Here is a 113,920-nt window from a genome sequence, read left to right on the forward strand (position 1 = left end):
TGGCAAACTTCAAGTAAGACTTTAAGTTTGCCTTACAAACTGTGTGCTTACTTGCGAGCAGTGACCACAGTCGGTGCCATGGCGAGGGCGCGCTTGGCTTCGATGAAGGTCTTGCTCCAGTAGCTGTCGCCCAGGCTGTCGATCCGCACGCCACCGCTGCGGCGGCTGCTGGAATGGATGAACTGGTTGTCGCCCAGGTAGATACCGGCATGGCTGACGCGACCGCGACGACCGTTGGTGCTGAAGAACAGCAGGTCACCGGGCTCCAGCTGATTGCGCGCTACGAGTGGGGCGTTCACGTTGATCATTTCGCGAGTGGAACGCGGCAGGTTCATGCCAGCCTCTTCGCGGAACAGATAACCGATGAAACCGCTGCAATCGAAGCCGGCTTCAGAAGTACCGCCAAAACGGTAGCGGGTACCGATCAGCGACATGCCACGTTCCAGGATGCTGTCAGCCAGTACTGGAAGCTGGTAAGGCTTGCTGCCGGCGAAGGCTGCGAGTTCTTTGTCGGAGGCCATTTCTTCCTGGAACGCAACGGAGGAAGACTGGGCGGTAACGGAATTCCGGACCTGTGGTTGTGGCGCTTGCTGGGACACTGGAGAGTGGGCAGCGCAACCGAACAACAGGGTAACGAGTGCGAGAGGCACGAGGGGTGCGAAGCGATTTAGCATGGGCACGACCGTGGCTGAAGTAGTAAAGATGGCGAGACTATGCCTTCTATCAACCTCATTTGCAAATTCAATCGATGCAAATGTGACTTCTCGGTTTTACGTTTACATCTAAGCGCTTAAGCCCATTTTGAACGTCACGCAGCCTGCAACCCAGCAGGACCGCGGGTTTCGCCGCGTCCAGAACAGGCCATGAGCCACTACTCACAACGGTTCTACCAGCCCAAAGTTTCTTTCAAAAAAGGAATAGTCAGCTTGCGCTGGGCCTGGAGCGAGGCTTGGTCGAGGCGCTCGAGTAGCTCGAACAATGCGCTCATGCTGCGGGTGCCACGGGTGAGGATGAAATGCCCGACTTCATCGGTCAGGTGCAGGCCACGTCGGGAAGCGCGTAGCTGCAAGGCACGGAGTTTGTCTTCGTCGGACAACGGGCGCATCTGGAAAATCAGCGCCAGGGTGAGACGGGATTTGAGATCCGCCAGTTTCACCGGCAGCTCCCGAGGCGACGTCGAGGCGGCGATCAACAAGCGCCGACCGCTGTCGCGCAACCGATTGAACAGGTGAAACAGCGCTTCTTCCCAGTCAGCCTTGCCGGCCACGGCCTGGAGATCGTCCAGGCAGACCAATTCGTACTGTTCAAGGTTGTCGAGGATTTCAACGCCGCGATCCAGCAATTCAGCCAGCGGCAGATACACGGCCGGCTCGCCCAACTGCTCGAACCGCAGGCAAGCCGCCTGCAACAGGTGCGTGCGCCCTACCCCGTCCTTGCCCCACAGATAGATCAGGCTTTCGGTCCAGCCGGCGTCGGCTTCGCAGAGCCGCTCGACATAGCCGAGTGCAGCGGCATTGGCGCCTGGGTAGTAGTTGATAAAGGTAGCGTCATCACGCAGACGCACACCTAGGGGCAGCTGAATCGGTTTCATGCTGACTGAACAGTTCCCAAGGAACCGTTAGTGGCCTCTGTGTAAAGTGCGCAAAGTTTATACCCGTGGCGCGGACCGCACAATGCGCCGGACCACGAGCAAAATCAAAGGTTTGCAGCAGCAAGGGCGCGGAGCGTCAGTTTCCCTGACACCCCGCCGGTCATTCGCCCTACAGATCAGGGTCTTCAGCGCCGCTATAAATGTCCGAATCCTTGTACAGATCGTGCATATGCCGCACCAGCACCATGATCACCGCCGCCACCGGCAGCGCCAGCAGGATCCCGGTGAAACCGAACAACTCGCCACCGGCCAGGATCGCAAAGATCACCGCCACGGGATGCAGGCCAATGCGGTCGCCCACCAACAGCGGCGTCAGCACCATGCCCTCCAGGGCTTGCCCGACCATGAACACCGCCACGATGCCGACCATCGGGTACAAGTCACCGCCGAACTGGAACAACCCGGCGATCAACGCCGCACCGATACCAATCACAAAGCCCATGTACGGCACGATGGCCGCCAGCCCGGCGATCAAGCCGATCAACAACCCCAACTCCAGCCCCACCAGCATCAAGCCGGCCGCGTAGATGAAACCCAGGGCCACCATTACCAGCAACTGCCCGCGCACGAACGCCCCCAAGACCTCATGGCATTCGCCGGTCAGGGTCATGATGCGTTCTTCGCGCTGACGCGGCAGCAGGCTGCGGATCTTGGCCATCATCAGGTCCCAGTCCCGCAGCAGATAGAAAGCCACCACCGGGATCAGCACCAGGTTTGCCAGCCAGCCGATCAACGCCAGGCCCGAGGCCGTCGCCTGGCTCAACACCACGCCAACGATATCGGTCGTCTGGCCCATGTGCTCGCTGATGGCGGCCTTGACCTTGTCGAACTTCCAGAAACCGTCGGCCAAGCCCAATTTCGACTGCACCCACGGCATCGCGCTGTGCTGCAACCAATCGAGCATCTGCGGCGCCAACTCGTACAGGCGCACCAGTTGCTTGGCGAGCATCGGTATCAGCACCAGTAACAGGGCGCTCACGATCAGTGTGAACAGCGCAAACACCGCCACCACGCCCCAGGTCCGCGACAGGCCGAGTTTTTCCAGGCGATCCACCACCGGATCGAACAGATAGGCCAACAGCAGCGCAACCAGGAACGGTGTGAGGATCGGATGCAGCAAATAGATAAGCGCGAACAGCAGGGCAACCCCACCCAACCAGAACCAACGCCGCGTATCGCCCATGAACCACTCCTAGCTATATAAAGAAAGACAACCTACCAGCGGAACCGCAAATTGGCGGCCGGTGCTGGCGCAGGTGCTGCAACCGGGGCCGAGCCATCGGCGGCGGGTGGCGCGACCGGCACCGGCGCGACGGCCTCACCGGCTGGAACCTCCTGCAGTCTTGCCAGGGCCAGTTGCGCCTTCAATTGTTCGGCACTGCCGTTGACCCGATAGACGATCCGGTCCCCTTCGACCCGCTGCAACTGCCCAGCGAACGGTTCGAGCAAACGCCCCAGCGCCGCGTAGCGCTCCAGGTTCATGCCCTGCACTTCCAGCAATTGCTCCGTGGCCACCCCCGGCTTGGCGACGAAGCGCGGCGCCAGGCGCTGGCTCACCGCGAGCATGACCGCATCGGCCAAGGCCGCAGGATCGGCGCCCAGGGCAGTACCCTGCTCACGCTGGTCCCCCAGCCACAGGCGCCAGGTACCATGCCACTGGCCGCCTTCTTCCTTCGCATGGACCGCCAGCAAGGCGTCTGCCGCGTAGCGCTCCGACGCATCGCGCAGAGGCGCCGGGTCGCTGCCTTCCAGGTTCGGCGCGGTGGCGACGATCTGCTCGCTCAGATCCGCCAGCGGCAGGTGCAAAGCCAGGCCCCGATGCTGCGCGGCACGCCGCAACGGCGTGGCGCTGGCTTGGCCATCGCCCACCAGGCTGGAGCTCTCGGCCGAGTCGTTCAGCCACCAGCCCAGGATCGATGGCCGGTTCGCGCTCCAGAGCGACAAGCCTGCCGAGCGCAATGCCCGGTCGGTACTCGCCGGGTCGAAATCCACCTTGAGGCTTTCCGGCGGGCCGGCGTCGTAGCCATATTGAAGAATGATCTGTTGCGGGTCCTGGCGGATGGCCGCCAACCCGGGATTCTGGGCCGCCTTGGCATCGCCGGTCAGGCGCAGCACCAGCGTATCCAGGGCGCGCAACGTCGCCTGGTTGCGCTCCTCCGGCGTCTGGCTGGTGACCGGTTCGAGCACTTGATAGAGGCCATTGACGGTTTCGGCATGGCTCGCCAGGCTGATCAGCGACAAGCAGCCCACGGACAAGAATTTGAACAAACGCATGGAAGATTCCCGGACATAACGGCTGGAACAGGCCGTGTGAAGAAGATTGAGCATGGCTGAGACCACAGCACCCGGCAAAACATTCACACGCCGGCGGAAGTTTCGCACGGTCATCACCATAACCGGTTACCGCTACACCTTATACAGAGGCGTTGCGCAGTACCAATATAAGAAATATCGGTTTTTTTCCGCGGATATGTCCCTGCCCGTCGGCGCGAGGATGGCCGCTGCCCCTCAAGCCTGATAAAATCGCGCGCCTTCGCAGACCGGCAACGGCCGGGCCCCCGGAATAATTCGTACAACGGTTATTCAATGGCCCTGGCGGTCGGTCGTTACCCAGAAATCCCCCCTAAAGGCCTGGATCATGAGCAAGCAACCCTCCCTGAGCTACAAGGACGCCGGTGTAGACATCGACGCCGGTGAAGCATTGGTCGAACGCATCAAGAGCGTCGCCAAGCGCACTGCGCGCCCGGAAGTCATGGGCGGCCTGGGCGGTTTCGGCGCCCTCTGCGAGATCCCGGCCGGCTACAAGCAACCGGTGCTGGTCTCGGGCACCGACGGCGTCGGCACCAAGCTGCGCCTGGCCCTGAACCTGAACAAGCACGACAGCATCGGCATCGACCTGGTGGCCATGTGCGTGAACGACCTGGTGGTGTGCGGTGCCGAGCCGCTGTTCTTCCTTGACTACTACGCCACCGGCAAACTGAACGTCGACACCGCTGCCCAGGTCGTGACCGGCATCGGCGCCGGCTGCGAACTGTCCGGCTGCTCCCTGGTCGGCGGCGAAACCGCTGAAATGCCCGGCATGTACGAAGGCGAAGACTACGACCTGGCCGGCTTCTGCGTCGGCGTCGTGGAGAAAGCCGAAATCATCGACGGCTCGAAAGTCGCCGCTGGCGATGCCCTGCTCGCCCTGCCTTCCTCCGGCCCGCACTCCAACGGCTACTCGCTGATCCGCAAGATCATCGAAGTCTCGGGTGCCGACATTGAAAACACCCAGCTCGACGGCAAGCCACTGGCCGACCTGCTGATGGCTCCGACCCGCATCTACGTCAAGCCGCTGCTCAAGCTGATCAAGGACACCGGTGCCGTCAAGGCCATGGCCCACATCACCGGTGGTGGCCTGTTGGACAACATCCCGCGTGTGCTGCCAAAAGGCGCCCAGGCCGTGGTCGACGTGGCGAGCTGGACCCGTCCGGCGGTGTTCGACTGGCTGCAAGAAAAAGGCAATGTCGATGAAACCGAAATGCACCGCGTGCTGAACTGCGGCGTGGGCATGGTCATCTGCGTAGCCCAGGAGCACGTCGAGACCGCCCTGAACGTCCTGCGTGAAGCCGGCGAACAGCCTTGGGTCATCGGCCAGATCGCCACCGCGGCCGAAGGCGCCGCACAGGTCGAGCTGAAAAACCTTAAGGCACACTGATGTCCGCAACCTGTGACGTGGTGGTGCTGCTGTCCGGCACCGGCAGTAACTTGCAGGCCTTGATCGACAGCACACGGACCGGCGACAGCCCGGTCCGTATCCGTGCGGTGATTTCCAACCGCGCCGATGCCTACGGCCTGCAACGCGCCAGGGACGCGGGCATCGACACCCGGGTCCTGGATCACAAGGCGTTCGAAGGCCGCGAAGCCTTCGACGCCGCGCTGATCGAACAGATCGACACCTTCAATCCGCAACTGGTCGTGCTCGCTGGCTTCATGCGCATCCTCAGCGCTGGCTTCGTGCGTCACTACCAGGGCCGCCTGTTCAATATCCATCCCTCGCTGCTGCCCAAATACAAAGGGTTACACACTCACCAGCGCGCGCTGGAGGCCGGAGACACGGAGCACGGCTGCTCCGTGCACTTTGTCACCGAGGAACTCGATGGCGGACCACTGGTCGTACAGGCAGTAATACCGGTAGAGTTGCACGACACGCCGCAAAGTCTGGCGCAGCGGGTTCACGCCCGCGAGCACCAGATCTACCCGATGGCCGTACGTTGGTTTGCCGAAGGAAGGCTGACCCTCGACGATCGCGGTGCCTCACTGGACGGCCAGTTGCTCGCCGCCAGCGGCCATTTGATTCGATACTAGGAGATTTTATGCGTCGCGCCCTGCTCTTCGCTTGCGCTCTGCTTGCCTTGCCCCTGGCACAGGCCGCAGAACTTCAACCGTTCTCCGCCAGCTACACCGCCGACTGGAAACAGTTGCCCATGAGCGGCACCGCCGAGCGCAACCTGACCAAGGAGGCCAACGGCACCTGGAAGCTGAGCTTCAAGGCTTCGATGATGATCGCCAGCCTGACCGAAGAAAGCACCCTGACCCTGGACAAGGACACCCTGCTGCCACAGTCCTACCACTTCGAACGTGGTGGCCTGGGCAAGGCCAAGAAGGCCGACCTGGACTTCGACTGGAACACCAAGATGGTCACCGGCACCGATCGCGGTGACGCGGTCAAGCTGCCGCTCAACCGTGGCATGGTCGATAAATCCACTTACCAGTTGGCCCTGCAGCATGACGTGGCGGCTGGCAAGAAAAGCATGAGCTATCAGGTCGTGGATGATGGCGAAGTCGATACCTATGACTTCCGTGTGCTGGGTTCGGAGAAGGTCGACACCAAGGCCGGACAGATCGATGCGATCAAGGTCGAGCGCGTGCGCGATCCGACACAAAGCAAGCGCATCACCGTGCTCTGGTTCGCCAAGGACTGGGACTACCTGCTGGTGCGCCTGCAACAGGTCGAGACCGACGGCAAGGAGTACAACATCATGCTCCAGGACGGCACGGTCAATGGCAAGGCTGTGAAAGGCAGCTGATCGAAGTGAACACCGAGAAGCCCCGCAAATGCGGGGCTTTTTAATGCCCGGATTTCAAGCCCACCACATACCCTCTGTGGGAGCGAGCTGGCTCGCGATAGCGGTGTGTCAGTCAGCATTTTTATCGCGGATAAACCGCCATCGCGAGCAAGCTCGCTCCCACAGGGTTTGTGCTCATGGAGGATTACCACTGCAACATGAAATCTTCTTCATGAACAACACCTGCGACCGAATGCCGCGCACCACCTGGCCTGCAGGATTATTGCGATTTCCATGAAAACTTCTTAACGAACCGGGGCATTTACTTAGCACGCTATCCAAATCTATAACAAAGTCCTGCACACGCCTTGCTGCAGATAACAGAGATTGGAGCTTGCAAGATGACTGTGAAAGTAACTGAACGCGACGACGCCCATATGTCCCACGAAGGCATTGCCGCCGGTATCCGGATCTGGGATGTGCATCAACAGGATCTGCTGGTGGGCATGTTCCACTCCGAAACGGACGCCCATAGCTACAAGGCTGAGCTGGAGCGTGAGGAACGGCTGCGCTCGCGTGAAATGGCAGAATCCTGAACGATAAAAAACCTGTGGGAGCGAGCTTGCTCGCGATGGCGGTATATCAGTGACAGAGAGATTGACTGATATGACACCATCGCGAGCAAGCTCGCTCCCACAGTTTCTGTGCTTCAACTCAATGACATTGCGTCCGGCTTACCACATCAAATCATCAGGAATCTGATACGCCGCGTACGGATCATCGGCATCCACTTCTTCGGTCTGGGTGTTGAGCTGGACGATGCGCTTGGGGTCGCGTTCCTGGATCTTCAGGGCGGCCTCGCGCGGGATCACTTCGTAGCCGCCGGCGTGGTGGACGATCGCCAGGGAGCCACTGCTCAACTTGTTGCGCATCAGCGTATTGACCGAGATGCGCTTGACCTTCTTGTCGTCGACGAAGTTGTAGTAATCCTCAGTGGTCAGCTTCGGCAGGCGCGAGACTTCGATCAATTGCTTGATCTGCGCGGCCCGGGCCTTCTGCTCGACCTTTTCCTGCTGCTGCCGGTTGAGTTCCTGGTCGCGCTTGACCTTTTCGGCCATGGCTTCCTGGGCGGCACGCTGCTGGGAATCATCCAGTTCGATCTGGCCTTTGTGGGCCAGGCGCTGCTGTTTCTGTTTCTCTTTGCCGACCTGCTTGGCCTGCTTTTGGTTGACCAGCCCTGCTTTGAGCAACTGGTCGCGAAGGGAAAGGCTCATGGTGCTTACTCACTTAGGCAACGGCCTCAGCCACAGCTGGGCAAATTCTTTTCCTGACGTTTGGCTTCGCCCCACAAGGCGTCCAACTCTTCGAGGGTGCAATCTTCCATGGGACGGTGGGTGTCGCGCAATGCCTGTTCGATAAATCGGAACCGCCGCTCGAACTTCCCGTTGGCATCGCGCAGCGCGGTTTCCGGGTCGACCTTGAGGTGGCGAGCCAGGTTCACCACGCTGAACAACAGATCGCCGATCTCGTCGCTGATAGCCACCGGATCGTTGTCGGCCATGGCTTCGAGCACTTCGTCCAGTTCCTCGCGGACTTTGTCGAGCACCGGCAAAGGACCTGGCCAGTCGAAACCGACCTGCCCCGCACGCTTTTGCAATTTCGCCGAGCGGGACAACGCCGGCAGCGCCCCCGGTACATCGTCGAGCAGCGACAACTGCTCGGGCGCCAAGGCTTTCTCGGCCCGTTCCTCAGCCTTGATTTCTTCCCAGCGCTGCTTGACCTGCTCTTCGCTCAAGCGCGGGATATCCACGGGCGCATACAGGTCACCGGTAGGAAACACATGGGGATGGCGGCGGATCAGCTTGCGGGTGATGCTGTCGACCACGCCGGCGAATTCGAAGCGATTTTCTTCCCGGGCCAACTGGCTGTAATACACCACCTGGAACAACAGGTCGCCCAACTCGCCCTGCAGGTGATCGAAATCGCCGCGCTCGATGGCATCGGCCACCTCGTAGGCTTCTTCAAGCGTATGAGGAACGATGGTGGCGTAGGTTTGCTTGATGTCCCACGGGCAGCCGTACTGCGGGTCCCGCAGGCGGTTCATGAGGTGGAGCAGGTCTTCGAGGCTGTACATCAATCCATCCCATCACACAAAAATCTTGTGGGGGCGGGCCAGTGGGAGCAAAGCTTGCTCGCGATGGCGGTCTGGCCAACAACATGAATGCTGACTGAAACACCGTTATCGCGAGCAAGCTTTGCTCCCACAAGCTCGCTCCCACATTTTTGGACTGCGCTTAACCTGGCGTCCGGTTACGCCGGGTCTCGATGATGTTCGGCAACTGGGAGATCCGCCCCAGCAACCGCCCCAGTGCATCCAGCCCCGGAATCTCGATGGTCAGGGACATCAGCGCGGTGTTGTCTTCTTTGTTCGAACGGGTATTGACCGCCAGCACGTTGATGCGCTCGTTCAACAACACCTGGGACACGTCACGCAGCAGACCGGATCGGTCGTAGGCGCGGATGACGATGTCCACCGGGTAGGTGAGCACCGGCACCGGGCCCCAACTGACCTGGATGATCCGCTCCGGCTCGCGACCGGCCAGTTGCAACACCGAGGCACAGTCCTGGCGGTGAATGCTCACACCACGGCCCTGGGTGATGTAGCCGACGATCGCATCCCCCGGCAATGGCTGGCAGCAGCCGGCCATCTGGGTCATCAGGTTGCCCACGCCCTGGATCTGGATATCGCCGCGCTTGCCCGGCTTGTAGCCGGTGGCCTTGCGCGGGATCAGCTCCAGTTGCTCGTTGCCACGCTCCGGCTCCACCAACTGCTGGGCCAGGTTGACCAACTGCGCCAGGCGCAGATCGCCGGCACCGAGGGCGGCGAACATGTCCTCGGCGGTTTTCATGTTGGCTTTTTCGGCCAGTTTGTCGAAGTCCACCTGCGGCAGCCCCAGGCGCCCGAGCTCACGCTCGAGCAGGGTCTTGCCGGCGGCGACGTTCTGGTCGCGGGCCTGCAACTTGAACCAGTGGACGATTTTCGCCCGCGCCCGGGATGTGGTGATGTAGCCCAGGTTCGGGTTCAGCCAGTCGCGGCTCGGCGTACCGTGCTTGCTGGTGATGATCTCGACCTGCTCACCGGTCTGCAGGCTGTAGTTGAGCGGCACGATCCGCCCGTTGATCTTGGCGCCACGGCAGTTGTGGCCGATCTCGGTGTGGACCCGGTAGGCGAAGTCCAGCGGTGTCGCGCCTTTGGGCAGGTCGATCGCGTGGCCGTCGGGGGTGAAGATATAGACCCGGTCCGGTTCGATGTCGACGCGCAGCTGTTCGGCCAGGCCGCCGATGTCACCCAGCTCCTCATGCCACTCGAGCACCTGGCGCAGCCAGGAGATTTTTTCTTCGTAGTGGTTGGACCCGGACTTGACGTCGGTGCCCTTGTATTTCCAGTGGGCACAGACCCCCAGCTCGGCCTCCTCGTGCATGGCGTGGGTGCGGATCTGCACTTCCAGCACCTTGCCTTCGGGGCCGATCACCGCGGTGTGCAAGGAGCGATAGCCGTTTTCCTTGGGGTTGGCGATGTAGTCGTCGAACTCTTTCGGAATGTGCCGCCACAAGGTGTGGACGATCCCCAGCGCGGTGTAGCAGTCGCGCATTTCCGGGACCAGCACACGAACGGCGCGAACGTCATAGATCTGGCTGAACTCCAGGCCCTTGCGCTGCATTTTTCGCCAGATCGAGTAGATGTGCTTGGCCCGGCCACTGATGTCGGCTTCCACGCCGGTGGCCTGCAACTCTTCGCGCAACTGGGTCATCACATCGGTGATGAAGCGCTCGCGATCCAGGCGCCGCTCATGCAACAGCTTGGCGATCTGCTTGTATTGGTCGGGCTCCAGGTAGCGGAAGGACAGGTCCTCCAGCTCCCACTTGATGTGACCGATACCGAGACGGTGGGCCAGGGGTGCATAAATGTCGAACACCTCCCGGGCGACGCGATTGCGCTTTTCGTCATCGGCGGACTTCACGGCACGGATCGCGCAGGTGCGCTCGGCCAGCTTGATCAGCGCGACGCGCACGTCGTCGACCATCGCCACCAGCATCTTGCGCAGGTTTTCCACCTGGCCCTGGGTACCCAGCACCATGGATTGGCGCGGGCTGAGGCTGGCACTGATAGCGGCCATGCGCAGCACACCGTCGATCAGCTTGGCCACCACGGTGCCGAAGCGCTGGCTGACCACCGGTAGCTGGATCTGCCCTTCGCGCACGCCGCGGTACAGCACCGCCGCCACCAGGGAGTCCTGGTCGAGCTTGAGGTCAGCGAGAATTTCGGCGATCTCCAGGCCCGTCTGGAAACTCGAGGTGCCTTCGGACCACAGGTTCTTCGCCGCGTTGTATTGCTGCTCCGCCTCGCGAGCGAACTCGCAGGCAGCCTTCAAGGCTTCGCGATCCAGTGCCATGTCGACGCTGACCGCATGATCGAGCCAAGCCTCGAGATTGATACTGCCGTCGGTGTTGATCGGCTGGTGTGCTCTCACCTGTACCATCTTTACTTACCTTCCCTACGACGCAGATTCAATGCGTCAACTTCGCTGACCTTCGCTGCCCGTGTTTCCGCCCAGGGCTGTGGCGGGTTGGCACGAACGGGTCAGTCGGACAAGCCATCCTGGCTCGCTTCAAATAACGCCATGGCCTCGACATGCGCCGTTTGAGGAAACATATCGAGAATCCCGGCACGTTTTAACCGGTAGCCCTGCTTGATCAGTTCGACCGTATCCCGGGCCAAAGTTGCCGGGTTGCACGAAACATAAACCAACCGTTTGGCCCCCAGGGACGACAGCTTGCGCACCACCTCGAAAGCACCGTCACGGGGTGGGTCCAAGAGTACCGCAGAAAAGCCTTCGCCGATCCATTCGGCACCCGCCAGAGGCTGGGATAAATCGGCCTGAAAAAAGGCAGTGTTATTCAAATTGTTGCTGACGGCATTGGCCGCCGCACGGTCCACCATGGTTTGCACGCCTTCCACGGCCACCACCTGGCGCACGCTTTTGGCCAGCGGCAAGGCAAAATTGCCCAGGCCGCAGAACAGGTCCAGCACTCGTTCCTCGGAACGCGGCGCCAGCCATTGCAGGGCCTGGGCGATCATCGCCTCGTTGACCCCGGCGTTCACCTGGATGAAATCCCCGGGCCGGTACGCCAGCTCAAGGTCCCAGGCATCCAGGCGAAAGCCCAGGGCCTGCCCGGGCTCGACCGGTTGTGGTTCACCTTCACCGTGCAACCATAACTGGGCTGCATGAAACGCGCAGAAATCCTTGAGGATGGTCAGGTCGGCCTCCGACAGCGGCGCCATGTGGCGCAGCAATACCGCGAGGGACGAACCGGCGAACAACTCCACATGCCCCAGCGCCTGGGGTTTGCTCAGGCGTCGAAGCATCTCCGGCAGGCGACTCATGATCGGCTGCAAGGGCTGTACCAGCACCGGGCAATCACCAATGGCGACGATGTCCTGGCTGCCGACGGCGCGAAAACCCACTTCGAGTTTTTTCGCCTTCTGATCCCAGCGCACCGCCACCCGGGCGCGACGTCGATAACCGAACTCCGGCCCGCTCAATGGCGCGGCCCATTCCTCCGGCTCGACCCCGGCCACCCGCGACAGCTGCTCGGCGAGCATGCGCTGTTTCAGGGCAAGCTGTTCGTCATGGGGCAAATGTTGGACGCTGCAACCGCCGCAACGACCGGCATGGATGCACGGCGTTGCGCGACGCAGCTCACTGGACAGGAACACCCGCTCGGTACGTGCTTCGACCACTTTGCCGTGGGCACCGAGCACCCGCGCCTCGACCTCTTCGCCGGCCAGGGCGCCGATGACGAACCAGGTCCGCCCGTCGACAAAGGCAATGCCCCGGCCATCGTTGGCCAGGCGCTCGATGGTCAGGCGCTGCTTCTTACCGGTGGGCACTTGCGGGGCTCGGCTTCCGCCGCTGGGCTGGAAGCGCAAGCCTCTTTCTTGCTTGGCCATCAGTTGGGCGCGTCGAAAATGCCGGTCGACAGGTAACGGTCGCCACGGTCACAGATGATCGCCACGATCACCGCATTTTCCACTTCCTTGGACAGGCGCAGCATCCCCGCCACGGCACCGCCCGAAGACACGCCGCAGAAGATGCCCTCCTCACGCGCCAGGCGACGGGTCACGTCCTCGGCTTCGCTCTGGGCCATGTCGATGATGCGGTCCACGCGGTCGGCCTGGTAGATCTTCGGCAGATACTCTTCGGGCCAGCGGCGGATGCCGGGAATGGCCGAGCCTTCCATCGGTTGCAGGCCGATGATCTGCACGTTCGGGTTCTGTTCTTTCAGATAGCGCGAGGTGCCCATGATGGTACCGGTGGTGCCCATCGAGCTGACGAAATGGGTGATGGTGCCGTCGGTCTGGCGCCAGATCTCAGGGCCGGTGGTGGTGTAGTGGGCCTCGGGATTGTCGCCGTTGGCGAACTGATCCAACACCTTGCCACGCCCCTCGGCCTGCATGCGCTCGGCCAGGTCCCGGGCACCTTCCATGCCCTGTTCCTGGGTCACCAGGATCAACTCGGCGCCATAGGCGGTCATCGCCGCCTTGCGCTCGGCACTGGAGTTGTCGGGCATGATCAGGATCATCTTGTAGCCCTTGATCGCCGCCGCCATCGCCAAGGCAATACCCGTGTTGCCGGAAGTCGCCTCGATCAGCGTATCGCCAGGCTGGATCTGCCCGCGCAACTCGCCACGGGTGATCATCGACAGCGCCGGCCGATCCTTGACCGAACCCGCCGGGTTATTCCCTTCGAGCTTGAGCAAAAGCGTATTAGTGGTCTCGCCGGGCAAGCGCTGCAAGCGGACCAGCGGGGTGTTGCCGACGCAATCGGCGATGGTGGGGTACTGCAAAGTCATGGCGTATTCGCAATCCGGACTGCGGGGGCGCCTATCATACCGGCAAATGTCGGCGCTCCATATCACTCAAAATGAAGTGCCTATAACCGAAAGATATAAATAGATTCCCACACGCCCCGCTCGGCTATTCGCCCTCCGTTCAACTGCACGGAGACATCAGTCGTTGACGACGTCAAAGGAGCCTTGTGCCCTGAGCCCTGACGAAAGAAGCGTAACATCGAAAGTACCCTTCGCTTTTTTCCCTAGTTCATAGACCTCAAAAACAATCGTTCCATCCCTTGTAATCTCGGTACCACCAAGCGCTGTAAGAATAAAACTCATTGCAACGGATGTGCCCCAGTGGGGACTGACACTATAGGTACCCGGACCTGTTACACCAGAAGTTCCAATGACAACTATTTGAGGATCTCCTTCAAAATCGTACCCCTGGATCTTAGGCAAAGGCTGCAAAGAAAAAGAAACGGCCAAGGAGGTGAAGTCAGCGTTCAGTTCTTCAATACGAACCTTTACTGAACCTGTTGCATTGCGTGGTTTGACAGCTTTCGCGTTCATAGCGGCAACTCCAGATTGAAAGTTGGAACAGCGTCCAAACAATACGATGCCCCAAAGCGCTGCCACACCTGTCAGGTATGACAGTCCTGACAAACGGTGGAGCCTACAAAAGTGTTGACATCAACAGCCGGAGGGAGCCAGCAGACGCCTGGCGCTGCAGCGCATATCGAGCAAACCTTCAGGGGGGAACCGGCCCCCAATCCGCGACTCTCGAATCTATACCTTCCGGACGTCAAATACCCCATCCACTTTCCGGTGGTCCAGGGTTTTTATATCAAAACGACCTTTGTATTTACTCTTCAGCTCGATTACCTCAAGCGTTAAATCTCCAGTCTCTGCATCCCAGATTAAACCGTCAAACGCAACGTATATCCAAATACGGTGCTCTTTGAGGTTATAGGCACCCGGTTCGGTCAACGTGCTGAACTGCACGATAGCCAAATCATCTCCATCGCCTATAAACCCCACAAGGGAGTTATCAGGAGCATCCATAATATAAACATCCTCCGTTTGGATAGTGCGTCCATTCAGGGTAATAGTCATTGAGCCTTTCGCGTTAAGCTTGGCAGCAGACTTTACACGCTTTAACTTTTCTTCTGTGCTGACGGTATTCATGTTTTTCTCCTGATGAATTTATATAACTCACGACACCGAGCTTAAACAGAAGAAAGAAAAGGACACCTGTCAAGGTTGACAGGCCCGACCGATGGTCAAAGGGCAGGCCTGAGCCAAAAAAAGGCTCTGAGGTTGCCTACTCGGTCATCGCAAGATCGACGCCAGACGCCACCGCCACTTATCGCCCTGGGCAATTGCCCAGCGCTACGAATGCATGGCAGACATGAATTTACGAAGATTGCCCGCCTGCAAATCGCTACACTGCGCAGGTGGTGCGTGCCGGATGCGCGCACAGCTCAATCAGACCGCTGGATGCAGGAGACAAGTGTGCTCAAGAAACTGGGAATCAAAGGCCGCGTGCTGTTGCTGACCCTGTTGCCGACCAGCCTGATGGCGCTGGTCCTGGGCGGCTATTTCACCTGGATGCAGCAATCGGACCTGCACGCCCAGTTGCTGCAACGTGGCGAGATGATCGCCGAGCAACTGGCCCCGCTGGTCGCCCCTGCCATGAGCCGCCAGGACACCGATCTGCTGGAGCGCATCGCCACCCAGTCCCTCGAGCAAGCGGACGTGCGCGCCGTGACTTTCCTCGCCCCCGACCGCGCGCCGTTGGCCCACGCCGGCCCGACCATGCTCAACCGGGCCCCGGAGGGCAACAGTGCACAGCTGCTGCAACGCACCGGCAACGACGCCACGCGCTACTTGCTGCCGGTATTCGGCAAGCACCGCAACCTGGCGGGCGAACTGATTCCCGAGGAAGCCGACCGTCTGCTGGGCTGGGTCGAGCTGGAGTTGTCCCACAGCGGCATGTTACTGCGCGGCTATCGCAGCCTGTTCGCCAGCCTGCTGCTGATCGCCGCGGGCCTGTGCCTGACCGCGCTGCTGGCCCTGCGCATGGGCCGCACGATCAACCGCCCGTTGAGCCAGATCAAGCAAGCCGTGGCCCAGCTCAAGGACGGTCACCTGGAAACCCGCCTGCCACCGCTGGGCAGCCAGGAGCTGGATGAACTGGCCTCGGGCATCAATCGCATGGCCAGTACCTTGCAGAACGCCCAGGAAGAATTGCAGCACAGCATCGACCAGGCCACCGAAGACGTGCGCCAGAACCTGGAAACCATCGAGATCCAGAACATCGAACTGGACCTGGCCCGCAAGGAAGCCCTGGAAGCGAGCCGGATCAAATCCGAGTTCCTGGCGAACATGAGCCATGAAATCCGCACACCGCTCAACGGCATCCTCGGTTTTACCCACCTGTTGCAAAAAAGCGAACTGACCCCGCGCCAGCTCGATTACCTGGGCACCATCGAGAAATCCGCCGACAGCCTGCTGGGGATCATCAATGAGATCCTCGACTTTTCGAAGATCGAGGCTGGCAAGCTGGTGCTCGACAGCATTCCGTTCAACCTGCGGGACCTGCTGCAAGACACCCTGACCATCCTTGCCCCGGCCGCCCACGCCAAGCAGTTGGAACTGGTGAGCCTGGTCTACCGGGACACACCGCTGTCGCTGGTGGGCGATCCGCTGCGCCTCAAGCAGATCCTCACCAACCTGGTGAGCAACGCCATCAAGTTCACCCGCGAGGGCACCATCGTCGCCCGGGCCATGCTCGAAGACGAGCACGAAGACAGCGTGCAGTTGCGCATCAGCATCCAGGACACCGGTATCGGCCTGTCCAACCAGGACGTGCGGGCACTGTTCCAGGCGTTCAGCCAGGCCGACAACTCGCTGTCCCGGCAACCGGGTGGTACCGGCCTGGGCCTGGTGATCTCCAAGCGCCTGGTGGAGCAGATGGGTGGCGAGATCGGCGTCGACAGCACACCGGGCGAAGGCTCGGAGTTCTGGATCAGCCTGCGCCTGCCCAAGACCCGTGACGATGCCGAAGACCTGCCAGGCCCGCCGTTGCTGGGCCGGCGCGTAGCGGTGCTGGAGAACCATGAACTGGCCCGCCAGGCCTTGCAGCACCAACTCGAAGACTGCGGCCTGCAAGTGACGCCGTTCAACACCCTGGAGAGCTTGACCAACGGCATCACCGTCGCCCACCAGACCGACCAGGCGATCGATCTGGCCGTGCTGGGCATCACCAGCAACGACATGCCGCCGGAGCGCCTCAACCAGCACATCTGGGACCTTGAGCACTTGGGCTGCAAAGTGCTCGTGCTGTGCCCCACCACCGAACAGACCCTGTACCACCTCTCGGTGCCCAACCCCCACAGTCAGTTGCAGGCCAAGCCGGCCTGCACCCGCAAGTTGCGCCGCGCGCTGTCCGACCTGGTCAACCCGCGCCCGCCCCGCAGCGAACCCAGTGAGCCGGTTTCCAGCCGTGCCCCGAAAGTGCTGTGCGTGGACGACAACCCGGCCAACCTGCTGCTGGTGCAGACCCTGCTCGAAGACATGGGCGCCAAGGTGCTGGCGGTGGAAAGCGGCTACGCAGCGGTCAAGGCGGTGCAGAAGGAAACCTTCGACCTGGTGCTGATGGACGTGCAGATGCCCGGCATGGACGGTCGCCAGAGCACCGAGGCGATCCGCCAGTGGGAAAGCGAGCGGCATTGCACGCCGCTGCCCATCGTCGCCCTCACCGCCCACGCCATGGCCAACGAAAAACGCGCCCTGCTGCAAAGCGGCATGGACGACTACCTGACCAAGCCCATCAGCGAACGGCAACTGGCCCAGGTGGTGCTCAAATGGACCGGCCTGGCCCTGCGCAACCAGTCGCCGGAGCGCAACAGCGATGCCCAGGGTGGCAGCGAACTGCTGGTGCTCGATCATGAAGAAGGCTTGCGCCTGGCCGCCGGCAAGGCCGATCTGGCAGCGGACATGCTGGCAATGCTGCTGGCGTCCCTGGAAGCCGACCGCGAAGCGATCCGCCAGGCCTGCGAGGCCAACGATCACAACGCCCTGATCGAACGGGTCCACCGCCTGCACGGCGCCACCCGTTACTGCGGCGTACCGCAATTGCGGGCGGCCTGCCAGCGCAGCGAAACCCTGCTCAAGCAACAGGACCCGAAAGCCGCTGCGGCCCTGGAAGACCTGGAGCGTGCGATCAACCGCCTCGCCAGCGAGGCGCGTATCAGCGCCTGATCCAGCGCAACAGTCACAGAACCGGTAGCGGTTAGACTGAGCCTATTCCAGAGCCAGGAGGCCACCATGCGCGCGATTCTTTTCAGCAGCCAGACCTACGACCGTGACAGTTTCATCAAAGCCCCGGCGCCCGCCGGCCTCGAGTTGCAGTTCCAGCCCGCCCGCCTGAACCTGGACACCGTGGCCCTGGCCGAGCGGCATGAAGTGGTCTGCGCGTTCATCAACGATGACCTGAGCGCCCCGGTGCTGGAACGGTTGGCCGCGGGCGGCACACGGCTGATCGCCCTGCGCTCGGCCGGCTACAACCACGTCGACCTGCCCGCCGCCAAGCGCCTGGGCTTGAGCATCGTCCGGGTCCCGGCCTACTCGCCCCACGCCGTGGCCGAACATGCCGTGGCGTTGATCATGGCTCTTAATCGCTGCCTGCACCGCGCCTACAACCGCACCCGGGACGGCAATTTCAGCCTCCATGGGTTGACCGGGTTCGACCTGGTGGGCAAGACCGTAGGGGTGATCGGCACCGGGCAGATCGGCGCGACGTTCGCGCGGATCATGGCCGGCTTCGGCTGCCAATTGCTCGCTTACGACCCGTACCCCAACCCGCAGATCGAAGCCCTCGGTGCCCGCTACCTGCCTCTGGATGAACTGCTGGCACAAGCGCAGATCATCAGCCTGCACTGCCCGCTGAACGAACAGAGCCGCCACCTGATCAACGCCCAATCCCTGGCGTCGATGCAACGCGGCGCCATGTTGATCAACACCGGACGCGGTGGCCTGGTGGATACACCAGCCCTGATCGAGGCGCTGAAGAGCGGTCAACTGGGCTATTTGGGGTTGGATGTCTATGAAGAAGAGGCCGAACTGTTCTTCAAGGACCGCTCCGACCAGCCCTTGCAAGACGATGTGCTGGCACGCCTGCTGACCTTCCCCAACGTGGTGATCACCGCCCATCAGGCCTTCCTCACCCATGAAGCCTTGGCGGCGATTGCCATGACCACCCTGGATAACATCGCAGCCTGGGCGGCCGGCACACCACAGAACCTGGTGGACCGCTAAACCTGAACCAACACACCCCCTGTGGGAGCGAGCTTGCTCGCGATAGCGGTCTGTCAATCAACATCAATATTGACTGATTTTCCGCCATCGCGAGCAAGCTCGCTCCCACAGGGGGTGGAGTTTCGTCGGCAAGATTCGTGGTTGACCATCCCAAGCCATGCCCCGTGCTAGCATGTCGCGCCTATTTGGAGGACCCATGGCCGAACACGATTTCCGCTACACCCTGATGAACCCGCAGCACACCTTGACCGAAGTCCGCGCCCTGGCGCCGGGCCGCTACCAGGTCACCGGCAATGGCGGCTCGATCCAGGCCAACGATGTATTGCTCGTCACGCTCAAGGGCAGCAAGGATTTGTCCATGCGCCTGACCGTGGACACCGTGCGGCACCTGCTCAAACCCATGGGCCAATGGACCGCCATGACCACCGGCCCGGTGTTCGGCGAACTGGCGATCCATACCTGGCAGGTCAACTGTGACGGTTGCGCCAAGGCACTGAGCTTCGAATTCGCCGTCGATGCCAAACTCGGCGTCAAGGCCGAGAAACCGGCCGCCACCGCACGGATCGCCGAACTGGGCTGGACCACCGTGGGTGAAAAACACCTGTGCCCGACATGCCAGGAAGCCGCCTGATGAAACGTTTGGCCCTGTCCGCGTCGATCGGCATGAGCCTGATGGGGTGTGCCGCTGAACCTGTGCAGTTGCAACACAACCGCAGCTATATCCTGGAATGGATCGGCGAACGGCCATTGATGGACTACAGCCACCTGACCATCACCCTTGGGGATGACGGCCGGGCCTATGGCAACGGCGGCTGCAACCACTGGTTCGCGCCCTACACCGTGGAAGGCCATCGCTTGAGCTTCGGCAAGATCGGCAGCACCCGCAAGCTCTGCGCCCCGGCGCTGATGGAGCAGGAGACGCGCTTCTTGCAGGCCCTGGAAAAGGTCGAACGCTGGGACATCTCGCCCATTGAGCAGATGCGCTTCTGGCCCGCCCAGGGCAAGCCGCTGCGGTGGTGGCTGGAAGAAGGCTGAGGCCTCCAGACACACCCGGTTGGACCAGGGACATGGTTAACCCTGTGGCGAGGGAGCTTGCTCCCGCTGGGCTGCGAAGCGGCCCCCGGATGCACCTGTCACTTTGATGTTTCAGGCAGAATGCAGGGGCCTGCTGCGCAGTCCAGCGGGAGCAAGCTCCCTCGTCACACACGAAGCCCTCAACCACAAGTGGGTTATTTGAACGCCTGCAACGCCTCAAGCTTGGCCATTACCCCCGCCGCCGTCTGCTCCCCCAGCAACTGCTCGCGCACCTTGCCCCGGTTATCGATGATGTAAGTCACCGGCAAGCCTTCACTGCGAGGCAGGTCGAAGATCTCGGCCGGATCCCGGGCCAGCACCGTGAAGCGAATCCCCATCTTGTCGCTGGCACTCTTGAGCTCTTCGCCCTGCACCTGGTCGAAGTTGACCCCGAACACACCGACGTTGCGCCCCTTGAGCTGTTCGGCCAAGGCATTGAATTCCGGAATTTCGGTGCGGCATGGCGCGCACCATTCCGCCCAGTAGTTGAGCACCAGCCATTGTTTGTCCAGCCGCTGCGAGTCGATGGCCTGGCCGTTCTGGTCCACTCCGTAGTCGTTTCCGCAACCGGCGAGCAACAGGATGCCCATGAATGTCAGTGCCGCCATCAATCGCCTTGTCATGTACCAATCCTTGTCTGAATGTGAACGCTGCTGCGACCCGTCGCCTCTCTAAGGTGCTAGGGACTTCGCGGCACAGTAGAATAGCCGCCACCTTACGCAAGATGCGACCCGCTCATGACCGATCTGACGCTTTATCACAACCCGCGCTGCTCGAAATCCCGCGGTGCGCTGGAACTGTTGGAGGCCCGCGGCCTGACGCCCACCGTGGTCCGCTACCTGGAAACCCCGCTCGACGCCACGCAACTGGAACGCCTGCTGGGCAAGCTCGGCATCACCGCCCGGCAATTGCTGCGCACCGGCGAGGATGAATACAAAGACCTGAACCTGGCCGACGAAAGCCTGAGCCAGGCCCAATTGATCGCAGCCATCGCCGCCCACCCGAAACTCATGGAACGGCCGATTCTGGAAGCCGGTGAAAAGGCCGTGATCGGCCGGCCGCCGGAGAAGATTCTGGAGATCCTGCCGTGACCACGCCGTACATCCTGGTGCTGTATTACAGCCGCAGCGGCTCCACCAACGAGATGGCCCGGCAAATCGCCCGGGGTGTCGAACAGGCCGGGCTGGAAGCCAGGTTGCGTACGGTGCCGGCGATTTCCGCCGAGTGCGAAGCGGTTTCCCCGGACATCCCCGAGCAAGGCCCGCTCTACGCCAGCCTCGATGACCTGAAACACTGCGCCGGCCTGGCCTTGGGCAGCCCGACGCGGTTCGGCAACATGGCTGCGCCACTCAAGTACTTTCTCGACGGCACCAGCAACCTGTGGCTGACCGGCGCACTGGTGGGCAAACCGGCCGGGGTGTTCACCTCCACCGCGAGCCTGCACGGCGGCCAGGAAACCACCCTGCTGTCGATGATGCTGCCGCTGTTGCACCACGGCATGCTGATCACCGGCCTGCCCTACAGCGAATCGGCCCTGATCGACACCCAGGGCGGCGGTACGCCCTACGGTCCGAGCCACCATGCCGGGGCCGACGGTAAAAGCGGCTTGAACGAACATGAAGTCGCCCTGTGCCGCGCCTTGGGTTCGCGCCTGGCGAAAACCGCCCTGCTGCTGGAGAACGGCCGTGGCTAAGAAGCCGAAGATCCTGCCTTCGATCCAATGGCTGGAACCGCGCGTACGCCTGGCTCGCGTCCTCAGCCTGCTGTGCTTTTTCGGCCTGGTGGGGTTGCTCAGCGCCTACTACCTGCTGATCGCCGACCTGCACGGCGCGCGGCCCTGGGTGATTCTGCTGATTGAACTGGTGCCGCTGCTGATACTCGCGCCCGGCATGCTCAGCGGCAGCGCCCGTGGACACTCATGGATGTGCTTCGTGGTGAACCTGTATTTCATCAAAGGCGCACTGGCGGCCTATGACCCGAACCGGCAATGGTTCGGCGTGCTGGAAATGGCGGCGAGCGTGGCGGTGTTCTGCTCGGCCCTGCTGTATGTGCGCTGGCGGTTCCAGTTGAACCGGCGGTTGGCGGGTGAGGGAGATATCTCCGTCGCCTGATAAACCGCTATCGCGAGCAAGCTCGCTCCCACAGGATGTCACTGAGTCATTGTGGGAGCGAGCTTGCTCGCGATGGCGGCAACGCGGTCTCAATGGTTAACGGTATACGCCAGCATCATCGATAACTGGCTCATGGGCCTTCCCCCGCTCTCTTCATGCCACTGGTTGAATGCCCCCTGCACCGTCGCCAGGTCCCGCAGGCTGGTGGGCACTTTGTCGATGATGTCCTGGGCGTTGAGCGCGGCCACTACGTCATAACTGGGCACGAAGGTATCCTTGCCCATCATCCGCAAGAAGCGCGGTGCCGACAGGCCGCCCAGTTGATGGCCGTGCTTTTTCAGGTAGGTCCACAGGCCGACGATGTCAGTCACCGGCCAGTCGGCCACCAGAGCACCAAAGCTGCCCTTTTCGTGGGCCACGTCCAATATCAGTTGCGCGTTGCGCGGCACGCTCTTGAGCTTGCCCAGGTGGCGGATGATTCGTGCATCCTGCATCAGTCGCTCCAGGTGCTCGGCGCTCATCAGCACGACTTTCTCCGGATCGAACTTGAAGAACACCTCTTCGAACGCTGGCCACTTGGCATCCACCAGGCTGTGCTTGAGCCCGGCGCGGAACACCCGCAGCGCCATGGTCGAGAGGTAGCGGTCGTCGCCGATCTTGCGCAGTTGCGCCGGGGTCTTGGGAACCGGCAGGTGGGCTTCCAGTTCAGCCGCCGAACCGAAGCGGTTCAGACAATACTCGTGCAGCCACTTGTAATCGCGCATGCCCTCTCCTGGGGTCGGAAATGAAAACGGCGCCAGTGGCCCTTATAGCCACTGGCGCCGTGAATAGAGCGGTTGGCACCGTCAGAGGTTCACCACGTTGACGAACCGCGGCGTGGCGTTTTCATCGATGCGCAGGTTGGTGAAATCGAACAGGTTGCGGTCCGCCAGTTGCGACGGAATGACGTTCTGCAGGCCACGGAAAATGCTCTCGGTACGGCCCGGGGTCTTGCGTTCCCATTCCTGGAGCATCTCCTTGACCACCTGGCGTTGCAGGTTTTCCTGAGAGCCGCACAGGTTGCAGGGGATGATCGGGAACTGCTTGAAATCCGAATAGGCCTGGATGTCCTTCTCGCTGCAATAGGCCAGCGGGCGGATCACCACGTTGCGCCCGTCATCGGCTCGCAGCTTGGGCGGCATGGCCTTGAGCGAACCGTTGTAGAACATGTTCAGGAAGAACGTCTCGACGATGTCGTCGCGATGGTGACCCAGGGCCATCTTGGTCGCACCGATCTCGTCGGCGAAGGTGTAGAGCGTTCCGCGCCGCAGGCGCGAGCACAGCGAACAGGTGGTCTTGCCTTCGGGAATCAATTCCTTGACCACCGAATAGGTGTCTTTTTCGACGATGTGATATTCCACACCCAGCGACTCGAGATAGGCCGGCAGCACATGCTCGGGAAACCCGGGCTGCTTCTGGTCCATGTTCACCGCGACAATGTCGAACTTGATCGGCGCAACCTTCTGCAAATGCATCAGCACATCGAGCAAGGTGTAGCTGTCCTTGCCGCCGGACAGGCAGACCATGACCTTGTCGCCGTCCTCGATCATGTTGAAATCGGCGACCGCCTCACCGGCCTGGCGGCGCAGGCGCTTTTGCAGTTTGTTCTGGTTGACCGTAAGAGTGCCCATGACGCGAAATCCGTGAGGTGTGACGAAAGGCCGGCATTTTACGCAAAAAAACCGGCTGTGGCACCGCACTTGTGGCGAGGGAGCTTGCTCCCGCTGGGTTGCGAAGCGACCCTCTGGGGTCGTTCTGTCGGCGTCAGCTTCGCAGCCGAGCGGGAGCAAGCTCCCTCGCCACAGGGCATTTGTTCGCCAACAGGGTTATGCCCACAGATCAAGCCGCGATTAACCCGTTCCGTTACAGCGCGATTTGCTCTAAGCCCCCCATCCCCCTCGGGGTAACTCCTTTCTATACTGCGACATAAGGTCGCACACATATCCAGACCTTTACTTACTTGGCCGTTTGGCCCGTAGGCGCTCCGTTGGGGGGCGATGGCAATAACAAAGGAGTGACTGACTATGATCCATCATGTCGTGGGGCTCTTTACCCACCCTGATCAAGAATGGAAAGAAATCCGTGGCGATCAGGAGGAAAGCATCAGCCACATGTACCTCACCCACACGCTGATCCTGGCGGCCATCCCCGCCGTATCGGCATTCATCGGCACCACACAGGTGGGATGGGTCATCGGCAATCGTCCACCGGTCATGCTCACACAGGAAAGCGCGCTGTGGATGACCATCATGTCGTACCTGGCCATGTTGGGCGGCGTGGCGGTAATGGGTGCCTTCATCCACTGGATGGCCCGCACCTACGACGCCAATCCGAGCCTGGCCCGTTGCGTCGCGTTCGCCACCTACACCGCGACACCTTTGTTCATCGGCGGCCTGGCGGCGCTCTACCCGCACATGTGGCTGGGGATGATCGTCGGCACGGCGGCAATCTGCTACACCGTCTACCTGCTGTACGTCGGCCTGCCGACGTTCATGAACATTCCCCAGGACGAAGGTTTTCTGTTTTCCAGTTCGGTGCTCGCGGTCGGCCTGGTGGTGCTGGTGGCCATCATGGCGTTCACGGTGATCGTCTGGGGGCTGGGCGTCGGCCCGGTCTATACCAATTGACGTAGTGCCCTCCAATAAAAAAGCAGGATCTGCCGACACAGGCCGCCGCAAGGCGGCCTTCCTGTGTTTGAAACGACCACTGGGCGCCTGGGCGATTCGCAACGGCCGACGCTTGCGGCATACTCGGGCTTCTGGAGACCCGTAAAGCATGCTCGAGCAACTCAATACCCGCGTCGAAGAGTGTTACCAACAAGCCGAATCCTTTTTCAAACGTCCTTTCAAACGCCCGGTGGTCAGCTTCAAATTGCGTGGCCAGAAGGCCGGTGTCGCGCACCTGCATGAAAACCTGCTGCGCTTCAATCCACAGTTGTACCGGGAAAACGCCGAAGACTTCCTCAAGCAGACCGTCGCCCACGAAGTCGCGCACCTGATCGCCCACCAACTGTTTGGCGAACGCATCCAGCCCCATGGCGAAGAATGGCAACTGATCATGCGCGGCGTGTACGAACTGCCGCCCAACCGTTGCCACACCTACGAAATCAAACGCCGCAGTGTGACCCGCTACATCTACAAGTGCCCTTGCGATGGCAGCGACTTCCCGTTCTCGGCCCAGCGCCACAGCCTGGTGCGCCAGGGGCGGCGGTATTTGTGCCGTAGCTGTCGCAATACCTTGGTGTTCAGTGGGGAAACGCGGGTGGAATAATGCTCTTGTGGTGTCTGGGCTGACCTCATCGCGAGCAAGCTCGCTCCCACAGGATCCGTGAACGCCAAAGATCCAGTGTGGGAGCGAGCTTGCTCGCGATGGCGGCCTTGCGACCCTACAAAACCACCCCGCTCCTGCGCAATTCGGCAATCCGCAGCGCACTGAACCCCAGCGCCCCCAACACCTGATCCGTATGCGCTCCCAGCTCCACGCCAATATGGCGAGGCTCGGGCAGACCGTCTGAAAACCGCAACGGACAGGCCATCTGCGCCTGGCTCGAACCATCTCCTCGGGGCACCTGCTTCACCAGCTCCCGAGCCTGTAACTGCGGATGCCGGACAGCCTCCTCCAGGCTCAGCACCGGCTCGACACAGGCATCGATCCCGGCAAACACGTCGCACAGTTCGGCAAAATCATGCTTCTCGAACTCGGTTTGCAATGCCTGCTTCAGGGCCTGTTGCTGCTCAGGCTTGGGCGACAGCCCCTGGGCCGCCAGTTCCGGCCGTCCCAAAGCCTCGCACAGCGCCTGCATGAAGGCCGGTTCCAGGCTGCCCACCGACATCCAGCGACCGTCTCGGGTGCGGTAATAGTCGTAGAAGCCGCCGCCGTTGAGCATCTGATTCTCCCAACCCGGTTCCACACCGCAGGCCAGGTAACCGGCGCCGGCCATGGCGTTGAGGCTGAACACGCAGTCAGTCATGCTCACGTCAAGGTGCTGGCCCTGACCGGTCTGCTGACGGGCGATGACCGCCGCCAACAGTCCGATCACCCCGTGCAATGAACCACCGGCGATATCCGCCGCCTGAATGCCCAGCGGCAACGGCCCGCTGTCGGCACGGCCGGTGTGGCTGGCCAGCCCCGCCAGGGCCAGGTAATTGATGTCGTGGCCGGCGCGATCCTTATAAGGGCCGGTCTGGCCGTAGCCGGTGATCGACACGTAGATCAGCCGCGGATTGATGGCTTTCAAGGCTTCGTATCCCAGGCCCAGCCGCTCCATCACACCGGGGCGGAACTGTTCCAACAGGATGTCGTAGTCCCCCAGCAACTGCGTGACCACCTCCAACGCATCCGGCTGCTTGAGGTCCAGGGCCAGGCTGCGCTTGTTGCGGTTGAGGTAGGCGTGGCTGGCCGATACGCCTTGGTCATGGGGCGGCAGTACCCGCAGCAAGTCCTGACGGGTCGGCGACTCGATGCGCAACACCTCGGCCCCCATGTCCGCCAGCAACAGCGAGGCGAACGGGCCAGGCAACAGGGTCGAGAAATCCAGAACCTTGAGCGATGCCAGTGGGCCTTGCATGGGTGGTCTCCGAAGGGGGGATGGTAGAGACTAGGCAGGGACTGGCGGTGGGGCAATTACCGCAGGTGCCAGTCTGGATGACCATTGCGCTCAGCGTGAGAGCTGTTGTGGTGAGGGCGCTTGCACCCTCACCACAGAAGCCTCCTCGACTGGAGAGCTCTGCCAATAAAAAAACCCGCCGAAGCGGGTTTTTCATTGCAGCCTGAAGATTACTTCACAGTGCCTGGAGCAGAGGTCTCAGCCGCAGCAATCTGCGCCGCCGCGATCTGCTCGTCATCTTCACGAACGTCGGAGATACCGCGACCACCGGAAGCCAGCTCGGTCTGCAGCTGGTCTTCGTCCAGCTCCTTGACCCACTTGGCAACCACGATGGTGGCGACAGCGTTGCCCACCAGGTTGGTCAGGGCGCGGGCTTCGGACATGAAGCGGTCGATACCCAGGATCAGCGCCAGGCCAGCCACCGGCAGGTGACCTACGGCCGACAGGGTGGCCGCCAGTACGATGAAGCCGCTACCGGTCACGCCAGCAGCACCTTTGGACGACAGCAACAGCACCAGCAGCAGGGTGATCTGGTGAGTCAGGTCCATCGGGGTATCGGTGGCCTGGGCAATGAACACCGCCGCCATGGTCAGGTAGATCGAAGTACCGTCGAGGTTGAACGAGTAGCCAGTCGGGATCACCAGGCCTACGACAGATTTCTTGGCACCCAGGCGCTCCATCTTGATCAGCATGCGTGGCAGGGCCGATTCCGAGGAGGAAGTACCCAGCACAATCAGCAGTTCTTCACGGATGTAGCGGATCAGCTTGATGACGCTGAAGCCGTGGGCGCGGCAGATGGCGCCCAGCACCACCAGCACGAACACCACGCAAGTGATGTAGAAGCAGATCATCAACTGGCCCAGTTGCACCAGCGAACCGACACCGTAGGCACCGATGGTGAAGGCCATGGCACCGAATGCACCCAGTGGAGCCAGCTTCATGATCATGTTGATGATGATGAACATCACGTGGGCGAAGCGATCGATGAAGTCCAGCACCGGCTTGCCGTAGGCACCCAGGCGATGCAGGGCGAAGCCGAAGAGCACCGAGAACATCAGCACTTGCAGGATGTCGCCGTTGGCGAACGCGCCGACGATGGTGTTCGGGATCACGTTGAGGATGAAGGCAATGATGCTCTGGTCTTTACCGGCCGAGATGAAACCGGCGATCTTGCTGGTGTCCAGGGTCGATACGTCAATGTGCATGCCGGCGCCCGGTTGCACGACGTTGACCACGACCAGACCGATCAGCAGGGCAATGGTGGAAACGATTTCGAAGTACAGCAGCGCGTAGCCGCCGGTCTTGCCCACCGATTTCATGTTCTGCATGCCGCCGATACCACTGACGACGGTACAGAAGATGATGGGGGCGATGACCATTTTGATCAGTTTGATGAACCCGTCGCCGAATGGCTTGAGGGCAACACCGGTCTGCGGGTAGAAGTGGCCGAGCAAAATACCGATGGCAATGGCTACGATCACCTGGAAATACAGGGATTTGTACAGTGGCTGACGAGTCGTCATGGCAAACCTTCCTCAAGAGTCCCGCATGACGACTTCCACCTGTCGTCCACGGCACCTCAATTGCGAACCCTCCTGCACTGGAGGGATTTGTTTTTTTCGGCTGCACGCGGCAGACCTATCCAACGCATCGCAAAGCGCGTGCCATTTTTGCGAAATGCCCTACACCCGGTATAGCAGACGGGCTTGCGGTTTCCACACGCGACTAAACGCAGCGTGTAAGTGGCGGATTTCCGCCTACAGACCATCCCGCGCTCCGGGATTTGGCGGATATCCGCCTTGTCCAGCCTCAAGCCCCTGCTACCATTCGCCCGCTTAACGGACGGATTTCTGCCATGCGCCAACGCACGATCGCCAGCCACTTCGCCCGCGCTGCCCTGGGCGGCGCACGTCGGCAAGGCTTCGACTATTTTCCCTTGCTGCAACAATTGAACATCAGCCCTGAACTGCTGGATGAACCGCGTGCGCGCATCGCGCCGGAACAGTTCGCCCGCCTGTTGCAAGCGTTGTGGCTGGCAATGGAGGACGAATACCTGGGATTCGGCCGGGCGCCGAGTAAACCCGGAACGTTTGCCATGATGTGTCACGCGTTGATCCACTGTCGGACCCTGGGCAAGGCCCTTCAGCGCGGCTTGCTGTTCTACAGTCTGTTCCCCGACGCCCCGCGCCTGACGCTGGAAACCGAAGGCGAACGGGTGCGGCTGGTGCTGGACGACTCGACGTTGTGGGACCCCGATCACTTCCTGACTGAAAGCCTGCTGGTGGTCTGGCATCGCCTCGCCAGTTGGCTGATCGGCCAGCGGATAGGCCTGGAGCAGGTGACTTTCGGCTATGCCAGGCCCGCCCACGGGGCCGAATACGACTTATTGTTCCCCTACCCGCTGGTATTCGACGCGCCCGGCAGCAGCCTGCTGTTCCACAGCCGCTACTTGGACATGCCGCTGTTGCAGGACGAACGCACCCTCAAGCAGTTCCTCGAACACTCCCCCGCCGACCTGCTGTCACGCCCGGACGATGGCCACAGCCTGAGCAGCCAGCTGCGCCGCCTGCTCAGCCGCGACACGGCACGCTGGCCCGACCTGGACACCGTCGCCGCCCACTTGCACATCAGCCCGCAGACCTTGCGCCGGCATCTGCGGGAGGAAGGCACCAGCTTCCAGGAGCTCAAGGATCAGTTGCGGCGGGATATCGCCATCTACCACTTGGGGCGTGCGGATTTGTCGTTGCAGCAGATTGCCGAGCAGTTGGGTTTCTCCGAACCGTCGGCGTTTCACCGGGCGTTCAAGAAGTGGACGGGGCTGACGCCGGGGCCTACAGGGAGTTGGAGAACTGATTTCCTGATTGGTTTTTTGTGGTGTGCTGACGGGCCTCATCGCGAGCAAGCTCGCTCCCACATTGGATTTTCGGTGCTCACAAATCCCTGTGGGAGCGAGCTTGCTCGCGATGAGGCCCGCAAACACACCGAAAACATCCCAGTCAAACCACCGGAAAATGAATCCGGAACGCCGCCCCGCCCAGTTCCGAATCCCCCAGGTTCAACCGGGCGCCGTAGCTTTCGATGATGTCCTTGACCACCGCCAGGCCAATGCCCTGCCCCGGATGCTGACGGTCCAGCCGTTCGCCCCGCTGGAGGATCCGCGCACGTTGATCCGGCGGCACGCCCGGCCCATCGTCCTCGACGCTCAACTCCGTGCCGCCGAGGGTCTGGTGCACGCTGACACGCACCTCGCCCAGGCACAGTCGATAGGCGTTCTCCAGCAGGTTGCCGAGCATCTCCAGCAAGGCACCCTGTTCGATCGGCACCTGGCAGTGCTCCGGCAAATCGAAACTCACATTGACCCGCTTGTCGCGATAGACCTTGTCCAAGGTGTCGCACAGGCTTTGCAGCACCGGGCGCAGGCGCACCTGATGGCGCACCAACCCGCTTTTGCGCAGGCTGGCGCGCTGCAATTGGTAGCCGATCTGCTGGCTCATACGCTCGATCTGGGTTTGCAGCACCCAGGCCTGGCCACGGTCCTCGGGGCGCCGGGCCATGTCTTCGCTGACGCCCTGCAACACCGCCAGCGGGGTCTTCAGGCTGTGGGCCAGGTCATCGAGGGAATCGCGATAACGGCTGCGCTGCTCCCGTTCACTGTAGAGCAAGCGATTGAGGGAACCGGTCAGGCGCAACAGTTCCCGGGGATGCTCGGTACTGAGGCTTTCCCGGGCGCCGCTTTCGATTTCATCCAGTTCCTGGCTCAGGCGCCGCAACGCCCGCAAGCCCCAGGTCAGGCCGATCCATAACAGCGCCAGCAACACCGCCAGGGCCGCGCCAAAGCCCAGGTAGAGATTGTCCCGCAGCCCCTGCAAGGTCACTTCGTAGTCGCGCACCGGTTGCAGGGTAACGATGCTGAACGCCGCGTTCTGGCCGCCAAGCAGCTTGATCTCGACGTCATAGACAAAAAACTCCTGGCCGTCGTTCTCGCGAATGCGGGCGAACTGGTTGCCCTGGCCGTCATAGCGCGGCGTGTAATTGATGTTTTCTTCCTGGGTGGCCTTCGACCGCCAGACCAACCGCCCCTCACGATCATAGATGTAGCCCAGCAGGCGGGCATCGGCGAGGTTGAAGCGCTCATCGGGCAACTGCGTCGGCATCTTCAAGCGGTTGTTTTCCACCCGGGCGGCGGAAATCAGCGTGGTCACGTCCGAGGCCAGGCGTTGCTCGATGGATTCCTGCAACGCCAGGCTGAACGCGCCTTGCATGGCCGGCAACAAGGCCAGCATGAACAGCACCGCCAGGGTCATCGCGGCCAGCATCAGCCGCAGCCGAAGCGAACGAATCACTGGCAGCGCTCGTTGAACAGGTAACCCAGGCCGCGCACGGTGTCGATGGGCTTGAAGCCGGCCGGGGCCTCCAGTTTGCGGCGCAGGCGCCCTACCAGCACTTCGATGACATTGGGATCGCGCTCGTCGTCATCGGGGTAGAGCTGCTCCATCAAGCGGTCCTTGGCCACCACTTGCTGGTGATGGCGCATGAGGTATTCGAGGATGCGGTATTCGTAGGCCGTCAACGCCAGTGGCTCCTCGCCAAGGGACGCCTGCTTGCGGTTGAGGTCCAGCAGCAACGGCCCGGCGACGATGGTCGATTGGGTGAAGCCGCTGGAGCGACGCAACAAGGCGTTCAACCGGGCCTCCAGCTCTTCGAACTGAAACGGCTTGACCACGTAGTCGTCGGCACCGGCGGCCAGGCCTTCGACCTTGTCCTGCCAGTTGCCGCGGGCGGTCAGGATCAGGATCGGAAACGTCTTGTCCTGTGAGCGCAGCCGGCGGATCAGCTCCAGCCCGCTGATACCCGGCAGGCCGAGGTCGATCACCGCCAGGTCGTGGTTGAATTCCCGGACCTGGTACAAGGCCTCTTCGGCATTGGCCACAGCCTGCACCACATGGCCGCTGTCGGTGAGACGGGTCTGCAGGTGATGACGCAACAGCGCTTCGTCTTCGACGACCAGTAATTTCATGGAGCCTCTCCCCAGGCAAATCAAACAATCGCGCGCGGCGCACCTCAACGAAAGGCGCCGGATCGTCTTCGACCGATCCGGCTGGATACACCCACCCTGGCCAGCTTAGAACGTGTAGTTGGCGGACAGGTAGGTCTGGGCACTGCTGGTCAGGTCCAGCGAACCGACCTTGTCACCACCGTGCGGGCTCATCTCGGTACTGGCGTTGCTGCGCAGGTAACGGTAACCCAGTTCAACCGAGGTGTTCTGCGAAATTTGTTGCAGCACGCCGCCCTGCAGGCCTACCGCGTAGCCGATGTCGCTGTCGCGGCTGAAGCCGGGCGAATCCTGGGTCAGCTTGGTCAGGCCCACCGTGCCGCCACCGAACAGTTTGGTGCTGCTGGTGACCGGAAGGAACACATCGTAGCTGCCCAGCAGGTTTTCCTGGCGCAGCTTGATGCCGTTGTGGGTGCCCGAGACGTTGTCGTAGGTGGCGTAGTAGCGTCCCTGGTCGTTCTGCTTGCCCAGGCGCAGGCCATACGTGGTGTCCTTGCCGATGATGCCGTCGGCGTTCGGATGGTTCAGGTTGGCATCCAGGGCGTCGGATTTCTTGACCTTGTCGCTGGTCTGGCCGAGGGTCAGGCTGGCGAAGTTGTCATCGGCGTGGGCCAAGGCGCTGGCGCCCAGCACGGTGAAAGCCAGCAACAGTTTTTTCATCTGAGTCATGGTCGAGCTCCTTTGAAGCATGGGTGGTGTGTGAAGTCGCTGTCACGTTAACCAGCGCTCCCTGAACACCCCTTGAACGTTCTCTGAACCTGCGCTGAATGAATCGGCTAATCTGTGCGGACCACTTTCATAAGGAGATCCGTCATGCGCAGGCTGCTTGCTGTTGTACTTCTGGCCATGAGCGGCGTGAGCCACGCCGCCATCCAGACCCAGGAGATCCCCTACACCAGTGCCGATGGCACCCAGCTGATCGGTTACTACGCTTATGACGACGCCGTCAAAGGTCCGCGCCCGGGTGTGGTGGTGGTGCACGAATGGTGGGGGCTGAACGATTACGCCAAGCGCCGCGCCCGTGACCTCGCGGGCCTGGGCTACAGCGCCCTGGCCATCGACATGTACGGCGACGGCAAGAACACCGAGCACCCCAAGGACGCCCTGGCCTTCATGCAGGCGGCACTCAAGGACGGCAAAGCCGCCAGCGCCCGCTTCCAGGCCGGTCTCGACCTGCTGAAGAAACAGCCCCAGACCGATCCGGACAAACTCGCCGCCATCGGCTACTGCTTCGGCGGCAAGGTGGTGCTGGATGCGGCGCGCCAGGGTGTACCGCTGGCCGGCGTGGTGAGCTTCCACGGTGCGCTGGTGACCAACACCCCGGCCACGCCGGGCAGCGTCAAGGCCAAGGTACTGGTGGAGCACGGCGCGCTGGACAGCATGGTCACCCAGGACAACGTCACCGCGTTCAAGAGCGAAATGGATAAGGCCGGCGCCGACTATAAATTCGTCAGCCTCGAAGGCGCCAAGCACGGCTTCAGCAACCCTGACGCCGACCGCTTGAGCCACGGCGAACATGGCGGGCCGGACATTGGCTACAACAAGGAAGCCGACGAGAAGTCGTGGGCGGACATGCAGAAGTTCTTCAAGAAAATCTTTGACTGACGCATAACCTTTGTGGCGAGGGAGCTTGCTCCCGCTGGGCTGCGCAGCGGCCCCGGCTTTTTGCGATTGCTGCGCAATCGAGCGGGAGCAAGCTCCCTCGCCACCAAAGACCTCTCCCGTCCATCCATCAAGCGCGTCCCACTACCCAGCCTCCCGCCAACCCGGCAAAATGCCGGGCATGAAGACACTCCCCACCCTGCCCGCCTGTTGCTCGCCTCTGGATGAACACTGGCTATTGCCCGACGCCCTGCCCGGTACGGTGCTGCTGAGCACCTGCTTCGACCCGTTGCTGTTGGCTGGCACCGACTTTCCCGACAGCGCCATCGAACCACCGGCGAGCATCCAGCGCTCGGTGGCCAAGCGTCAGGCAGAATTCCTGGCCGGGCGAATCTGCGCCCGGGCGGCGTTGCAGCGGCTCGATGGCCTGGCCTGCGTGCCGGCCATCGGCGAAGACCGCGCCCCGGTGTGGCCAGCTCATATCAGCGGCTCGATCACCCACAGCACGGGCCGGGCAGCGGCCATCGTCGCGAAAAAAGACCACTGGCAAGGCTTGGGCATGGACGTGGAAAACCTGCTCGACCCCGAGCGCGCCGAGCGCCTGGCCGGTGAAATCCTCACCTCGCCAGAGTTGCAGCGCATGACCCGGCTCACGCGCGATGACCAGGCCTTGCTGGTGACCCTGACCTTTTCCGTGAAGGAAAGCTTGTTCAAGGCGCTGTATCCCATCGTCAGGCAGCGTTTTTATTTCGAGCATGCCGAGGTGCTGGACTGGACACACGACGGACAGGTGCGGCTGCGCTTGCTGACGGACCTGTCGACCGAATGGCGCCATGGCAGTGAACTGCAGGCGCAGTTTGGGGTGAGGGATGGGCAGTTGTTGAGCCTGGTGGGGATCAGGGCCTGAGGTTTTTGGTGTCTGGGAGGGCCTCATCGCGAGCAAGCTCGCTCCCACAGGTTGGACGCATGCCCTGTGGGAGCGAGCTTGCTCGCGATGAGGTCGGCACAAGCACCATCTCTCAAGACCTGTCCTGATGCCTGGGCCAACTCAAGCTGAAGCACGCCCCACCCAGGCTTTTGCTCTTGCCGATCAACGCCCGACCGTCATGCCAATGGATGATCCGCCGCACGATCGACAGCCCCAGCCCATGACCGCCTGAAGCGCGGGCGCGGCTGTCGTCCAGGCGCAGGAAGGGTTTGAAAATCCGCTCCCACGCCGCTTCCGGCACGCCAGGCCCGTCATCTTCCACGTCCACCCGACAGCGCAACTGGCCCACCTGGTAGCTGACGGTGACTTTGGAATGGGCGTGGCGCATGGCATTGCCCACCAGATTCTGCAAGGCCCGATGCAGAAAGCGTGGCTCGGCCTCGACCCAGGCGCCGTCGCAATCGGCGGCCGACAGGCATAGACCGCGCTCGACCGTGATCCCGGCCCGCAACGGCCCCAGCTCATCGATCACCTGATTAACCAGCGCATCCAGATCCACCCGCTGAAAATTCAACGCCGGCGAACCCTGCTCCAGCCTCGCGTAGGTGAGCATTTCGTCCACCAGCCGATCCAGGTCTTCGATGTCGTGGTCCATGCCCGCCAGGTATTTATCCCGGGCCTGGGGTGTGGTGGCGCTGCCGAGCATTTCCAGGCCAAACCGCAGGCGCGCCACCGGGGTGCGCAATTCGTGGGACACCGCCCGCACCAGCTCGCGCTGGATCGCCAACAGTTGCTGCAAGTGCTCGGCCATGCCATTGAACGCCGCCGCCAATCGCCCGACCGAGTCGGCGCCTCGGGCCGGCACCCGGGTTTCCAGGCTGCCCTGGGCGATCTGGGTGGCGGCCGACTCCAGGCCACGCAAGCGCCGCTCCAGCTGACGCACCAACAGATAGACGATCAACCCGATCAGGCTCAACCCCAGCGCCGCGATCAGCACCAGCCATTGCGGCGGGTAAGGGTTCATCTGGTACAGCGGGCCGATCTCCAGGACCCACGGTGTGCCAACCATGCCGGCGAAGACCCGGATCGAATCGCCACCCTTGCCCAGCGCCATCACCGTATCGCCCTCGGACACGCGACGGCGCTGGTCTTCGTCCATGTCGGCCTGCTCGGCGGTCATCAGTCGCAGGTCGAAACCAAACCCTTTTTCCTGCTCCAGTTGCGCCAGCCGCTTGGGTTGCTCGGCCACGGGGTAACGCACCAGTTCGTCGGCCAACAGGTAAATGGTCGCGCGGGCCAGTTGCTCGCTGATCTGCTGGACTTCCCCGACCAACATCAATTGCTCGGTGTCATTGACCAGCCGATAGACTTTTGCCGCATGGGCCCGGTCTGCTCGACCAACGCCTGGCCGCGCAACACGCGAGTGCGCTGGCCGAGGTCCAGGTCGGTCTGGGAGAACGTCTGCAACGCCAGGGGAATGCCCAGCAGACGCTCCCACACGGCTAATGCCCGCCGGCGCTCGGTGTCGTCCATCGGCCGCAGGTTGTCGGCCATCAACGAGAACGTGCCGTGGGCCAGGCGTTCGCGGTATTGCTCGCTGCGGGTCTGGTTGAGCAAGTGCAGGGCCAGCACGCCGAGGACCGCCACCAGCACCAGCGCCGCGCACATGCCGCCATAAATACGCAGGAAGATCGAATTCACGGCGCCAAGTCTGCGCAAGCTTCGGGAACGAACAGGTAGCCTTTGCTGCGGATGGTCTTGATCAGCCGGGGATGGTCCGGGTCGTCGCCGATCTTGGGCCGGATGCGCGAAATACGCACATCGATGGAGCGGTCCTGGCCGTCATAGCCGATGCCGCGCAGGGCGGTGAAGATTTCTTCCCGGGACAGGATGCGCCCGGCATTGGATACCAGCAGCCACAGCAGGTCGAATTCGGCGCTGGTCAGCTCGATACCGTTGCCCTGCAACCAGGCTTCGCGCAGGGCGTCGTCGACCACCAGCGGGCCGAATTGCAGGCGCCGCTGCTTCTGCGCCACGCTCGGCTCCGGCTCGCTGCGTCGCAGCAGGGCCTGGATCCGCGCCAATAGCAAACGCGGGCGAACCGGCTTGCAGACGTAATCATCAGCGCCCAGGTCCAGGCCCTGGATCTGATCGGTGTCGTCGGTGCGGGCGGTGAGCATCAGGATCGGCCCGTCATAGTGCTCGCGCACCTTGCGGCAGATGCTCAGGCCGTCTTCGCCGGGCAGCATCAGGTCGAGGACCACCAGGTCCGGCTGCTCGGCAATGATCCGCGCCGCCGCCACCGCACCGTCGCCTTCGATGGCGACACGCAACCCGTTGCTTTCGAGGTATTCCCGGGTCAGCTCGGCCAGACGCTGGTCATCCTCGACGATCAATACCTGCCAGGCTTCTTGTTCCACTGGGGGACCTTTTGGCTGATTAGCTAAATAAGGAGAGGCGTGTCGCCAATCTCACTGACAAGGCACGAACCCTGTGGGAGCGAGCTTGCTCGCGAAGGCGGTGTGTCTGTCAGCCTCCATGCTGCTGCTCCGACCCTATCGCGAGCAAGCTCGCTCCCACAGGTTGGGTCCTGCGCCTCCCCCGTCTTTTTGTCATGTTAAAGGAGGATAAACACACCCACGCACAGGCCGATTGTATAAACGCCGCCTGCACAGAAAACAAGCGGACAAATGCGTTCGGTCGAAGCAGGTTTTATGTGGTAACGTCCGCGCCCGCAAAAATCTTCAGGCTGTTTTCGGATCGTCGAAACCGGTGAAAAAAGGTCCACTCCAGCTAGGTCGCGGCCTACAGAGCAGTTCCACGTTTCGCACACAAATTACGCACAGGCTTATCCACAGGTAGTACGTTGCATACCCCCCAAAAACGCATTATCTTGTAGCCCGCCGCGAAAAAAACCCTACATGTAGGGTTTCAGGCCAAAAACCAAACACAAGTCGGGCAGAGAATTCAAGCGCTTTTCTTGCTTCTGTCCAACTGAAACATCGCATTTCCCCAAGCCCAGACCGCCCCTGCGGATGGCAGCTGTTTCAAGGTCGAAAACGACCGAAACGGTACGGGTGTTGCAGTCAATTGCTGCCACCCCGACAACCCGGTTTCGAGCCTCGCTCGCAACCTGAGAACTTCGGATGGAAGCGGCATTAAACGCCTGCTTCCTACTGTCCCGAAGTTGTTATGCCCGGCGCCAGTCGGTTGTAGTGCTTCAGGACGGAACGGTGGGCACCGTGATGGTGCCCAAACAAACATAGAGAACGTGGAGACACCCATGCACACCGACACAACTCGCGAGAACCCGCAGGGCACCGCGCCGCTGGCCGCCGATTCGAGCCCGGATCTGTCCGCCACCGCGCCGGGCCAACTGCGTGTGATCAAGCGTAACGGCACTGTCGTTCCTTACACCGATGACAAGATCACCGTCGCCATCACCAAAGCGTTTCTCGCAGTTGAAGGCGGCACCGCTGCCGCTTCGTCGCGAATCCACGACACCGTGGCCCGCCTGACCGAACAGGTCACCGCGACCTTCAAGCGTCGCATGCCGTCGGGCGGCACCATCCACATCGAAGAAATCCAGGACCAGGTCGAACTGGCCCTGATGCGTGCCGGCGAGCAGAAAGTGGCCCGCGACTACGTGATCTACCGTGACTCCCGCGCCAAGGAACGTGCTACCCGCTCCCCGGCCGACGCTCCGGTCCAGGCCCACCCTTCGATCCGCATCGCACGCGCCGACGGCAGCCTGGCGCCGCTGGACATGGGCCGCCTGAACACCATCGTCACCGAGGCCTGCGAAGGCCTGGAAGAAGTCGATGGCGACCTGATCCAGCGCGAAACCCTGAAGAACCTCTATGACGGCGTCGCCCTCAAGGACGTCAACACCGCGCTGGTGATGACCGCCCGGACCCTGGTGGAACGCGAGCCGAACTACTCCTTCGTGACCGCCCGCCTGCTGATGGACACCCTGCGTGCCGAAGGCCTGAGCTTCCTGGAAGTCGCCGAGAGCGCGACCCACCACGAAATGGTCGACCTGTACGCCAAGGCGTTGCCCGCTTATGTCGCCAAGGGTATCGAGTTCGAATTGCTGAACCCGGTCCTGGCCGAATTCGACCTGGAAAAACTCGGCAAGGCGATCAACCACGAGCGTGACCAGCAGTTCACCTACCTGGGCCTGCAAACCCTGTACGACCGTTACTTCATCCACAAGGACGGTATCCGTTTCGAACTGCCGCAGATCTTCTTCATGCGCGTGGCCATGGGCCTGGCAATCGAAGAGAAGCAGCGCGAAGACCGTGCGATCGAGTTCTACAACCTGTTGTCGTCCTTCGACTACATGGCGTCGACCCCGACCCTGTTCAACGCCGGCACCCTGCGTCCACAGCTGTCGAGCTGCTACCTGACCACCGTTCCGGACGACCTGTCGGGTATCTACGGCGCCATCCACGACAACGCCATGCTGTCGAAATTCGCCGGTGGCCTGGGCAACGACTGGACCCCGGTTCGCGCATTGGGCTCGTACATCAAGGGCACCAACGGCAAATCCCAAGGCGTCGTGCCGTTCCTCAAAGTGGTCAACGACACCGCCGTTGCGGTCAACCAGGGCGGCAAGCGCAAGGGCGCGGTCTGTGCCTACCTGGAAACCTGGCACATGGACATCGAAGAGTTCATCGAGCTGCGCAAGAACACCGGTGATGACCGTCGTCGTACCCACGACATGAACACCGCCAACTGGATCCCCGACCTGTTCATGAAGCGTGTCTTCGATGACGGCAAGTGGACCCTGTTCTCGCCATCCGAAGTGCCGGACCTGCACGACCTGACCGGCAAGGCCTTCGAAGAGCGCTACGAGTACTACGAAGCCCTGACCGAGTACAACAAGATCAAGCTGTTCAAAGTCGTCCAGGCCAAAGACCTGTGGCGCAAAATGTTGTCGATGCTGTTCGAAACCGGCCACCCATGGCTGACCTTCAAGGACCCGTGCAACCTGCGCAGCCCGCAGCAGCACGTGGGCGTGGTCCACAGCTCGAACCTGTGCACCGAGATCACCTTGAACACCAACAAGGACGAGATCGCGGTCTGCAACCTGGGCTCGATCAACCTGCCGAACCACATCGTCGACGGCAAGCTGGACACCGCCAAGCTGCAACGCACCGTGAACACCGCCGTGCGCATGCTCGACAACGTGATCGACATCAACTACTACTCGGTGCCGCAAGCGAAGAACTCCAACTTCAAGCACCGTCCGGTCGGCCTGGGCATCATGGGCTTCCAGGACGCGCTGTACCTGCAGCACATCCCGTACGGTTCCGATGCCGCGGTCGAGTTCGCCGACAAGTCCATGGAAGCGGTCAGCTACTACGCGATCCAGGCTTCCTGCGACCTGGCCGACGAGCGTGGCGCCTACGAGACGTTCCAGGGTTCGCTGTGGTCCCAGGGCATCCTGCCGCTGGACTCGCAACAGATCCTGATCGCCCAGCGCGGCCAGAAGTACATCGACGTCGACCTGAACGAATCCCTGGACTGGGCACCGGTTCGCGCCCGTGTGCAGAAAGGCATCCGTAACTCCAACATCATGGCCATCGCACCGACCGCCACCATCGCCAACATCACCGGCGTGTCGCAGTCGATCGAACCGACCTACCAGAACCTGTATGTGAAATCGAACCTGTCGGGCGAATTCACCGTGATCAACCCGTACCTGGTTCGCGACCTCAAGGCTCGCGGCCTGTGGGACTCGGTCATGATCAACGACCTGAAGTACTACGACGGTTCGGTGCAGCAGATCGAGCGCATCCCGCAAGAGCTCAAAGCGCTCTACGCTACCGCGTTCGAAGTGGACACCAAGTGGATCGTCGACGCCGCCAGCCGTCGCCAGAAGTGGATCGACCAGGCTCAGTCGCTGAACCTGTACATCGCCGGCGCTTCGGGCAAGAAGCTGGACGTGACCTACCGCATGGCTTGGTACCGTGGCCTGAAAACCACTTACTACCTCCGTGCCCTGGCCGCCACCAGCACCGAGAAGTCGACCATCAACACCGGCAAGCTGAACGCGGTTTCCAGCGGCGGCAACCACGGTGACGATTCGGTCCTGGCAGCGCCAGCAGGACCTGCGCCAGTGCCAAAGGCCTGTGCGATCGACGAGCCGGATTGCGAAGCTTGCCAATAAGCTGAGCGGGTGGGCGCGTAAAGGCGCCCGCTGAAAGAAGCCCCCGATAGACCGCTGGTTTATCGGGGGTTTTCTTTTGTGTGGAGGAAAGTGGCGCCTGGCCTGGCCCCATCGCGAGCAAGCTCACTCCCACCTTTGAGCCGCATGTACAGGCCACTGTGGGAGCGAGCTTGCTCGCGATGAGGCCGGACCAGGCACAACAAAACCTGCGCCCACAAAAAAGCCCCTCTTGCGAGGGGCTCCTTGTGCAGCCTTCAAGCAACCCTCGATATCAAGCCATCTGAATGATGGTCTGCATGATGGTGCTCTGGGTGGAGATGGTCTTGGCGTTCGCCTGGTAGTTGCTCTGGGCCTTGATCAGCTCGACCAGTTCGTTGGTCAGGTTGACGTTGGACTCTTCCAGGGAGTTGGAGACGATCGAACCCAGGGTGCCAGTGGTGGGAGCGTCGTAGCCCGGGATACCCGAGGCGAAGGTTTCTTTCCAACTGGTGCCGCCCACTGGCTGCAGGCCTTGCTCGTTGGTGAAGCTGGCGAGCGCGATCTGGCCGATCGGCTTGGTCTGGTTGTTGCTGAAGTTGGCCAGCATCACACCGCTGCCATCGATGGTCAGGTTGGTGATCTGGCCGGTGGCGTAACCGTTCTGGGTCGGGATCGACCGTGCGGTGTCGGCGTTGAATTGGGAGGTATTGCCCATGGAAATCGTGATGGTTGGTGCACTCGCGGCGCCGTTGGCGGCCCATACGCCGTTGGTCACGGTGCCGGGAACCCAACCGGTCAGTACCAGATCACTATTGACCGTCGCTGGCGGAGTGGTGACCGTGGTCAACTTGCCGTTCGAATCGAAGTTCATGGTCGAAGGGATCGGCGCAGTCGCACCGGTCGTGGTCGGCAAGCTGCCGTTCAGGTTACGGCCATCGATCAAGGTGTAGACATTCCAGGTGTTGCCGGCAGTCTTGACCATGTACTGGTCCATGGAATGCTGGTTGCCCTGGGTGTCGTAGATCGGGGTAGTGAACTGCTTGGTGTACGTGGCCGTGTCGGTCGGATTGAACGCCGCGGTGATCGCTGTCGCTGTCGAGTTCAGGTTGATCGTCGACGAAACCAGGCTGGTGGCTTGTGGCGGCAGGTTAGAGGTGTCAATGCGCAGGTCAGTCAGGATACCGTTGAGGATCTTGCCGTTGGCGTCCACGCCGTAGCCTTGCAGGCGTGACGTACCATCACTGTTGGTGACGTAGCCTTCCTTGTCGGTCTTGAACGTACCGGCACGGGTATAGCTCAGGGAGCCGTCGTTGCTCAGGACAAAGAAGCCCTGGCCCTGGATGCCCATGTCCAGCACGTTGCCGGTGTTGTTGACGTCACCCTGGCCGAACTGCTGGGAAACGTTGGCCAGGCGCACGCCGTTGCCGACGGTCTTGCTGCCCGAACCCAGCTTGGTGGCCGAGTAGACGTCTTCGAATTCCGCACGAGACGATTTGAAACCGGTGGTCGCCACGTTGGCGATGTTGTTGCCGGTCACGTCCAGCTGTTTGTTGGCTGCATAGAGACCGCTAAGGCCGATGTTAAAAGACATGTTGACTCCTTTTGCCGGTTAGTCGGCTCTACATACCAATAGTTTGTACTTTGGACAGGGCAATGCTGCCCAGCCCGGCCAGGTTGAGCATCAGCTCGCCGCCCGTCTGGCTGATGGTCACGCTGCTGACCGTGGCCGGCAGGTTGGTGATCAGCGACGTGGCCTTGCCGTCGATGGTGGTCGACGCAGCAAAGGTGTAAGTGCCCGATTCGACGACCGTGCCCGCATCGTTCTTGCCATCCCAGATGAAGGCCGAGTTGCCGGCGTTCTGGCTGCCCAGGTCGATGGTGCGAACGGTCTTGCCGTCCTTGTCCACGATCTTGACGGCGACGGAGGACACCGATGCCGGCACCACCACCGTACCGTTGAGGCTCTTGGAGGTATCGACCACAGCCTTGTCACCTGGGGCAATGACCGAGCGGCCCACCAGCGACGAGGCCTGCAGGGCCTGGGACGAGTTGTAGTTGCCGGCGATGCCGCTCACCGTCTCGTTGAGGGTGGTGATGCCTTCCAGGCTGCTGAACTGCGCCAACTGGGCAACGAACTCACCGTTGTCCTGTGGCTCCAGCGGGTTCTGGTTTTTCAGCTGGGTAACGAGCAGTTGCAGGAACGCATCCTTGCCCAGCTCCTTCTTGCCGGTGGCAGCGCTGGTCGCCGCGCCCAGGCCATCGGTCGTGGTGTTGGTCTTGACCGAGGAGTTGGCCAGAATCTCGTTGAGGCTCAAACCGCTTGTAGTGTTAGTAACGCTCATGTGACTCGCCCCTTATCACTGACCGAGGGTCAGGACCTTCTGCATCATGGCTTTGGCGGTGTTCATCATTTCGGCGTTGGTCTGGAACGAACGACTGGCGGAAATCATGTCGGCCATTTCTTCGACGACGTTGACGTTCGGGTAGTAGACATAACCCTTGGCGTCCGCGGCCGGATGGTTTGGCTCATAACGTGCTTCGAGGTTGCTCTGGTCCTCGACCACGCCAAGCACCTGTACGCCTTGCCCAGCCGCTTCCTGGTCCTGGAACAGCGAGTCGCTGCCACCGGACTGGCCGCCCTGGAACATGGTGGCGAATACCGGGTGGCGGGCGCGATAGGTCTGGTCGATGCTCGACGAAACGGTCTCGGCGTTGGCGATGTTACTGGCGACGGTGTTCAGGCGAGTGGTCTGGGCACTCATGGCACTGCCGGCAATGTTGAATACGCTAGCAATCGACATGGCTTACTCTCCGCGCAGGGCCGATATCAGCCCTTTGAACTTACTGTTGAGCAGGGTGAAGCTGGCCTGGAAGTTCACGGAGTTTTCCGCGTAGTTGGACTGTTCCAGTTGAGCGTCCACGGTGTTCTGGTCGATCGACGGTTGCATCGGCGTGCGGTACATCAGCGACTCGTCGCCATTGCCCAGGCCTTCGGCTTCGATATGACGGTTGTTGGTCATGTTCAAGGCGAAGTGGCCGTTCTTGGCCTTGTCGTTCTGCTCGGCGAGCACCTTGGAAAAGTCCAGGTCCCGCGCCTTGTAGTTCGGGGTGTCGGCGTTGGCGATGTTGTTGGCCAGGACTTCGGCACGCTGGGCGCGGAAGCTCAGGGCCTGTTCGTGGATACCGAGCGCTTTATCGAAGCTGATGCTCATGTCGGAAACCTTTGGGTGACCAGAATGTACGTACGACGGCTAAAGCAAGCGCCGTGCCATTTCCAAAAACCCCATAAACCGGGGCTTTGCGGGCACCGGCAAAGCGGCAATGCCAGAAAAGCGGCAACGGGTTTCCGCTTACCTGCCGCTTTTCTGCCGCTTTCACCCGGCGACGCGAGTCAAAATGTGGGAGCGAGCTTGCTCGCGATAGCGGTCTGTCAGTGACATGGATTTTGGATGGGCCGCCGCTATCGCGAGCAAGCTCGCTCCCACAGGAGATGGTCCCGGCTGGTAGGCAAAAAAAAGGAGCCCCTTGGGACTCCCGCTTTTTTGACAACCCAAGCCAATCACTTCGCCTGGTAGATGATCCCCGGGCTGCACTGGACCATCTGGTAATGATCCGGCAACCCGTTCAACGCCTCGGAGGCGCCAAGGAACAGGTAGCCGCCCGGCTTGAGGGTGCTATGGATACGCAGCAGGATGTCTTTCTTCACTTCGGCGGAGAAGTAGATCAGCACGTTGCGGCAAAACACGATGTCGAACTTGCCCAGGCTGGCGTAGCTGTCCAGCAGGTTGAACGAGCGAAACTCCACCCGGCTCTTGATCGGTGCCTTGACCACCCACTTGCCCGGCCCTTTCGGGTCGAAGTAGCGTTGCAGCCGGTCTGGCGACAAACCACGGCCGATGGCCAGGCTGTCGTACTCGCCAGTCTTGCAGTTATTGAGCATGGTCCCGGACAGGTCGGTGGCGACGATCTGCACGCCGCCTTTCAACTGGCCCAGGTTGGAGCGTTCGAACTCATCGATGGACATCGACAGCGAATAGGGTTCCTGCCCCGACGAACAGGCCGCCGACCAGATCCGCAAGCGCTGGCCCGGGCTGGCCTTGATGGCGGCCGGCAGCACTTTGTTCTTCAGTACTTCGAACGGATAGGTGTCACGAAACCACAGGGTTTCGTTGGTGGTCATGGCGTCCACCACCATCTCGCGCAAGCCGCTGCGCGGTTGGGTCTGGATACGCTGCACAAGCTCGCCCAATGACTTGAGGCCCTGTTGCTCCATCAATTTATTGAGACGGCTCGACACCAGGTATTGCTTGTTTTCACCAAGCAAGATGCCACAGGCTTTTTCCAGGAAGACCCGGAACTGTTCGAAATCCAAATTACCCGTAGACAAGATACCGCCTCTTTCATCGTGTTGACTTGCCGGGCGCACAACGCGCCCGACCTTTACTTTATTCTGCTGCCTTGATCCGATCGACCACCCGGGACGCCAGGTCATCGGGACGGAATTTCGCCAGGAAATCGTCGGCACCGACCTTCTTGACCATCGCCTGGTTGAAAACCCCGGACAACGAAGTATGCAAGATGATGTGCAGCTTTTGCATGCGCGGATCGCTGCGGATTTCCGAGGTCAGGGTGTACCCGTCCATCTCCGGCATCTCGATGTCGGAGATCATCATCAGGAATTCCTCTTCGGGCTTCTTGCCCTCGTCGACCAGCGCACGCAGGTAATCCAGCGCCTGCCGCCCATCGTTCAACGCCACCACCTCCACACCGACCGTTTGCAGGCAACGGGTTACCTGCTTACGTGCCACCGACGAATCATCGACGGTCAGCACCCGCAGCGAAATCGCCTTGTGCTGGGTCTCGGCGTCCACCACACCCGCAGAAATCGCTTCCGGCGTGGGCGCCACTTCGGCGAGGATCTTCTCCACGTCGATGATTTCCACCAACTGGTTGTCGACCCGGGTCACAGCCGTCAGGTAGTGATCGCGGCCGGTGCCCTTGGGCGGCGGATGGATCTCCTCCCAGTTCATGTTGACGATGCGCTCCACCGAGCGCACCAGGAACCCCTGGGTCTTGGTGTTGTACTCGGTAATGATCACGAACGGATTGCTCTGGTCCAGCAACCGACCGGAACCGGTCGCCATCGCCAGGTCGAGAATCGGGATGGTCGCACCCCGGATATTGGCCACACCGCACACGACGGGGCTGGACTTGGGCATCAGGGTCAGCTTGGGGCATTGCAGCACCTCGCGGACCTTGAATACGTTGATCCCGTACATCTGTTGGCCGTCGAGACGGAACAACAACAGCTCCAGGCGATTCTGACCGACCAGCTGAGTGCGCTGGTTCACCGAATCCATTACTCCCGCCATGCCCTGACTCCTACCTAACGCTAATGTGTCCGACGCGCATTCATCACTAAACGGCACGGGGCTTGCTATTGAACCGGCATGAACGCACAAACGACATTTTCTCGACGCCTGACCACTCACTGCCGCCACTGGCTCGGTGCACTGCTGGCTGCCTGCCTGTTCATTTCGGGCGGTCCTGCCCTTGCGGCGGCTCCGGTTACCTTGCCTGATCTCCTTATCGGCGTCACTCAGGGCTTTCTTGAATTCACCGTAGAAGACTACCTGGCAACCAGTCAAACCGAAGGTCGTTACGAAATCGAAGTCAACCAGCTCGACCCGCGCCTGCGCATGCCCATGTGCGACAAGGAATTGACTGCTTCGCTGGAGAGCCCGGCCCGGCCCCTGGGCCGTGTCACGGTGAAGGTTCGCTGCGACAGCGCCGCGCCCTGGACGGTGTTCGTGCCCGCTCAAGTGCGCCTGTTCCGGGAAATTGTCACCACCACGCGTCCGCTCAAGCGGGCCGGGATCGTCGAGCCCCAGGACGTGATGTTGCGCGAACGGGACATCAGCCAGATCACCCAGGGCTTCCTGACCTCTGTCGATCAGGCCATCGGGCAGAAACTTGTCCGACCAATGGTCGCCGATCAGGTCGTGACGCTGGTGCACCTGGAACAGGCCGAGGTGGTCCGCAAGGGCGACCAGGTGGTCATCACCGCCCGCAGCGGCTCACTGGCCGTGCGGATGCCCGGCGAGGCCCTGTCCAACGGCGGCATGCGTGAACAGATACGGGTAAAAAACCTCAATTCCCAGCGCGTCATCAAGGCGCAAGTGATGGCTCCAGGCCAAGTGGAAGTGGCGATGTAATGACCCGATAGAGGAGGTAGAAAGCTGGCGCTTGATCCCGGTGTTCCCTAGACTGTGCCTTACGCCAAGGCAAGCGCAGACGTGCGCACGTTCATTGAATAAATGAGCCTAAAGTTTTTTTGGGGATGGCCGAAAACATGGCAAGCGTCCAAATACCCAGAGGTTTTTTACCATGGTCATCGATTTCAATCGTTTAAACAGCTCTTCACCGCTGACAGGCACTACGCGTACCAGCGCCGCCAAGGAAACCGTCGAATCCGACAAATCCGCACCGGTGTCCACGCCAGCCGAACAGGTCAGCAACGGGGAGTCGGTACACCTCAGCAATGAGGCTCAGCAGTTGCAGAAGCTCACTGACAAGCTGCGCGATCAACCTGTCGTCGACAACGCCCGCGTGGCCGAGTTGAAAGCAGCCATCGCCGATGGCAGCTACAAAGTCGACAGCAACCGCGTAGCCAGCAAACTGCTCAACTTCGAAGCCCAGCGCTAGGCCGCCGCCTGCGCCAGGCTTTTGGACGCTAAGACCCAAGGCCAGCCATGCACGACACTCATTTGTTGCAACTGATCATCGACGACTTCGTTCCAGCGCAACAATTGCTGGAGTTATTGCAGGCCGAATCCGTGGCCCTGCACGGTCGTGACATGCCTTTGCTGGAAACCATCCTGGCGCAGAAACAGGCACTGATCATCTTGCTCGACCAGCATGGCCGCAAGCGCAGCGAGATCCTCGCCAGCCTCAACCTGCCCGCCAGTCATGACGGCCTTGAGCAGTTGGCTGCCCAGTCGACCATCGGCGATCAGCTGCGGTCCCAGAGCAAAGTGCTCAACGACCTGCTCGCCCAATGCCAGGCAACCAACGCCCGCAACGGCCAGTCGATCCTGATGCAGCAAGCCGCCACCGCCAACCAGTTGCGCATTCTCAACGGTGGCGAGATCCCGACGCTGTACGACGCAAGCGGTTCGACGGCCAGAATGGTCAAGCACCGCCCGCTCAGCCAGGCATGAAACGAACAATGCCTTCGCTCTATCAACGCGCGATACATGCTGGCAAAATGCCGGCCATTCGTAGTCGTATTTTGCCTGGAGATTGACCCACCGTGTTCAATGCCTCAAACGCGGATGACGCTCCGCAGCCCCCCAAGGTCCTCACCACGCCCCTGGAAATTTCTGGCAACCTGCGGATGCTGCAAGATAGCCACGACCCGCTGATCATTACCTTCCATGAACGTACCCAGCGCTTCCAGAGCTATCTGGTCAATGTCGATCGCGAGACCAATTCCATCGCCCTGGATGAAATGATTCCCCGGGACGGCGAGCGTTTCCTGCTGGCCGGCGAGCCGTTTCGCGTCGAAGGTTTCCATGACGGCGTACGCATCGCCTGGGATGGCAAGGGTCCATTGACCATCGATGAATCCAGCGACGGTCGCTGCTATCGCGGCGCCCTGCCCGACGAAGTGGTCTACCACCAGCGTCGCAACGCCTTCCGCGCCGCCCTGAAACTGGCCCAACTGGTGAGCGTTGAACTGGGCGGCGACAAGCTCAAGTCCCCCGTGGACGGCAAGCTGCTGGACATTTCCGCCACCGGTTGCAAGCTGCGTTTCGACGGTGACATCACCGAACGCCTGCAATTGGGCCAGGTGTACGAGCGCTTCATCGCGGCCCTGCCGTTTGGCAACATGACCGCGCCGGTCGAGTTGCGCTACCTGCATTTCGAAGAAAGGATCAACACCACGTTCGCCGGTGTACGTTTCCACAACATCAGCGGCCTGGTGCAACGGCAGGTCGAGCGGTTCGTCTACCAGCTCCAGCGTGAAGCCCGACGCTTCGATAAAGACGACCTCTGATCGTCGAGCCATGAAAAAACGGGCAGTCCCTTGCGGCGACTGCCCGTTTTTTTTATGCCCGTTTCAAGGCCTGGCCTGGGTAAAGCTGGGGGGCTCAGGCGCCTCGGCGTCAGCTTCAGCCACGGTCTCAGGGGCGGGCTCGGGCTCCACCTCCGGGCTGGCCGGTGCCTGCATCTGCTCCTGCACCACTTGTTCATCCACCCGCGGATCGAGGCACGCCACCAGAGGCGAACTCGACATGCTGTCCGGCATCGCCACGTGATGCAGCGGTGCGTCATCGACCTGATGCAGGTTGGTCACCGCTTTCGGCCGGATCCGCCACACCAGCACCAGGGCGAAGAAGGCGAAAAAGCCGTAGAGCATCTGGCTACCGAACATCTTCATCAGCACACCCGCCACCAGCGGCCCGATACTGGCGCCAACGCCATAGGTCACCAATAGCATCGCGGTCAGGGACACCCTTCGATCCGCTTCGACGTGGTCGTTGGAAAACGCCACCGCCAGCGGATACAGGCAGAACTGCACCAGCGAACAGAAGAACCCGGCGACGAACAGCACCTCCAGCGGCACCGCCGGAAGGATCGCCAACGGCAGCGCACAAATCGTCAGGACCAGCGCAAAGCAGCGGATCAGCAACGCCCGGTCGTAACGGTCAGACAGCCAGCCCAGCGGCCACTGCACCAACAATCCGGCAAAGATGCAGCTCCCCATGAACAGACCGACCTGCTCGGTCGACAGGCCCTGCTGGGAGGCGTACAGCGGTGCCAAACCGTAGAACGAGCCGACGATCAGCCCCGAACCCAACACCGTGCTCAACGACTGCGGCACACGCTTGATGAAGAAACGCGGCTCCATGGGCGCCGGATGCAGCGCCGCCGGGTGAATTCGCCGGGTCAGCGTTACCGGCACCAGGCACAGGGCGAAGCACAGCGCCACCAGCATCAGCAGCTCCAAGCCCAGGGCCGGGTGCATGACCAGGATCAACTGCCCCAGCACCAGCCCCAGGTACGAGGCGATCATGTAGCCGCTGAACACCACCCCACGCTGCTTGGCATCGGCCTGCTCATTGAGCCAGCTCTCGATGACCATGTACTGGCACATCATGCCCAGGCCAACAATCATCCGCAGCACGATCCACGCCGGCAGCCAGTCCACCAGGCCATGGCCCAGCACCGCTGCCCCGACGATCCCGGCGCAGGCCGAATAGGCGCGGATGTGCCCGACGCGGGCGATCAGCCGGTGGCCGATCTTGCCGCCCAGCACCAGGCCGAAGTAGTTGGCGGCCATCAGCGCACCGACCCAGAGGCTGTCCACATGGTCGGCGGCCAGGCGCAAGGCCAGGTAAGTACTCAAGAGGCCCGAGCCGATCAACATCATCAGCGAGGCGAAATAAAGCGCTCGAAAAGGTTTCCAGATTTGGCGCATCGGCGTTCCGAGCGGCTCCTTGAGGTGAGTAAGGGCTATCCGTCGAAGATAGCCCGAATGCAGCGGTTCTTTATGCCTGGGCCGCCAGGACACGTCGCTCCCAGGGCGTGATTTCATCGAAGAAGCTGGTCAGCTCCAGGGTCTTGGAAGCGATGTAGCCTTCGATGAACTCCGTGCCGAACAGTTCCTTCGCCAGATGACTACGCTTCAGACGCTCCAGGGCGGCATGCAAGGTACATGGCAGCGACAGATTATCCGGCACTTCGAATTCGCCCTGGATCGCCGCGCTCGGCTCCAGGCGCTGTTCGATCCCGTACAGCCCGGCGGCCAGGCTGGCGGCAATCGCCAGGTAGGGGTTGGCATCGGCCCCGGGCAAGCGGTTCTCGACCCGTCGGGCCACTGGCGAACTGGCGGGAATCCGCAGCCCGGCCGAACGGTTGTCATGGGACCAACAGGCATTGTTCGGTGAGGCGAACGGATGGCACAGCCGCTGGTAGGAGTTCACGTTCGGCGCGAACAACGCGGTGAAGTCCGCCAGGCAAGCCTGTTGCCCACCGATGAAATGCCGGAACGCGGCCGTCGGCTCGCCCGCTTCGTCGCTGAAGACGTTGCGGCCGCTGTCCGCCTCAACGACGCTCTGGTGGATATGCATCGAACTGCCCGGCGTGTGGGCCAGGGGCTTGGCCATGCAGACCACGGTCAGGCCGTGCTTGAGGGCCACTTCCTTGAGCAGGTGCTTGAACAGGAAAGTCTGGTCGGCCAGCAGCAGCGGGTCGCCGTGCAGCAGATTGATCTCGAACTGGCTCACGCCCATTTCATGCATGAAGGTGTCGCGCGGCAAGCCCAGCGCCGCCATGCAGGCATAGACCTCGCTGAAGAACGGGCGCAGGCCGTTATTGGAGCTGACGCTGAACGCCGAGTGGCCGTCTTCGCGACGTCCATCCAGGCCCATTGGCGGCTGGAACGGCTGGGTCGGGTCCGGGTTGGGGGCGAACACGAAGAACTCCAACTCGGTCGCCACCACCGGCGCCAGGCCAAGGGCGGCATAACGCGCGACAACAGCCTTGAGCTGGCCGCGCGTCGAGAGCCGGGAGCTTTCACCGGTCAGTTCGTCGGCGTCGCAGATGGCCAGGGCCCGGGGCTGTTGGCTCCAGGGCAGGCGGTGGATCTGTTTCGGGTCGGCCACCAGCGCCAGGTCGCCATCATCACTGCCATAGAAACGCGACGGCGGATAACCGCCCATGATGCATTGCAGCAGCACGCCTCGCGCCAACTGCAACCGCCGCCCTTCGAGGAAACCTTCGGCGGTCATCACCTTGCCCCGCGGCACGCCATTCAAATCCGGCGTGACACATTCAATCTCATCAATGCCCGTCAGTCGCTGCGCGAGTGAACGCTGGCCATCGGTCGTCATGACGCAATCCTTGTTATGTGCGAGCCGCGAACGGCAACCCGTACAAAATAGGCTCCGGCTGTTCGGAATATCAAGCGCCCGGAGGCAATTAAAATCTTATGCAATACGGCTGTGGGAGCGAGCTTGCTCGCGATAGCGTCGGCCCAGCCAATATTGAGTTGACTGATACACCGCTATCGCGAGCAAGCTCGCTCCCACAGAGGATTTGTGTTGCCAGGGATACTCAGGAGGGCCTGTTCAGGGCAAATAAAGCCGGAACACCCGCCGCCCAACACACCGCCATTGGCAATCTCGGTCCGCCCGCTCACGCCGCCGCGCTGGTGCAGCCCGGCGATTCGCGCGGCAAAGTACAGGCCCAGCCCGGTGCTGCCACTGCTGTGGTTGATGCCCTGCACATACTCGGCCTGACGCTCGATCATCTCTGGCGGATAACCTTCGCCGTCGTCATTGATGGTCAGCACCAGTTGCCCGGCTTCGTCACTCACACTGATCAGCAGCGCCTGGCGCGCATGGCGAATGGCGTTGTTGATGCAGTTGTCGAGCACCGAGGCCACCAGCTCGCGGTCGAAAAAGCCCAAGGGGCTGAGGGGATCGACATCGTAGGTGGCCATGATTCCGCGGCTGCGGAACACATCCTGATGCCCGGCCAGTTGCGCCTCGATGAAATCGTCCAGCTCATGGTAGGCCGGGTGCAACGGCAACTGGTTGACGCCGAGCTTGTACAGCCCCAGCAACTGCACCATGAGGCCATTGAGGTGGGCGAACTCGAACTCGATGACACCCTGCTCCGACGTCTGCCGCTCGGATTCGGGCAGGCGTTCGAGCCATTGCCCATGTGCCTGCATGAGCAAGGTCAGGGAGTTTTTCATGTCATGCACGGTCGACGCGATCACCGTGGAAAAATCGAGGGCCTGTTCGCTGTCATTCATCGCCAAATGCCTTGCTTCGCAGTTTTTGATAACGCGCAAAACGCGCATCGGAGTCGGGCATCATGCCCACCAGTTTCAGGCAGGCGCGGCACTCCTGCAGCAGCTCCGACTCCACGCTGGTGTCGGTGCCATGCAGCAGCGATTGCGCCATGTTCAGGGCAATACTGATGTTCTTCGGTTGCATCTTCAGCGCACGGCGGAACAGCTCCCGCGCCTCCGGCAATGCGCCGGTCTTGTAGACCCGCACGCCTTCGCGGTTCAACTCGGCGGCGGCATTGCCCTGATTGAGGATGTTCGGGTCGTCGGTGAGCTTGGCAATGCCTTGCATCACCGCCGGGTCATCACCGTAGATTTCCGCGCAGTTCTTGAGCATCGACTCCCCGGCGCTGGTCTGGCCAAGCATTTGCAACTGCTTGGCCACCAGCAACGCGGCCTCGGCGCTCATGAACTGCTCCATGCCATCGAGGCGCTGCAAGGCCTGTTCGGTGAGCTTCTCGGCGGTTTCGGCATCGTTGAGCAACAGGCTGGTGGCCTTCATCAGCCGCGCCCGGACCTGCAACCCCGGGTCGTTGAGGTTCTCCTTCGCCACGGCGCTGAGGGTGGTGTTGATCTCCAGCCGGGTGCGAGTATCGAGGCCTTTTTCGCTGCCCTTGCTGATCAGCGCGTGGGCCAGGCCGAGGTTGCTTTCCGGGTCCTTGAAGCGCGACTGCGCGCCCTGCCCGACCGCCTGGCGATAAGCCCGGGACGCCGTGTCGTAGTCTTCGTTGGTCATCGCCAACTTGCCCAACAACGACTGCCGGCGCACGGCCAGCGGCGACAGGCGCACCGCCTCTTCCAGCACATGCTGCGCCTGCTTGGTGTCACCTTCGGCCATCAACACTTCGGCCATGCCGTCGTACAACGCCGGCATCATTGGAAAGACTTTCAGGGCCTTTTCATAAACGGCCTTGGCCTGCCCCACCTGGCCGCGCTTGAACATCAACTTGCCCAGCCCCGCGTAGGCCCACGGCAACGGGCGATCCGCCAGGATGGAGTTGTACAGCCGCTCAAGGGCCTCGTTCTGATTCAGGTCGCGCAACGCATCGGCCCGATAACGCAGGCACAACGGCCCGTAGCGCGGGTCCTGCTTGCACAAGGCGATGCAGGCATTGAGCACTTCCATCGGCTTGCCGCGATCGAGGGCTTGCAGGATCGGCTTGAGCAGGGTCTTGCGCTGCTCGAGCCGCTCCAGCCGCTGGGCCAGACCAGAGCGGTTGAACGGCTTGGTCAGGTAGGCATCCGGCTCATGCTCCAGGGCACTGAGCACCATCGCCTGGCTGGTCTCGGCGGTCACCATGAGGAACACACTTTCATGGCTGATCAGCTTCTCGACCATCAGGTCTTCCAGCACCTGCTGGCCATTCTTGCGCCCATCGCCCAGGTGATAGTCCTGCAAGATGAAGTCATAACGCTTCTGCGAGCACATGCGCAGCGCCACTTCACCGGTGTCGGCGGTGTCCACGTCCTTGACGCCCAGCTCACGCAGCATGGACCGGATCGAACTGCGGAAATCCGAGAAATCATCGACGATCAGAAAACTTTTTTGGTGGTACGCCAGCATCGAGGATGTCCAGGCAAGTAAGAAAATAACCCAATGGCATAACAACGAAACGCCGTGTCACAACCCCGAGGCGCGCAGATGATAGCCACCAAAGCCTCATGATCAAGGGGTTTTCCGAACCGCTTGGCGTGGCTGTGTCGTAGCGCACATTGCGAGCCGTTTCCGCGCGCCGAAACGCTGGAGAAACCAGGGCTCATCAGGGTATCGGCAGGAAATGGCGTTCCGTTAAGAGATTGTGTGGGCAGGCTCCGAGACCTATCGGCTACCTGCCGGGAATAGAACAGTTGGACCGGGGACATGGTTAACCTGTACCTGGTCGTGAACTTGAACAGCAAGGTTGGGCGGTTCAGCCTTTAATAAAAGGCCAGCTCTTGGGCTAGGGACTGTAGGAGCTGTCGAGCGAAGCGAGGCTGCGATCCTTTGATCTTCGCCTGAAATTCAACTTTCAGGTTCAGATCACAGCCTCGCTTCGCTCGCACGCTCCTACCCAAAAACGGATTTGATCGGTCAACATTGATCAAATCCGCTTTTCTCAGCACCTATCTGGGGTCTACGACATCCAGCGCCCGGTTTGCCAACATCTGCCCCAGTTCAATCAGCTGTTGCAGTCCCAAGGCAAAATGCCGTCGAGAACCTTCCAGTTCGAACGCCAAGTCATTGGCCATGACATTGGCAGAAGCCAGGGTTTCGCTGAGGTTGGCCAGCAGGCTCTCAGCATCAATGCCCTCCACGACAGTGAATAGCTGGTCGGGAGATGACTTCTTGTCCGGCTGGGCAGGTTTGGGGTTCAGATAGGAATCGATGACACGTTCGGCGTTGGCGTCGGCCGCGATGTCCAGATGCAGCGGGGGAACGGGTGGCAGCCATGCGCAGGTTAGCAGACCGATACGTTAGGAAACCGGCGCACCCGAAGATGCCCTGCGCACAGCAGCCATAAAACTTCGAGCAATAAAATGCCCGCACTGAATGGCAGTTACCATGCGCCTAACGTGATTCCGAGCTGCTAAACCCGACCGCTGGATTGGCAGCGGCGAACAAAGACTAGGCACCGGAATCGGCAGGCGCAAGGGCTTGGGATGTTCTAGGAAATGTCCTGTAAGTCAATGGGAAACATCCCAATACAAGATATTTCGTTCTCTATCGAAACCGTCGGGGGCGTATCTTAGCCAGTGCTGGACAAGGTCGTGTTTCGCTCGTAAAAAAGAAAGAAAGGAAGGAAATATGAAAGCAAGGAATATATTTTATTTAAGAACAGAGCAATTAAATAAATCCGCCCCTTTACCTTAATCACGCTAGCTCTAGTTAGTTACAAAGAACCCACTCTCGGTGAGAGCACATCTTCCTCCAGCCCGCCAGAATCTAAAATAGGATTCCAAATCAATATCGAACTTAAACAACGGCCGCCCAATATACCAAGCAAGATAATAATCCGCAGCCAATCCATAAAGCGCCTCAAACAGCGCATAAATTTGCTCAGCATCGGAAACCCGGCTTCCTCTGATCGCATCCCCAACCTCATCAAAAATCCAATAATGAGGAATATCTTGCTGAAGCCAGTGATCCATATCGTGGCCATTAACAAAAAGCACTCGAGCCTCTTCACAAATACTGAGGATTTCGGAGTCACCGAGAACCCCACATACTCTTTCTTGCTCCTTGAGCCACTCCCGACCTAGCTGAATTAACTCATCACTTCCAACTTTAAGTCTTGGCAAGAGATACAGAGAGGAGTCCATATCTCCAGAGGCAAGAACGCGCTCAGTTCTATCAACCAACTCTTCCGAGGACGGAAAATAACTAAATATACGTCGAATCTCCTCGGAGCCACTGTGCGTTTTCAACAATCCCAAAAAGTAAGACTTATCAAAAACCGCCCTATCTTCACAGAAGGCACACCAGTCCGACAACAAAGAATTCATGTTTAGTTCTCGCCAGTTTTTGGTGAAGGCGGCAATAAATCCTCGCAGCCGTTACTCTTCGTCCCAGAATTCCCCTGGTGGTGCATATTCACCGTCCCTCAAGATAGCGCACCAACCAAAACTCCTATAAAACATCTCAAGATCAATTATTTCATAAACCCCACCCCCAATATCCTTCAGAGTAATCAGACCAGAAGCATGATGCGTATACTGACCACCCGCGCCTGCAACAGCTCTTAACTCCAATTCTTTCCGATCCCATCCCAACACCACTCCAGACGATTCAGGAATAGTTTCCGCAAAAAAAACCTCAAACTCGCTGGCGATCTTGCATACACAGGGAATCCGCTTCTGCCCAAGCAACTCATCCGTAACCAAATTCTTGGGAAATTCAATTTTCAACTTCATTACGAAGCACTCCGAGGCGCAACAACCTCACCTGTAGAATTTTTCTCAAAGAAGAAAACAGGAAAAGACCACGTTTTCTCTTTAAAAAACTGTACAGAAACGTGGGCTGTCCCCGGCTCCCCTTGCAAAAAGGAGACAGCTTTAACAATTAACATTAAGATTCTGACAAAACCGAAAATACGGATTTAAAAATATAAATCCTATCATCAACAGCTGATGATGCCTCATATATCACTTCGGTCGCTGTCATAAGCGAATTCTCTCCACCGGCCAAGGACAGCGCTGATACAACACGCGCCTGGCTAAATAACCGAAGAACTTTTACATCTGAGTTTTGCCCATCATTCAGGCTATCTTGCAAGTCAAAATACTGTTCATCTAACTGCGCAACCAAAATATCTAACCCAGAAACCTGCTCAGCCGTGAGCTTATTACCAAGACATAGTTGCCTAAGGGATTCGACAACAATAGGCACGTCTACTGGACAGGCCTGAAAAGCAAGATCACAGGCTACTTTTACCGCACTTCGTCGCTGCTCTTCACTGGAAATTTTTAGCTTTTCGACGAGGTTTTTCTGAACCATCTCTAAACGCATAATCATTGCTTAACCTTTGGCGGTAGAAAAGCCGAAAAGGGACACCCATTAGCCGGGCGAGGGAGCTTGCACCCTCGCCACAAAGGATGTTGTCAGGCTTCATCCCTCAACCAATCAGCAAATAACTTCACCCTCACCATTCACCCCCTCCAATAGCATGCCTCTGAGACCCGCACGCTCCAGCCGAAGCTTCACGTCCTCGCTAACGATCAATGCCCCCAAGTGTTTCTTGATACGAAAAATATGTTTTCCCTGGACCTTGGCAGGATCAATGACGAGATTCAGAAAAACGCTGTATTCGCCAGCTCGATCAGGTCGTACTGGATCATTGACCTCATATTTTTTGTAAGCGGAGCGTGATTCGTCTACGCAATCCAATTGGGTCTCGACAATCATCACATAGTAACAATCATGAGCTTGCTCGCCTGCAACCACCACAGGCTCGAGCACGACATTCATATACGGTTCATCAACGTCGGGAACGCCCAACAATGCATCCCTGGCTTTTTCACTCAAGACCGGCACAGAGGCATAGCCAGCCAAGGAAAAATCCAGACTCACACCTTCCTCACGAACCTCAAGGGCGTAAGTACATGGCTCCATGTACTCAGAAGGGGGGTCGATGAAGAGCCAGTTGTTGCAGTGCTTTATATCTCCCAAATACCAGCGTTCAGGAAACCGCACATCTTCCCGCAACAAGTAATACTTCATTTCAGCTCACCGCGTGTCGTTGCTTAACTGAAAAAAGGGTCGCGCCTGCGTCTAAAGCCCGAAGAAACGCTCGTAGGCCGTCTCCACCTGGACAGCAAGCTGATCAGAAATGATGACCAGGTGTTCTAGCGCAGCCGTCTCTGCGGACAATAAAGGGCTCGACACTGCCGGAACAGTTAAACCTAGCTGCTGTCGGACCTGGAAAATCGCGTGGACCTCCACAGGCAACAAATCGAAAGGCGCATATTTGAATTCAGGGTCCCAGGTCCCGCCGGCGTCTTCAGCGTGGGTTAAGTGATATTGACATAGCTCTTGCAGTGCATGAGCAAGCCCTTGCTCATCTGTCCATTCGTCTATCACGTTTTGATAAATCCCCAGATCCATCGACTTGATCTCTGGAAGCGTCTCTCCTTGCGAATAGACTGAATAAAGCCAGAGCATGAAAGGTTCGAATCGACGCTGTTCAAGATAGCTGGAATCCACGGCGCCATTGATAGTCAGCATTCCGGCCAGCACATCGGCCACGGACGCGGCCAGATCTCGACGATCAGCCACTATCAATCCGGCCAGCAAGCATCCAGCAATGCTCAATTGGTTAGTCAAATTGGGGATGGTTTTGATGCCTTGAAGAAAACTCGTTTTTGAGAAAGTCTTGGCGTTGAGCATCAGCGCCCAATAACGGTATATCATCGAGCGCGAGACGTCTTCCCAACCAGAAGCCTCTCCATCACTGACCGCGACTTCGCCCCGAATGCCGTAATATGTCGCCAGCATCCCCAACGAGTCAGCCACATTGTTCAATCCGCTTAATGAGTCGCTGGCAAGATCCTCATCAATATAGCCAAACTCTTGAGCCATCAGGCCTTCCGACTGGGAAAGCCAACGACGGTGCCGATCAAGCCGGACGTTGATTTCATCCATTTCGATACACTCCTTTTACACCAGTACGACGTCCTTCCGCTCACCGTGCTCACTCAGGACCGCATCTGTCGAAGGATCGTTAAGTGAACCTCTAAATTGCACTTAACCAACTGATCCAGCGAAGCCGTCCCTCCAAAAAACAATGCAGGCTCAAAGCCATAGACCTCACTCTCGCCAAGTGCACCCAACTTCTCCTGCGCCCGCTCAAATAGAAACTCACCTTGATGATCCTCCAGATCATAACGTTCCTTATCAGACATAGCGAAAAATGTCTGAAGGGCGAGATCCGGATCTTTATTAGGCGTTTTCAGCTTATTCATCAACGCGACGATAGACCCCGTCGGACATGAAACTACAATTTTCTGATTGTATTTCTCCCCCCAAGCATAAAGAGTCCCAAACGCGCTCCTTGCAATAACGTGGTAATTATCTATTTGTGGAAATTCAGTACCCGCGAGCCACATATCGAGCAGATGTTTATAATCATCCGGGTTCACTGTCCAGAAAAGGCCATTGGCATATCCACACCAACCCTCCTCCTGCCAATAGTCAAGCAGCGCGTCAGGGAGCACTTTACGGTACTTCTCAATTTGGGAGTCAGACACCTGTCGATGAGATGTGGCCTCCCCCATCACGCTGATGAAATACTGGAAATCTTCATCCCTCACCTTGCCGACGCTCCTTTGAGTAGTTCTGAAAAGAAAGGGGACAGACAGAGCAATCAAATAAATCCGTCCCCTTTTCAAAAACGCTAACGACGCCCCAACAACTTAGACCAAAAACCAACCTTATTCTCAACAACCACCGCAGTAGACGCTTCAACGTCCTGCCTGAGCGGGTGCGTACTCGGGCCGTCGGGCCTCAATAAATCTCCTGGATAATGTTCAAGCCCCAGGCACTGTGAATCATCCAACCCAAAAGCCTTTACCGCCGCCACGGCTTCCACGCACCAGCGACCGAAATACGCGCCGCCTTCAAAGTTCACATCACCGTAGGTGTACCAGTAGGGATGCTTGTAACTGACCGCCTGTGGATCGGAACCGGACTTCGCCCCGGTGCGTATTTCCTGATACCAGTGACTGACAAAAGCCTCCAGCTTTGAAGCTTGCGTATCCACCGACGCATCCACTGCCGCCAGCAATCGGCCATAGGGTTTGGGGTAAAGGAGAACGGCTCCCACTTTATGCTCGGGACTGCGACTCGCGATGATCCGGTCGAGCAGCACGTCCTCGCCTTCGTTGCCGATAAGGACTAGCAGCCTTCGCCATTGATCATCTGGAATGTCCAATGCCAACCCCAGGCCGACCAGCCAGAAGCAGACGATGTAATGATCGTAGTTGACGCGCCAGCTGTGACGAGTGAATTGCTGCTCCGGGGTCCAGACCGGCGCGCCCAGGCGTTCTGCCTCTTCCCAGGCATCCAGTAGCCCAGGGAAATAACGCGGCAGTTCAGCGACAGGGCATCCGGCAGAGTAGCGACTTAGCATCTGGTGCCAGTGGTCCTGGGCGATGGTGTAGACGTACTGTGGCGCGTAGTCGGGATCGCCCGCAGGGGAACGCGCGGTCTCCAACGTTTTGGCAATACGTTCGTCACCATACGCAACCCACTCCGACCAATAGCGGGAATCTCCCAGTGGCGCTCGAATCATTTAATCCCTCCCAACAGTTTGACCAGAGAAGGGACAGATCTATTTAAAACCAGGAGTAATCAAATAAATCTGTTCCCTTTTCCTAGTCCCCTTCCCTAAACCAGCCCCAAGATCGGCTTGATCCGCTCGTTCATTTCTACAAAGGCCTCATAGGAGATACTCGGGTCATCGTTGAGCACCAAATAGACCCCATCCATCAGCCGTTCGGCCATAAGACATTTACCTTGCAATCGTGCAATTACTTCATCGGGGCCATAGCCTAGGGCACGCTGGCAAAGCGCTGCATCCCAGAACTGCGCGGGGTATAACGTATAAATATTGTTGCGTCCATCAACATCTACTGCCTCGTCTTCACGCAACCGATTACAAATCGAGTTATCGTCATTCAATCCTCCCTGATAATATAGACCATAAAGATCATAGAATACTTGAGCCTTATATCCTTTAAATGCCTCAACCACCTTTGGCAAATACTCATTCACAACAAGACCATAATCAATAGCCTTATTTGATACCTTAAACCCAAAACGCAAATGCTCGTCATAGGAGGCCCTATCCTTATATATGTATCGCTCACCACGATACGCATAGTCCCCCACAAATCTAAGCCCTCTGATGGGAAGTTTAACTGTATAGGTAGCAATCAACCCGTCACCGCAACTCGGGGCGGCCGGAAGCTCAAGACCTGCGAACCCTAAAGGGGCACCAACCCGAGACATCCTATCCATGATTTCAGCATGCCGCTGTTTTATAGATAAAGTTCTGTCAGGACATGCATAAAAGCATAGTTCTATATCTGCTGCACTCATGGGATTCTGATTATTTACTTTCTTTAGCTATCATGAGTGCTCGCTCAATCATATCGGAAGTAATGTAAGGCACAAATCCGAGCCTGTCGCCCTTCTCAAAACTCTTTTTATATTCTTCTAAGCGCCCAATATCACCTGCTATTGCTAGAGCAGCCAAATGTCGGATAGGCATTGCACCTTTAGCTTCAGTTGGCAGTTTCCTATAAACCGTCAACCCCTCGTCAATATTCTGAGAGCGAGCCCAAGATATAGCCTTCTCAGACAGCCTAATAACATCATCACTAGAAAAACTAGACAGTTTCTCCGGAGCTTCATTTCTAACTATAATCGGAGCATTATCACCGCCATCACCCAATATGATAGAAACAGCCTCCGAAAACTCTTTGGACGAAATGGAGGACATAAGCGAAACCCGAAAATGGTCCGAGCGCTTACCCACAGATGGGATAATCTGAAGTTGGGCTCCTCCGACATCAGTGACACAAAAATAATCACCAACTTCATCCTTGCTACAAACCCAGCCCTGTTCACTCAAGACTGAAACAATATCTTTTTCTTCCATTACTTTGCCCCATAGAAAAGGGGACAGATTTATTTAAGAACAGCGCAATTAAATAAATCTGCCCCCTTTTCCGCTCTATTCGGCAGTCAATTCAACCCAACAAACTACGGTTAACGTTACCGGTCAGAAAAAATTCCTCAAATGCATCTTTTACGACGGAAAAGTCCAAACAGACCAGCTCACCACTCCAAGTATTACCTAGAACCTCATATTCACCACCTTTAAGCTCTGGATTAAAATAAGAACGCACAACATAATCCTCCCCATCATCTTCCCCCAAAGACAAAACATACCTACTATTATCCGAAAAAACTTGCAACAGTTGCGGCCCCACGTCTGGGCCGTCGACGACGTTTAAAGTTAGGGAACCGCCCCCCTTCCTAACCTCTTCTAAATAAAAATCAACATCTTGCCAAGCAGGTAATTTTTTATTCCCCCCACTCGCCTGTTCACCGACACCAACCACCCACGACAAAGTATAGCTCTTCATTAATTTAGCTCCTTAATAGAACGCATACCGGGCCGCCAATATAAAGTTTTACCGGTAGCAATCTCATTTATCTCAAGAGACTTTAAGCCGGCCTTCTCCGCGGCCGCCGCAATATCTCCTCGGCAATAACCACACACGGCTTGCCCCTCAACTTTTAGAGTCATAGCGGCCCCTTGGGTTTTTCCGGCATCGTAGGCTTGCTGTATGACCCCAATTTCCGCATGTGCAGTTGCCATATTTGCGTTTGGCAAAGGTTTACCAGATGATTCTATTTTTGTATTTACACGATCAGCTATCAATGTCGGCTGATCAGACTTTGCTTGAGAGCCAGGTCTGGCTGTCTGGTTAACATCGGTGAACACCTGGCCATTAATCTCACCCTCCGCCTTTACCTTCGGAGTAATTGCTTTTGCCCCAACACTGTAATCCCCCGGATTCTCGACAACCTTCCCATTAAAAGTGGTCGTCCCAGAGCCATACCCCCCCTCAAGTTTCCCGCTATACGCCCCCTCCACGCTGCTCCACTGCACCGGCTTACCAGCCGACGCTTCGGCTTTGGCAATTTTGGCCATATCGGCCATCTTTTCAAGCCCTTCCGCCCCCACCTTGATTCCGGTTTTTGCCAGTGCCACGCCGCCTTTGGCTGCCGTACCCACGCCCGTGGCAATACTGCCAACCTGCCAAACGAGCTCGCCAATATCCTGGCCCAGTTGCACGGCGCGGTCGTCGCCGCCGTTTTCAAGAGCGTCTTTCACGCGGTCGAGTTTGGCGTTGAGTTCGTTGACCACGCCATCGCCGAACTGCTTGCGGGCCTCGGGGTCGTTGATCAGGGCTTTGAGGCCGTTGATTCCGTCAACCGGATGGAGGAGGAATTGCGCCAGACCCTCGACGTCGCTCCAGCCCGCTTGCACCAGGCCTTTGCCCACGCCGAAGCGGGTCAGTACGTCTTGCTTCTGGTTGATGTACCCCCATTTGGCGATCACTTGCGCCTTCGCCAGCAGCCCATCGGCCTCGCTGTATTCCTTCTCGGCCTGGACCAATTGCTGGGTCGCCAGCCAGTTGTTGTCCACCGCGGCGCCGGCCGCGCTGGTGGCGGTGGCCGGGTCCAGCGAGGAGCTGGTGGCCGCCAGCCCAGTGACGATGCTGACAATCAGGTTGCGCTTGGCTTCGCGCTGGGCTTCGCTTTCATCGGGGCTGGCTTCGGAGAACAGGCCGGTGAGCAGGCTCGATGCCGCCGCGCCCGCGGCGCCGCTGCCACAGCTCTGGCTGCTGGCGGCGGCACCCGCGCAGGCGACGATGCCGTGCAGGGCGGCGTGCAGCGGCGAGCCTTCGGTGAGCTTGCCGTCCGCCACCAGGTCGCCGATGTAGCCGGCGCCCTGCTGTTGCACGTAATTGACCACCAACCCTTGGACGAACGCACTGTTGCCGCCACTGATATTGCCGCTGGCCGCGCCCACCAGGGCGGTGGTGATCTGCCGGTAGGTACCGCCCGCGCCCCACTTGTCGGCGATGCCGCTGGCTTCGGCATTGAGGCGCTGAGCATTGCCGAGCAGCGCCAGGCGTTCGGTGTCGGTGAGTTGGGCGTTGGGGTCCAGGGCCGCTGCCTGAGCCGCCTCGGCCTGTTTGCGCTTGAGGTCGACTTCCTTGGCCTTGTTGGCGAGCAAGGTGCTGGCCTCGTTGGCGAACGCTCCGACGATCTCGAAACCGGCACGGATTTCGTCTTCGTCGAAGATCGGCTTGAGCGTGTTGGTGGTGTCGCGGTCGCTGGAGACATCGCGGTTGAGGCTGGCGACGGTTTGCTCGCCATTCTTGCCGGTGCGCTTCTGTTGCTCGGCATCGTTGCTGATGACGATGGTGCCGCCGCTGATGCCGCTGCGGGTGACGCTGCTGGCGTCGTCGCTGGCACTGATGGCAATCGGCATGGTGGCACTGAGGTCGTTATCGTTCTTCGGCAAATCGGTGCCAGGGGTTTGCGTGCCGCCGCTGGTGGCGTTGCCCTGCTGGTCCTTGCCGACTTCGCGATAGCCGCCCCCGACGCTGACGGTGCTGGCGTCGTACTCGGCCTTGTTCTTGATGTCGCGGCTGGTGAGGCTGGCGGTGACCAGGCGATTCTTGCCGTCCTGCACCGCCTTGTCGCTGCTGGCAATGATGCCGCCAACCAGGTCGGTGTTGCCACCCACGCGAATGTCGAAGCCGTCGTCCCCGGCCTTGATGCCCGATTGCTCGGTCACGCTGGCGTAGTTGGAATCGATATCCGTGGCACCGAAGCTGCCACTGGCGCCGCTGACCGAACTCATGCCGTAGCAGAACGGCGGAATGCACAGACTGATGCCAAAGCCCAGGCTCTTCTCATCGACCACGTAGGTGTTGGTGTCTTGCAGGCTTTCGATGTTCAGGTCGCCGCCGATGTCGGCCAGGACCTGTTTGCCACTGGCCACCGCGCCTTTGAGGTTGGTGTCGCCGCCGGAGGCCAGCAGCAACTGGTTGCCGGCCTGGACATGGGTATTGGTGTGGGTGAGTCCATCGCCATCCGCCTGGCCGCGACTGCCGGATGCCCCCAGGTCCAGGGTGAAACCGTTGCGGGTGCCGCCCAGGGAAAAGCCGATGCCGATGCTCGCGCTGGTGCCTTTGCTGTCGGTTTCCTGCTTGTCAGTATTGCGCGCGGCGAGCAGGTTGATGTCACCGTCCGCCAGCAGGCTGGCGTTGCGTCCGGCCTTGATATCGCTGCCTTGCACGGTGATGTTGCTGGCGGCCCCAGCGCCCGTGGCGCGCAGGCGGATGTCATTGCCGGCGGTCATGGTCGAGCCGGCCGCGCTGTCGCTGGTGTAGGTGGTGGTACTTTCGTTCTTCTTGGTGCCCAGCGACAGGCTGATGTTGATCCCACCCGCCGAACCCGGGTCCATCGCCACGGCAGTCGCCGCGTTGTTGGCGGCCAGCACGGCGGTGGCGGCGGCCAGGGCCTTCATGCGCCCGTCGTCGGTTTTCTCCGAGGCCTGTTTCATTTGCTGGGACGTCTGGATCGCGCTGATCACCGGGTTGGTCACGGTGAGGGTGAACCCGGTCTGCTTGAACAGGGTTTCACGCTCGCGTTCGCGGGTGTTGCGCGCCTCGACGACGTCGATGGTCTGCGCCGTGACGTCGATGTTGCCTTGTGGCGCCGACACCTGGCTGCCCACCTGGCGATAGCCCTTGCCCGCTTCGATCAACACATCGCCGGCGGTCGAGCCGACGGTGCTGGCCGCAGCCGTGTGTTCGGTGGTGAGGTCCTTGACGCTCTGTTGCTGGGTCCCCAGGGTGACGGCGATGCCACCGCCGCTGAACAGGCCGCTTTTCTTCACGGACTTGTCGTGGCGCTCGCTGCTGCTGGCGGTGTCGGCTTCGATGTTGACGTTGTTGTCCGCCACCAGAACCGTCTGGGTCGTGGACACCACGTTACTGCCCTTGAGGTTGATGTCGCGACCGGCCTGCACATAGGTCTGCTCGCCGCTCAGGGTGGAGCCTTCGACCGAGGTCTGGCTGATCGTGTCACGGGTGGTGGTGGTCTTGCTGGAGAACATCCCGTTGCTGCCTTTGACCTTGTGCGCTTCATCGGCGAACTGGTAGTTCTGGCCGGCGGTCAGGTTGACGTCGCGCTTGGCCTCGGCAAATACCGCGCCTTGCTCGCTGGTGACACGGGCGGCGCGGGCGTTGAGGTCCTGGCCTGCGCTCAAGCGCACGTCGCCCTGCCCTTGGACCAGGGAGCCGACTTCGGTCCGGCTGGCGTCCTTGCGCCAGTTGCTGCTGTTCCAGGTCAGCCCTTGCTCGTGCGCTTCGCCGACGGTGGCCAGGTTGATGTTCTTGCCCGCCTCCAGCAACGTGCTGCCGCCCTTGCCGGCATTGACCACCTGGGCCCCGGTGAGGTTGAGGTCGTTGCCGGCGCTCACGCCCATCGTGTCCTGGGCGCCGCTGACGAACAGCCCGGCGACCCGCGACAGGTTGGTGCGGGTGCCTTGGGCACTGCTGCTGTCCCGGCTGCTGGAGATGACGTTGATGTCCTGCCCGGCCTTGACCGACAGGCTGTCCACGGCACCGATCAGACCGCCGAGGTTGTTGAGGTTTTCCCGCGCGGTGAGCGACGCCTTGTCGGCCTGGATGCGCCCACCGAGGTTCTCGATGTTTTGCGCGGTGATCGCCATGACGCTGCGCCCGGCGAGGCTGCCACTGTTGACCAGGTCGCCGGCGATGTTCAGGTTCAACTGCTGCCCGGCAATCAGGGCGCCGGAGCCGTTGAGGTCGCCCTCCTGGACCCGTACGTACACTTGCGGCACCAGCACGTTGCGGGTGTCGCCGTTGGCCAGGGTCACCTGCTTCTGCACCAGCCAGACAATGTCGCTGGTCAACTGGGCCATCTGCGCGGAGGTCAGGGCCACGCCGGGCACCAGTTGCCATTGGCTGGCGACGGTCACGGCGTTGTCGATCAGGGCACGGTATTGCGCTTCGTCATTGGCGTAGCCGTCGAGGAAACGCCGGCCGGTGAGTTGCGCCACTTGCTCGCGAATCAGCTTCTGCTCATAGAAGCCGTCGCCCAGGCGTTGTTGCGTCAGTGCCGGGTCGACTTGCAGGCGCTGCAACATGTAGTCCGACGACAGCCAGGTGCGATAGCTGGCAAAACGCGGATCGGTTTCGATCAGGTAGCTACTGGTGCTCTGGGGGTTGGTGCTGAACAGGCTGTTGTTCGGCAATGCCAGGGATGGCCCGCCGCTGCGGATCTGCTCGGCCACGCCCTTGCTGTTCAGGGTGGTCTGGGCCGCGACCTGAACGATGGGCGCCACTTGATAGGTCCTGTCGACCGGGGCGCTGACCGTGCCTGTGGCGGCGATCTGCTCGCTGACGCCCTGTGCGGCGCGGGCACTGATCTGGGTGCCGGTACCGTTGCCAGCGGCGTTCTGGGCGAACACGGTCGGTTGCAGGGTGATGTCCTGAATCAAGGGGGCAGGCGTGTAGGCCGTGACGGCTGTTCCTTGGCGGTCCCGGCCCTTGCGCTGGATGCGATAGAAATTCGTAGCGGTGCCACTGTCGGTGGTGGTGCGCTGGCCGGTCAGTTCGGTGTTGGTCAGGCTGGCAATGTTGGCCTGCAACAACCCACCGGCGATGATGCGGCTCTTGTCGTTGAGCACATCGCCTGCGTTGATCTGCATCGTCCCGCCAGAGAGGATCTGCGCCGGTGCCGAGGTGGCGATCTGGGTTTCCTGGACCACGCGGGTGTAGTCGTAGCGGTTCCAGTTGTCTTTGCGCCCCTCAGGCGTGTTGAGGTAATAGACCTCATCGTGACTCAGGGCAATCTGGTCACCCTGGTAGCGGTTCGGCGAACCGCTGAGCTGGAACTCCTGCAAGGCCGTGCGGCTGATTTCCACCTGTTGAGTGCTGAAGTGTTCATTGGTGTTGCGCACGCTTTGCACATCGAGCGACAGGTTGCCGAGGGCCTCGATGGTCGCGCTGGCGTTGGTCAGCAGTTGGGCCCGGTCCTGGGCCTTGTCAGTGGCGCTCAGCGCACCGCCGATGGCGAGGTCCCCGGCACTGAAGATCAGCGCCTGTTCGCGGTTGTCCAAGGTGCCGGTGCCAATGTCCAGCGATTCGCGGGCGGCGATGGTCGCGGCGACACCGTTTTCATCGCGGTTGCTCAGTGCCGAGGTGGCGATCGCCAATCGATCACCGTACAGGCGCCCGGTGCCCAGGTTATTCAGCGACAGCGCTTGCACACGCACTTGCTGGCCGTCGATCAGGCCACGGTTGGTCAGGCTGTCGTTGATGTTCAGGCGAACCTGACCGGCGCTGATCTCGCCGTTGGCGGCGTTGTCCAGCGTCTGCGAGTGCACCAGCAGGAGATTGCCCGCCAGCAGTTTTCCGCTGTTGTTGAAAGCCCCATCGGTGCTCAGGTCAACCTTGTTATTGGCCTGGATCTGTCCACTCAGATCCAGGCCACTTTGCAGGCTGAACGTCAGGTCGCCCAGGCTCAGGGCCCGACCGGTGCCCGCGTAATAGGCGGCGTTGAGGGACAACAGGCTGCCGGCGAGCAAGGTTCCGTCGAGGTTGTGCACCGACTGGCGACGTTGCGCCGGATCGCGGTCGGTGATGGTCAGGCCGGCCCCCGAGGAAATCAGGCCGCCCTGGTTATCCAACGCTTGGCTGACACCGATGGACAACCCTTGGTCGGCGCGCACGGCACCGGCCTGGTTGCCGAAGGTGTTGAGCGCCAAGCTCATGGCGCGGCCTTCGAGCCCCTGATTAGCACCTTGGGTGGCGCTGTTGTCGAGCACGTCGGCAGTCACGCCCAGGGTGCCCGCGCTGCGCACCAGTCCGCCCTGGTTGTTGAGCGTCTCACCCAGCACCAACTGGACATCGCCGAGGCCCTGCAACTGACCGCCGCGGTTATCCACCCGGGCGCCTTCGACCTGAACGCTCTTCTGGCCAATGATCTGGCCGCCACTGCCGTTGGTAAGATCGGTGGCCTTGAGCACCAGCGCGCCCTTGGCACCGAGGAAACCGGCGCTGTTGTTGAAATGGGCGCTGTGGATTTCCACCGCGTCCTGGCCGCTGATGCCTTGGGTGGTGCCGGACTGAAGGTTGTTCAGCGCCTGGCTGCCGGTGTCGATGAACAGCTTGCCCTTGGCCTGGATCAGGCCCGCTGCGTTGCGCAACTCACCGCTGCGCAGGTCGAGGGTCGCGCCGGCATTCAACGTGCCCTGGCTGTTGTCCATCAGCAGGCCGTGGCTGTTCAGGTCCAAGGCCTGGCCACTGATCACCCCGCCCTGGTTATTCAAACCTTGGGCCGACAGCGTGATATCGCCCAGTGCTTCAAGGCGCCCGCCGCTGTTGTTCAGCGCATCTGCCGAGACACTGACCAGCAACCCGGACTTCACCGAGCCCAGCACGCCGTTGGTGTTATTCAACTGCCCGGCGATGATCTGCATGCGCTGGGTCGCGGCCAGCGTGCCACCGATGTTGTTCAAGCGATCGAAGGTTGCGTCCAGCTCACCGCCGGCACTCACCGTGCCTTGGGTATTATCCAGCGCCTCGCCGCTGACCTTTGTCGTACCGCTGGCGGCCAGCGTCCCGCCGCCGTTATTGATCTCTTTGTCGGCCGTGACGGTCAACGCACCGTTATCGGTGGCGAGGACTTTGCCGCCCTGGTTGTTCAACGTGCCGACCTTCAAGACCACCGCTGCGGGACTGCTGACTTGCCCGGTCTGATTGTCGAAGCGTTCACGGGCGGTGACCTGCAACGGTTGCGCGCCAGTCTGGAGAATGCGTCCACGCTGGTTGGACAGGGTCGTGGTGTCGAGCGTGATCTGTTGGCCTTGGGTCAGGCCGTCATCGACCACCACCTCACTGGCCTTGACGCTCAACTTGCCATTGCTCGCCAGGGTGCCTTTGCTGCCGGCCAACTGGTTGGCCTGGATGTCCAGGGTACCTTTGCCAGCGTGCTCGACCTTGCCTTCGCTGTTGTCGAGGCGATTGGCGCCAAGCTTCAGGTTGCCGGCGTTGGAGGCAATCCGCCCACTGCTGTTGTCGAGCGTAGCGGCGGCGGTGATCGAAGTATCGGCGGTGCCGGTCTGCACCAGTTCACCGCCGGCATTGGACACATCCCGCGCGCTCAATTGCAGGTTGCCAGCGCTGACTTTAGCCCCATCGGTGCGCAGGGTCTTGGCCGCCTTGGCGGTCAGCACCTGGGTCGCATCGACTTGGCTAGCACTGAGGTTGGCATCGCCGGAACTGGCCGTCAGAGTGACGTTGCGGCCCAGGGTCTGGCTGCCGCTCAGGTCCAGGTCAGCGGCCCCGACGCCGAGATCACCACCGGCAAGGTTCTGGCCTTGCGCCTTGATCGTGGTGGCCCGCAGCGCAAGGTTGCCACTTTTGCCCAGCTTGCCGTCCGCACCAACGCCCGCCGCCAGGCTCGAGGCCTTGGTGCTGCGAATGGTCTTGGCGGTGAGTGTGGTGTGGTTCTGGCTGGCAACGGTGCCGCTGTTGTCGATATCACCGACGCTGTCGAGCCTCAGGTCGCCCTTGGCGTAGAGCGTGCCGCTGTTTTCAACGCCGGCGGCAGTGATTTGCGTTGCCGTTGTGCTGCTGATCGCACCTTGGTTTTGCAATTTGCCGTCGGCGCTGATCACCACCTCGCCAGCCATGGCGCCGATCTGCCCGGCGTTGCGCACCCCCACGCCGGACTCCGTGCCCACCAGCATGATCTTCCCGGCATACATGCCGCCGAGCTTGGCAACGTCGATGGCAACGGTGGGTTTTTCTCCTTCGGCGCCTGGCAGCGGCGTGGCCTGGGTGTTGTCGGCATTGACCTGATTACGTCCGGCGGTGACCTTCAAGTCGTTGGCCCACACCCCGGCGTTGACCTGCACCGAGCGGGCAATCAGGTCCGTGTAATCGGCCTCACGGGCATCCAGGCCTTTGCCTTCGATGTTGATCGCGCCGCCCTGCACGGTGTAGCCCGTGATGCGACCGTTCTCCAACTGCGCCCGGCCGGTGCTGAGGGTGGCCCGGTCGGCGTTGATGAAGCCGCAACCGTTGCAAGTGATACCGGATGGGTTGGCGATGACCACTTCGGCACGCTGGCCGGCGACTTCGACGTAACCGCGCAATTGGCTGGGGTTGCTGGAGTTGACTTCGTTGAGAATGACCCGCGCGCTGCCATTGCCCAACATCGGGTTGCCTTCGATCCAACCGCCCAGTTTCGTCTGGCTGTTGCCCGTGCCGTTGTTGAGGATCACCCCCCGGCTATCGACGTCGAACTGGTTGTAGGTGTTGCGCGAGACACCGCCGGCGCTGGGCGCGCGGATATTCACCTGCGGCGTACCGTTGGCGCTTTGTATCACCGTCGGCCGTTGGCCCGCCGGAGCGCCTGGGTCGGCGACGATGGTGCCGGCCCAGGTCGGTGCCACGCTCAAGGACACCAGGCCAATCGCTGTCATCACGGCAAAGCGCAACGCCCCCAGTGTCGCCGTGCAAGCCGCTGCGCCCGTCGTCGGCCCGGAGCGGGTCCCCGGCGCCTTGACCTGGCTGGTGACGTTCTCGGCCACGACCATCAACAGCCCGCGGGCCTTGTTGAAAACGATTCGGTACAGATGCTTGTTCATAGCAATTCCATTTGCGGAGCCTGCCCGCACGACCAGTGGTTGGAGTTACGCTTCGACTGCCAGCGGGTGAGCGGCAAACCAGGCCTGGGCCTGTTCGGGGATGACCCCGATCCCTTGGAATGTCTTGACCCGCAGGCCACGCTCGTCGCCTCGGTGATAGAGGGCCCGGGCGCAGCGATCGATGAAAAGGTGACGTTGCAACAGGCGGCTCAATACCGCCGTGTGGCCAAAGGGGGCGACCCAGTCGTTGAGCCAGAGACGTTCGCCGCTGTTCCAGTCCTCTTGGCTCAGCGCCAGCGGCGACTGGCGCAGGTAACGTTGCTCTGCCGCCTCGTCGAGGTTGAGCCAGGACAGGTAGAACACCGGCTTGCCGTGTTCGGAGCCGAGCACGAACTGGCGATGCTTGAGCGCCGGTAACAACAATGTCGGCAAGGTGTGCAACGGCGCATCGCGATGGGCCTTGGAATGCATCCACAACCAGGTGGCGGAGCCGAACACCGCGGCTTCGCTCCAGGGTTCGTCGATCAGGCCAGGAGCGATAATGTCTAGCGTCTCGAACTGCATGGGATCACCTCAGAATGACCAGATGACGGTGAACGCGCTGGTCACGTTGGCCGTCTCGAAACCATCGGGTTTCTTCAACGGCGTACCTACCGACCAGTCATAGGACAGGCCCTTGTAACCGCCGCGTATACCCACCACGGCCCCCGCCAGGCGCTGGCCGATCAGGAACTCACTGGACTGGCCGCTGACTTCGCCATAGTCGATGCCGGTGTAGAGCTCCTGGCCGGTCTGGCCCAGGGACAGGCCGATTTCGTTGCGCAGGGTCCAGCCACGGTCAGCGGAAAGAATGTTTTCACCATCGAAGCCGCGCACGCTGTAGCGCCCGCCGATGGAGAAGCGATCCTGGGGCACCAACGGCGTACGGTTCCATTGCGCGCGCCAGCCACCGATGTAGCGCAGGCGCTGATCGCCGACCTGGAACGGCACCTGCAATTGGGCATCGGCGGTGATGATCTGCGAGCGCGACGTACCGGCGTCGAAATCTTCCTCAGGTGCCCTGAGCGCGTCGTGGGCACCGGTGCCGCGACGATAGGCGACGCCCAGGTCAAGAATCGAAGCGCCAATGAACTCCCTATGGTCCAACCCCAACTGCCAGCCAGCCATGCGGCGCTTCTGGTTGCCGACCTCGGTGTCGTCGATGAAGTTCTCCGACGAGCGCGTCCACAGGCTGCCCCAGGCGGTGGTCTTGCGAACGGCGTCGCGGTACAGCAGGCGCGACAGGCGCACCTCGTTGTTACGACTCTCGCCTCGGTACTGATAGGACTGGTTAGCGCCGGCAACGGACTGTTCGTAGTTGTATTCACTGCTGGTGAACCCCAACTGCCAGTAACCGAACGGCAGCGAATAATGCAGCGTGCTGCCATCGGAACCGCGGTGCCCGGACTCGCCGCCGCCCAAGTCATGGTTGACGCTGGCGTAGAACAAATCGTTGAGTGACAGCAGGTTGTCCAAGGACAGCGATACGTTGCCCTGGTATTTGCCCGTGCTCTTGCTGCCGGAATTGTCCACCGACAGGCTCACCCGGGCGGGGAACCGCTGGCTCCAGGCGATCACCACGTCGCTCTCACCGGGCCTGGCGTCGGCGGCACGGGCTGGCGCGATCTTGATGTCGGCCTCAGCGGTCGGCACGCGCTTGAAGTTCTCCAGCGCCTGCTCGATGTCGCGCAAGTTGAGCAGGTCGCCAGGACTGGCCGGCATTGCGTTCCAGGCATTGGCGCGGGCGCTGGTGCCCTCCTCGAAACGAATCTCGCGAATGCGCCCTGGCACCAGGGTCAACACCAGCACCCCACTGTTCAAGTCCTGGGCTTCGGCGAGTACGCGAGTGGTGACGTAGCCGGCCTCGATGATCGCATTCTGCATGCGCTTCATCGTCAGGTTGATCCCGCCGCCACCGAGGCAACGACCGATGGCGGGATCATCCTTGGGATTGGCGGCGCGCAACGCCCACTGGAATTTTTCCGACGCCTCGCCGATCAGGCGGATGTCATTGATGGCAAAGCAGGGACTTTCCTTGGCGGGCAAGCGCTCGGCACCTTCACCCACGGGTGCTGCCTGCAGACGCACGTCGGGCCGGGACTCCAACTGATCGCGCAAAACCCGTTCGCGCTCTTGCTGGCGCAGCAGTTCTTCTTCAGGTCCGGCCGCCTGCGCAGCGCTCCACGCGCCCGTCATCCACGCCGCTATCAGCAGCAGGGCGAGACGCTTGGCGTTCTGTGCGGATGAACGGGTTCCACCAGCACAACGGCGAGGGCTGTTCGGTTTACGCGTTCGGCAGGGTGCGGCTGGCTGCATGTCACATCCTTGTGGCCTGAATCGAAGACACGGTGAGTCAGGCCCGCCGGAAGCGGCATTGACACTGACACAGATAAATAACGAGGTACGTAATCCATCGGAAACGAAGGAAAAGTCCTACAACGTACCGAGACGGTCTGATAGCAGAGTGGGGAGAAAGTTTCGTGTTATCGAAATATGCTCGATACAAATGGGTAAAAATGGGCAGCTGGTCACAGCTTGGGGGAATGAGGAGCTGTGCGAGGCAGGAACGACGCGCTCAAGCCGGGGTCGTTCATCTGGAGAGGGGGCAATGCAACCAGGAAAAGTCAGCGGCATGTGCGCTAACCCACTGTTTATAATGGTGTCCCAGGGCAGGTTCGAACTGCCAACCTTCCCCTTAGGAGGGGGATGCTCTATCCAATTGAGCTACTGAGACACGAGCGACCACAAGAAACGCGGTGCGCGGGACGGCGTGCATGGTAACGACCTGCCCTGCGTTTGTCATGTCGTCGCTGTTTTTTAAGTGTAGGCAAATGGTACCGCGCGGAAGGCTGACAAGGCCAAGCGGTTGGCCCCGGCCGCCATTCATCTGCCCCTGGCGTGTTTATCCTAGTAAATCGGCCATTTGCCACTATCCTATACAAGACAGGGACGACAAGCGTTTTGGTCCATTTCCGTTATCCGCCAGACGGTATGGCACAACGACACGATCCGATGGTCACAAATGCGAACCTGTTGTTTTTTTCCAACCAGTCCGCATTTTTTGATGAAAGGTGCTGGCATAACGCCTTTACCCGGATCAGAATTTGTCACAGAATTGGCGCCAATGATCTGGCAATTTTGAGGCATGATGCGGGCCTCTTAACAATTCAGGTTGAACATTTGGCAGTGGAGCTTGTCCTATCGACATCCTGCGGCCAATCCCGAGAACCGCTCCCCTGAACTAACCGGTTAAATAAATATGCGCCCAATGACAAAGGCAATTTATTCCAGCCGTACGGCTGACAAGTTCGTCGTACGTCTGCCAGACGGAATGCGGGAACGCATTGCCGAGGTGGCTCGTAATCATCATCGCAGCATGAACTCTGAAATCATTGCGCGCCTGGAGCAAAGTCTGATTCAGGAAGGCGCCTTGGGTGAAGAGTTGAGCATGCGCCTGGACAGCCCGGAGCTGTCTTTGCATGAACGCGAGCTGCTTCAACGCTTCCGACAACTCTCCCACCGTCAGCAGAACGCCCTTGTTTCGCTGATTGCACATGACGTAGAGATGGCCGCAGAAGCGACCTGATCACAGCCAAAACACTCAAGCCAGCCTCGTGCTGGCTTTTTTGTGCCTGGCGTTTGCCCAGGCCCGATAGAAGCAATTGGTCAATCACCCGCAACCCCATGTGGGAGCGAGCTTGCTCGCGATAGCGCTGGCGCCGTTGCATAGCGGCTGGACCTGCCAGCTGCTCTTGCTTTGAACGCTTGATCTCGACGCCCACCAATCGAAAGAAGCGCAAAAAAACGGCGCTTCCCATTTCTGAAAGAAGCGCCGTTTTTTCCAAGTGAACAGTTTCACGCCAAACAGGCGGGTTTCTCGATGAGCGATTCAGAGCAGGAAAATCGTCGCCAACCCCAGGAAAATGAAGAACCCGCCGCTGTCGGTCACAGCAGTAATCATGACACTGGCACCCATGGCAGGATCGCGCCCCATGCGGGCCAGGGTCATGGGGATCAAGACCCCCATCAATGCCGCCAGCAACAGGTTGAGCGTCATTGCGGCCGTCATGACCACTCCCAGCGACCAGCTGCCATAAAGCAGATAAGCCACCACACCAATCACCCCACCCCAAATCACGCCATTGATCAAGGAGACCGCCAGTTCCTTGCGCATCAATCGCGATGTATTGCCGGTGCTGACCTGGTCCAGCGCCATGGCACGGACGATCATGGTGATGGTCTGGTTACCGGAGTTGCCACCGATACCGGCGACGATGGGCATCAGCGCCGCGAGCGCCACCAGCTTCTCGATGGAGCCTTCGAACAGGCCGATGACCCGGGAAGCGACAAACGCCGTGATCAGGTTGATCGCCAGCCAGGCCCAGCGGTTACGCAGGGACTTCCAGACCGAGGCGAAGATGTCTTCTTCTTCGCGCAGACCGGCCATGTTGAGGACTTCGCTTTCGCTTTCTTCACGAATCAAGTCGACCATTTCATCGATGGTCAGACGGCCGATCAACTTGCCGTTCTTGTCGACCACCGGTGCGGAAATCAAGTCATAACGTTCGAATGCCTGGGCCGCATCGTAGGCGTCTTCGTCCGGGTGGAAGCTCACCGGATCGCTGGCCATGACCTCGGCCACCTGCTTTTCCGGGTCGTTGACGAGCAAACGCTTGATGGGCAGCACGCCCTTGAGCACACCGTCGTAGTCGACCACGAAAAGCTTGTCGGTATGGCCGGGCAGCTCCTTGAGACGACGCAGGTAACGCAAGACCACTTCAAGGCTGACATCCTCGCGGATCGTCACCATCTCGAAGTCCATCAACGCACCGACCTGCTCCTCGTCATAGGACAACGCCGAGCGCACACGCTCACGCTGCTGGCCGTCGAGGGCTTCCATCAGTTCGTGGACAACGTCCCGTGGCAGTTCGGGCGCAAGGTCGGCGAGTTCGTCGGCGTCCATTTCCTTGGCCGCCGCCAGCAACTCATGATCATCCATGTCGGCGATCAGGGTTTCACGAACCGAGTCCGACACCTCGAGCAGGATGTCACCATCTCGATCAGCCTTGACCAACTGCCAGACCGTCAGACGCTCTTCCAGGGGCAAGGCTTCAAGAATGTAGGCGACGTCGGCGGAGTGCAGGTCATCGAGCTTGCGTTGCAACTCGACGAGATTCTGCCGGTGGACCAGGTTCTCGACCCGGTCATGATTCGGGCCTTCCTGGCGATGCGTCAGGTCTTCGACGACCCGCTGGCGCTGCAGCAGCTCAACGACTTGAGCGAGACGATCCTGAAGGCTTTCCTGCGTTTTTTTTACTTCTACTTGGGTCATAGGCGAACTCCACTCCCAGCAGTGGAGCACGCCGGAAGGATCAATCAGTTAATTCATGATTGGCAAAACTAAATATTGAGTAACTACTGGGTAAGTCCATGGAGATATTCCAAAGCCCCGGCGGGGCTGACGGGCGCAATCATACACCGCTTGACGCTTTAAAACGCTAAAAAATCATGGCAAGAACAAGCGCTTGCGAGACAAACCTGAACGCAAGCTGAACCTTCCGCTTTACGACGACTTATCCGGAAAAGAAAACACACGCCTCGACAGCAATGCGGCGACTACCCTGTTCTCCTGCACCGTCAAGGAGGACGACCGGATGCCTATCAGCCACTACTTGCTCCTGCTCGCCAGCCTGCCCTGCCTGCCTTTGTGGGCCGCCGGGCAAACCGTGCATCGCTGCGAAAGCAGCGCGGGGCACGTGACATTCACCACCTTGAGTTGTGGCCCGGGTGAAGCCCTGTCACTCCAGCAGATCCATCCCTACAGCCCAGGTTCGATCGAGCCGACGACCGAGGCGATGCTGCCCGAAGCGGAGCATCGGCAAACATCCGGCAACACAACCACACGCAAGGAGCCGACCGTGGTTGGCCAGTTCCAGGACCGTTGCGGGAACCTCATCGATGCCAGGCAACGCCGCGACGCCATCCTGGAACGAAGAATCGTCATCGGCATGAGCCAACAGGACGTCGAGAGCGCCCTGGGCAAGCCAGACTCAATCAAGATTCGAAATTCGAGCACACGGTATACCTACAAGGCGAAGAAAGGTCGCAGCGCAGAGGTCGTGTTCGATGAAAGGGGGTGCGTGAAAGGCAAATCGTAGACAGCAAAAAGCCCGCGTTAAACGCGGGCTTTTTGGTGTTTGGTGCACTCGACAGGATTCGAACCTGTGACCGCTCGGTTCGTAGCCGAGTACTCTATCCAGCTGAGCTACGAGTGCAAGTTGTGGTTTTATACCAGATCACAACTGGTTGAAGCCAAGTTATTTGCATTGCTGCAAACAACTCTTAAATGGTGCACTCGACAGGATTCGAACCTGTGACCGCTCGGTTCGTAGCCGAGTACTCTATCCAGCTGAGCTACGAGTGCATTTGTTGCCGCGCATTATAGGTCGTCAATTCCTTTTGTAAAGCGCTTTTTTCAGTAATTTCAATCACTTACTGATCAAGCCAGGTTCTGACGCACTAAACGAATAATGGCGGAGAACGGGGGATTCGAACCCCCGACACCCTTTTGAGGTGTACTCCCTTAGCAGGGGAGCGCCTTCGGCCACTCGGCCAGCTCTCCGCAACACGGGGCGTATATTAACCACCTTCATCCCCGTTTGCAAACATAAAAATCGATAAAAATTAATGGCTTGGTTCGTCGTCCTTCTCTTTCTTGATACGCAGGTAGATTTCCTCCCGGTGTACAGCAACCTCTTTCGGGGCGTTGACGCCGATACGCACTTGGTTTCCTTTGACGCCGAGCACGGTCACGGTGATTTCGCCATCGCCAATAATCAGGCTTTCTGCACACCGACGGGTCAGAATCAGCATACCTTTCTCCTCACGCAATTCACTTAAGGGACAACAGTCTGCAAAAAAAAGGCATTGGACCTACAACCGAAACGGTCGAAGCCTACAGGCCTAGTATTGACCAGCGCGGGCAAAAGAACAGTTTTGGGACGCGCCATTCAGAAAAACAAAGGGCGCGGTCCAGCCGCGCCCTCTGGATAACGCCTTACTCGCCCTGCTGGGCAGCAGCGTCGAGCTCGAAAGCCGTGTGCAGGGCGCGCACGGCCAGTTCCAGGTACTTCTCTTCGATCACCACGGAAACCTTGATTTCCGAAGTAGAGATCATCTGGATGTTGATGCTTTCCTTGGCCAGGGATTCGAACATGCGGCTGGCCACGCCTGCGTGGGAACGCATGCCGACACCCACGATCGAGACCTTGGCGATCTTGGTATCGCCCACCACTTCCCGGGCACCGATCTCGCCAGCGGTCTTTTTCAGGATCGCTTCGGCAGACTGGTAGTCGTTGCGGTGCACGGTGAAGGTGAAGTCAGTGGTGTTATCGTGCGAGACGTTCTGCACGATCATGTCGACTTCGATGTTCGCGGCACTGATCGGGCCGAGAATCTTGAACGCCACGCCGGGGGTGTCTGGCACGCCACGGATGGTCAGCTTGGCCTCATCGCGGTTGAAAGCGATGCCGGAAATGATCGGCTGTTCCATGGATTCCTCTTCATCAATAGTAATGAGGGTGCCCGGACCCTCTTTGAAGCTGTGCAGAACGCGCAGCGGAACGTTGTACTTGCCGGCGAATTCGACCGCCCGGATCTGCAACACCTTCGAGCCGAGACTGGCCATTTCCAGCATTTCTTCGAACGTGATCTTGTCCAGGCGCTGGGCCACAGGCACCACCCGTGGGTCGGTGGTGTAGACACCGTCCACATCGGTGTAGATCTGGCATTCGTCAGCCTTGAGAGCCGCCGCCAGTGCTACGCCCGTGGTGTCGGAACCGCCACGGCCGAGGGTGGTGATATTGCCCTGCTCGTCCACGCCCTGGAAACCGGCGACAACCACGACACGGCCAGCCTTCAGGTCGCCGCGAATCTTCTGGTCGTCGATCTGCAGGATACGCGCTTTGTTGTGCGCGCTGTCCGTCAGGATACGCACCTGGTTGCCGGTGTAGGACACCGCCGGCACGCCACGCTTGATCAGCGCCATGGCCAGCAAGGCGATGGTCACCTGCTCACCAGTGGAAACGATCACGTCCAGCTCACGGGGAACCGGTTGCTGGTCGCCGCTGATTTGCTTGGCCAGATCGATCAGACGGTTGGTCTCGCCGCTCATTGCCGACAGCACAACCACCAGGTCATCGCCCGCTTCACGGAATTTCTTAACCTTGTCGGCGACTTGTTCGATTCTCTCGACAGTGCCGACCGAGGTGCCTCCAAATTTCTGTACGATCAAAGCCATTTCAAAGCCGCCTCTGCCCATGAAGGGCGCCCAATAAATCACTCAAACAGCGGCCAGGCTCGTCACTAGACCACGAGCCCGGCGACGCTGCCTTAAATACCCTGCTCTACGAATGCAACGGTCTGGGCCAGTGCCGCGTCCAGAGCGCCGACGTCGGTACCACCGCCTTGCGCCATGTCCGGACGACCACCGCCCTTGCCGCCCACTGCCGCAGCGGCCTGCTTCATCAAATCACCGGCCTTGAGTTGGCCAGTCAGGTCTTTGGTCACGCCTGCGACGAGAACGACCTTTTCCTCATGGACACTGCCGAGCAGGATCACTGCGCGGCCGAGTTTGTTTTTCAGTTGATCGACCAGCGCCAGCAGCGCCTTGCCATCCTGGCCGTCCAGACGCACGGCCAGCACCTTCACGCCCTTGACGTCCACCGCCTGGGCCGACAGATCGTCGCCCGCGGCGCTGGCGGCCTTGGCCTGCAACTGCTCGAGTTGCTTTTCCAGCAGGCGGTTGCGCTCCAGCACAGCCGACAGCTTGTCGATCAGGTTGTCGCGACTGCCCTTGATCAGGGTAGCCGCTTCCTTGAGTTGTTCTTCGGCCGCGTTGAGGTACGCCAGGGCCGCGGCGCCGGTGACCGCTTCGATCCGGCGCACACCGGATGCCACGCCACCTTCGCTGATGATTTTCATCAGGCCGATGTCACCGGTCCGGTTGGCGTGGATGCCACCGCACAGTTCAACGGAGAAGTCGCCCATGCTCAGCACGCGCACGCTGTCGCCGTACTTCTCGCCGAACAACGCCATCGCGCCCTTGCGCTTGGCGGTCTCGATGTCGGTCTCTTCGGTTTCCACCGGGGAGTTCTTGCGAATCTCGGCGTTGACGATTTCTTCCAGCGCCTTGAGTTGCTCAGGCTTGATGGCTTCGAAATGGCTGAAGTCAAAGCGCAGGCGCTGACTGTCCACCAACGAGCCCTTCTGCTGGACGTGCTCGCCCAGCACCTGGCGCAACGCCGCGTGCAGCAAGTGCGTGGCGGAGTGGTTCAGCGACGTGGCATGGCGCACTTCGGCGTCGACATGGGCGGCCACCGGGGCGGCGATCATCAGGCTACCCGACGCCAGCACGCCGTGGTGCAGGAACGCGCCGCCGGTCTTGGTGGTGTCACGCACGTCGAAACGCGAGCTGCCCGCCTGCAGGTAACCGCTGTCGCCGATCTGGCCGCCGGACTCGGCGTAGAACGGGGTCTTGTCCAGCACGATCACACCTTCCTGGCCTTCGCTCAGGATGTCGACCGATTGCCCGTCCTTATAGATGGCAACGATCTTGGCCGAGCCGGTGGTGCCGGCATAACCGGTGAACTCGGTGGCCACGTCTACCTTGACCAGGCTGTTGTAGTCCATGCCAAAGGAACTGGCGGAACGCGCACGCACCCGCTGGGCTTCCATCTCGCGCTCGAACCCTTCCTCGTCGAGGGTCAGGTTGCGTTCGCGGGCGATGTCGCCGGTCAGGTCCATCGGGAAGCCATAGGTGTCGTACAGCTTGAACACCACGTCGCCCGGAACCACATTGCCCTTGAGTTCGGCCAGGTCCTGCTCGAGGATCTTCAGGCCTTGCTCCAGGGTCTTGGCGAATTGCTCTTCTTCAGCCTTGAGTACGCGTTCGATATGCGCCTGCTGGGACTTGAGTTCCGGGAAGGCGTCGCCCATCTCGGCCGCCAATGCCGCGACGATCTGATAGAAGAAGCTGCCCTTGGCGCCCAGCTTGTTACCGTGGCGGCAGGCGCGACGGATGATCCGGCGCAGTACATAACCACGACCTTCGTTGGAAGGCAGCACGCCGTCGGCAATCAGGAAGCCGCAGGAACGGATGTGGTCGGCGACCACTTTCAGCGAGGCCTGGTTGTCGTTGGTGCAACCGATGGCTTTGGCCGACGCGCTCAGCAGGCTCTGGAACAGGTCGATTTCGTAGTTGGAATGAACGTGCTGCAGCACCGCACTGATCCGCTCCAGGCCCATGCCGGTGTCCACCGACGGCGCTGGCAGCGGATGCAACACGCCATCGGCGGTGCGGTTGAACTGCATGAATACGTTGTTCCAGATCTCGATGTAGCGGTCGCCGTCTTCTTCCGGCGAGCCGGGTGGGCCGCCCCAGATGTCGGCGCCGTGATCGTAGAAGATCTCGGTGCAAGGACCGCATGGGCCGGTGTCGCCCATGGTCCAGAAGTTATCGGAGGCGTAAGGCGCGCCTTTGTTGTCGCCAATGCGCACCATGCGCTCTGCCGGGACGCCGACCTCTTTGGTCCAGATGTCATAGGCTTCGTCGTCGGTGGCGTAGACCGTTACCCAAAGCTTTTCCTTGGGCAGGTTCAGCCACTTGTCGGACGTCAGGAAGGTCCAGGCGAAGGTGATGGCGTCACGCTTGAAATAGTCACCGAAGCTGAAGTTACCCAGCATTTCGAAAAACGTGTGGTGACGTGCGGTATAGCCGACGTTTTCCAGGTCGTTGTGCTTGCCGCCGGCACGCACGCACTTCTGGCTGCTTACCGCACGGGTGTAGGCACGTTTTTCCTGGCCCAGGAAGCAGTCCTTGAACTGGTTCATCCCCGCGTTGGTGAACAGCAGGGTCGGGTCGTTGCCCGGAATCAAAGAGCTGGAGGCTACTCGGGTGTGGCCTTGCTCTTCGAAGAAGCGAAGGAAGGCTTCACGGATTTCTGCGCTTTTCATTAGGTTCTTCCACGGAGGCTGCGGCCAAAGGCCTGTGCAAAACGTCAACAGACGAAGCAACGGCAAAGGGCCGCATTATATCGGCCCTGCGCGTGGGGTACAGCGTGTTTATACGATAGAAACTGTCAATTGCCCCGGTTAGCGGGTCATTGGCGAGAAAATTCGACGAAAGTGGCGACCACCCGGTCGATTTGCGCCGCGCTCACGTCCATGTGCGTCACCATTCGCAGGCGTGGCGCCGCGCTGAGCTTGACGCCCCGTTCATCGGCAAACGCCTTGATCGCCTCGGCCCGCTCGCCCATTTCTACGTAGACCATGTTGGTCTGCACCGGCTCGACCTCGTAACCCGCCCCACGCAAGCCCTCGGCAAGCCGCTGGGCATTGGCGTGGTCATCGGCCAGGCGCTGGACCTGATGCTCCAGGGCATACAGCCCGGCCGCCGCGAGGATCCCGGCCTGGCGCATGCCGCCACCGACCATCTTGCGCAGCCGGCGGGCCTTGCCGATCAGTTCAACGCTGCCGCACAGGACCGAGCCCACCGGAGCGCCCAGGCCCTTGGACAGGCACACCGACACCGAATCGAAATGTTGCGTGATTTGCCGGGCATCGACATTCAGCTTGACCGCGGCGTTGTACAGCCGCGCTCCATCCAGGTGCAGGGCCAGGCCATGCTCCTGGGTGAAACGCCGGGCCCGGGCCAGGTATTCCAAGGGCAGCACCTTGCCCTGCATGGTGTTTTCCAGGGCCAACAGGCGGGTGCGGGCAAAGTGAAAGTCATCGGGCTTGATCGCCGCGGCGACGTGCGCCAGGTCCAGGGAACCGTCCGCCTGCACCTCGAGAGGCTGGGGCTGGATCGAACCGAGCACCGCCGCACCGCCGCCCTCGTATTTGTAGGTGTGGGCCTGCTGACCGACGATGTACTCATCGCCGCGCTCGCAGTGGGCCATCAACCCCAACAGATTGCTCATCGTGCCCGTGGGCACGAACATCGCCGCAGCAAAGCCCAGGCGCGCAGCCAGTTCGGCTTCGAGGCGATTGACGGTCGGGTCTTCGCCATACACATCATCGCCGATCGGCGCACTGGCCATGGCATCCAGCATGCCGGCGGTAGGTTGGGTGACCGTGTCGCTGCGAAGATCGATAACACTCATGAATCTGGCCTCGGGTGCTGGTGGGGGAATTCCCTTTCGAAGGGCAATTACTGCGGGCATGGTGAAGAATAATCAAGCCTGATCGACGGAAAGCCTGAAGATTATCCAGAACGCCTGTGGGAGCGAGCTTGCTCGCGATAGCGGTGGTTCAGCTTGCCTTGATGCTGGCTGCAATGGCGCCATCGCGAGCAAGCTCGCTCCCACAGTAGGTTATGTGTTAAAAATCCTCCGCTGCCAAAAACCATGGCGGCAAAAACGTTCTCAGGGCGGGGTGTAATTCCCCACCGGCGGTAATTGCACGCAACGTGCATAGCCCGCGAGCGCTTGGTGGTACACCGCTTTTTGGGGTGTAGCGGCAAGGTCAGCAGACCCGGTGTGATCCCGGGGCCGACGGTCATAGTCCGGATGAAGAGAGAACGGGATTGGCACCCAAGGGCCGACTGCGACTGTCCGTGCGCGGCGTACCCTCGAATCCCCTTCGATTCATGACGCCCTGTTTTTCACACAAACAGGAACCAGAACATGCAACCCACTGCAATCGACAGCAAAAGCAAAAGTCATCCGGGCGAGCGCGTCGCGTTCATCCAGGCCTGCTGGCACAAGGAAATCGTCGACCAGAGCCGTAAAGGCTTCGTCGCCGAAATGATCACCCAGGGTTACCAGGAAAGCGACATCGACTTCTTCGAAGTCGGCGGCGCCTTCGAAATCCCGCTGCACGCCAAGCTGCTGGCCAAGTCAGGCCGCTACGCCGGCATCGTCGCCGCCGGACTGGTGGTGGACGGGGGCATCTACCGTCACGAGTTCGTCGCCCAATCGGTCATCAGCGGCCTGATGCAGGTGCAGTTGGAAACCGAAGTGCCAGTGTTCTCGGTGGTGCTCACGCCGCATCATTTCCATGCAGGGGAAGAGCATCAGAAGTTTTTCTTCGAGCATTTCGTGCACAAGGGCCAGGAAGCGGCGAAGACTTGCGCCGATACCTTGCACAAGACCCGGGCGTTGCGTCGCAGTGAGCAGCGGGCGGTAGCGAGCTAAAAGCCACTAAAAAACCTGTGGGAGCGAGCTTGCTCGCGATGACGGAGTGTCAGTCACCTTCAACATTTGACTGGAACACCGCTATCGCGAGCAAGCTCGCTCCCACAATGGTTCGGCGTGGGTTTTAGAGCAGGTTTTCGTCCGTAGCAGGCACGATCAGGATCCCGGCCCGCAAGCCATTCTTGACCTTGGGGTTCGGGAAAATGATCCGGGCGCCCTCCTCTTCGATCACCCAGCGGGTCTGGGCGATGTCCTCGGCCAGCACATAACCTTTTTCAAGCTCGGAGAAGTTCTCAATGTCCGCCGGCAGGTTCAGGCGGAAACTGTCGCTGTGCTTGATGATTTCCCGCGCCACGCTGAATAGCTGGAGGCCGTCGAGCCCTTCATCCAGCGCCGGCTCGTTACCTTCGATGATCTGTTGCAGGCGAGTTTCCAGCAGGCCGACGTTGACCCCGTCGTTCTGCCCGAATGGCCGGGCCTTGCCCAGTTCCAGGGTGAAGGACTCGGCGCCGAGCTGATCGTAGGTGTAGGCACTGAAGACGATGGACGGCTTGTTCTGCAGCAACACCGCCTCCATGCCCGCGGCACGCAGGCGTGCCAGCTCACGGCGTGAATGCGCGCGGCCTTCCTTCCATGGGTACAGGGCAAACTGCTCGATCTTCGAGCCGCGGATAGCGGTGTGCAGGTCGTAATGCAAGCGACTGCGTTCCGGCCGACTGAAGAAACTGGCGGCCAGCCGCTCCAGCTCGCAGGCCCGCAGCGCTTCAGGACCGCCACTGAGCTCATGGCGACCGTTGAACAGCCGGTTGACGTCCTGCTCGACGAAACGCTCACCGCGCCGGATGGCCTCGGGGTTGCCGAACAGGAACAGAATGCGTGCCCGCGGCTTCAGGTCGCCACGGGCAATGTCGTGCAGCAGACGGTCGAGCAATTCGATCGGCGCGGTTTCATTGCCGTGGATACCGGCCGACAGCAGCAGATCCAGGCCGTTATCCCGGGCTTCGGGCGGCTTGACCTCCAGCGCGCCCTCGCTCAGCCAGCGCATCCGTACGCCTTCGACAGTCAGTTGAGTCTTCTCCGCCGGTTCACGGCCGGCGAGGGTCAGTTCAAGCAGTTTGCCGAGGGCGAGCATAGCGCGGTTTCCTTAGTGGTCGTGGCCGCAATCCGGGCCATGGACATGGTCATCGTCGCCGACGTCCGCCGGTTCCATTTCCAGTTGCAGGCTGACCAGGTTGGTCGCCAATGGACGCAACAACAGGTTGGCGTATTCCTCGTCCCCTTCCTCGACATCGACGCCGATCAGCAACTGACCGCGGCCGTCCTGCTGGATCCACAACTCCTTGCCTTGCCACATCACCGCGACACGGGTGCAGGAGGTTTCCAGTTGGGTGCCGTCGGTGTCTTCAAGGATCAGCTGCAGGGTATCGCTCATGTCTTTAGGTTCTCGTCTGGGGATAAGGCAACGCGCCCTGCTTTGACTGTAGTCAGGTCGCGCGCGCTTTCAATTGATCTGGAAAGGATAAACCGCGCCAAGTTTAAGGATTTGTGTCAGTTCATCCAATGCCGCACGGCATTCGAGCAGCAACTGCGGGTCTGCCAGGTCATTTTCGGTCATGCGGTCGCGGTAGTGCCGCTCGACCCATTGGGTCAGCGAATCGTACAGCGGCGCGGTCATGATAACCCCTGGATTGACGGCCGCCAGCTCGGTTTCATTGAGGGCCACGCGCAACCTCAGGCAAGCCGGGCCGCCACCGTTCTGCATGCTTTGCTTGAGGTCGAAGACCTTCACTTCGCGAATCACCCCGCCAGCGCCCGTCAGGCCTTGCAGGTATTGCCAGACGCGTTCGTTGCCGCGGCATTCTTCCGGCACGATCAAGAGCATGGAGCCGTCGGGGCGCGACAGCAGCTGGCTATTGAACAGGTAGGAACGTACCGCGTCATCGACAGTCACCGCCGAACGCGGCACGCACACCGACTGAAATTTCCCACCGACCTTGGCGAGTTTGCTGCTCAACTCGGCCAACATCCTGTCGGTCTCGAGAAACGCATCCTCGTGATAGAACAGCACTTCACCGTTGCCCACCGCGATCACGTCGTTATGGAACACACCCTGGTCGATCACCGACGGATTCTGTTGGGCGTACACCACGCCCTCCTCCCGCAGCCCATGCAGGCGGGCAACGGCCTGGGAGGCTTCCAGGGTCTGGCGCGCCGGGTATTTCTGCGGTGCGGGATAACGGGTGTCGAAGGCGCTGCGACCGAAGACGAAGAACTCCACGCCGGCTTCGCCGTAGGCGCGGCAGAAACGGGTGTGGTTGGCCGCACCTTCATCGCCGAACTGCGCCACCGCCGGCAACGCGGCGTGGTGGGCGAAGTGCTGCTGGTCGGCAAACATCGCCCCCAACACGCGACTGGTGGTCGGATGCTCGATGCTACGGTGGTACTTGCAGTTCAGGTTGGCGGCGGTGAAATGCACGCGACCATCGGCGGTGTCGGCACTTGGGCTGACCGTGGCGGCGTTGGCCACCCACATGCTGGACGCCGAGCAGCTGGCGACCAACAGCGGCATCGCTTCCTTCGCGGCCTGCTGGATCACCTGGGCATCGCTGCCGGCAAAGCCCAACCGGCGCATGGCCGCCACGTCCGGGCGCTCCTGCGGCGCCAGCACGCCTTGCTGGAACCCCATGTCCATCAGCGCTTTCATTTTCGCCAGACCCTGCAACGCCGCTTCCTTGGGGTTGGAGGATTGCTGGCTGTTGCTCTGGGACGCGACGTTGCCGTACGAGAGCCCGCCGTAGTTATGGGTCGGCCCCACTAGACCGTCAAAGTTGACTTCATAGGATTTCATCAGCGAGGCTCCACGAGAATCTGTTTTTTATAGGCATCAATTACAACTGCGTCGCGGCTATCGCGGGCAAGCCTTGCTCCCACAGGTTTTGCATAGGCCCTGTGGGGACAAGGCTTGCTCCCACAGGTTTTGCATAACGCCTGTGGGGACAAGGCTTGTTCCCACAGGTTTTGCATAACCCCTGTGGGGACAAGGCTTGCTCTCACAGGTTTTGCATAACCCCTGTGGGAGCAAGGCTTGCCCGCGATGGCGGTCTCAAGACATGCGCACACCGGGGGTCAGGGCAGCCGGCATGACAAGGCTCGGGGTCTCCAGGGAAGCCACCGGGTACGCGCAATAATCGGCCGCGTAATAAGCACTGGCGCGATGGTTGCCCGAGGCACCGACACCGCCGAACGGGGCGCTGCTGGCGGCGCCGGTCAGCTGTTTGTTCCAGTTGACGATACCGGCGCGGCTCTGCAGCCAGAATTGCTGGTAACGCGCCTGGGAATCGGACAGCAACCCGGCGGCCAGGCCATATTGCGTATTGTTGGCCTCGGTGATGGCCGCGGCGAAGTCCGTGTAGCGGATCACTTGCAGCAACGGCCCGAACAGCTCTTCATCAGGACGCTCGGCCACGGCAGTCACATCCAGGATACCCGGCGTCAGCAATGCCGCCTGGGGCTGCGGCTGGGTCATGGCCAACAGCGGCACGGCGCCTTTGCCCAGCAAATGGTTTTGCGCGTCCATCAGCGCCTTCGCCGCCCCCAGGGAAATCACCGAGCCCATGAACGGCGCCGGTTGCTGGTCGAAGGCACCGACTTCAAGGGTCGAGCTGACCACCACCAGGCGCGCCAGCAAGGCATCGCCCCACGGGCCTTGCGGCACCAGCAGACGGCGCGCACAGGTGCAGCGCTGCCCGGCGGAAATGAAAGCGGACTGGATAATGGTGTAGACCGCCGCATCGACGTCCGCCACCTCATCCACCACCAGCGGGTTGTTACCGCCCATTTCCAGCGCGAGGATCTTGTCCGGACGCCCGGAAAATTGTTGATGCAGCAGATTGCCGGTGCGGCTGGAGCCGGTGAAGAACAACCCGTCGATACCTGGGTTCGCTGCCAGGGCGATACCGGTTTCCCGCGCGCCTTGCAGCAGGTTCAGCACACCCGCCGGCAGACCGGCCTCGACCCAGCACTTGACCGTCAGCTCGGCGACTTTCGGTGTCAGCTCGCTCGGCTTGAACAACACGCTGTTGCCGGCCAGCAGCGCTGGCACGATATGACCGTTGGGCAAGTGACCGGGGAAGTTGTAGGGACCGAAGACCGCCACCACGCCATGGGGCTTGTGGCGCAGCACGGCGGTGGCGTCGCCCAGGGGGCCGCTCTTCTCGCCGGTCCGCTCGCGGTAGCTCTGCACCGAAATGGCGACTTTATTGACCATGCTGGTCACTTCGGTCGCCGCTTCCCACAACGGCTTGCCGGTTTCTTCACCGATGCACTGGGCCAGTTCGTCAGCGTGGCTTTTCAGGGCCGCGGCAAAAGCCTCCAACACCTGGATGCGTTCATCCAGCGAGCGCCGCGCCCAGTCCGGGAACGCCTGGCGCGCGGCCTGCACCGCCGATTCCACTTGCGCCGCCGTGGCACCGTTGCCCGACCACAACACTTGCTGGGTCACTGGGTTCAACGACTCAAAGAGGTCGCCCTGGCCTTCCAGCCAGCTACCTGCGATGTACAACGAATTCATCATTTCGACTCCCGGGCAGCGGACAACGCAACGGCACGCACCTGATCGCCGGCATTGAGTTGAAGACGCTTGGCGGTCAGCGGATCGACCACCAGAGTGCCTGCGGCGAAGCGCGCCGGTGCAGCGGTGATGCGGCAGTCTTCGCGCTTGCGGTTATGGATGAGGAACGGCGTGGCGTCATCGCCCGGCGTGCCGATGGCCAGCACCAGCGCCTGGCTGTCGCGAATCGCGCGGATCTTGCCGGTCTCGCACTCCACCGCCGGGCCGGCGTCGAAGATGTCGACGTAACCCTGATAGCTGAAACCTTCGCTCTTGAGCATCGACAAGGCCGGTTCAGTGTCCGGATGAACCTGGCCAATCACGGCCCGGGCACCTTCGGACAGGAAACAGGTGTACAGCGGGAATTTGGGCATCAGTTCAGCGATGAACGCCTTGTTGCCCACGCCGGTGAGGTAGTCGGCCTGGCTGAACTCCATTTTGAAGAAATGCCGGCCCAGGCTTTCCCAGAACGGCGAACGTCCGTTGTCGTCGGACATGCCGCGCATCTCGGCAATGATCTTGTTGCCGAACAACTGCGGGAACTCGGCAATGAACAACAGCCGCGCCTTGGCCAGCATCCGGCCATTGAGGCCACTGCGGTAGTCGGCGTGGAGGAACAACGAGCACAGCTCGGAATTGCCGGTCAGGTCGTTGGCCAGGAACAGGGTCGGGATTTCCCGATAGATGTTCAATTCCTGGGAAGCACTGACCGTCAGGCCGACCCGAAAGTTGTACCAGGGCTCACGCAGCCCCACGGCACCGGCGATGGCGGAAATGCCCACCACCCGGCCATCGTCGTCTTCGAGCACGAACAGGTAGTCCGCATCACCGCGCCCGGCTTCGCCGCGAAAGGTCTTCTCGGCCCAACCGACCCGATGGGCCAGGCGCTCCTCATTGGCCGGCAAGGTGGTCAGGCCGGTGCCCGTGCTGCGGGCCAGGGCGATCAGAGCGGGTAAATCGCTGCTGCGTACGGGACGAACGATCATGCTATCTCCTCAAACGGGCCGCTTGCGCCACCCGCGAAACTCATTAAACCGCCACCAGGCGCACGCTGGCGCCTTCGCCAACGCCCAAGGCTTCGGCCGCGTCCATATCCAGGGTCACCGGTTTGCCCGGCGCGTAGTCGAGTTCGAGCAGCACGGCGCGGTAATCCTGCAACTGGGCATTGGCCACCAGGTATTGCCGGCCGGCGCCCTTGACCGGTTCGCCGATCTTGACCGGCACCACGCGGCTCTGGGCGATCGAGCGGATGCCCGAGACGCGGGCATGCAGGGTCGGGCCACCGTCGAAGATGTCGATGTAGTGATCGGTCTCGAAACCCTCGCGCATCAGGATGTCGAAGGTGATCTGCGCCCGCGGATGCACCTGGCCCATGGCTTCCTGGGCGGCATCCGGCAACAGCGGCACATAGATCGGGTAATGGGGCATCAGCTCGGCGAGGAAGGTACGGCTCTTCAGCCCGCACAGGCGCTCGGCGGCAGCGTAGTTGAGGTCGAAGAAGTTGCGACCGATGGCGTCCCAGAACGGCGAGTCGCCATTCTCATCGCTGTAGCCGACGATCTCGGTCACCACCGAATCGGCGAACCGCTCCGGATGGCTGGCGACGAACAACAGCCGTCCCCGTGAATTGAGTTCCGACCATGGCGAGCCCACCAGTTCCGGCACCACGTAGAAACTGGTCAGCAGGCTGTTGCCGGTCAGGTCGTGGCATTGGGAGAGCACGTGGATCTTGTTGTGGATCTTCAGCTCACGGGAGGCGTGCACGAAGGTCTCGTTGCGAAAGCTGTAGAACGGTTCGGAATAACCGGCCGACGCGACGATGGCCGAACAGCCCGCCAGCTTGCCGGTCGCGGTGTCTTCGAGGACGAAGAAATAGCTTTCTTCGCCGTTGAAGCTGACTTCGGCGGCAAACGAGGCTTCGCTTGCGGCGATCTTGTCGCTCAGGCGTTCCACGTCATCCGGCAAGGAAGTGACACCGATCGGACTGTCCGCAGCCAGACGCTGTACCTCGCCCAGATCCGCCATTTGCGCGGGGCGCATCACCAGCATGGTGTCACTCCTTAACTTGAAATAAAGGGTTCGACCCTCAGGTCGACACACAGAAAAAAAATACTGACTCCCTGTGGGAGCAAAGCTTGCTCGCGATGCAGGCAATGAGCTCTACCTGTCAAACCGAGGCAATCCCATCGCGAGCAAGCTCAGCTCCCACAAGAAACTGGCTCCCATGGAGCCGGTTCAGTTTTTCGGGATCAGGCTTGCGTCAGCTTCGCCGCGGCCCGCTCGAAGCGGTCCAGGCCGGCGTCGATGTCGGCGTCTTCCACCACCAGGCTCGGGGCGAAGCGAATCACGTCCGGGCCGGCTTGCAGGATCATCAGGCCTTCCTGTTCGGCGGCGTTGAAGATGTCCTTGGCCTTGCCTTTCCAGGCATCGTTCAGCACGCAGCCGATCAGCAGGCCCAGGCCACGCACTTGGGTGAACAGGCCGTACTTCTCGCCGATCTGCTCCAGGCGCGCCTTGAACTTGGCGTGCTTGGTTTTGACACCACCGAGCACCTCAGGCGTATTGACCACATCGATCACCGCTTCGGCCACCGCGCAGGCCAGCGGGTTGCCGCCATAGGTGGTGCCGTGGGTGCCGACCACCAGGTGCTTGGCCAGGGCTTCGGTGGTGAGCATCGCCGCAATCGGGAAACCACCGCCCAGGCTCTTGGCGCTGGTGAGGATGTCCGGGACCACGCCGTAATGCATGTAGGCAAACAGATGACCGCTGCGGCCCATGCCGGTCTGCACTTCGTCGAACACCAGCAGCGCGTCGTGGGCATCGCACAGGTCGCGGGCGCCTTGCAGGTAGGCCTGCTCGGCCGGCAGCACGCCGCCCTCGCCCTGGATCGGCTCCAGCACCACGGCGCAGGTCTTGTCCGAGACAGCGGCTTTCAACGCGGCCAGGTCGTTATAAGGAACGTGGGTGATGCCAGTGATTTTAGGCCCGAAACCGTCGGAGTACTTCGACTGCCCGCCGACGTTGACGGTGAACAGGGTGCGACCGTGGAAGCTATTGAGCGCGGCGATGATTTCGTATTTTTCGCTGCCGAAACGATCGAACGCAACACGACGGGCCAGCTTGAAGGCGGCCTCGTTGGCTTCGGCGCCGGAGTTGCAGAAAAACGCGCGCTCGGCAAAGGTCGCGTTGACCAGCTTGTGGGCCAGGCGCAGGGCCGGCTCATTGGTAAAGACGTTGGAGACGTGCCACAGCTTGTTGGCCTGTTCGGTCAGTGCGCCGACCAGCGCCGGGTGGGCGTGGCCCAGTACGTTGACTGCAATGCCGCCAGCAAAGTCGATCAACTCACGACCGGATTGGTCCCATACGCGGGAACCGGCACCACGCACAGGTATGAAGGCAGCAGGTGCATAGTTGGGAACCATAACCTGGTCGAAATCGGCGCGTTGTACCGCGGCTTGCTCAACGGACATCGGAGTCTCCTGATGAGGAACACCCGCCTGGAACTGGCGGGCTTGGTAAGGATTGTAAGGACAGTTTTCAGCCCGGCCTTGCCGCCAAGCGACAACTTCTTATAGCGCCAACCCACGTTTTGCGCGGGTTTACGGCAATGCGACAAATAGCGTCGCAAAGGCGCAGTTTAAACGTTGCCAGTGGATTTGAGGCGCCCGCCTCGAGATTTGATTCAGAAGCTTTCCCTTGCCAGGCACTTGCGGCAAAGGGACTTACCTGTGGGAGCAAAGCTTGCTCGCGATGAACGATGACTCGGTTAGCCTGCACAAATGTGGCGCCTGCATCGCGGGCAAGCCTTGCTCCCACAGATTCCCTTGCTGCCGGGAAGTTGTGCCAGCCTAGCCCCGCTCGGACGGCACCGACGACAATTCGAACGGGCTGCTGCTGCGTCGCTGGTTGCGGTCTTCCCGCGGCGTGGCGCCGAAGAAGTTGCGGTAGGCGCTGGAGAAGTGTGGCCCCGAGGAGAAACCGCAGGACAGGCCGATCTGGATGATGGATTTGCTGGTCTGCATCAACATCTGCCGGGCCTTGTTCAGGCGCAGTTCCAGGTAATACTGGCTGGGCACGCGGTTGAGGTATTGCTTGAAGATCCGCTCCAGTTGCCGGCGGGATACACACACATGCTGGGCGATTTCGTCGGTGGTCAGCGGCTCTTCGATATTGGCTTCCATCAGCAGCACCGCCTGGGTGAGCTTTGGATGGCTGGAGCCGAGGCGGTTCTGCAACGGGATGCGCTGGCGCTCGCCGCCTTCACGAATGCGCTCGACCACCAACTCTTCCGACACCGCACCGGCCAGCTCCGCACCGTGATCCCGGGCCAGGACCGCCAGCAACAGATCCAGCACCGACATGCCGCCGCAAGCGCTCAGGCGATCGCGATCCCAGTCAAACAGATGGCTGGTGGCGATGACCTTGGGGAAACGTTCGGAGAAGTCGTCCTGCCAGCGCCAATGCACGGCGGCACGGTAACCGTCGAGCAAACCCAGCTGGGCCAAGGGATAGACACCCGCCGACAAACCACCGATCACGCAACCGGCACGCACCAGTTGCTTGAGGGCGCTGCTCAGGGGCGAGGCCAGTGCGGTCGGCGGCTCATCGGCCAGCAGGAACAGCTTCTGGAACCCCTCGAGCTTGCCGGCCCAAGGTTCGCCCGGCAATTGCCAGGCGCCGGCGGCCGGTGGCTCGGCCTGCAGGAACGACAGCTCGTAGACCACATCCGGATGCACCCGCTGAGCGACACGCAAGGCCTCCTCGGCCAGCGCCAGCGTCAAGGCTTTAGTGCTGGGCCAAATCAGGAAACCTATTCGATGGGCAGTCATGGCGGGCGATCCGAAGCGAAAACAGTGTTAAAGCCAAAAGCGGCTGCAACCAAATTAGACCATCTGGCGCGCGGTGCGCAGCATGACCCAAATCAGGTGCGTAACGGGAGCGATTACTTGAGGCTGCCCGAAAGAAATTGTTGCAGGCGCTCCGATTGCGGATTGACCAGCACTTCACGTGGGTTGCCGCTTTCTTCGACGATGCCCTTGTGCAGGAACACCAGCTGGTTCGACACCTCGCGGGCAAAGCCCATTTCGTGAGTCACCACCACCATGGTCCGACCTTCCACGGCCAGGGCCTGCATCACCTTGAGCACGTCGCCCACCAGCTCCGGGTCCAGCGCCGAGGTCGGCTCGTCGAACAGCATCACCTCAGGCTCCATCGCCAGCGCACGGGCAATCGCCACGCGCTGCTGCTCGCCGCCGGACATGTGGCCCGGGTAGGCATCCTTGCGATGGGCCACGCCGACCTTGTTCAGGTAGTGCTCGGCCTTCTCCCGCGCTTCAGCCTTGGCCACGCCCAGTACATGCACGGGCGCCTCCATGATGTTTTCCAGCGCGGTCATGTGGGACCACAGGTTGAAATGCTGGAACACCATCGACAGCCGCGAACGCATGCGCTGCAGTTGCTTGGGGTCCGCGGCCTTCATGGCGCCATCCTTGCCGGCGACCAGTTTCAGCTCTTCATTGTTGAGCAGAATCTTGCCGGCATGGGGTTGCTCGAGCAGGTTGATGCAACGCAGGAAAGTACTCTTGCCGGAGCCACTGGAGCCGATGATGCTGATCACATCGCCAGCGGCGGCCTTCAGGGACACGCCCTTGAGCACTTCGTGACTGCCATAGCGTTTATGCAGGTCTTGGACTTCAAGCTTGTACATGCGGTCGGTTCTCACAAAACGTCAGTCGTTGAGCAGTCGATCGGATCGATGCATTATCAGTGCTTGCGCGGGGCCAGGTAACCCAGCCAGCGGCGCTCGGCCAGTTTGAACAGGCGCACCAGAATGAAGGTCAGGCACAGGTAGAAAGCGCCGGCCGTGATGTAGGCCTCGAACGGCAAGTAATACTGCGCATTCACCGTGCGCGCCGCGCCGGTGATGTCGATCAGGGTCACGATGGATGCCAGGCTGGTGGTCTGCAACATCATGATCACTTCGTTGCTGTATTGCGGCAGCGCCCGACGCAAGGCCGACGGCAGCAGGATCCGGCGATACAGCTTGTAGCGCGACATGCCCATGGCCTTGGCCGCTTCGATCTCACCATTGGGCGTGGCCCGCAGGCTGCCGGCGATGATTTCGGCGGTGTAGGCGCTGGTGTTGATGGCAAACGCCAGGCACGCACAGAACGTCGCGCTGGACAGCCATGGCCAGAGGAAGCTTTCGCGCACGATCGCGAACTGCGCCAGCCCGTAATAGATCAGGAACAACTGCACCAGCATCGGCGTGCCGCGGATCACGTAGGTGTAGAGCCAGGCCGTCATGTTGACGATCGGCTGCTTGGACACCCGCATCAGCCCCAGGGGCAACGCCGCCAGCAGGCCGAAGAACAGCGACAGGGCCAACAATTTGAGGGTGGTCAGCAAGCCACTGAAATACAGCGGCAAGGCTTCATAGATGACGTTGTAGTCGAAGATCATAGATCAGCCGCCCTTACGCCTACCGAGTAGCGCTTCTCAAGGTGACGCAACGCCAGCAACGAGACACTGGTGATCACCAGGTACATCGCCGCCACTGCGAGGAAGAAGGTGAAAGGCTCGCGAGTGGCATCCGCCGCCTGCTTGGCCTTGAACATCATGTCTTGCAAGCCCACCACGGAAATCAGCGCGGTAGCCTTGGTCAATACCAGCCAGTTGTTGGTGAAGCCCGGAATCGCCAGGCGAATCATCTGCGGCACCAGCACCCGGAAGAACACCTGGAAGCCGCTCATGCCATATGCCATGCCCGCCTCGGCCTGGCCCTTGGGAATCGCCATGAATGCACCGCGAAAGGTCTCCGACAGGTACGCACCGAAGATGAAGCCCAGGGTGCCGATACCGGCCGCCAACGGATTCAGGTCGATGTAGTCGTCATAGCCGAGCATCGGTGCCACGCGATTGAGCAAGTCCTGGCCGCCGTAGAAAATCAACAGGATCAGCACCAGGTCGGGAATGCCGCGAATGACCGTGGAATACAGGTCGCCCAGCCACGCCAGCCAGCGCACCGGAGAAAGGCGCAACGCAACGCCGATCAAACCCAGGACGATGGCCAGGGCCATGGACGACAAGGCGAGCTCAAGCGTCAACCATGCGCCATCGAGGATGACAGCCCCGTAGCCTTTCAACATGATTCAGGTCCTCGAAAGTGGGATGAAAAAATGGCGCAAACCGCAGAGATCCTGTTGCTTGCGCCATTTCGCACGAGTGGCGGGACGTCGTTACTTGCCGTAGATATCGAAAGCGAAGTATTTGTCCTGGATTTGCTTGTACTTGCCGTTCTCGCGGAGGGCGGTGATCGCGCCATTGATCTTGTCTTTCAGCGCATCGCCCTTGCGAACCGCGATACCGATGCCGTCGCCGAAGTATTTCTCGTCGGTGAAGGCTGGACCTACGAATGCGAAGCCCTTGCCGGCATCGGTCTTGAGGAAGCCGTCATCCAACAGGGTAGCGTCTGCCACGGTGCCGTCGAGGCGGCCGGCGGCGACGTCCAGGTAGATTTCGTTCTGCGAACCGTACGGCTTGATCTCGGCACCCAGCGGAGCCAGGACTTCACGGGCGAAACGCTCGTGGATCGAACCACGCTGCACGCCGATGTTCTTGCCCTTGAGCTCGGCCAGGTTGTCGCTGACCTGGGTACCGGCCTTCATCACCAGACGGGCCGGGGTGTTGTAGTACTTGTTGGTGAAATCAACGGACTTCTTGCGATCTTCAGTGATGGACATGGACGACAGGATCGCGTCGATCTTGCGCACCTTCAGCGCCGGTATCAGGCCGTCGAATTCTTGCTCGACCCATACGCACTTGACCTTCATTTCTTCGCACAGCGCGTTGCCGATGTCGTAGTCGAAGCCAACGATACTGCCATCCGGGGCTTTCGAGGCGAACGGAGGGTAAGCCGCTTCGATACCAATCTTCAGGGGTTTCTCATCAGCGAAGGTCGGCAGGGACAGCACGGACAGTGCCAGGGCGCCAAGCAGCACAAGTTTCTTCATCTTGGGACTCCATCGGTAAAGGGCAAAAACGGCAGAGTGAGCAACAGCCCAATATGCGAATGGGTGGAACGAACGTGGGTGCTGCGTCCTGGGAAGCTCACGGTTTATCCAACGCGAGCCACGACGAGCGAGTGATCGGCATTCTAACGACAGGCCCGAAGCCGATATTTCTTCAATGCGACAACAAATTACAGAAGCACCGAGAAAGCGGTTCGAGCACATTGACAGCCCCGCAAATTCATGCAAGAGCAAAAGAAGGGAAACCGATCTATGCTGCAAATAGCGGGCCCATTATTCGCAAACCCTTCTAATCCGGCAAGCACAGCGTGTCGGCTTATTTTCCGGAACGCCCGGAGCCGCCCTGTAACGGGGCTTCGCGTTTCACATCGCCCCGTTGTGGCGCCTTTGGTTACACATTTCGAAACACCGGTAACGTTCAGACACCTCCCACTTCAAACGCCGATATTTATTCATTCGCCGAACCCGTGGCGAGGTAGCTTGCTCCCGCTGGGGGTAGGAGCTGCCGAAGGCTGCGATCTTTTGATCGTTCACTTCAGACTCCATTGCTTGAGGCAAGATCGCAGCCTCGCTACGCTCGACAGCTCCTACAAGGTGCAGCCGAGCGGGAGCAAGCTCCCTCGCCACAAGGGTGTCCAGTCCAGAGGTAGGTATGAACCTTATTCAGGACGTGGCAGGCCCCATAAAAAAAGCCCCGCTCGGCAAAACCGGGCGGGGCTTTTCGGTGTTACTGGTTAACGTCAGGCAACGTTCATGGTCTTGTGCGTCTCGATCAAGTGCGCCACCACACCCGGATCGGCCAGGGTGGAGATATCACCCAACCCGTCGTATTCCGCCGTGGCAATCTTGCGCAGGATGCGGCGCATGATCTTGCCGGAACGGGTCTTCGGCAGCCCTGGTGCCCACTGGATCACATCCGGCGAGGCAATCGGACCGATCTCCTTGCGCACCCAGTTCTTCAGTTCCAGGCGCAGGGCCTCGCTGGTTTCTTCGCCGGCATTGAGGGTGACGTAGACATAGATGCCCTGCCCCTTGATGTCGTGCGGCACACCCACCACCGCCGCTTCGGCGACTTTCGGGTGGGCGACCATGGCGCTCTCGATCTCGGCCGTGCCCATGCGGTGGCCGGACACGTTGAGCACGTCATCCACTCGACCGGTGATCCAGTAGTAACCGTCCTCGTCGCGACGGGCGCCGTCACCGGTGAAGTACATGCCGCTGAAGGTCTTGAAGTAGGTGTCGACGAAACGATCATGATCGCCGTACAGCGTACGCGCCTGGCCTGGCCAAGAATCGAGGATCACCAGGTTGCCTTCGGCCGCGCCTTCGATCAGGTTGCCGAGGTTGTCCACCAGCGCCGGCACCACACCGAAGAACGGGCGAGTAGCCGAACCCGGCTTCAACGCCGTGGCGCCTGGCAATGGGCTGATCAGCACGCCACCGGTCTCGGTCTGCCACCAGGTGTCGACGATCGGGCAACGTTCCTTGCCGACGTTCTTGTAGTACCAGTCCCAGGCTTCCGGGTTGATCGGCTCACCCACCGAACCCAACAGGCGCAGGCTGCTGCCATCGGCGCCTTCGACGGCGGCGGTGCCCGAGGCCATCATCGCGCGGATGGCGGTTGGCGCGGTGTAGAGGATGCTGACCTTGTGCTTGTCGATGACCTTGGCTACCCGGGTGATGTCCGGGTAGTTCGGCACGCCTTCGAACAGCAGCGTGGTCGCACCATTGGCCAGCGGGCCGTAGACGATATAGCTGTGGCCGGTGACCCAGCCCACGTCGGCGGTGCACCAGTAGACCTCGCCTGGCTTGTAGTCGAACACGCGCTCATGGGTCAGCGCTGCATACAACAGGTAGCCGGCCGTGGTGTGCTGCACGCCCTTGGGCTTGCCGGTGGAACCGGAGGTGTAGAGGATGAACAGCGCTTCTTCGGCGCCCATCTCCTTCGGTGCGCAAACGGTGCCGGCCACCTTCATCAGGTCTTCGTACCAGATGTCGCGGTGCTGGTTCCACTTGATGTTGCCAGCCGTGCGCTTGCACACGATGACTTTCTGGATGCTGCTGGTTTCCGGGTTGGTCAGCGCGTCATCGACGTTAGCCTTGAGCGGGATCTTCTTGCCAGCGCGAACGCCTTCGTCAGCGGTGATCACCACTTTGGATTTGCAGTCGATGATCCGGCCGGCCAGCGCTTCAGGGGAGAAGCCGCCGAACACCACCGAGTGAATCGCACCGATCCGGGTACAGGCCAGCATCGCGACCACAGCCTCAGGGATCATCGGCATGTAGATGGTCACCACGTCGCCGCGATGCACGTCCTGGCCACGCAGGGCGTTGGCGAACTTGCAGACTTCTTCGTGCAGTTCGCGATAGGTGATGTTGCGGCTCTCGGACGGGTCATCGCCCTCCCAGATAATCGCAATTTGATCGCCGCGCTCGGCCAGGTGACGGTCGAGGCAGTTGTAGGACACGTTCAAGGTGCCGTCGGCAAACCACTTGATATCGACATGGTGATCGTCGAAGGAGGTCTGCTTCACCGTGGTGAACGGTTTGATCCAGTCGAGGCGCTTGGCCTGCTCGCGCCAGAAGCCATCCGGGTTGACGACCGACTGCTGATACATCGCCTTGTAGGTCGCCTCGTCAGTCAACGTACTGGCCGCAACCTCGGGGCGAACGGGATACAGAGAAGCCGCACTCATCTTTCTTACCTCGGAGACATAGTTGTTTTTGTATGGTCCCGTTGTAGCCCGGGGCGGGCCTATAGAACCATTCGACGATGGTAGTAACAAGTCCCTACAAAATGTCGGTACTAACGTGCAACCCCGCTCCCGCCAGGCTTTCCCTGTGTAGCAGCCGAGCCTGTGGGAGCCGAGCTTGCTCGCGATGGCGGCAGCACCTCCAACATAGATGCCACAGACAACCCCACCACCTGCAGCGATTATTACCAGATCAACCAACAGTGTTTATCAAAACCAAGGCTTTTTGCGCCCAGCCCCACTCCCTAAAATTCATCCCGCCAACCGGCAAACACGATTAACGCAACACAGCCCCCACGAAGGCCGTTAATCCAACTTCCAATACACGTTCCACACGCAACCCCAAAAAGGTTGCGTGACCCCACTCGACCTCAAGAAAGGTGAATTAGATGAAAGCTTTATGGGTTCTGGTCCTCGGCAGCCTTTGCGCCACCGCGATGGCAGACGAGGTCCCGACCGATGTCGCACAGCAAAAACCCGCCATTGAGGAGTACACCTACTCCACCCACCTGGACATCGCCAAAGTCATCTCCATGAGCGACATCCCCAATGTCTGCGAAGTGGTCCCGGCGAAGATGGAATACGACGACTCCAAGGGCCAGCGCCATATCCTGCGCTACAGCGTCATGGGCAACGGCTGCTCCAACGGCTGATCGACTTTGAACGAACCAGGAGCAACCACCATGAAAAGCAAACTGTTCTTCGCCTTGGCCCTGTCCGTACTGGCCGCCAATAGCTTCGCCGCCGACGGTTTCGATCGCACCGGTTCAGCCGCCGCCATCGACCGCTACAACCCCACGGATGCTGCCACGGTCGCCACCGACGGTCACGACCACACCGACCCGACCACTGTCGCAACCGATGGCAACGACCGCACCGGTTCGGCCCGTACCGATTGATCATTACTGGCATTTTCCATGGCCCGGTCTCGATCGGGCCTGGTTGTGTCTGGAACCGCTGAAAACCCTCCGAAAACACAACATGTAGTGCAAAACCGTAAAAAACGCTCGTTTTTTGATCAAAACCAACCGCCGTTCGACCCAGGCAAAAAAAATCTTCGGCGGCCAAAGCCTTGTAAATACTCGCTCCCACGCGGATATACCCTTCGCGACGCCGTCTGTGAGCCATTTCGCCGCAGCACGTAGGCAAAAAAGTCCTTATAATGCCGCCTCAAACGGGCCTGCAATATTCCCTTACAGGGGATCAAGGCTGCCTGAAGCCCACGCCAGCGCCAAATGCCTCCCGGCGTTCTGCGCCGCTTCGGAACGACCCGTACATTTTTCTGTTTATTGCCTGCGTCAGCTGCTGCAACAAACGATTTTTCAAGATCCACCGCGGCCAGTAGGCCTTCATCGGGCATCTGGCCCTCACGCAGGAGACGACACGTCATGCTGAGCTGGGACGAATTCGACAAAGAAGACGGCGAAGTCGCTGTAAAAGGCGCCAACGCCGGCCACGCTTCTGAAGCCAACATGGACCGCCTCGACAGCGCCGGCGGTGCCGCCGCCCTCGAAGCCCGGGCCGTGACGGCCAGCGACTCGGCCGCGATCATTCGCGCCAAGGCCGCCCTCGACAAACTCGACGTCGCCGAAGGCCTCGCCGAACTCGAAGGTGCCTCCGCCCGTGTCGCCGTCGATGAAAAGCGCATGATCAACTGCCGCGCCGACCTCAACCAGCTCGTCCCCTTCAAATACGACTGGGCCTGGCAGAAGTACCTAGATGGCTGCGCAAACCACTGGATGCCGCAAGAAGTCAACATGACCGCCGACATCGCCCTCTGGAAAAACCCGGAAGGCCTGACCGACGACGAGCGCCGCATCGTGATGCGCAACCTGGGCTTCTTCTCCACCGCCGACTCCCTGGTCGCCAACAACCTGGTCCTGGCCGTGTACCGCCTGATCACCAACCCGGAATGCCGCCAGTACATCCTGCGCCAGGCGTTCGAAGAGGCGATCCACACCCACGCCTACCAGTACTGCATCGAATCGCTGGCCATGGATGAAGGCGAGATCTTCAACATGTACCACGAGATCCCATCGGTCGCGAAAAAAGCCGCCTGGGGCCTGAAGTACACCCGTTCGATCTCCGATCCGAAGTTCGAAACCGGCACCCCGGACACCGACAAAGAGCTGCTGCGCAACCTGATCGCCTACTACTGCGTCCTGGAAGGCATCTTCTTCTACTGCGGCTTCACCCAGATCCTCTCCATGGGCCGCCGCAACAAAATGACCGGCGTCGCCGAGCAGTTCCAATACATCCTGCGCGACGAATCCATGCACCTGAACTTCGGCATCGACGTGATCAACCAGATCAAGATCGAAAACCCGCACCTGTGGGATGCCGAGATGAAGGAAGAAGCGACCCAGATGATCCTGCAGGGTACGCAGCTGGAGATCGAATACGCCCGCGACACCATGCCTCGCGGCGTGCTGGGCATGAACGCGGCGATGATGGAGGACTACCTCAAGTTCATCGCCAACCGTCGCCTGTCGCAGATTGGTCTGAAGGAAGAGTATCCAGGCACGACTAACCCGTTCCCTTGGATGAGCGAGATCATGGACTTGAAGAAGGAGAAGAACTTCTTTGAGACGCGAGTGATTGAGTATCAGACGGGTGGGGCGCTTAGCTGGGATTGATTGTTCAACGATCTCACTAAAGCAAAATAAAATCAGCCCCGCTCCATGCGGGGCTTTTTAGGGGATGGACATGGAAAATACTAATGCAAAGATTCAACTGTCTCTAAACGATGGGACATTTGAAATCTCCGGCTCTGAAAGTTTTGTATCCCAACAAATCGAAAACTTCAAAGAAATAATTCTGGCAACACTACACATGAAACCGCGCACTGAGTTACACAGCGCGCCGCCCCCACCGGTTCACACTCTTGAATTAAGTGCAAACGAAGCTCAGCTAACTTTCGAGAAAAAAACCTTTCAACGTGTATTACACATTGAAGATCAGAGCGTACGCATCATTAAAAAAATGCCCGGCTCGAATAATGCTCAAAAAACCATTACCACCGCACTTGTATACCTTTGGGGTAAAAAATCCGTTGGTGTAAACGAGGTTCCAATTCAAGAAATTAGAGCTTTGTGCCAAGAGCAAGGCTGCCTAGACTCTTCAAATTTCTCCAGCCAAATTCAAGGTGCAAAAGAGCTTATACTGGTCGACGGAAAGAAAAACTCATCTTCCAAGACTTGCAAGCTGACGTTACCGGGAGTTGAGAGGGCAGAAGAAATACTAGAAAAGATCAGCAACTAGTATAGGAATACATAACTTGAAGGTTGACGTATTCTCAAATCTCGCCAAACTAACCGAAGTAACTGAACTGGAGAAAATCTGTTATTTGGCGTTCTACTTCATAGAGAACAAAGAGCAACCTGAGTTTACAATTGCCGACATGAGCGCCATTCTTATCGGACTTGGATTTGCAAAACCAAATGCAAGCCGATTAAAAGAAAAATTACTGCGCTCAAGTGACTTCATTAAAGGTTCAAGAGCGAATCTATTCAGGCTATCGCAAAAAAAATATAGCCTCTTGAAATCTAAATTCCCAGACCTTTCCGATTCAGAAGAGATTAACTCTGACGACTCTCTATTACCCGAAATTCTTTTACATGAATCAAAACGTCAATACCTGATAAAAATCGCACAACAAATAAATTCCGCATACGAAAACAATCTGTTCGACGCCTGCTCGTTGATGATGAGACGATTACTTGAAATACTTATCATCCACTGCTTTGAAGCTGAAAACATCCCAGAGCAAATAAAGGATGAGGAAGGTAACTTTCAAAATTTGAAGACTCTAATAAACAAAATAAAATCAAAGTCTGAAATAAAACTATCGCCGGAAGCAAAAAAAGAAATCGACACCTTCAGAGAACTGGGCAACCTTTCCGCTCATAGAATAAGATACAACTGCCGTCGCGACGACATAAGAAACTTAAAACTCGAATATCGCGCAATAATAGAAGAACTTCTATACCTCGCAAAACTCACCAAGGTAAACACCGCGAGCAGGTCCCACTAAAACAGTAATATTGTTCAACAAATAAAGTACGGAACGCCTACTCTAAAGTTTTTCGAGTACTGCTTGACCAGCGACCGCAGAGCTTTTAGGCTTCTATGCGGTGCCTAAGAAACACCTCACACAGCGGACCAACCGCACCCGACAGTAGCGGCTTTTTTGTGCCTACGGCTTCCCCGTGCGCATCAAAAATCTCTGTTATGCCGGGAGTGGACGAATAAAAGACCCGAAAGGGGAATAAGTCCGGCCCTCTGTGTGGGGTTTCTTAGCTCCCGGCACCCAGCCCTAAGAAAGCTGACACCACACAGAGGTAATGGATATGCCTAAGAATTCTCCCTTCATCCTGAAGGATGATCAGCTACAGCGTTACACCGGACCGCGCGCCTTCCTGCAAGGAGGTCGGTCATGTCTGACCCGCTGATTCCTACTCAATTTATTCGCCACAACATTCATCTGCATGCCCTCTTGGTCGAAAACCAGGCTTGGTTCAGCGCATCCGACTTGGGGCGTTTGATGAGCAAGCATCTCGATGAACGCATGACCCGCAAGCTTGACCCTGACCAGCGTCGGATGATGCTCGTGCATGTCCACGGGTTGACCGAAGAACGTCTGATGCTGAGCGAGTCGGGTGTTTATGCGTTGCTGGTTTATCACTACTGCCCCGAGTACCGCTTGCTGCGTGAGTGGATCACGCATCAGGTAGTGCCTACGCTGCGTGATGAGCGCTACTCACATAAGGTGGAGCGGCCTACGTTGAGCGTGTTGGATTGGCCGAAGATGTCGCTCTGCATGCTGCACTGGCAGGATGAACCATGGATTCGCTTGCGGGATATGCCGGCGGTGTTGGTGGATGATCCGTTTAGCCAGCATGAACCCTGGTGGCGGAAAGCGTCGAGAGTTTTGCGAGGGTTTTGAGATTCAATCAGAAGCCGTCGTCCGTGTTCGGGCGGCGGTTTTTTGTTGGTCATATGGAATTGGGGCTGCTGCGCAGCCCAGCGGGAGCAAGCTCCCTCGCCACGGGTGTCAGGCCATCGGTTTGCGTAGGGCTTAATTACTGCGTTGTTTTGTAGGATCCCGGGCAGGTCGGCTTTGGCGATGTGGAATAGTGGTTTCGGAAGCCGCCCAGCTTTTGGTGGACGAAAAAGAACACATGGGGATATGTAATGACGGAAAAAATAAAAGTGAGGCCTTCGAGTCGATTCATAGCTCGGCCGAAGCACTGCTGAAAATCAACGCTATCGACGAGGCGACCATGGGGGAATTCGACCAGGCTTGCATTGCTGAAGTGCCTGTTGACCCGCCTATTGGCGACGAGGCTTAGTGCCGCGAATGGGCGCATTAGAGGCAGGCTTTTCCTGCCCAAGCCGCGGCGTGTAAATGGTTTGTGGCGCTCTGGTCAGCCCGAGACGCAGTCCGAACTTCCTCATGATGGCGTCAATGGTGCTGAGGGTCGGATTACCCTTGTCCTTCTCGATCTGGTACAGGGCTTTGGTCGACATCTTGCACATCAGTGCAAAGGTTTCCTGGTCCAAACCGGTGACCTCGAGTCGTAGCCGGCGAACGGCGGTTCCCAGGGTTTCGTTTCCCGTCGCGTGCTGGGTCGAGATATCTTCAAGCAGTGCCTGGCGACCTTCGGGGGTGTATTCTTTCATTGATTTTCTCGTTCGACCGGGCGCTCAGCTTTCAGCAATATAATTCCGGTTAGCCAAGGGTTTCACCGCGTAACCGGCATTATGATGCCGGTTGTCTTGGGGCTGCTTCGCAGCCCAGCGAGGCGGTGCGACGTTTCGCTAAATCCCCTCGCCACAGGGGCGGTGGCGGGTTTGGAGTAATCAGTGTTCTTGAGCCTGGGCAATCAACATTTGCTTATAGGGAGCACGAGGGTTCCAGGGAACCGCCCTCGAATCCATCGTTAATATTCGTCGAGGGTCTGGTTGAATTCCGCAGACATCCGGATCCTACCCTTCAACCGCCCAGGCTTGCGCACCCGTGGTGTATCGAGATGAGGCCGCAGCTCCAGATATGGCTGGCCGGCTCTGGTGATCAGCACCTTGTCGCCACGCCATACACGTTCAGCCAGTTGGGAAAGTTGGGAAAGTTGGGACTTGGCCTGGCGTATATCTACTTGCACCCGTTCACTCATAATCACCTCCCTAGGGTTCGCTAAGCTAGCCCACCCCGGAGATTTCCGATAACCACCGGACGCCTCACGCCCGAGCAGCTTGGCCCTCCCGAAACCTCGGCTCACCTAAAGGCAACGGCGACCGCCCTCCCCCTCACCACGCTTCCCCCATTTATGGGAAACCGCCTTGCGCTCTTCGCTATAACCTTAGAAGCAACTGCGAATTAGACTTGCCGAAGTTAAGTCCGCGTTGTGATTAAGGAAGACGACATGCAAGAAATTTTCAGCATCAATTGGTTGCTTTGGCTATCGACCATGGTTCCGCTGACCCTGAGTGCGGGCCCCGGCAACTTGATGGTGGCGACGTCGGGTGCGCAAAGCGGTGTGCGTCGTTCGGTGCGGTTTATCGTTGGGCTCGACATTACTTACTTCCTGATCGCCGTGCTGGTCGGCTTAGGCCTTTATCACACGCTGATGAACAATCCGACGCTGGTATGGGCGCTGCAAGTGGTGGGCAGTTTCTACATCTTGTGGCTGGGTGTACGCATGTTGCGTCGTCCACTGAAAGCGCCCACCGACAAGGCCATGCACCTGCAATTTCGGGACGGCATTGTTATACAACTGGGCAACGTGCAAGGGATCGTGATGTTGCTGGTGATGTTTTCCACATTCATGCCTTCCGGCGAGACCAGCAGCACTGTCGTGTTGATCCTCAGTGCGGCGCTGATTTCGCTGAACTTCTTCTCCCATGTCATCTGGGTGTCGATGGGTTCGACCGTGCAGAAACTGATCCAGTCCCGCCCCAAACTGCTGATGTTTCAGAACGCTGCGTTCGGCCTGATGCTGATAGCGGTTGCGGTATGGATTTTCCTGCGCATCGGCCCGCTTTAAGGAGGCTCCCATGACCCAGACCCACGGAATTGTCTTCGCCGCCCCCGGGGCACCCAACGTCATGGAATTGCGCAAATACCCGCTGCGTACCACCGGCCCTGAAGAAATCACTGTGGCCATCGACGCCGCCGGCGTGAACTTCATCGACCTGCACCGGCGTTCCGGCGCGCTGGACGATGGTTCAGCCTTCCCCCGGGGCTTGGGCATGGAAGGTGCTGGGCGTGTCGTCGAATGTGGATCGCAGGTGAAAAACCTGGCCATTGGCGATCGAGTGGCCTTCGTCGACAGCTCGACCGGCAGCTATGCCGGTCACGCGGTCGTTCGCGCTTCGCGGGCGATACGCTTGCCCGATGGCGTGCCGAGCGAAGTCGCGGCAGGCCTCATGTTCAAAGGGCTGACGGCCGAATACCTGACGCATCGCTGCGTGCCGCTGGCGCCTGGTGACTTTGTGGTATGGCACGCGGCGGCGGGCGGCGTGGGCAGCATTGCCACAAGCTGGCTGGTCGCTCGCGGTGTACACGTGATAGGTCTCGCTTCGACCGAAGCCAAACGCCGTCAGGTTCTGGATGTGGGGTGCATAGCGGCCCTCAATGCCGAAGCGCCAGACACACTGGGGTCGATCCGTGAATTGACCGATGGCAAAGGCGCCCATGTCGTATTCGACTCGATCGGTAAAGATACCGTAGAGCTGTCATTGGCGAGTTTGCGTCCGCGCGGCCACCTCGTGCTGTTTGGCAATGCTTCGGGCGACGTGACGGATTTCAACCTGTCCCGGCTCGGGCAAATGGGCTCGCTGCATGTGACGCGGCCGTCGTTGAAGCACTACATCGGCGGCGACGCTGAATTGACCCACGCAGCCGAACGGGTGCTGCAAGCAGTGGCCAGCGGCGCGATTCGTTTGCCGGCAATAGCGCACTTCCCCCTCGCGCTGGCGGCCCAGGCCCACTGCGTCATGCAATACCGCCAAACCCAGGGTTCATTGATTCTGGTGCCATGACCTCGCGGTAAGACGGTGGTCAGTGCATGCCGACCGCTTTGCCGTGAAACAGCTCCGTCAGATACTCCACCACTCGATCAACGCGGCTCACACCCTGGGTCGCCTGATTGCGCAGCAACCAGATTTCCGAGCGGCGAGCAGGGTGATTGGCCAACACCTGGCACAGACCGGACTGATGTCCGACATAGACGGGTAGCGCGGCAATCCCTAGATCGGCTTCGACGGCCTTGAGCTGCGCATTCAGGTTTGAAACGCGCATCCACAGCTTCTGGTCTCCGGCCATTTCGCTCAACCATTGGGCGAGCGGCATATACGACATTTCTTCGGTCCAGCCGATCAGGCTGTGGTGCTTGAGATCGGCGGGTTCGGTCGGCAGACCGTTGGCATCGGCATAAGCCCGGGAGCAGAAAAGCCCCTGCATCAGTGTTCCGACCCGGCGCATGGTGAAGTTACCGTTCTCCGGTCTGCGCAAGCGGATAATGATGTCGCTGTGGCTCTGCGTGAGTTTCGACGACACCGCCGAGTTAATGAAGTCGAAACTGATCTCCGGGTGCTGAGCATGAAATACCGCGAGTTGCGGAATGATCAAGTGCGTACCCATTAGTTCCGGACAATCGATGCGCACCTGTCCCGCCATCCGATCACCCGGTTGCGACATTTGCCGCTCGATCAGTTTGAAACGCTCCTCCGTTTCCAGTGCCAGTGGCAGCAACGCTCTTCCCGCTTCAGTCAGGAAGTAACCGTTGGTCTTCTTCGAAAACAATACCGTACCGAGCGATTCCTCGAGCGCCGCGATCTTGCGCGACACCGTCGAGGCCGAAACCTTGAGCGAGATTCCGGCCTCGGTCACGTTGTTCGATTTAGCCACGAAGATAAAAACCTTCAGATCATCCCAATCCATGTCGATGACATACCCAAAAATGGAAAATCGATCCCCACCTATTTCTATTCGAAATATCCAGAGGCCACGTTACAGTTTTTGCATGGAGCAAAACCCTAGAGGAAACATGGATGATACGTAACTCAATGCGCGCCCTTCCAGGGTTCATGCAGCCGTTTCTGAGTTGGCTGACAGCCAAGCCTCTGCCCGAAGACCTCGATAAAGTCCGACCTCTGAAGCCGTTCCACCATATCGTTGTGTCGGCGGGATTAATAGCCGGCGGCGCGCTGTTGGCCGGCATCGGTTATTCGCAGGCCAGCATTGCGCTGTGGCTGCTGGGCTTTGTCCTGGCCACCGGTGGCATCAAGCAGATGCAAGTGATGATCTGCCACAACTGCGCCCATGACATGGTCTTCGAATCGCGCGAGACCAATATGACCGTCGGCCGGATCATTTCCGGCGTCCTGATGCTCAAACCCTTCGATACCTACAAGAGCGAACACGCGCTGCATCACAGTTCGAAAACGCTGCTGACCGACGATGATGACACCCTCTCCTACCTGCAAAGTGTGGTGGGTTTGAAACCGTCCGACAGCATCGCCAGCATGTGGACCAAACTGGTCTCGACCGCGCTGTCGCCACTGGCCGTGCTGCGTTCGTGCTGGGGCCGATTGAAAGGCACCGCCACGGCTGAAAACCGCCGCGTCGCAGTACTGACCTTGGTCTTCTGGGCGGGCCTTGCACTGCTGTCGGCAGCCTTGGGCCATTTCGATCTGTTCATCGTGGCGTGGGTGATTCCGATCTTCGCCGGCTACCACATCAGCACCACATTTCGCCTGGCGGCCGAGCACACCTGGCCCAGCGTGGACGTACTGGAACGGCGCGGCATCGACTTCATTTGCGAAAGCACCACCGGCGTATTCATCGGCGAAGAACTGCGCATACCCCAAGGTGCGGGAACTGTTCGACGCTTCGCCCATATCAGCGTTTGGCTGATCAAGATGCTGGCGTTCCACTTGTTTGTCCGGGTGTTTGTGATGGTCGGCGATACACCGTGTCACGACTTTCATCACCGGCGCCCACGATCCAAAGAGTGGCCGAACTACATCACTGCCCGCGAACGCGACAGGATCGAAGGTTCCAAACCCTTTCCCACGAACTACGCCGAGACCTGGGGCTACATCAACTCGGTGACCACCAACTTTCGCAACTTTCAGCGGGCGCTCCCGTACTACGCAACCAGGACAGCAACTTAAAAAGGACTTTGACGATGACTTTCAGCAAAACCGCTCTGCTCACCACCGTGCCTTCGGATTCCCATAGCTGGAATCTGGTGTTCATGGAGTTCCTGCTCACGGACATGGGCTACAACGTCGAGAATCTGGGACCGAACACGCCCATGGATGAAGTGATCGCGCGGCTCAACCGCCACGCCAGCGCCATGGTTGTCGTCAGCACGGTCAATGGCCATGGCTACATCGAAGGCGCTGAACTCGCGCGGCGTATTCGTAGCGAAACCAAACACACCGACGGGGTGTATATCGGCGGCAAGATCTGCACCGAAAACGATCCTCGGACCATTGCCCGCCATAGCGACACACTGCGCGCCGCCGGTTTCGATGAGGTGTTCGACGACAGCGTGGCCAACAGCTTCGATGCCTTTCAGGAATTGGTGTCTGCCCAGTTGTATCCAGAGCATTACCTGGAGAAACGGATCGCTCGCTGACCCGTTGCACCCTTACCGATTCGCAGAAAAAGGCAGATCAGGATGATCGATTTCAACACCCATGTTCTTGAACGCTTCAACGCCCATGGCCCGGTGCTCCAGCCGCGAATGGGCTTCAGTGACCCCGCCCGGATGCAAGCCGGCCTGGAAGCCACGGCAGCGAGCCGGGCGAACACTGTGTGCACCATCACCCTTGATGCGTTCACCCGGGTAAACAATCTTGAAGCAGCGCAACGGGCCATCGACAGCGAATCGATGCTCAACGGTTATCCGATCGTCAACCATCCGCCAGCGCAAACCCGTGCCATGATCGACCAGATCGATGCGCGCTACCGCCTGCCAGTGCAGGTTCGTCATGGTTCACCCGACCCGTTGCACATTTTCGAGCGCATGGTCGAAGTCGGTCTGCCCACCACCGAGGGCGGGCCGATTTCCTATTGCCTGCCGTACAGTCGCACGCCGTTGCGCGAGGCGTTCGGGCACTGGGAGAAAGCCTGTCAGGTGCTGTCCAGCGGCGTCGACAACAGTCACATCGAAAGCTTCGCCGGTTGCATGATGGGACAGATGTGCGACCCGGTGATTCTGGTCGCGCTGAATATTCTTGAAGGGTTGTTCTTGCGCTCCCATGGCATCAAGACGCTGTCATTCTCCTACGCTCAAGGCACCTCGCCGGTGCAGGATCGTGCGGCAGTGACAGCCCTCCAACAACTCGCGGCCGAATATTTTGCGCCGGGCAGCTATCACTTTGTCGGTTATGTGTTCATGGGGTTCTTCCCGCGCTCGCTTGGCGGTTTTTGCCGAATCACTGGCGATGCGCTGGCGATGATCCGCGCCACGGGTGTGCAGCGCGTGATCATCAAGACACCGGTGGAATCAAGGCGCATTCCCCGGGTAGAGGAAAATATCGCGGCGCTGGAGTACTGCGACTACTGCCTGAACACCGACGGCGTTTTACCGCAGATTCCGTTCGATTCCCAGGAACACGAACGCGTCCTGCGCAGCGCGAAACGCCTGATCGAAGGCACGCTGGCCCACGACAGCAACTTGTCCGAAGCCCTGCTCGGTGCCTTTGACAGTGGTTTTCTGTCGATCCCCTACTGCCTGCACCCCGACAACAAACGCGGCGCCGGCACCGTGCTGACGCCGGAAAGCTATTACCACGGGTTCCAGGGCGAGCGGGTGGAAAACGCCTTCTCGTTTCTGGCGGCGCTGAGACAGAACATCCGCACCTATGACTGCGTGCTTTGACCCTGGAACGACCCGCTCACTGCCTTAATTGGGGGCTGCTGCGCAGCCCAGCGGGAGCAAGCTCCCTCGCCACAGGGTTGGTGTCGATCTGGGAATATCAATAAAGTCTCGGGCGCTGTCCATGGCTGGGGCATTGCTGCAGATTTTACATTGAGCTGAAAACAATCAGTGCAACCCACCCCGCCTCCCGCTATTAATATCCTTTCCCCCTCAAGGACCCGAGCCCTTCATGAAATTCGACCTCGCCTATTGCCGCAGCCTCGACGACAAGCTGTCGATCTATGACGTGCGCGATCTGAATTTCGACGAGACGGTGGCGTTCGATTCCGCGAAAGAACAGTTCCAGTGCCCCAACGATGCCTGTCGGACGGCGTTTGATGAGGAGAATCGGCTGACGACGCTCAATGCCAAGAGCGTCAATTACATTCGCACGCCACATTTCAAGAACCAACCAACGACCCAGCATATCGAGGGCTGTCCTTATGTCAGCCCGAAAACACCGGGGTTGGGTGCGCAGAGTGGCGAGGCGGAAACGGATGACGACCGCGAAGAGCATTTTCCGTCGGAGCTGTTGCTGACTCGGCGTCAGTACGTGCGTAAACCGTCCGATCTGCCGAAGGATGTCGAAGCGACTCGCCCTCCCCCCTCTCTGCATCGTCCCACGGTGATGACACTCATTCCGCCCAGGACTCGACACCGGACAAGACCAGTGTCTTCGCCCACCCGGTGGAATGTTTCGTCTCGAATTTCGATAACAAGGATCTGCTCAAGCGCATGCCGCTGAAGATTGGCGAGCACACGGCGCCCTATGGATCGTTCTTCAAGAAGATCGACTACTTGCAGGACAACAAGGGCTTGATCTACTGGGGCAAGATCAAGGAGATCAAGGATTACACGCTGAGCTTTCGCATCGATTTCGAAGCAAAGGTCTGGTTCAAGCAAGCGGACGAGGCAAAGAAGAAGCCTTACTCAGTCAACGTTTACCTGAGCAAGAAGCTGATCGACAACTACCGCAAGCGCAAAGCGTTCCTGGAAGAAATCAAGCACGCCATCGACAGTGACGAGTCGTTGTATTGCTTCTTTTATGGCGTGACGCCGGAGTTCAAGCAGGTGCCGAGCAAGAAAAACCCCGACCAGACGTTCGGGGTGTTCAGCGCCAATATCGAGAACCTGGACCATTTTATTATTCGGGAGGCGCCGGGGTTGGCGGATCAATAGCCCCCTACCCCAGCAACATCCCCCCATGACCAGCATCAACAACCCCACATACACCCGCGCATGCAGCCGATCCGGTATCCGCCCGATCCACGGCGTTGCCAGGCGGATGCCCAATAGCCCCCGAGCGTGAGTACAGCGAAGGCCAGCAAGTCGACATAACCGACGAACCACGGCCCAAGGTCCGTTCCGGTGAAAGCGGCCAAGGCCATGTAGGTCACGGTGCCGGCCAAAGCGACAGGCAGGCTCAGCGGATTGGCCATGGACGTGGCCTGGGACATGTTCAAGCCACATCGGCGCAGCAGCGGCACGGTCATGACACTTCCGCCGACACCCAGGAACGTGGCAATGATTCCGACAGCCGTACCACCCAACGTCGTCTCCGTCGCCGACAGAGGTCGTGGGTCGGCATCCCTGGCGCGCGTCAGAAAACCTCGCCGCAACAGGCAATCCAGAATGGTCAGGCCCAAGTAGGCAATGAAGGCGTAGCGGATAATCTCGCCGCTCATCCAGGTGGCAGCCGTTGCGCCGAGGATCGCGCCCAGAGCGATGAAGGCGCCGAACGGCCACAAGTAATGACGAAGCAGCTGACCGGCGCGGTGATGTTTTCCAGTGGCAACCAAGGCGTTGACGATCATGACGCAGGTGGAAGTGGCCACGGCGATGTGCATCGCCGACTCACCGATAACGTCACCTGCGTGGCGAGCCATCAGCAGGCGGTAGATCAACGGCACCACGACAAAACCACCGCCGAACCCAAACAGCACGGCGGTCACGCCACTCAAGCAGCCGAAACAGGCGAGCAATACGTAGAACATCTAGGGAAGTCCGTGGAATGGGGAGGCGTCCACGATAGGTAAACGAAGGTTGGCCCGCTGTAGCAAACCGGCCAATAATGTTCGCGCTTACGCCAATCGCGAGTCACCCTTCGATGCGCAACACTTCGATCGATTTATTGGATGCCACACCCAGGGCCGTCGTCGCCATTGGCACCGATTACCCCCACGGGCATTTGCTGCCGTTGCACCGTCATCGCCGGGCCCAACTGCTCTACGGTGCCACCGGGGTGATGCAGGTCGGCACGGCG

Annotated in this window: 101 protein-coding genes, 4 tRNA genes, 5 pseudogenes and 1 riboswitch (1 of these 111 only partly in view); of the genes and pseudogenes, 38 read left to right on the plus strand and 72 right to left on the minus strand. The window is 59.9% G+C overall.

Annotated elements, in window-relative coordinates:
- Nucleotides 1-47 precede the first annotated feature (47 nt).
- From ACZ5M5_RS23005 to ACZ5M5_RS23020, 4 genes are all read right to left on the minus strand, one after another.
- A complete protein-coding gene (locus ACZ5M5_RS23005) occupies nucleotides 48-674 on the minus strand; it encodes a C40 family peptidase (RefSeq protein ID WP_060741069.1) in 627 nt (208 codons plus the stop codon).
- Nucleotides 675-886: 212 nt separating this feature from the next.
- Complete coding sequence (gene hda / locus ACZ5M5_RS23010; protein WP_003178999.1) at nucleotides 887-1,591, minus strand: DnaA regulatory inactivator Hda; 705 nt, start codon at nucleotides 1,589-1,591, stop codon at nucleotides 887-889.
- 169 nt (nucleotides 1,592-1,760) lie between these two features.
- A complete protein-coding gene (locus ACZ5M5_RS23015; RefSeq protein WP_060741068.1) occupies nucleotides 1,761-2,834 on the minus strand; it encodes an AI-2E family transporter in 1,074 nt (357 codons plus the stop codon).
- A gap of 32 nt (nucleotides 2,835-2,866) precedes the next feature.
- Nucleotides 2,867-3,925 (minus strand): DUF2066 domain-containing protein, encoded by a 1,059-nt coding sequence (locus ACZ5M5_RS23020; RefSeq protein WP_464738034.1) that lies wholly within the window; start codon nucleotides 3,923-3,925, stop codon nucleotides 2,867-2,869.
- Between the two features lie 364 nt (nucleotides 3,926-4,289).
- Here ACZ5M5_RS23020 and purM point away from each other — a divergent pair, with 364 nt between their 5' ends.
- The 4 genes from purM (at nucleotide 4,290) to ACZ5M5_RS23040 (ending at nucleotide 7,295) form a co-directional block, all read left to right on the plus strand.
- Complete coding sequence (gene purM, locus ACZ5M5_RS23025; protein WP_003204658.1) at nucleotides 4,290-5,348, plus strand: phosphoribosylformylglycinamidine cyclo-ligase; 1,059 nt, start codon at nucleotides 4,290-4,292, stop codon at nucleotides 5,346-5,348.
- Nucleotides 5,348-5,998 (plus strand): phosphoribosylglycinamide formyltransferase, encoded by a 651-nt coding sequence (purN, locus tag ACZ5M5_RS23030; RefSeq protein WP_060741065.1) that lies wholly within the window; start codon nucleotides 5,348-5,350, stop codon nucleotides 5,996-5,998. The genes purM and purN overlap by 1 nt, the downstream gene beginning before the upstream one ends.
- A gap of 8 nt (nucleotides 5,999-6,006) precedes the next feature.
- Entirely contained in the window at nucleotides 6,007-6,720 is a 714-nt protein-coding gene (locus tag ACZ5M5_RS23035; protein WP_060741064.1) for a DUF3108 domain-containing protein, read from the plus strand.
- A gap of 380 nt (nucleotides 6,721-7,100) precedes the next feature.
- Nucleotides 7,101-7,295: a hypothetical protein gene (locus ACZ5M5_RS23040; protein WP_025215049.1), complete on the plus strand. Its 195-nt coding sequence runs from the start codon at nucleotides 7,101-7,103 to the stop codon at nucleotides 7,293-7,295.
- Nucleotides 7,296-7,433: 138 nt separating this feature from the next.
- Here the strand turns inward: ACZ5M5_RS23040 and ACZ5M5_RS23045 are convergent, their stop codons facing one another.
- From ACZ5M5_RS23045 to ACZ5M5_RS23075, 7 genes are all read right to left on the minus strand, one after another.
- Nucleotides 7,434-7,973: a DUF2058 domain-containing protein gene (locus tag ACZ5M5_RS23045; RefSeq protein ID WP_053124301.1), complete on the minus strand. Its 540-nt coding sequence runs from the start codon at nucleotides 7,971-7,973 to the stop codon at nucleotides 7,434-7,436.
- A gap of 26 nt (nucleotides 7,974-7,999) precedes the next feature.
- Nucleotides 8,000-8,833 carry a nucleoside triphosphate pyrophosphohydrolase gene (gene mazG / locus ACZ5M5_RS23050; protein WP_103310926.1) on the minus strand — a complete coding sequence of 278 codons (834 nt, stop codon included), beginning with the start codon at nucleotides 8,831-8,833 and terminating at the stop codon, nucleotides 8,000-8,002.
- 160 nt (nucleotides 8,834-8,993) lie between these two features.
- On the minus strand, nucleotides 8,994-11,240 hold the full coding sequence (relA, locus tag ACZ5M5_RS23055) for a GTP diphosphokinase (protein WP_464738035.1): 2,247 nt from the start codon (nucleotides 11,238-11,240) through the stop codon (nucleotides 8,994-8,996).
- Between the two features lie 101 nt (nucleotides 11,241-11,341).
- Nucleotides 11,342-12,712: a 23S rRNA (uracil(1939)-C(5))-methyltransferase RlmD gene (gene rlmD, locus ACZ5M5_RS23060; protein ID WP_060741062.1), complete on the minus strand. Its 1,371-nt coding sequence runs from the start codon at nucleotides 12,710-12,712 to the stop codon at nucleotides 11,342-11,344.
- A complete protein-coding gene (gene cysM, locus ACZ5M5_RS23065) occupies nucleotides 12,712-13,614 on the minus strand; it encodes a cysteine synthase CysM (protein WP_060741061.1) in 903 nt (300 codons plus the stop codon). The genes rlmD and cysM overlap by 1 nt, the downstream gene beginning before the upstream one ends.
- A 156-nt stretch (nucleotides 13,615-13,770) precedes the next feature.
- Nucleotides 13,771-14,166, minus strand: coding sequence for a hypothetical protein (locus ACZ5M5_RS23070; RefSeq protein ID WP_103310759.1), 396 nt, complete (start codon nucleotides 14,164-14,166; stop codon nucleotides 13,771-13,773).
- 216 nt (nucleotides 14,167-14,382) lie between these two features.
- Nucleotides 14,383-14,781: a hypothetical protein gene (locus ACZ5M5_RS23075; RefSeq protein WP_464738036.1), complete on the minus strand. Its 399-nt coding sequence runs from the start codon at nucleotides 14,779-14,781 to the stop codon at nucleotides 14,383-14,385.
- Between the two features lie 327 nt (nucleotides 14,782-15,108).
- Between ACZ5M5_RS23075 and ACZ5M5_RS23080 the strand changes: the two genes are divergently transcribed.
- From ACZ5M5_RS23080 to ACZ5M5_RS23095, 4 genes are all read left to right on the plus strand, one after another.
- On the plus strand, nucleotides 15,109-17,859 hold the full coding sequence (locus ACZ5M5_RS23080) for a response regulator (RefSeq protein ID WP_060741060.1): 2,751 nt from the start codon (nucleotides 15,109-15,111) through the stop codon (nucleotides 17,857-17,859).
- Between the two features lie 66 nt (nucleotides 17,860-17,925).
- Nucleotides 17,926-18,915, plus strand: coding sequence for a 2-hydroxyacid dehydrogenase (locus tag ACZ5M5_RS23085; protein WP_464738037.1), 990 nt, complete (start codon nucleotides 17,926-17,928; stop codon nucleotides 18,913-18,915).
- A gap of 196 nt (nucleotides 18,916-19,111) precedes the next feature.
- Nucleotides 19,112-19,546 (plus strand): hypothetical protein, encoded by a 435-nt coding sequence (locus ACZ5M5_RS23090; protein WP_060741058.1) that lies wholly within the window; start codon nucleotides 19,112-19,114, stop codon nucleotides 19,544-19,546.
- Nucleotides 19,546-19,950 carry an META domain-containing protein gene (locus ACZ5M5_RS23095; RefSeq protein WP_464738038.1) on the plus strand — a complete coding sequence of 135 codons (405 nt, stop codon included), beginning with the start codon at nucleotides 19,546-19,548 and terminating at the stop codon, nucleotides 19,948-19,950. The genes ACZ5M5_RS23090 and ACZ5M5_RS23095 overlap by 1 nt, the downstream gene beginning before the upstream one ends.
- Before the next feature lie 194 nt (nucleotides 19,951-20,144).
- On the opposite strand, the gene ACZ5M5_RS23100 is transcribed toward ACZ5M5_RS23095, so the two are convergent.
- Nucleotides 20,145-20,612, minus strand: a complete 468-nt coding sequence (locus ACZ5M5_RS23100; protein ID WP_060741056.1) for a TlpA disulfide reductase family protein — start codon at nucleotides 20,610-20,612, stop codon at nucleotides 20,145-20,147.
- A 114-nt stretch (nucleotides 20,613-20,726) separates the two neighbouring features.
- On the opposite strand from ACZ5M5_RS23100, the gene arsC reads away from it, so the two are divergent.
- Genes arsC through ACZ5M5_RS23115 form a run of 3 tightly spaced genes read left to right on the plus strand, consistent with a single transcriptional unit; the run spans nucleotide 20,727 to nucleotide 22,100 of the window.
- Nucleotides 20,727-21,080, plus strand: a complete 354-nt coding sequence (arsC, locus tag ACZ5M5_RS23105) for an arsenate reductase (glutaredoxin) (protein ID WP_464738039.1) — start codon at nucleotides 20,727-20,729, stop codon at nucleotides 21,078-21,080.
- Nucleotides 21,077-21,682 (plus strand): NAD(P)H:quinone oxidoreductase, encoded by a 606-nt coding sequence (gene wrbA / locus ACZ5M5_RS23110; protein WP_060741054.1) that lies wholly within the window; start codon nucleotides 21,077-21,079, stop codon nucleotides 21,680-21,682. Before arsC ends, wrbA begins: the two co-directional genes overlap by 4 nt.
- On the plus strand, nucleotides 21,675-22,100 hold the full coding sequence (locus tag ACZ5M5_RS23115; protein ID WP_464738040.1) for a DUF2069 domain-containing protein: 426 nt from the start codon (nucleotides 21,675-21,677) through the stop codon (nucleotides 22,098-22,100). The genes wrbA and ACZ5M5_RS23115 overlap by 8 nt, the downstream gene beginning before the upstream one ends.
- An 89-nt stretch (nucleotides 22,101-22,189) precedes the next feature.
- Here the strand turns inward: ACZ5M5_RS23115 and ACZ5M5_RS23120 are convergent, their stop codons facing one another.
- Nucleotides 22,190-22,864: a DNA-3-methyladenine glycosylase I gene (locus ACZ5M5_RS23120; protein WP_060741052.1), complete on the minus strand. Its 675-nt coding sequence runs from the start codon at nucleotides 22,862-22,864 to the stop codon at nucleotides 22,190-22,192.
- An 81-nt stretch (nucleotides 22,865-22,945) separates the two neighbouring features.
- Entirely contained in the window at nucleotides 22,946-23,770 is an 825-nt protein-coding gene (ttcA, locus tag ACZ5M5_RS23125) for a tRNA 2-thiocytidine(32) synthetase TtcA (RefSeq protein WP_003204698.1), read from the minus strand.
- Between the two features lie 393 nt (nucleotides 23,771-24,163).
- Between ttcA and ACZ5M5_RS23130 the strand changes: the two genes are divergently transcribed.
- A complete protein-coding gene (locus ACZ5M5_RS23130; RefSeq protein WP_039591896.1) occupies nucleotides 24,164-24,766 on the plus strand; it encodes a Yip1 family protein in 603 nt (200 codons plus the stop codon).
- Nucleotides 24,767-24,914: 148 nt separating this feature from the next.
- The gene (locus ACZ5M5_RS23135; protein WP_003204703.1) at nucleotides 24,915-25,409 is read left to right on the plus strand and encodes a SprT family zinc-dependent metalloprotease; all 495 of its coding nucleotides are present in this window, start codon (nucleotides 24,915-24,917) and stop codon (nucleotides 25,407-25,409) included.
- A 115-nt stretch (nucleotides 25,410-25,524) separates the two neighbouring features.
- Here the strand turns inward: ACZ5M5_RS23135 and ACZ5M5_RS23140 are convergent, their stop codons facing one another.
- Nucleotides 25,525-26,706 (minus strand): CaiB/BaiF CoA transferase family protein, encoded by a 1,182-nt coding sequence (locus ACZ5M5_RS23140; protein WP_464738041.1) that lies wholly within the window; start codon nucleotides 26,704-26,706, stop codon nucleotides 25,525-25,527.
- A 209-nt stretch (nucleotides 26,707-26,915) separates the two neighbouring features.
- Nucleotides 26,916-28,268, minus strand: coding sequence for a dicarboxylate/amino acid:cation symporter (locus ACZ5M5_RS23145; RefSeq protein WP_060741049.1), 1,353 nt, complete (start codon nucleotides 28,266-28,268; stop codon nucleotides 26,916-26,918).
- A gap of 332 nt (nucleotides 28,269-28,600) precedes the next feature.
- Between ACZ5M5_RS23145 and ACZ5M5_RS23150 the strand changes: the two are divergent.
- A pseudogene (locus ACZ5M5_RS23150) lies at nucleotides 28,601-29,598 on the plus strand (AraC family transcriptional regulator).
- Between the two features lie 143 nt (nucleotides 29,599-29,741).
- Here the strand turns inward: ACZ5M5_RS23150 and ACZ5M5_RS23155 are convergent.
- From ACZ5M5_RS23155 to ACZ5M5_RS23165, 3 genes are all read right to left on the minus strand, one after another.
- Nucleotides 29,742-31,088 carry an ATP-binding protein gene (locus tag ACZ5M5_RS23155; RefSeq protein WP_060741047.1) on the minus strand — a complete coding sequence of 449 codons (1,347 nt, stop codon included), beginning with the start codon at nucleotides 31,086-31,088 and terminating at the stop codon, nucleotides 29,742-29,744.
- A complete protein-coding gene (locus tag ACZ5M5_RS23160) occupies nucleotides 31,085-31,762 on the minus strand; it encodes a response regulator (protein ID WP_013694070.1) in 678 nt (225 codons plus the stop codon). Before ACZ5M5_RS23160 ends, ACZ5M5_RS23155 begins: the two co-directional genes overlap by 4 nt.
- Before the next feature lie 105 nt (nucleotides 31,763-31,867).
- Entirely contained in the window at nucleotides 31,868-32,467 is a 600-nt protein-coding gene (locus ACZ5M5_RS23165) for a hypothetical protein (RefSeq protein WP_103311089.1), read from the minus strand.
- Between the two features lie 144 nt (nucleotides 32,468-32,611).
- Here ACZ5M5_RS23165 and ACZ5M5_RS23170 point away from each other — a divergent pair, with 144 nt between their 5' ends.
- Nucleotides 32,612-33,403, plus strand: a complete 792-nt coding sequence (locus ACZ5M5_RS23170) for a dienelactone hydrolase family protein (protein ID WP_060741045.1) — start codon at nucleotides 32,612-32,614, stop codon at nucleotides 33,401-33,403.
- Between the two features lie 178 nt (nucleotides 33,404-33,581).
- Nucleotides 33,582-34,307, plus strand: a complete 726-nt coding sequence (locus ACZ5M5_RS23175) for a 4'-phosphopantetheinyl transferase family protein (RefSeq protein WP_103311090.1) — start codon at nucleotides 33,582-33,584, stop codon at nucleotides 34,305-34,307.
- Nucleotides 34,308-34,419: 112 nt separating this feature from the next.
- On the opposite strand, the pseudogene ACZ5M5_RS23180 reads toward ACZ5M5_RS23175, so the two are convergent.
- Both ACZ5M5_RS23180 and ACZ5M5_RS23185 read right to left on the minus strand, forming a co-directional pair.
- Nucleotides 34,420-36,029, minus strand: a pseudogene (locus ACZ5M5_RS23180) (ATP-binding protein).
- Nucleotides 36,026-36,748, minus strand: a complete 723-nt coding sequence (locus ACZ5M5_RS23185; protein ID WP_060741042.1) for a response regulator — start codon at nucleotides 36,746-36,748, stop codon at nucleotides 36,026-36,028. The pseudogene ACZ5M5_RS23180 and the gene ACZ5M5_RS23185 overlap by 4 nt, the downstream one beginning before the upstream one ends.
- A gap of 863 nt (nucleotides 36,749-37,611) precedes the next feature.
- Between ACZ5M5_RS23185 and ACZ5M5_RS23190 the strand changes: the two genes are divergently transcribed.
- Nucleotides 37,612-40,503, plus strand: a complete 2,892-nt coding sequence (locus ACZ5M5_RS23190; protein WP_060741041.1) for a ribonucleoside-diphosphate reductase subunit alpha — start codon at nucleotides 37,612-37,614, stop codon at nucleotides 40,501-40,503.
- 271 nt (nucleotides 40,504-40,774) lie between these two features.
- Here the strand turns inward: ACZ5M5_RS23190 and flgE are convergent, their stop codons facing one another.
- The 6 genes from flgE to ACZ5M5_RS23220 all read right to left on the minus strand — a co-directional run bounded on the left by flgE (nucleotide 40,775) and on the right by ACZ5M5_RS23220 (nucleotide 45,854).
- Nucleotides 40,775-42,073, minus strand: coding sequence for a flagellar hook protein FlgE (gene flgE / locus ACZ5M5_RS23195; protein WP_060741040.1), 1,299 nt, complete (start codon nucleotides 42,071-42,073; stop codon nucleotides 40,775-40,777).
- A 28-nt stretch (nucleotides 42,074-42,101) separates the two neighbouring features.
- Nucleotides 42,102-42,824, minus strand: coding sequence for a flagellar hook assembly protein FlgD (flgD, locus tag ACZ5M5_RS23200; protein WP_060741039.1), 723 nt, complete (start codon nucleotides 42,822-42,824; stop codon nucleotides 42,102-42,104).
- Nucleotides 42,825-42,839: 15 nt separating this feature from the next.
- Nucleotides 42,840-43,283: a flagellar basal body rod protein FlgC gene (flgC, locus tag ACZ5M5_RS23205; RefSeq protein ID WP_060741038.1), complete on the minus strand. Its 444-nt coding sequence runs from the start codon at nucleotides 43,281-43,283 to the stop codon at nucleotides 42,840-42,842.
- A gap of 3 nt (nucleotides 43,284-43,286) precedes the next feature.
- A complete protein-coding gene (gene flgB, locus ACZ5M5_RS23210) occupies nucleotides 43,287-43,694 on the minus strand; it encodes a flagellar basal body rod protein FlgB (RefSeq protein ID WP_060741037.1) in 408 nt (135 codons plus the stop codon).
- A 347-nt stretch (nucleotides 43,695-44,041) separates the two neighbouring features.
- A complete protein-coding gene (cheR, locus tag ACZ5M5_RS23215; RefSeq protein ID WP_003204735.1) occupies nucleotides 44,042-44,869 on the minus strand; it encodes a protein-glutamate O-methyltransferase CheR in 828 nt (275 codons plus the stop codon).
- A gap of 58 nt (nucleotides 44,870-44,927) precedes the next feature.
- The gene (locus tag ACZ5M5_RS23220) at nucleotides 44,928-45,854 is read right to left on the minus strand and encodes a chemotaxis protein CheV (RefSeq protein ID WP_060741036.1); all 927 of its coding nucleotides are present in this window, start codon (nucleotides 45,852-45,854) and stop codon (nucleotides 44,928-44,930) included.
- A 78-nt stretch (nucleotides 45,855-45,932) separates the two neighbouring features.
- Between ACZ5M5_RS23220 and flgA the strand changes: the two genes are divergently transcribed.
- The 4 genes from flgA to ACZ5M5_RS23240 all read left to right on the plus strand — a co-directional run bounded on the left by flgA (nucleotide 45,933) and on the right by ACZ5M5_RS23240 (nucleotide 48,541).
- Nucleotides 45,933-46,697: a flagellar basal body P-ring formation chaperone FlgA gene (gene flgA, locus ACZ5M5_RS23225; protein WP_464738042.1), complete on the plus strand. Its 765-nt coding sequence runs from the start codon at nucleotides 45,933-45,935 to the stop codon at nucleotides 46,695-46,697.
- A gap of 172 nt (nucleotides 46,698-46,869) precedes the next feature.
- Entirely contained in the window at nucleotides 46,870-47,187 is a 318-nt protein-coding gene (gene flgM / locus ACZ5M5_RS23230) for a flagellar biosynthesis anti-sigma factor FlgM (protein WP_060741034.1), read from the plus strand.
- A gap of 47 nt (nucleotides 47,188-47,234) precedes the next feature.
- Nucleotides 47,235-47,702: a flagella synthesis protein FlgN gene (locus tag ACZ5M5_RS23235; RefSeq protein WP_060741033.1), complete on the plus strand. Its 468-nt coding sequence runs from the start codon at nucleotides 47,235-47,237 to the stop codon at nucleotides 47,700-47,702.
- A gap of 92 nt (nucleotides 47,703-47,794) precedes the next feature.
- Nucleotides 47,795-48,541: a flagellar brake protein gene (locus ACZ5M5_RS23240; RefSeq protein WP_109753932.1), complete on the plus strand. Its 747-nt coding sequence runs from the start codon at nucleotides 47,795-47,797 to the stop codon at nucleotides 48,539-48,541.
- Nucleotides 48,542-48,604: 63 nt separating this feature from the next.
- On the opposite strand, the gene ACZ5M5_RS23245 is transcribed toward ACZ5M5_RS23240, so the two are convergent.
- The 19 genes and pseudogenes from ACZ5M5_RS23245 to ACZ5M5_RS23335 all read right to left on the minus strand — a co-directional run bounded on the left by ACZ5M5_RS23245 (nucleotide 48,605) and on the right by ACZ5M5_RS23335 (nucleotide 73,870).
- Nucleotides 48,605-49,966 (minus strand): MFS transporter, encoded by a 1,362-nt coding sequence (locus tag ACZ5M5_RS23245; RefSeq protein WP_464738043.1) that lies wholly within the window; start codon nucleotides 49,964-49,966, stop codon nucleotides 48,605-48,607.
- 70 nt (nucleotides 49,967-50,036) lie between these two features.
- Complete coding sequence (locus tag ACZ5M5_RS23250) at nucleotides 50,037-51,278, minus strand: glutamine synthetase family protein (RefSeq protein ID WP_170842326.1); 1,242 nt, start codon at nucleotides 51,276-51,278, stop codon at nucleotides 50,037-50,039.
- 339 nt (nucleotides 51,279-51,617) lie between these two features.
- A pseudogene (locus ACZ5M5_RS23255) lies at nucleotides 51,618-52,309 on the minus strand (sensor histidine kinase).
- Nucleotides 52,302-53,909 carry a response regulator gene (locus ACZ5M5_RS23260; RefSeq protein ID WP_464738044.1) on the minus strand — a complete coding sequence of 536 codons (1,608 nt, stop codon included), beginning with the start codon at nucleotides 53,907-53,909 and terminating at the stop codon, nucleotides 52,302-52,304. The pseudogene ACZ5M5_RS23255 and the gene ACZ5M5_RS23260 overlap by 8 nt, the downstream one beginning before the upstream one ends.
- 539 nt (nucleotides 53,910-54,448) lie before the next feature.
- On the minus strand, nucleotides 54,449-54,772 hold the full coding sequence (locus ACZ5M5_RS23265) for a DUF6124 family protein (protein WP_060741027.1): 324 nt from the start codon (nucleotides 54,770-54,772) through the stop codon (nucleotides 54,449-54,451).
- Between the two features lie 435 nt (nucleotides 54,773-55,207).
- Nucleotides 55,208-55,828, minus strand: coding sequence for a hypothetical protein (locus ACZ5M5_RS23270; protein WP_464738045.1), 621 nt, complete (start codon nucleotides 55,826-55,828; stop codon nucleotides 55,208-55,210).
- Between the two features lie 51 nt (nucleotides 55,829-55,879).
- Complete coding sequence (locus tag ACZ5M5_RS23275) at nucleotides 55,880-56,236, minus strand: hypothetical protein (protein ID WP_158456133.1); 357 nt, start codon at nucleotides 56,234-56,236, stop codon at nucleotides 55,880-55,882.
- Nucleotides 56,237-56,390: 154 nt separating this feature from the next.
- A complete protein-coding gene (locus ACZ5M5_RS23280; RefSeq protein ID WP_464738046.1) occupies nucleotides 56,391-56,837 on the minus strand; it encodes a hypothetical protein in 447 nt (148 codons plus the stop codon).
- Between the two features lie 108 nt (nucleotides 56,838-56,945).
- Complete coding sequence (locus ACZ5M5_RS23285; RefSeq protein ID WP_464738047.1) at nucleotides 56,946-57,542, minus strand: imm11 family protein; 597 nt, start codon at nucleotides 57,540-57,542, stop codon at nucleotides 56,946-56,948.
- 51 nt (nucleotides 57,543-57,593) lie between these two features.
- Entirely contained in the window at nucleotides 57,594-58,463 is an 870-nt protein-coding gene (locus ACZ5M5_RS23290; RefSeq protein WP_464738048.1) for a hypothetical protein, read from the minus strand.
- 53 nt (nucleotides 58,464-58,516) lie between these two features.
- On the minus strand, nucleotides 58,517-59,131 hold the full coding sequence (locus ACZ5M5_RS23295) for a GAD-like domain-containing protein (RefSeq protein WP_464738049.1): 615 nt from the start codon (nucleotides 59,129-59,131) through the stop codon (nucleotides 58,517-58,519).
- 83 nt (nucleotides 59,132-59,214) lie between these two features.
- Complete coding sequence (locus ACZ5M5_RS23300; protein WP_464738050.1) at nucleotides 59,215-60,111, minus strand: PoNi-like cognate immunity protein; 897 nt, start codon at nucleotides 60,109-60,111, stop codon at nucleotides 59,215-59,217.
- 95 nt (nucleotides 60,112-60,206) lie between these two features.
- Complete coding sequence (locus ACZ5M5_RS23305; protein WP_464738051.1) at nucleotides 60,207-60,920, minus strand: hypothetical protein; 714 nt, start codon at nucleotides 60,918-60,920, stop codon at nucleotides 60,207-60,209.
- A gap of 10 nt (nucleotides 60,921-60,930) precedes the next feature.
- Nucleotides 60,931-61,482 carry a DUF6990 domain-containing protein gene (locus ACZ5M5_RS23310; protein WP_464738052.1) on the minus strand — a complete coding sequence of 184 codons (552 nt, stop codon included), beginning with the start codon at nucleotides 61,480-61,482 and terminating at the stop codon, nucleotides 60,931-60,933.
- Nucleotides 61,483-61,573: 91 nt separating this feature from the next.
- On the minus strand, nucleotides 61,574-61,972 hold the full coding sequence (locus ACZ5M5_RS23315; protein WP_464738053.1) for a DUF6911 family protein: 399 nt from the start codon (nucleotides 61,970-61,972) through the stop codon (nucleotides 61,574-61,576).
- On the minus strand, nucleotides 61,972-71,097 hold the full coding sequence (locus tag ACZ5M5_RS23320; protein ID WP_464738054.1) for a two-partner secretion domain-containing protein: 9,126 nt from the start codon (nucleotides 71,095-71,097) through the stop codon (nucleotides 61,972-61,974). The genes ACZ5M5_RS23315 and ACZ5M5_RS23320 overlap by 1 nt, the downstream gene beginning before the upstream one ends.
- Before the next feature lie 45 nt (nucleotides 71,098-71,142).
- Nucleotides 71,143-71,661 (minus strand): toxin-activating lysine-acyltransferase, encoded by a 519-nt coding sequence (locus ACZ5M5_RS23325; protein WP_060741021.1) that lies wholly within the window; start codon nucleotides 71,659-71,661, stop codon nucleotides 71,143-71,145.
- A gap of 9 nt (nucleotides 71,662-71,670) precedes the next feature.
- Entirely contained in the window at nucleotides 71,671-73,332 is a 1,662-nt protein-coding gene (locus tag ACZ5M5_RS23330; RefSeq protein WP_103308568.1) for a ShlB/FhaC/HecB family hemolysin secretion/activation protein, read from the minus strand.
- 461 nt (nucleotides 73,333-73,793) lie between these two features.
- Nucleotides 73,794-73,870, minus strand: a tRNA-Arg gene (locus ACZ5M5_RS23335).
- Nucleotides 73,871-74,395: 525 nt separating this feature from the next.
- Between ACZ5M5_RS23335 and ACZ5M5_RS23340 the strand changes: the two genes are divergently transcribed.
- Nucleotides 74,396-74,722, plus strand: coding sequence for an Arc family DNA-binding protein (locus ACZ5M5_RS23340; protein WP_060741019.1), 327 nt, complete (start codon nucleotides 74,396-74,398; stop codon nucleotides 74,720-74,722).
- A gap of 303 nt (nucleotides 74,723-75,025) precedes the next feature.
- Here the strand turns inward: ACZ5M5_RS23340 and mgtE are convergent, their stop codons facing one another.
- Complete coding sequence (gene mgtE / locus ACZ5M5_RS23345) at nucleotides 75,026-76,468, minus strand: magnesium transporter (protein WP_060741018.1); 1,443 nt, start codon at nucleotides 76,466-76,468, stop codon at nucleotides 75,026-75,028.
- Between the two features lie 322 nt (nucleotides 76,469-76,790).
- Between mgtE and ACZ5M5_RS23350 the strand changes: the two genes are divergently transcribed.
- The gene (locus tag ACZ5M5_RS23350; protein WP_103308575.1) at nucleotides 76,791-77,294 is read left to right on the plus strand and encodes a cell envelope protein SmpA; all 504 of its coding nucleotides are present in this window, start codon (nucleotides 76,791-76,793) and stop codon (nucleotides 77,292-77,294) included.
- 40 nt (nucleotides 77,295-77,334) lie between these two features.
- On the opposite strand, the gene ACZ5M5_RS23355 is transcribed toward ACZ5M5_RS23350, so the two are convergent.
- From ACZ5M5_RS23355 to ltaE, 7 genes are all read right to left on the minus strand, one after another.
- A tRNA-Arg gene (locus ACZ5M5_RS23355) sits at nucleotides 77,335-77,411 on the minus strand.
- Between the two features lie 72 nt (nucleotides 77,412-77,483).
- Nucleotides 77,484-77,560 (minus strand) — tRNA-Arg (locus ACZ5M5_RS23360).
- Nucleotides 77,561-77,667: 107 nt separating this feature from the next.
- Nucleotides 77,668-77,758: transfer RNA gene (locus tag ACZ5M5_RS23365), tRNA-Ser, on the minus strand.
- A gap of 62 nt (nucleotides 77,759-77,820) precedes the next feature.
- Nucleotides 77,821-78,009: a carbon storage regulator CsrA gene (gene csrA / locus ACZ5M5_RS23370; RefSeq protein ID WP_003178872.1), complete on the minus strand. Its 189-nt coding sequence runs from the start codon at nucleotides 78,007-78,009 to the stop codon at nucleotides 77,821-77,823.
- Nucleotides 78,010-78,193: 184 nt separating this feature from the next.
- On the minus strand, nucleotides 78,194-79,435 hold the full coding sequence (locus tag ACZ5M5_RS23375; RefSeq protein WP_060741016.1) for an aspartate kinase: 1,242 nt from the start codon (nucleotides 79,433-79,435) through the stop codon (nucleotides 78,194-78,196).
- Between the two features lie 92 nt (nucleotides 79,436-79,527).
- Complete coding sequence (alaS, locus tag ACZ5M5_RS23380) at nucleotides 79,528-82,149, minus strand: alanine--tRNA ligase (RefSeq protein WP_060741015.1); 2,622 nt, start codon at nucleotides 82,147-82,149, stop codon at nucleotides 79,528-79,530.
- Nucleotides 82,150-82,295: 146 nt separating this feature from the next.
- A complete protein-coding gene (gene ltaE / locus ACZ5M5_RS23385; RefSeq protein ID WP_103308569.1) occupies nucleotides 82,296-83,300 on the minus strand; it encodes a low-specificity L-threonine aldolase in 1,005 nt (334 codons plus the stop codon).
- Nucleotides 83,301-83,553: 253 nt separating this feature from the next.
- Nucleotides 83,554-83,722, plus strand: a riboswitch (FMN riboswitch).
- 100 nt (nucleotides 83,723-83,822) lie between these two features.
- On the opposite strand from ltaE, the gene ACZ5M5_RS23390 reads away from it, so the two are divergent.
- Nucleotides 83,823-84,332, plus strand: coding sequence for a 6,7-dimethyl-8-ribityllumazine synthase (locus tag ACZ5M5_RS23390; protein ID WP_060741013.1), 510 nt, complete (start codon nucleotides 83,823-83,825; stop codon nucleotides 84,330-84,332).
- Nucleotides 84,333-84,456: 124 nt separating this feature from the next.
- Here ACZ5M5_RS23390 and astE read toward each other — a convergent pair whose 3' ends face one another.
- The 13 genes from astE to acs all read right to left on the minus strand — a co-directional run bounded on the left by astE (nucleotide 84,457) and on the right by acs (nucleotide 99,667).
- On the minus strand, nucleotides 84,457-85,464 hold the full coding sequence (gene astE, locus ACZ5M5_RS23395; RefSeq protein ID WP_060741012.1) for a succinylglutamate desuccinylase: 1,008 nt from the start codon (nucleotides 85,462-85,464) through the stop codon (nucleotides 84,457-84,459).
- A gap of 12 nt (nucleotides 85,465-85,476) precedes the next feature.
- Entirely contained in the window at nucleotides 85,477-85,764 is a 288-nt protein-coding gene (locus ACZ5M5_RS23400; RefSeq protein ID WP_003178862.1) for a hypothetical protein, read from the minus strand.
- Nucleotides 85,765-85,833: 69 nt separating this feature from the next.
- Nucleotides 85,834-87,180: an N-succinylarginine dihydrolase gene (astB, locus tag ACZ5M5_RS23405; protein ID WP_464738055.1), complete on the minus strand. Its 1,347-nt coding sequence runs from the start codon at nucleotides 87,178-87,180 to the stop codon at nucleotides 85,834-85,836.
- 255 nt (nucleotides 87,181-87,435) lie between these two features.
- Entirely contained in the window at nucleotides 87,436-88,905 is a 1,470-nt protein-coding gene (gene astD, locus ACZ5M5_RS23410; RefSeq protein ID WP_464738056.1) for a succinylglutamate-semialdehyde dehydrogenase, read from the minus strand.
- Nucleotides 88,902-89,927 carry an arginine N-succinyltransferase gene (astA, locus tag ACZ5M5_RS23415; RefSeq protein ID WP_060741009.1) on the minus strand — a complete coding sequence of 342 codons (1,026 nt, stop codon included), beginning with the start codon at nucleotides 89,925-89,927 and terminating at the stop codon, nucleotides 88,902-88,904. The genes astD and astA overlap by 4 nt, the downstream gene beginning before the upstream one ends.
- Nucleotides 89,928-89,970: 43 nt before the next feature.
- Complete coding sequence (gene aruF / locus ACZ5M5_RS23420) at nucleotides 89,971-90,990, minus strand: arginine/ornithine succinyltransferase subunit alpha (RefSeq protein WP_464738057.1); 1,020 nt, start codon at nucleotides 90,988-90,990, stop codon at nucleotides 89,971-89,973.
- 200 nt (nucleotides 90,991-91,190) lie between these two features.
- Entirely contained in the window at nucleotides 91,191-92,411 is a 1,221-nt protein-coding gene (locus ACZ5M5_RS23425; RefSeq protein WP_060741008.1) for an aspartate aminotransferase family protein, read from the minus strand.
- 378 nt (nucleotides 92,412-92,789) lie between these two features.
- The gene (locus ACZ5M5_RS23430; protein WP_060741007.1) at nucleotides 92,790-93,770 is read right to left on the minus strand and encodes a GlxA family transcriptional regulator; all 981 of its coding nucleotides are present in this window, start codon (nucleotides 93,768-93,770) and stop codon (nucleotides 92,790-92,792) included.
- 113 nt (nucleotides 93,771-93,883) lie between these two features.
- On the minus strand, nucleotides 93,884-94,648 hold the full coding sequence (locus ACZ5M5_RS23435) for an ABC transporter ATP-binding protein (RefSeq protein ID WP_060741006.1): 765 nt from the start codon (nucleotides 94,646-94,648) through the stop codon (nucleotides 93,884-93,886).
- 56 nt (nucleotides 94,649-94,704) lie between these two features.
- Nucleotides 94,705-95,403: an ABC transporter permease gene (locus tag ACZ5M5_RS23440; protein WP_060741005.1), complete on the minus strand. Its 699-nt coding sequence runs from the start codon at nucleotides 95,401-95,403 to the stop codon at nucleotides 94,705-94,707.
- Complete coding sequence (locus ACZ5M5_RS23445; RefSeq protein WP_060741004.1) at nucleotides 95,400-96,089, minus strand: ABC transporter permease; 690 nt, start codon at nucleotides 96,087-96,089, stop codon at nucleotides 95,400-95,402. Before ACZ5M5_RS23445 ends, ACZ5M5_RS23440 begins: the two co-directional genes overlap by 4 nt.
- A 90-nt stretch (nucleotides 96,090-96,179) precedes the next feature.
- On the minus strand, nucleotides 96,180-96,953 hold the full coding sequence (locus ACZ5M5_RS23450; protein ID WP_060741003.1) for an ABC transporter substrate-binding protein: 774 nt from the start codon (nucleotides 96,951-96,953) through the stop codon (nucleotides 96,180-96,182).
- A gap of 758 nt (nucleotides 96,954-97,711) precedes the next feature.
- Entirely contained in the window at nucleotides 97,712-99,667 is a 1,956-nt protein-coding gene (gene acs / locus ACZ5M5_RS23455) for an acetate--CoA ligase (protein WP_060741002.1), read from the minus strand.
- A 446-nt stretch (nucleotides 99,668-100,113) separates the two neighbouring features.
- Here acs and ACZ5M5_RS23460 point away from each other — a divergent pair, with 446 nt between their 5' ends.
- On the plus strand, nucleotides 100,114-100,377 hold the full coding sequence (locus tag ACZ5M5_RS23460) for a DUF2790 domain-containing protein (RefSeq protein ID WP_025215112.1): 264 nt from the start codon (nucleotides 100,114-100,116) through the stop codon (nucleotides 100,375-100,377).
- Nucleotides 100,378-100,407: 30 nt separating this feature from the next.
- Nucleotides 100,408-100,623, plus strand: coding sequence for a hypothetical protein (locus tag ACZ5M5_RS23465; protein WP_060741000.1), 216 nt, complete (start codon nucleotides 100,408-100,410; stop codon nucleotides 100,621-100,623).
- A gap of 119 nt (nucleotides 100,624-100,742) precedes the next feature.
- On the opposite strand, the gene ACZ5M5_RS23470 is transcribed toward ACZ5M5_RS23465, so the two are convergent.
- Entirely contained in the window at nucleotides 100,743-101,084 is a 342-nt protein-coding gene (locus tag ACZ5M5_RS23470) for a hypothetical protein (RefSeq protein WP_146042615.1), read from the minus strand.
- 28 nt (nucleotides 101,085-101,112) lie between these two features.
- Here ACZ5M5_RS23470 and ACZ5M5_RS23475 point away from each other — a divergent pair, with 28 nt between their 5' ends.
- From ACZ5M5_RS23475 to ACZ5M5_RS23495, 5 genes are all read left to right on the plus strand, one after another.
- The gene (locus ACZ5M5_RS23475) at nucleotides 101,113-102,360 is read left to right on the plus strand and encodes a ribonucleotide-diphosphate reductase subunit beta (protein WP_003204812.1); all 1,248 of its coding nucleotides are present in this window, start codon (nucleotides 101,113-101,115) and stop codon (nucleotides 102,358-102,360) included.
- Nucleotides 102,361-102,430: 70 nt separating this feature from the next.
- Nucleotides 102,431-102,985: a hypothetical protein gene (locus tag ACZ5M5_RS23480; protein WP_152032431.1), complete on the plus strand. Its 555-nt coding sequence runs from the start codon at nucleotides 102,431-102,433 to the stop codon at nucleotides 102,983-102,985.
- 16 nt (nucleotides 102,986-103,001) lie between these two features.
- On the plus strand, nucleotides 103,002-103,757 hold the full coding sequence (locus tag ACZ5M5_RS23485; RefSeq protein ID WP_060740999.1) for a DUF4145 domain-containing protein: 756 nt from the start codon (nucleotides 103,002-103,004) through the stop codon (nucleotides 103,755-103,757).
- A 402-nt stretch (nucleotides 103,758-104,159) separates the two neighbouring features.
- Complete coding sequence (locus tag ACZ5M5_RS23490; protein WP_464738058.1) at nucleotides 104,160-104,669, plus strand: BRO-N domain-containing protein; 510 nt, start codon at nucleotides 104,160-104,162, stop codon at nucleotides 104,667-104,669.
- Between the two features lie 190 nt (nucleotides 104,670-104,859).
- Nucleotides 104,860-105,075 (plus strand): hypothetical protein, encoded by a 216-nt coding sequence (locus ACZ5M5_RS23495; RefSeq protein WP_464738059.1) that lies wholly within the window; start codon nucleotides 104,860-104,862, stop codon nucleotides 105,073-105,075.
- On the opposite strand, the gene ACZ5M5_RS23500 is transcribed toward ACZ5M5_RS23495, so the two are convergent.
- Nucleotides 105,056-105,406 (minus strand): helix-turn-helix domain-containing protein, encoded by a 351-nt coding sequence (locus tag ACZ5M5_RS23500; protein WP_207282536.1) that lies wholly within the window; start codon nucleotides 105,404-105,406, stop codon nucleotides 105,056-105,058. The two genes, ACZ5M5_RS23495 and ACZ5M5_RS23500, sit on opposite strands and share 20 nt — an antisense overlap.
- A 260-nt stretch (nucleotides 105,407-105,666) precedes the next feature.
- Nucleotides 105,667-105,897, minus strand: a complete 231-nt coding sequence (locus ACZ5M5_RS23505) for a type II toxin-antitoxin system Phd/YefM family antitoxin (RefSeq protein ID WP_464738060.1) — start codon at nucleotides 105,895-105,897, stop codon at nucleotides 105,667-105,669.
- Between the two features lie 249 nt (nucleotides 105,898-106,146).
- Between ACZ5M5_RS23505 and ACZ5M5_RS23510 the strand changes: the two genes are divergently transcribed.
- Nucleotides 106,147-106,767: a LysE family translocator gene (locus tag ACZ5M5_RS23510; protein WP_092201650.1), complete on the plus strand. Its 621-nt coding sequence runs from the start codon at nucleotides 106,147-106,149 to the stop codon at nucleotides 106,765-106,767.
- Nucleotides 106,768-106,777: 10 nt separating this feature from the next.
- Nucleotides 106,778-107,764 carry a quinone oxidoreductase family protein gene (locus ACZ5M5_RS23515; RefSeq protein ID WP_464738061.1) on the plus strand — a complete coding sequence of 329 codons (987 nt, stop codon included), beginning with the start codon at nucleotides 106,778-106,780 and terminating at the stop codon, nucleotides 107,762-107,764.
- 19 nt (nucleotides 107,765-107,783) lie between these two features.
- Here ACZ5M5_RS23515 and ACZ5M5_RS23520 read toward each other — a convergent pair whose 3' ends face one another.
- A complete protein-coding gene (locus ACZ5M5_RS23520; RefSeq protein ID WP_060740994.1) occupies nucleotides 107,784-108,665 on the minus strand; it encodes a LysR family transcriptional regulator in 882 nt (293 codons plus the stop codon).
- Between the two features lie 110 nt (nucleotides 108,666-108,775).
- Here ACZ5M5_RS23520 and ACZ5M5_RS23525 point away from each other — a divergent pair, with 110 nt between their 5' ends.
- From ACZ5M5_RS23525 to ACZ5M5_RS23540, 4 genes and pseudogenes are all read left to right on the plus strand, one after another.
- A complete protein-coding gene (locus ACZ5M5_RS23525) occupies nucleotides 108,776-109,900 on the plus strand; it encodes a fatty acid desaturase (RefSeq protein ID WP_177431698.1) in 1,125 nt (374 codons plus the stop codon).
- A 14-nt stretch (nucleotides 109,901-109,914) separates the two neighbouring features.
- A complete protein-coding gene (locus ACZ5M5_RS23530; RefSeq protein WP_060740993.1) occupies nucleotides 109,915-110,370 on the plus strand; it encodes a cobalamin B12-binding domain-containing protein in 456 nt (151 codons plus the stop codon).
- 42 nt (nucleotides 110,371-110,412) lie between these two features.
- Nucleotides 110,413-111,618, plus strand: coding sequence for a methylaspartate mutase (locus tag ACZ5M5_RS23535; RefSeq protein ID WP_060740992.1), 1,206 nt, complete (start codon nucleotides 110,413-110,415; stop codon nucleotides 111,616-111,618).
- Between the two features lie 229 nt (nucleotides 111,619-111,847).
- Nucleotides 111,848-112,836: pseudogene (locus ACZ5M5_RS23540) on the plus strand (hypothetical protein).
- Between the two features lie 18 nt (nucleotides 112,837-112,854).
- Here ACZ5M5_RS23540 and ACZ5M5_RS23545 read toward each other — a convergent pair.
- Nucleotides 112,855-113,651 (minus strand): annotated as a pseudogene (locus ACZ5M5_RS23545) (sulfite exporter TauE/SafE family protein); the annotation flags it as partial.
- Nucleotides 113,652-113,764: 113 nt separating this feature from the next.
- Here ACZ5M5_RS23545 and ACZ5M5_RS23550 point away from each other — a divergent pair.
- Nucleotides 113,765-113,920, plus strand: partial view of an AraC family transcriptional regulator gene (locus tag ACZ5M5_RS23550; RefSeq protein ID WP_464738062.1) — the 5' portion only. It continues 621 nt past the right edge of the window; only the first 156 of its 777 coding nucleotides appear in the window; its start codon is at nucleotides 113,765-113,767; its stop codon lies beyond the right edge, outside the window.

It is taken from the genome of Pseudomonas sp. Van50 (assembly GCF_055390755.1).

Excerpts from the sequence above, each read along its gene's own strand:
- ACZ5M5_RS23005 (WP_060741069.1), bottom strand. The coding sequence starts at position 674 with ATGCTAAATCGCTTCGCACCCCTCGTGCCTCTCGCACTCGTTACCCTG.
- hda (WP_003178999.1), bottom strand. The coding sequence starts at position 1,591 with ATGAAACCGATTCAGCTGCCCCTAGGTGTGCGTCTGCGTGATGACGCT.
- ACZ5M5_RS23015 (WP_060741068.1), bottom strand. The coding sequence starts at position 2,834 with ATGGGCGATACGCGGCGTTGGTTCTGGTTGGGTGGGGTTGCCCTGCTG.
- ACZ5M5_RS23020 (WP_464738034.1), bottom strand. The coding sequence starts at position 3,925 with ATGCGTTTGTTCAAATTCTTGTCCGTGGGCTGCTTGTCGCTGATCAGC.
- purM (WP_003204658.1), top strand. The coding sequence starts at position 4,290 with ATGAGCAAGCAACCCTCCCTGAGCTACAAGGACGCCGGTGTAGACATC.
- purN (WP_060741065.1), top strand. The coding sequence starts at position 5,348 with ATGTCCGCAACCTGTGACGTGGTGGTGCTGCTGTCCGGCACCGGCAGT.
- ACZ5M5_RS23035 (WP_060741064.1), top strand. The coding sequence starts at position 6,007 with ATGCGTCGCGCCCTGCTCTTCGCTTGCGCTCTGCTTGCCTTGCCCCTG.
- ACZ5M5_RS23040 (WP_025215049.1), top strand. The coding sequence starts at position 7,101 with ATGACTGTGAAAGTAACTGAACGCGACGACGCCCATATGTCCCACGAA.
- ACZ5M5_RS23045 (WP_053124301.1), bottom strand. The coding sequence starts at position 7,973 with ATGAGCCTTTCCCTTCGCGACCAGTTGCTCAAAGCAGGGCTGGTCAAC.
- mazG (WP_103310926.1), bottom strand. The coding sequence starts at position 8,833 with ATGTACAGCCTCGAAGACCTGCTCCACCTCATGAACCGCCTGCGGGAC.
- relA (WP_464738035.1), bottom strand. The coding sequence starts at position 11,240 with ATGGTACAGGTGAGAGCACACCAGCCGATCAACACCGACGGCAGTATC.
- rlmD (WP_060741062.1), bottom strand. The coding sequence starts at position 12,712 with ATGGCCAAGCAAGAAAGAGGCTTGCGCTTCCAGCCCAGCGGCGGAAGC.
- cysM (WP_060741061.1), bottom strand. The coding sequence starts at position 13,614 with ATGACTTTGCAGTACCCCACCATCGCCGATTGCGTCGGCAACACCCCG.
- ACZ5M5_RS23070 (WP_103310759.1), bottom strand. The coding sequence starts at position 14,166 with ATGAACGCGAAAGCTGTCAAACCACGCAATGCAACAGGTTCAGTAAAG.
- ACZ5M5_RS23075 (WP_464738036.1), bottom strand. The coding sequence starts at position 14,781 with ATGAATACCGTCAGCACAGAAGAAAAGTTAAAGCGTGTAAAGTCTGCT.
- ACZ5M5_RS23085 (WP_464738037.1), top strand. The coding sequence starts at position 17,926 with ATGCGCGCGATTCTTTTCAGCAGCCAGACCTACGACCGTGACAGTTTC.
- ACZ5M5_RS23090 (WP_060741058.1), top strand. The coding sequence starts at position 19,112 with ATGGCCGAACACGATTTCCGCTACACCCTGATGAACCCGCAGCACACC.
- ACZ5M5_RS23095 (WP_464738038.1), top strand. The coding sequence starts at position 19,546 with ATGAAACGTTTGGCCCTGTCCGCGTCGATCGGCATGAGCCTGATGGGG.
- ACZ5M5_RS23100 (WP_060741056.1), bottom strand. The coding sequence starts at position 20,612 with ATGACAAGGCGATTGATGGCGGCACTGACATTCATGGGCATCCTGTTG.
- arsC (WP_464738039.1), top strand. The coding sequence starts at position 20,727 with ATGACCGATCTGACGCTTTATCACAACCCGCGCTGCTCGAAATCCCGC.
- ACZ5M5_RS23120 (WP_060741052.1), bottom strand. The coding sequence starts at position 22,864 with ATGCGCGATTACAAGTGGCTGCACGAGTATTGTCTGAACCGCTTCGGT.
- ttcA (WP_003204698.1), bottom strand. The coding sequence starts at position 23,770 with ATGGGCACTCTTACGGTCAACCAGAACAAACTGCAAAAGCGCCTGCGC.
- ACZ5M5_RS23130 (WP_039591896.1), top strand. The coding sequence starts at position 24,164 with ATGATCCATCATGTCGTGGGGCTCTTTACCCACCCTGATCAAGAATGG.
- ACZ5M5_RS23135 (WP_003204703.1), top strand. The coding sequence starts at position 24,915 with ATGCTCGAGCAACTCAATACCCGCGTCGAAGAGTGTTACCAACAAGCC.
- ACZ5M5_RS23140 (WP_464738041.1), bottom strand. The coding sequence starts at position 26,706 with ATGCAAGGCCCACTGGCATCGCTCAAGGTTCTGGATTTCTCGACCCTG.
- ACZ5M5_RS23145 (WP_060741049.1), bottom strand. The coding sequence starts at position 28,268 with ATGACGACTCGTCAGCCACTGTACAAATCCCTGTATTTCCAGGTGATC.
- ACZ5M5_RS23160 (WP_013694070.1), bottom strand. The coding sequence starts at position 31,762 with ATGAAATTACTGGTCGTCGAAGACGAAGCGCTGTTGCGTCATCACCTG.
- ACZ5M5_RS23165 (WP_103311089.1), bottom strand. The coding sequence starts at position 32,467 with ATGACTCAGATGAAAAAACTGTTGCTGGCTTTCACCGTGCTGGGCGCC.
- ACZ5M5_RS23170 (WP_060741045.1), top strand. The coding sequence starts at position 32,612 with ATGCGCAGGCTGCTTGCTGTTGTACTTCTGGCCATGAGCGGCGTGAGC.
- ACZ5M5_RS23175 (WP_103311090.1), top strand. The coding sequence starts at position 33,582 with ATGAAGACACTCCCCACCCTGCCCGCCTGTTGCTCGCCTCTGGATGAA.
- ACZ5M5_RS23190 (WP_060741041.1), top strand. The coding sequence starts at position 37,612 with ATGCACACCGACACAACTCGCGAGAACCCGCAGGGCACCGCGCCGCTG.
- flgE (WP_060741040.1), bottom strand. The coding sequence starts at position 42,073 with ATGTCTTTTAACATCGGCCTTAGCGGTCTCTATGCAGCCAACAAACAG.
- flgD (WP_060741039.1), bottom strand. The coding sequence starts at position 42,824 with ATGAGCGTTACTAACACTACAAGCGGTTTGAGCCTCAACGAGATTCTG.
- flgC (WP_060741038.1), bottom strand. The coding sequence starts at position 43,283 with ATGTCGATTGCTAGCGTATTCAACATTGCCGGCAGTGCCATGAGTGCC.
- flgB (WP_060741037.1), bottom strand. The coding sequence starts at position 43,694 with ATGAGCATCAGCTTCGATAAAGCGCTCGGTATCCACGAACAGGCCCTG.
- ACZ5M5_RS23220 (WP_060741036.1), bottom strand. The coding sequence starts at position 45,854 with ATGGCGGGAGTAATGGATTCGGTGAACCAGCGCACTCAGCTGGTCGGT.
- flgA (WP_464738042.1), top strand. The coding sequence starts at position 45,933 with ATGAACGCACAAACGACATTTTCTCGACGCCTGACCACTCACTGCCGC.
- flgM (WP_060741034.1), top strand. The coding sequence starts at position 46,870 with ATGGTCATCGATTTCAATCGTTTAAACAGCTCTTCACCGCTGACAGGC.
- ACZ5M5_RS23235 (WP_060741033.1), top strand. The coding sequence starts at position 47,235 with ATGCACGACACTCATTTGTTGCAACTGATCATCGACGACTTCGTTCCA.
- ACZ5M5_RS23245 (WP_464738043.1), bottom strand. The coding sequence starts at position 49,966 with ATGCGCCAAATCTGGAAACCTTTTCGAGCGCTTTATTTCGCCTCGCTG.
- ACZ5M5_RS23250 (WP_170842326.1), bottom strand. The coding sequence starts at position 51,278 with ATGACCGCCGAAGGTTTCCTCGAAGGGCGGCGGTTGCAGTTGGCGCGA.
- ACZ5M5_RS23260 (WP_464738044.1), bottom strand. The coding sequence starts at position 53,909 with ATGCTGGCGTACCACCAAAAAAGTTTTCTGATCGTCGATGATTTCTCG.
- ACZ5M5_RS23270 (WP_464738045.1), bottom strand. The coding sequence starts at position 55,828 with ATGAATTCTTTGTTGTCGGACTGGTGTGCCTTCTGTGAAGATAGGGCG.
- ACZ5M5_RS23275 (WP_158456133.1), bottom strand. The coding sequence starts at position 56,236 with ATGAAGTTGAAAATTGAATTTCCCAAGAATTTGGTTACGGATGAGTTG.
- ACZ5M5_RS23280 (WP_464738046.1), bottom strand. The coding sequence starts at position 56,837 with ATGATTATGCGTTTAGAGATGGTTCAGAAAAACCTCGTCGAAAAGCTA.
- ACZ5M5_RS23285 (WP_464738047.1), bottom strand. The coding sequence starts at position 57,542 with ATGAAGTATTACTTGTTGCGGGAAGATGTGCGGTTTCCTGAACGCTGG.
- ACZ5M5_RS23290 (WP_464738048.1), bottom strand. The coding sequence starts at position 58,463 with ATGGATGAAATCAACGTCCGGCTTGATCGGCACCGTCGTTGGCTTTCC.
- ACZ5M5_RS23300 (WP_464738050.1), bottom strand. The coding sequence starts at position 60,111 with ATGATTCGAGCGCCACTGGGAGATTCCCGCTATTGGTCGGAGTGGGTT.
- ACZ5M5_RS23305 (WP_464738051.1), bottom strand. The coding sequence starts at position 60,920 with ATGAGTGCAGCAGATATAGAACTATGCTTTTATGCATGTCCTGACAGA.
- ACZ5M5_RS23310 (WP_464738052.1), bottom strand. The coding sequence starts at position 61,482 with ATGGAAGAAAAAGATATTGTTTCAGTCTTGAGTGAACAGGGCTGGGTT.
- ACZ5M5_RS23315 (WP_464738053.1), bottom strand. The coding sequence starts at position 61,972 with ATGAAGAGCTATACTTTGTCGTGGGTGGTTGGTGTCGGTGAACAGGCG.
- ACZ5M5_RS23320 (WP_464738054.1), bottom strand. The coding sequence starts at position 71,097 with ATGAACAAGCATCTGTACCGAATCGTTTTCAACAAGGCCCGCGGGCTG.
- ACZ5M5_RS23325 (WP_060741021.1), bottom strand. The coding sequence starts at position 71,661 with ATGCAGTTCGAGACGCTAGACATTATCGCTCCTGGCCTGATCGACGAA.
- ACZ5M5_RS23330 (WP_103308568.1), bottom strand. The coding sequence starts at position 73,332 with ATGACGGGCGCGTGGAGCGCTGCGCAGGCGGCCGGACCTGAAGAAGAA.
- ACZ5M5_RS23340 (WP_060741019.1), top strand. The coding sequence starts at position 74,396 with ATGCGCCCAATGACAAAGGCAATTTATTCCAGCCGTACGGCTGACAAG.
- mgtE (WP_060741018.1), bottom strand. The coding sequence starts at position 76,468 with ATGACCCAAGTAGAAGTAAAAAAAACGCAGGAAAGCCTTCAGGATCGT.
- ACZ5M5_RS23350 (WP_103308575.1), top strand. The coding sequence starts at position 76,791 with ATGCCTATCAGCCACTACTTGCTCCTGCTCGCCAGCCTGCCCTGCCTG.
- csrA (WP_003178872.1), bottom strand. The coding sequence starts at position 78,009 with ATGCTGATTCTGACCCGTCGGTGTGCAGAAAGCCTGATTATTGGCGAT.
- ACZ5M5_RS23375 (WP_060741016.1), bottom strand. The coding sequence starts at position 79,435 with ATGGCTTTGATCGTACAGAAATTTGGAGGCACCTCGGTCGGCACTGTC.
- alaS (WP_060741015.1), bottom strand. The coding sequence starts at position 82,149 with ATGAAAAGCGCAGAAATCCGTGAAGCCTTCCTTCGCTTCTTCGAAGAG.
- ltaE (WP_103308569.1), bottom strand. The coding sequence starts at position 83,300 with ATGAGTGTTATCGATCTTCGCAGCGACACGGTCACCCAACCTACCGCC.
- ACZ5M5_RS23390 (WP_060741013.1), top strand. The coding sequence starts at position 83,823 with ATGCAACCCACTGCAATCGACAGCAAAAGCAAAAGTCATCCGGGCGAG.
- astE (WP_060741012.1), bottom strand. The coding sequence starts at position 85,464 with ATGCTCGCCCTCGGCAAACTGCTTGAACTGACCCTCGCCGGCCGTGAA.
- ACZ5M5_RS23400 (WP_003178862.1), bottom strand. The coding sequence starts at position 85,764 with ATGAGCGATACCCTGCAGCTGATCCTTGAAGACACCGACGGCACCCAA.
- astB (WP_464738055.1), bottom strand. The coding sequence starts at position 87,180 with ATGAAATCCTATGAAGTCAACTTTGACGGTCTAGTGGGGCCGACCCAT.
- astD (WP_464738056.1), bottom strand. The coding sequence starts at position 88,905 with ATGATGAATTCGTTGTACATCGCAGGTAGCTGGCTGGAAGGCCAGGGC.
- astA (WP_060741009.1), bottom strand. The coding sequence starts at position 89,927 with ATGATCGTTCGTCCCGTACGCAGCAGCGATTTACCCGCTCTGATCGCC.
- aruF (WP_464738057.1), bottom strand. The coding sequence starts at position 90,990 with ATGCTGGTGATGCGCCCCGCGCAAATGGCGGATCTGGGCGAGGTACAG.
- ACZ5M5_RS23425 (WP_060741008.1), bottom strand. The coding sequence starts at position 92,411 with ATGTCCGTTGAGCAAGCCGCGGTACAACGCGCCGATTTCGACCAGGTT.
- ACZ5M5_RS23430 (WP_060741007.1), bottom strand. The coding sequence starts at position 93,770 with ATGACTGCCCATCGAATAGGTTTCCTGATTTGGCCCAGCACTAAAGCC.
- ACZ5M5_RS23435 (WP_060741006.1), bottom strand. The coding sequence starts at position 94,648 with ATGTACAAGCTTGAAGTCCAAGACCTGCATAAACGCTATGGCAGTCAC.
- ACZ5M5_RS23440 (WP_060741005.1), bottom strand. The coding sequence starts at position 95,403 with ATGATCTTCGACTACAACGTCATCTATGAAGCCTTGCCGCTGTATTTC.
- ACZ5M5_RS23445 (WP_060741004.1), bottom strand. The coding sequence starts at position 96,089 with ATGTTGAAAGGCTACGGGGCTGTCATCCTCGATGGCGCATGGTTGACG.
- ACZ5M5_RS23450 (WP_060741003.1), bottom strand. The coding sequence starts at position 96,953 with ATGAAGAAACTTGTGCTGCTTGGCGCCCTGGCACTGTCCGTGCTGTCC.
- acs (WP_060741002.1), bottom strand. The coding sequence starts at position 99,667 with ATGAGTGCGGCTTCTCTGTATCCCGTTCGCCCCGAGGTTGCGGCCAGT.
- ACZ5M5_RS23460 (WP_025215112.1), top strand. The coding sequence starts at position 100,114 with ATGAAAGCTTTATGGGTTCTGGTCCTCGGCAGCCTTTGCGCCACCGCG.
- ACZ5M5_RS23465 (WP_060741000.1), top strand. The coding sequence starts at position 100,408 with ATGAAAAGCAAACTGTTCTTCGCCTTGGCCCTGTCCGTACTGGCCGCC.
- ACZ5M5_RS23470 (WP_146042615.1), bottom strand. The coding sequence starts at position 101,084 with ATGCCCGATGAAGGCCTACTGGCCGCGGTGGATCTTGAAAAATCGTTT.
- ACZ5M5_RS23475 (WP_003204812.1), top strand. The coding sequence starts at position 101,113 with ATGCTGAGCTGGGACGAATTCGACAAAGAAGACGGCGAAGTCGCTGTA.
- ACZ5M5_RS23480 (WP_152032431.1), top strand. The coding sequence starts at position 102,431 with ATGGAAAATACTAATGCAAAGATTCAACTGTCTCTAAACGATGGGACA.
- ACZ5M5_RS23490 (WP_464738058.1), top strand. The coding sequence starts at position 104,160 with ATGTCTGACCCGCTGATTCCTACTCAATTTATTCGCCACAACATTCAT.
- ACZ5M5_RS23500 (WP_207282536.1), bottom strand. The coding sequence starts at position 105,406 with ATGAAAGAATACACCCCCGAAGGTCGCCAGGCACTGCTTGAAGATATC.
- ACZ5M5_RS23505 (WP_464738060.1), bottom strand. The coding sequence starts at position 105,897 with ATGAGTGAACGGGTGCAAGTAGATATACGCCAGGCCAAGTCCCAACTT.
- ACZ5M5_RS23510 (WP_092201650.1), top strand. The coding sequence starts at position 106,147 with ATGCAAGAAATTTTCAGCATCAATTGGTTGCTTTGGCTATCGACCATG.
- ACZ5M5_RS23515 (WP_464738061.1), top strand. The coding sequence starts at position 106,778 with ATGACCCAGACCCACGGAATTGTCTTCGCCGCCCCCGGGGCACCCAAC.
- ACZ5M5_RS23520 (WP_060740994.1), bottom strand. The coding sequence starts at position 108,665 with ATGGATTGGGATGATCTGAAGGTTTTTATCTTCGTGGCTAAATCGAAC.
- ACZ5M5_RS23525 (WP_177431698.1), top strand. The coding sequence starts at position 108,776 with ATGATACGTAACTCAATGCGCGCCCTTCCAGGGTTCATGCAGCCGTTT.
- ACZ5M5_RS23530 (WP_060740993.1), top strand. The coding sequence starts at position 109,915 with ATGACTTTCAGCAAAACCGCTCTGCTCACCACCGTGCCTTCGGATTCC.
- ACZ5M5_RS23535 (WP_060740992.1), top strand. The coding sequence starts at position 110,413 with ATGATCGATTTCAACACCCATGTTCTTGAACGCTTCAACGCCCATGGC.